This is a genomic window from Actimicrobium sp. CCC2.4, assembly GCF_034347385.1.
Taxonomy (GTDB): Bacteria; Pseudomonadota; Gammaproteobacteria; order Burkholderiales; family Burkholderiaceae_D; genus Actimicrobium.
In genome coordinates, this window is sequence record NZ_CP133777.1 from 3505005 (window position 1) to 3620347 (window position 115343).

The 115343-nt window shown below is 59.7% G+C and carries 114 protein-coding genes, 1 tRNA gene, 1 other RNA gene and 1 pseudogene (2 of these 117 cut by a window edge); 42 read left to right on the forward strand and 75 right to left on the reverse strand.

Annotation, left to right across the window (positions count from 1 at the left end):
• The 3 genes in view from fdhF to RHM62_RS16145 are tightly spaced (at most 27 nt apart) and all read right to left on the reverse strand, a layout consistent with a single transcriptional unit that may run on beyond the window.
• Window positions 1–1903 carry the 5' portion of a formate dehydrogenase subunit alpha gene (gene fdhF / locus RHM62_RS16135; protein ID WP_322123073.1) on the reverse strand. Its footprint begins 914 nt before the window's first position, so the window shows 1903 of its 2817 coding nt (coding positions 1–1903); it begins with the start codon at window positions 1901–1903; its stop codon lies off the left edge, out of view.
• Window positions 1900–3621: an NADH-ubiquinone oxidoreductase-F iron-sulfur binding region domain-containing protein gene (locus RHM62_RS16140; protein ID WP_322123074.1), complete on the reverse strand. Its 1722-nt coding sequence runs from the start codon at window positions 3619–3621 to the stop codon at window positions 1900–1902. Before RHM62_RS16140 ends, fdhF begins: the two co-directional genes overlap by 4 nt.
• A gap of 27 nt (window positions 3622–3648) precedes the next feature.
• Complete coding sequence (locus tag RHM62_RS16145) at window positions 3649–5277, reverse strand: OFA family MFS transporter (protein WP_322123075.1); 1629 nt, start codon at window positions 5275–5277, stop codon at window positions 3649–3651.
• Between the two features lie 124 nt (window positions 5278–5401).
• Here RHM62_RS16145 and RHM62_RS16150 point away from each other — a divergent pair, with 124 nt between their 5' ends.
• Window positions 5402–6475, forward strand: a complete 1074-nt coding sequence (locus RHM62_RS16150) for a substrate-binding domain-containing protein (RefSeq protein WP_322123076.1) — start codon at window positions 5402–5404, stop codon at window positions 6473–6475.
• A 6-nt stretch (window positions 6476–6481) separates the two neighbouring features.
• Here RHM62_RS16150 and rbsD read toward each other — a convergent pair whose 3' ends face one another.
• From rbsD to RHM62_RS16185, 7 genes are all read right to left on the reverse strand, one after another.
• Window positions 6482–6874: a D-ribose pyranase gene (rbsD, locus tag RHM62_RS16155; RefSeq protein WP_322123077.1), complete on the reverse strand. Its 393-nt coding sequence runs from the start codon at window positions 6872–6874 to the stop codon at window positions 6482–6484.
• Window positions 6871–7791: a ribokinase gene (rbsK, locus tag RHM62_RS16160; protein ID WP_322123078.1), complete on the reverse strand. Its 921-nt coding sequence runs from the start codon at window positions 7789–7791 to the stop codon at window positions 6871–6873. The genes rbsD and rbsK overlap by 4 nt, the downstream gene beginning before the upstream one ends.
• Before the next feature lie 29 nt (window positions 7792–7820).
• Window positions 7821–8819 carry a LacI family DNA-binding transcriptional regulator gene (locus RHM62_RS16165; RefSeq protein ID WP_322123079.1) on the reverse strand — a complete coding sequence of 333 codons (999 nt, stop codon included), beginning with the start codon at window positions 8817–8819 and terminating at the stop codon, window positions 7821–7823.
• Window position 8820: 1 nt separating this feature from the next.
• The gene (locus RHM62_RS16170) at window positions 8821–9780 is read right to left on the reverse strand and encodes an ABC transporter permease (protein ID WP_322123080.1); all 960 of its coding nucleotides are present in this window, start codon (window positions 9778–9780) and stop codon (window positions 8821–8823) included.
• Window positions 9781–9802: 22 nt separating this feature from the next.
• The gene (locus RHM62_RS16175) at window positions 9803–11353 is read right to left on the reverse strand and encodes a sugar ABC transporter ATP-binding protein (RefSeq protein WP_322123081.1); all 1551 of its coding nucleotides are present in this window, start codon (window positions 11351–11353) and stop codon (window positions 9803–9805) included.
• Window positions 11354–11398: 45 nt separating this feature from the next.
• Window positions 11399–12355: a sugar ABC transporter substrate-binding protein gene (locus tag RHM62_RS16180; protein WP_322123082.1), complete on the reverse strand. Its 957-nt coding sequence runs from the start codon at window positions 12353–12355 to the stop codon at window positions 11399–11401.
• A 120-nt stretch (window positions 12356–12475) separates the two neighbouring features.
• Complete coding sequence (locus RHM62_RS16185) at window positions 12476–12616, reverse strand: hypothetical protein (RefSeq protein ID WP_322123083.1); 141 nt, start codon at window positions 12614–12616, stop codon at window positions 12476–12478.
• Window positions 12617–12729: 113 nt separating this feature from the next.
• On the opposite strand from RHM62_RS16185, the gene RHM62_RS16190 reads away from it, so the two are divergent.
• The 8 genes from RHM62_RS16190 (at window position 12730) to RHM62_RS16225 (ending at window position 20879) form a co-directional block, all read left to right on the forward strand.
• The gene (locus tag RHM62_RS16190; protein WP_322123084.1) at window positions 12730–13899 is read left to right on the forward strand and encodes a branched-chain amino acid ABC transporter substrate-binding protein; all 1170 of its coding nucleotides are present in this window, start codon (window positions 12730–12732) and stop codon (window positions 13897–13899) included.
• Window positions 13900–14100: 201 nt separating this feature from the next.
• Window positions 14101–15030 (forward strand): branched-chain amino acid ABC transporter permease, encoded by a 930-nt coding sequence (locus tag RHM62_RS16195; protein WP_322123085.1) that lies wholly within the window; start codon window positions 14101–14103, stop codon window positions 15028–15030.
• Window positions 15030–16193: a branched-chain amino acid ABC transporter permease gene (locus RHM62_RS16200; protein ID WP_322123086.1), complete on the forward strand. Its 1164-nt coding sequence runs from the start codon at window positions 15030–15032 to the stop codon at window positions 16191–16193. Before RHM62_RS16195 ends, RHM62_RS16200 begins: the two co-directional genes overlap by 1 nt.
• The gene (locus RHM62_RS16205) at window positions 16190–16960 is read left to right on the forward strand and encodes an ABC transporter ATP-binding protein (protein WP_322123087.1); all 771 of its coding nucleotides are present in this window, start codon (window positions 16190–16192) and stop codon (window positions 16958–16960) included. Before RHM62_RS16200 ends, RHM62_RS16205 begins: the two co-directional genes overlap by 4 nt.
• Window positions 16957–17673 (forward strand): ABC transporter ATP-binding protein, encoded by a 717-nt coding sequence (locus RHM62_RS16210; protein WP_322123088.1) that lies wholly within the window; start codon window positions 16957–16959, stop codon window positions 17671–17673. Before RHM62_RS16205 ends, RHM62_RS16210 begins: the two co-directional genes overlap by 4 nt.
• 24 nt (window positions 17674–17697) lie before the next feature.
• Window positions 17698–18978 (forward strand): amidase, encoded by a 1281-nt coding sequence (locus RHM62_RS16215; RefSeq protein ID WP_322123089.1) that lies wholly within the window; start codon window positions 17698–17700, stop codon window positions 18976–18978.
• 26 nt (window positions 18979–19004) lie between these two features.
• The gene (locus RHM62_RS16220) at window positions 19005–20264 is read left to right on the forward strand and encodes a M20 family metallo-hydrolase (protein WP_322125430.1); all 1260 of its coding nucleotides are present in this window, start codon (window positions 19005–19007) and stop codon (window positions 20262–20264) included.
• 27 nt (window positions 20265–20291) lie between these two features.
• On the forward strand, window positions 20292–20879 hold the full coding sequence (locus RHM62_RS16225; RefSeq protein ID WP_416172335.1) for a cupin domain-containing protein: 588 nt from the start codon (window positions 20292–20294) through the stop codon (window positions 20877–20879).
• On the opposite strand, the gene RHM62_RS16230 is transcribed toward RHM62_RS16225, so the two are convergent.
• The 6 genes from RHM62_RS16230 to RHM62_RS16255 all read right to left on the reverse strand — a co-directional run bounded on the left by RHM62_RS16230 (window position 20876) and on the right by RHM62_RS16255 (window position 25397).
• Window positions 20876–21916 (reverse strand): phospholipase A, encoded by a 1041-nt coding sequence (locus tag RHM62_RS16230; RefSeq protein ID WP_322123091.1) that lies wholly within the window; start codon window positions 21914–21916, stop codon window positions 20876–20878. The genes RHM62_RS16225 and RHM62_RS16230 overlap by 4 nt on opposite strands.
• Before the next feature lie 110 nt (window positions 21917–22026).
• Window positions 22027–22932 carry a DMT family transporter gene (locus RHM62_RS16235; protein ID WP_322123092.1) on the reverse strand — a complete coding sequence of 302 codons (906 nt, stop codon included), beginning with the start codon at window positions 22930–22932 and terminating at the stop codon, window positions 22027–22029.
• Between the two features lie 7 nt (window positions 22933–22939).
• A complete protein-coding gene (locus RHM62_RS16240) occupies window positions 22940–24172 on the reverse strand; it encodes a DEAD/DEAH box helicase (protein ID WP_009667610.1) in 1233 nt (410 codons plus the stop codon).
• Between the two features lie 29 nt (window positions 24173–24201).
• Window positions 24202–24912, reverse strand: coding sequence for a hypothetical protein (locus tag RHM62_RS16245; protein WP_009667609.1), 711 nt, complete (start codon window positions 24910–24912; stop codon window positions 24202–24204).
• A gap of 157 nt (window positions 24913–25069) precedes the next feature.
• Window positions 25070–25146: transfer RNA gene (locus RHM62_RS16250), tRNA-Met, on the reverse strand.
• Window positions 25147–25256: 110 nt separating this feature from the next.
• On the reverse strand, window positions 25257–25397 hold the full coding sequence (locus tag RHM62_RS16255; RefSeq protein ID WP_322123093.1) for a hypothetical protein: 141 nt from the start codon (window positions 25395–25397) through the stop codon (window positions 25257–25259).
• On the opposite strand from RHM62_RS16255, the gene RHM62_RS16260 reads away from it, so the two are divergent.
• The 3 genes from RHM62_RS16260 to RHM62_RS16270 all read left to right on the forward strand — a co-directional run bounded on the left by RHM62_RS16260 (window position 25396) and on the right by RHM62_RS16270 (window position 28550).
• Window positions 25396–26466, forward strand: a complete 1071-nt coding sequence (locus tag RHM62_RS16260; protein ID WP_322123094.1) for a nucleotidyltransferase domain-containing protein — start codon at window positions 25396–25398, stop codon at window positions 26464–26466. The two genes, RHM62_RS16255 and RHM62_RS16260, sit on opposite strands and share 2 nt — an antisense overlap.
• A gap of 63 nt (window positions 26467–26529) precedes the next feature.
• Window positions 26530–27441 carry a D-hexose-6-phosphate mutarotase gene (locus tag RHM62_RS16265; protein WP_322123095.1) on the forward strand — a complete coding sequence of 304 codons (912 nt, stop codon included), beginning with the start codon at window positions 26530–26532 and terminating at the stop codon, window positions 27439–27441.
• Window positions 27438–28550, forward strand: a complete 1113-nt coding sequence (locus RHM62_RS16270; protein WP_322123096.1) for an NADH:flavin oxidoreductase/NADH oxidase — start codon at window positions 27438–27440, stop codon at window positions 28548–28550. The genes RHM62_RS16265 and RHM62_RS16270 overlap by 4 nt, the downstream gene beginning before the upstream one ends.
• Window positions 28551–28618: 68 nt before the next feature.
• On the opposite strand, the gene RHM62_RS16275 is transcribed toward RHM62_RS16270, so the two are convergent.
• Together RHM62_RS16275 and RHM62_RS16280 are read right to left on the reverse strand one after the other, a co-directional pair.
• Complete coding sequence (locus RHM62_RS16275; protein ID WP_322123097.1) at window positions 28619–29956, reverse strand: sorbosone dehydrogenase family protein; 1338 nt, start codon at window positions 29954–29956, stop codon at window positions 28619–28621.
• Window positions 29953–30279 (reverse strand): hypothetical protein, encoded by a 327-nt coding sequence (locus RHM62_RS16280; RefSeq protein WP_322123098.1) that lies wholly within the window; start codon window positions 30277–30279, stop codon window positions 29953–29955. Before RHM62_RS16280 ends, RHM62_RS16275 begins: the two co-directional genes overlap by 4 nt.
• A gap of 193 nt (window positions 30280–30472) precedes the next feature.
• Between RHM62_RS16280 and RHM62_RS16285 the strand changes: the two genes are divergently transcribed.
• The 4 genes from RHM62_RS16285 (at window position 30473) to RHM62_RS16300 (ending at window position 36905) form a co-directional block, all read left to right on the forward strand.
• Window positions 30473–31174 (forward strand): HAD family hydrolase, encoded by a 702-nt coding sequence (locus tag RHM62_RS16285; protein WP_322123099.1) that lies wholly within the window; start codon window positions 30473–30475, stop codon window positions 31172–31174.
• A gap of 165 nt (window positions 31175–31339) precedes the next feature.
• Entirely contained in the window at window positions 31340–34000 is a 2661-nt protein-coding gene (locus RHM62_RS16290) for an ExeM/NucH family extracellular endonuclease (RefSeq protein ID WP_322123100.1), read from the forward strand.
• Between the two features lie 48 nt (window positions 34001–34048).
• Window positions 34049–34690 (forward strand): DUF4082 domain-containing protein, encoded by a 642-nt coding sequence (locus RHM62_RS16295; protein ID WP_322123101.1) that lies wholly within the window; start codon window positions 34049–34051, stop codon window positions 34688–34690.
• Window positions 34691–34922: 232 nt separating this feature from the next.
• Window positions 34923–36905 (forward strand): gamma-glutamyltransferase family protein, encoded by a 1983-nt coding sequence (locus RHM62_RS16300; RefSeq protein WP_322123102.1) that lies wholly within the window; start codon window positions 34923–34925, stop codon window positions 36903–36905.
• 23 nt (window positions 36906–36928) lie between these two features.
• Here RHM62_RS16300 and RHM62_RS16305 read toward each other — a convergent pair whose 3' ends face one another.
• Window positions 36929–37813, reverse strand: a complete 885-nt coding sequence (locus tag RHM62_RS16305; RefSeq protein WP_322123103.1) for a M48 family metalloprotease — start codon at window positions 37811–37813, stop codon at window positions 36929–36931.
• 285 nt (window positions 37814–38098) lie between these two features.
• Between RHM62_RS16305 and RHM62_RS16310 the strand changes: the two genes are divergently transcribed.
• The 3 genes from RHM62_RS16310 to RHM62_RS16320 all read left to right on the forward strand — a co-directional run bounded on the left by RHM62_RS16310 (window position 38099) and on the right by RHM62_RS16320 (window position 41468).
• Window positions 38099–39145, forward strand: a complete 1047-nt coding sequence (locus RHM62_RS16310) for a hypothetical protein (protein WP_322123104.1) — start codon at window positions 38099–38101, stop codon at window positions 39143–39145.
• Window positions 39146–39217: 72 nt separating this feature from the next.
• Window positions 39218–39505, forward strand: coding sequence for a hypothetical protein (locus RHM62_RS16315; RefSeq protein ID WP_322123105.1), 288 nt, complete (start codon window positions 39218–39220; stop codon window positions 39503–39505).
• 16 nt (window positions 39506–39521) lie between these two features.
• Complete coding sequence (locus tag RHM62_RS16320) at window positions 39522–41468, forward strand: S8 family peptidase (RefSeq protein ID WP_322123106.1); 1947 nt, start codon at window positions 39522–39524, stop codon at window positions 41466–41468.
• A gap of 86 nt (window positions 41469–41554) precedes the next feature.
• Here the strand turns inward: RHM62_RS16320 and RHM62_RS16325 are convergent, their stop codons facing one another.
• The 13 genes from RHM62_RS16325 to ubiD form a co-directional block, all read right to left on the reverse strand.
• On the reverse strand, window positions 41555–41812 hold the full coding sequence (locus tag RHM62_RS16325) for a TIGR03643 family protein (RefSeq protein ID WP_009666634.1): 258 nt from the start codon (window positions 41810–41812) through the stop codon (window positions 41555–41557).
• Window positions 41813–41816: 4 nt separating this feature from the next.
• A complete protein-coding gene (locus RHM62_RS16330; protein ID WP_322123107.1) occupies window positions 41817–42251 on the reverse strand; it encodes a CHRD domain-containing protein in 435 nt (144 codons plus the stop codon).
• Window positions 42252–42310: 59 nt separating this feature from the next.
• The gene (locus RHM62_RS16335) at window positions 42311–42448 is read right to left on the reverse strand and encodes a hypothetical protein (protein ID WP_322123108.1); all 138 of its coding nucleotides are present in this window, start codon (window positions 42446–42448) and stop codon (window positions 42311–42313) included.
• 30 nt (window positions 42449–42478) lie between these two features.
• Window positions 42479–43726 carry a CaiB/BaiF CoA-transferase family protein gene (locus tag RHM62_RS16340; protein WP_322123109.1) on the reverse strand — a complete coding sequence of 416 codons (1248 nt, stop codon included), beginning with the start codon at window positions 43724–43726 and terminating at the stop codon, window positions 42479–42481.
• A complete protein-coding gene (gene recR / locus RHM62_RS16345; protein WP_322123110.1) occupies window positions 43723–44319 on the reverse strand; it encodes a recombination mediator RecR in 597 nt (198 codons plus the stop codon). Before recR ends, RHM62_RS16340 begins: the two co-directional genes overlap by 4 nt.
• A gap of 19 nt (window positions 44320–44338) precedes the next feature.
• Entirely contained in the window at window positions 44339–44665 is a 327-nt protein-coding gene (locus tag RHM62_RS16350) for a YbaB/EbfC family nucleoid-associated protein (RefSeq protein ID WP_009666629.1), read from the reverse strand.
• Between the two features lie 47 nt (window positions 44666–44712).
• A complete protein-coding gene (gene dnaX / locus RHM62_RS16355; protein ID WP_322123111.1) occupies window positions 44713–46674 on the reverse strand; it encodes a DNA polymerase III subunit gamma/tau in 1962 nt (653 codons plus the stop codon).
• Between the two features lie 65 nt (window positions 46675–46739).
• Window positions 46740–47810, reverse strand: coding sequence for a hypothetical protein (locus RHM62_RS16360; RefSeq protein WP_322123112.1), 1071 nt, complete (start codon window positions 47808–47810; stop codon window positions 46740–46742).
• Between the two features lie 648 nt (window positions 47811–48458).
• Entirely contained in the window at window positions 48459–51551 is a 3093-nt protein-coding gene (locus RHM62_RS16365) for an efflux RND transporter permease subunit (protein ID WP_322123113.1), read from the reverse strand.
• A 61-nt stretch (window positions 51552–51612) separates the two neighbouring features.
• Window positions 51613–52653 carry an efflux RND transporter periplasmic adaptor subunit gene (locus tag RHM62_RS16370; protein ID WP_322123114.1) on the reverse strand — a complete coding sequence of 347 codons (1041 nt, stop codon included), beginning with the start codon at window positions 52651–52653 and terminating at the stop codon, window positions 51613–51615.
• A 746-nt stretch (window positions 52654–53399) separates the two neighbouring features.
• Window positions 53400–53690 carry an H-NS histone family protein gene (locus tag RHM62_RS16375; RefSeq protein ID WP_322123115.1) on the reverse strand — a complete coding sequence of 97 codons (291 nt, stop codon included), beginning with the start codon at window positions 53688–53690 and terminating at the stop codon, window positions 53400–53402.
• A gap of 732 nt (window positions 53691–54422) precedes the next feature.
• Window positions 54423–54521: signal recognition particle sRNA small type (gene ffs / locus RHM62_RS16380), an RNA gene on the reverse strand.
• A 69-nt stretch (window positions 54522–54590) separates the two neighbouring features.
• Window positions 54591–56075 carry a 4-hydroxy-3-polyprenylbenzoate decarboxylase gene (gene ubiD / locus RHM62_RS16385; RefSeq protein WP_322123116.1) on the reverse strand — a complete coding sequence of 495 codons (1485 nt, stop codon included), beginning with the start codon at window positions 56073–56075 and terminating at the stop codon, window positions 54591–54593.
• Between the two features lie 394 nt (window positions 56076–56469).
• Between ubiD and RHM62_RS16390 the strand changes: the two genes are divergently transcribed.
• Window positions 56470–57537 carry a transglycosylase SLT domain-containing protein gene (locus RHM62_RS16390; RefSeq protein WP_322123117.1) on the forward strand — a complete coding sequence of 356 codons (1068 nt, stop codon included), beginning with the start codon at window positions 56470–56472 and terminating at the stop codon, window positions 57535–57537.
• A 59-nt stretch (window positions 57538–57596) separates the two neighbouring features.
• On the opposite strand, the gene RHM62_RS16395 is transcribed toward RHM62_RS16390, so the two are convergent.
• From RHM62_RS16395 to ribD, 6 genes are all read right to left on the reverse strand, one after another.
• Entirely contained in the window at window positions 57597–58802 is a 1206-nt protein-coding gene (locus RHM62_RS16395; RefSeq protein WP_322123118.1) for a pyridoxal phosphate-dependent aminotransferase, read from the reverse strand.
• The gene (gene nusB, locus RHM62_RS16400; protein ID WP_322123119.1) at window positions 58802–59275 is read right to left on the reverse strand and encodes a transcription antitermination factor NusB; all 474 of its coding nucleotides are present in this window, start codon (window positions 59273–59275) and stop codon (window positions 58802–58804) included. The genes RHM62_RS16395 and nusB overlap by 1 nt, the downstream gene beginning before the upstream one ends.
• 95 nt (window positions 59276–59370) lie before the next feature.
• Window positions 59371–59856 carry a 6,7-dimethyl-8-ribityllumazine synthase gene (gene ribH / locus RHM62_RS16405; RefSeq protein ID WP_322123120.1) on the reverse strand — a complete coding sequence of 162 codons (486 nt, stop codon included), beginning with the start codon at window positions 59854–59856 and terminating at the stop codon, window positions 59371–59373.
• Window positions 59857–59907: 51 nt separating this feature from the next.
• Window positions 59908–61020, reverse strand: a complete 1113-nt coding sequence (ribBA, locus tag RHM62_RS16410; protein ID WP_322123121.1) for a bifunctional 3,4-dihydroxy-2-butanone-4-phosphate synthase/GTP cyclohydrolase II — start codon at window positions 61018–61020, stop codon at window positions 59908–59910.
• Window positions 61021–61149: 129 nt separating this feature from the next.
• On the reverse strand, window positions 61150–61782 hold the full coding sequence (locus RHM62_RS16415) for a riboflavin synthase (RefSeq protein WP_322123122.1): 633 nt from the start codon (window positions 61780–61782) through the stop codon (window positions 61150–61152).
• 15 nt (window positions 61783–61797) lie between these two features.
• Window positions 61798–62889, reverse strand: coding sequence for a bifunctional diaminohydroxyphosphoribosylaminopyrimidine deaminase/5-amino-6-(5-phosphoribosylamino)uracil reductase RibD (ribD, locus tag RHM62_RS16420; protein WP_322123123.1), 1092 nt, complete (start codon window positions 62887–62889; stop codon window positions 61798–61800).
• A gap of 125 nt (window positions 62890–63014) precedes the next feature.
• Here ribD and RHM62_RS16425 point away from each other — a divergent pair.
• A pseudogene (locus RHM62_RS16425) lies at window positions 63015–64079 on the forward strand (RNA-guided endonuclease InsQ/TnpB family protein).
• 50 nt (window positions 64080–64129) lie between these two features.
• Here RHM62_RS16425 and RHM62_RS16430 read toward each other — a convergent pair.
• The 6 genes from RHM62_RS16430 to pilV (RHM62_RS16455) all read right to left on the reverse strand — a co-directional run bounded on the left by RHM62_RS16430 (window position 64130) and on the right by pilV (RHM62_RS16455) (window position 69241).
• Entirely contained in the window at window positions 64130–64699 is a 570-nt protein-coding gene (locus RHM62_RS16430) for a GspH/FimT family pseudopilin (RefSeq protein WP_322123124.1), read from the reverse strand.
• Window positions 64680–65132 carry a type IV pilin protein gene (locus RHM62_RS16435; protein ID WP_322123125.1) on the reverse strand — a complete coding sequence of 151 codons (453 nt, stop codon included), beginning with the start codon at window positions 65130–65132 and terminating at the stop codon, window positions 64680–64682. The genes RHM62_RS16430 and RHM62_RS16435 overlap by 20 nt, the downstream gene beginning before the upstream one ends.
• Before the next feature lie 12 nt (window positions 65133–65144).
• Window positions 65145–67025: a pilus assembly protein gene (locus RHM62_RS16440; RefSeq protein WP_322123126.1), complete on the reverse strand. Its 1881-nt coding sequence runs from the start codon at window positions 67023–67025 to the stop codon at window positions 65145–65147.
• 110 nt (window positions 67026–67135) lie between these two features.
• Window positions 67136–67753, reverse strand: coding sequence for a pilus assembly PilX family protein (locus tag RHM62_RS16445; protein WP_322123127.1), 618 nt, complete (start codon window positions 67751–67753; stop codon window positions 67136–67138).
• Window positions 67750–68718 carry a PilW family protein gene (locus RHM62_RS16450; RefSeq protein ID WP_322123128.1) on the reverse strand — a complete coding sequence of 323 codons (969 nt, stop codon included), beginning with the start codon at window positions 68716–68718 and terminating at the stop codon, window positions 67750–67752. Before RHM62_RS16450 ends, RHM62_RS16445 begins: the two co-directional genes overlap by 4 nt.
• Window positions 68708–69241: a type IV pilus modification protein PilV gene (pilV, locus tag RHM62_RS16455; protein WP_322123129.1), complete on the reverse strand. Its 534-nt coding sequence runs from the start codon at window positions 69239–69241 to the stop codon at window positions 68708–68710. Before pilV (RHM62_RS16455) ends, RHM62_RS16450 begins: the two co-directional genes overlap by 11 nt.
• Before the next feature lie 190 nt (window positions 69242–69431).
• On the opposite strand from pilV (RHM62_RS16455), the gene thiL reads away from it, so the two are divergent.
• Together thiL and RHM62_RS16465 are read left to right on the forward strand one after the other, a co-directional pair.
• Window positions 69432–70394: a thiamine-phosphate kinase gene (thiL, locus tag RHM62_RS16460; protein ID WP_322123130.1), complete on the forward strand. Its 963-nt coding sequence runs from the start codon at window positions 69432–69434 to the stop codon at window positions 70392–70394.
• 32 nt (window positions 70395–70426) lie between these two features.
• The gene (locus RHM62_RS16465; RefSeq protein ID WP_322123131.1) at window positions 70427–70891 is read left to right on the forward strand and encodes a phosphatidylglycerophosphatase A; all 465 of its coding nucleotides are present in this window, start codon (window positions 70427–70429) and stop codon (window positions 70889–70891) included.
• Between the two features lie 55 nt (window positions 70892–70946).
• On the opposite strand, the gene RHM62_RS16470 is transcribed toward RHM62_RS16465, so the two are convergent.
• Window positions 70947–71414 carry a cache domain-containing protein gene (locus tag RHM62_RS16470; protein ID WP_322123132.1) on the reverse strand — a complete coding sequence of 156 codons (468 nt, stop codon included), beginning with the start codon at window positions 71412–71414 and terminating at the stop codon, window positions 70947–70949.
• A gap of 352 nt (window positions 71415–71766) precedes the next feature.
• Here RHM62_RS16470 and RHM62_RS16475 point away from each other — a divergent pair, with 352 nt between their 5' ends.
• Complete coding sequence (locus tag RHM62_RS16475) at window positions 71767–72339, forward strand: winged helix DNA-binding protein (RefSeq protein WP_322123133.1); 573 nt, start codon at window positions 71767–71769, stop codon at window positions 72337–72339.
• Window positions 72340–72341: 2 nt separating this feature from the next.
• Here the strand turns inward: RHM62_RS16475 and RHM62_RS16480 are convergent, their stop codons facing one another.
• From RHM62_RS16480 to RHM62_RS16490, 3 genes are read right to left on the reverse strand one after another with little or no spacing between them, the layout of a single operon-like run.
• The gene (locus tag RHM62_RS16480) at window positions 72342–72971 is read right to left on the reverse strand and encodes a nucleoside recognition domain-containing protein (RefSeq protein ID WP_322123134.1); all 630 of its coding nucleotides are present in this window, start codon (window positions 72969–72971) and stop codon (window positions 72342–72344) included.
• The gene (locus tag RHM62_RS16485; RefSeq protein ID WP_322123135.1) at window positions 72950–74128 is read right to left on the reverse strand and encodes a ferrous iron transporter B; all 1179 of its coding nucleotides are present in this window, start codon (window positions 74126–74128) and stop codon (window positions 72950–72952) included. The genes RHM62_RS16480 and RHM62_RS16485 overlap by 22 nt, the downstream gene beginning before the upstream one ends.
• Window positions 74125–74391: a ferrous iron transport protein A gene (locus RHM62_RS16490; RefSeq protein WP_322123136.1), complete on the reverse strand. Its 267-nt coding sequence runs from the start codon at window positions 74389–74391 to the stop codon at window positions 74125–74127. The genes RHM62_RS16485 and RHM62_RS16490 overlap by 4 nt, the downstream gene beginning before the upstream one ends.
• A 357-nt stretch (window positions 74392–74748) precedes the next feature.
• On the opposite strand from RHM62_RS16490, the gene RHM62_RS16495 reads away from it, so the two are divergent.
• From RHM62_RS16495 to RHM62_RS16525, 7 genes are all read left to right on the forward strand, one after another.
• On the forward strand, window positions 74749–75090 hold the full coding sequence (locus RHM62_RS16495; RefSeq protein WP_322123137.1) for a hypothetical protein: 342 nt from the start codon (window positions 74749–74751) through the stop codon (window positions 75088–75090).
• A gap of 240 nt (window positions 75091–75330) precedes the next feature.
• Window positions 75331–75732: an EscI/YscI/HrpB family type III secretion system inner rod protein gene (locus tag RHM62_RS16500; protein WP_322123138.1), complete on the forward strand. Its 402-nt coding sequence runs from the start codon at window positions 75331–75333 to the stop codon at window positions 75730–75732.
• A 2-nt stretch (window positions 75733–75734) separates the two neighbouring features.
• Entirely contained in the window at window positions 75735–76562 is an 828-nt protein-coding gene (sctJ, locus tag RHM62_RS16505; protein WP_322123139.1) for a type III secretion system inner membrane ring lipoprotein SctJ, read from the forward strand.
• Window positions 76559–77146, forward strand: a complete 588-nt coding sequence (locus tag RHM62_RS16510) for a hypothetical protein (RefSeq protein ID WP_322123140.1) — start codon at window positions 76559–76561, stop codon at window positions 77144–77146. The genes sctJ and RHM62_RS16510 overlap by 4 nt, the downstream gene beginning before the upstream one ends.
• Window positions 77143–77739 (forward strand): HrpE/YscL family type III secretion apparatus protein, encoded by a 597-nt coding sequence (locus RHM62_RS16515; protein WP_322123141.1) that lies wholly within the window; start codon window positions 77143–77145, stop codon window positions 77737–77739. Before RHM62_RS16510 ends, RHM62_RS16515 begins: the two co-directional genes overlap by 4 nt.
• A gap of 106 nt (window positions 77740–77845) precedes the next feature.
• Window positions 77846–78331 carry a CinA family protein gene (locus RHM62_RS16520; protein WP_322123142.1) on the forward strand — a complete coding sequence of 162 codons (486 nt, stop codon included), beginning with the start codon at window positions 77846–77848 and terminating at the stop codon, window positions 78329–78331.
• Window positions 78331–79215: an alpha/beta hydrolase gene (locus RHM62_RS16525; protein ID WP_322123143.1), complete on the forward strand. Its 885-nt coding sequence runs from the start codon at window positions 78331–78333 to the stop codon at window positions 79213–79215. The genes RHM62_RS16520 and RHM62_RS16525 overlap by 1 nt, the downstream gene beginning before the upstream one ends.
• On the opposite strand, the gene pyrF is transcribed toward RHM62_RS16525, so the two are convergent.
• Entirely contained in the window at window positions 79193–80017 is an 825-nt protein-coding gene (gene pyrF, locus RHM62_RS16530) for an orotidine-5'-phosphate decarboxylase (protein WP_322123144.1), read from the reverse strand. The two genes, RHM62_RS16525 and pyrF, sit on opposite strands and share 23 nt — an antisense overlap.
• Window positions 80018–80161: 144 nt before the next feature.
• Between pyrF and RHM62_RS16535 the strand changes: the two genes are divergently transcribed.
• From RHM62_RS16535 to RHM62_RS16560, 6 genes are all read left to right on the forward strand, one after another.
• On the forward strand, window positions 80162–80755 hold the full coding sequence (locus tag RHM62_RS16535; RefSeq protein ID WP_322123145.1) for a LemA family protein: 594 nt from the start codon (window positions 80162–80164) through the stop codon (window positions 80753–80755).
• Window positions 80756–80759: 4 nt separating this feature from the next.
• Entirely contained in the window at window positions 80760–81584 is an 825-nt protein-coding gene (locus RHM62_RS16540) for a TPM domain-containing protein (protein WP_322125431.1), read from the forward strand.
• 5 nt (window positions 81585–81589) lie between these two features.
• Window positions 81590–82084, forward strand: coding sequence for a TPM domain-containing protein (locus tag RHM62_RS16545; protein WP_322123146.1), 495 nt, complete (start codon window positions 81590–81592; stop codon window positions 82082–82084).
• Window positions 82085–82258: 174 nt separating this feature from the next.
• Window positions 82259–82891: a response regulator transcription factor gene (locus RHM62_RS16550; RefSeq protein ID WP_322123147.1), complete on the forward strand. Its 633-nt coding sequence runs from the start codon at window positions 82259–82261 to the stop codon at window positions 82889–82891.
• Window positions 82892–82913: 22 nt separating this feature from the next.
• Window positions 82914–83336 (forward strand): response regulator, encoded by a 423-nt coding sequence (locus RHM62_RS16555; RefSeq protein ID WP_322123148.1) that lies wholly within the window; start codon window positions 82914–82916, stop codon window positions 83334–83336.
• A 123-nt stretch (window positions 83337–83459) separates the two neighbouring features.
• On the forward strand, window positions 83460–84329 hold the full coding sequence (locus tag RHM62_RS16560) for a Crp/Fnr family transcriptional regulator (RefSeq protein ID WP_322123149.1): 870 nt from the start codon (window positions 83460–83462) through the stop codon (window positions 84327–84329).
• Between the two features lie 79 nt (window positions 84330–84408).
• On the opposite strand, the gene RHM62_RS16565 is transcribed toward RHM62_RS16560, so the two are convergent.
• From RHM62_RS16565 to rpsP, 17 genes are all read right to left on the reverse strand, one after another.
• Complete coding sequence (locus RHM62_RS16565; RefSeq protein WP_322123150.1) at window positions 84409–84834, reverse strand: type IV pilin protein; 426 nt, start codon at window positions 84832–84834, stop codon at window positions 84409–84411.
• Window positions 84835–84849: 15 nt separating this feature from the next.
• A complete protein-coding gene (locus tag RHM62_RS16570; RefSeq protein ID WP_322123151.1) occupies window positions 84850–88371 on the reverse strand; it encodes a pilus assembly protein in 3522 nt (1173 codons plus the stop codon).
• A gap of 10 nt (window positions 88372–88381) precedes the next feature.
• The gene (locus tag RHM62_RS16575) at window positions 88382–88891 is read right to left on the reverse strand and encodes a pilus assembly protein (protein ID WP_322123152.1); all 510 of its coding nucleotides are present in this window, start codon (window positions 88889–88891) and stop codon (window positions 88382–88384) included.
• On the reverse strand, window positions 88888–89979 hold the full coding sequence (locus RHM62_RS16580; protein WP_322123153.1) for a PilW family protein: 1092 nt from the start codon (window positions 89977–89979) through the stop codon (window positions 88888–88890). Before RHM62_RS16580 ends, RHM62_RS16575 begins: the two co-directional genes overlap by 4 nt.
• Complete coding sequence (gene pilV / locus RHM62_RS16585) at window positions 89976–90512, reverse strand: type IV pilus modification protein PilV (RefSeq protein WP_322123154.1); 537 nt, start codon at window positions 90510–90512, stop codon at window positions 89976–89978. Before pilV (RHM62_RS16585) ends, RHM62_RS16580 begins: the two co-directional genes overlap by 4 nt.
• An 11-nt stretch (window positions 90513–90523) precedes the next feature.
• Window positions 90524–91081 (reverse strand): GspH/FimT family pseudopilin, encoded by a 558-nt coding sequence (locus RHM62_RS16590; protein WP_322123155.1) that lies wholly within the window; start codon window positions 91079–91081, stop codon window positions 90524–90526.
• 157 nt (window positions 91082–91238) lie between these two features.
• Window positions 91239–91943 (reverse strand): histidine phosphatase family protein, encoded by a 705-nt coding sequence (locus RHM62_RS16595; RefSeq protein ID WP_322123156.1) that lies wholly within the window; start codon window positions 91941–91943, stop codon window positions 91239–91241.
• 17 nt (window positions 91944–91960) lie between these two features.
• Window positions 91961–93355 carry a class II fumarate hydratase gene (gene fumC / locus RHM62_RS16600; RefSeq protein WP_322123157.1) on the reverse strand — a complete coding sequence of 465 codons (1395 nt, stop codon included), beginning with the start codon at window positions 93353–93355 and terminating at the stop codon, window positions 91961–91963.
• Window positions 93356–93419: 64 nt separating this feature from the next.
• Window positions 93420–94079, reverse strand: coding sequence for a DUF599 domain-containing protein (locus RHM62_RS16605; protein WP_322123158.1), 660 nt, complete (start codon window positions 94077–94079; stop codon window positions 93420–93422).
• Window positions 94080–94101: 22 nt separating this feature from the next.
• The gene (locus RHM62_RS16610; protein WP_322123159.1) at window positions 94102–95040 is read right to left on the reverse strand and encodes a cation diffusion facilitator family transporter; all 939 of its coding nucleotides are present in this window, start codon (window positions 95038–95040) and stop codon (window positions 94102–94104) included.
• Between the two features lie 52 nt (window positions 95041–95092).
• On the reverse strand, window positions 95093–95443 hold the full coding sequence (locus tag RHM62_RS16615) for a DUF3579 domain-containing protein (protein WP_322123160.1): 351 nt from the start codon (window positions 95441–95443) through the stop codon (window positions 95093–95095).
• A 152-nt stretch (window positions 95444–95595) separates the two neighbouring features.
• On the reverse strand, window positions 95596–96552 hold the full coding sequence (locus RHM62_RS16620; RefSeq protein WP_322123161.1) for a CobD/CbiB family protein: 957 nt from the start codon (window positions 96550–96552) through the stop codon (window positions 95596–95598).
• 95 nt (window positions 96553–96647) lie between these two features.
• Window positions 96648–97319, reverse strand: coding sequence for a CoA pyrophosphatase (locus RHM62_RS16625; protein WP_322125432.1), 672 nt, complete (start codon window positions 97317–97319; stop codon window positions 96648–96650).
• Between the two features lie 126 nt (window positions 97320–97445).
• Entirely contained in the window at window positions 97446–97832 is a 387-nt protein-coding gene (rplS, locus tag RHM62_RS16630; protein ID WP_009664801.1) for a 50S ribosomal protein L19, read from the reverse strand.
• 112 nt (window positions 97833–97944) lie between these two features.
• Complete coding sequence (gene trmD / locus RHM62_RS16635; protein WP_322123162.1) at window positions 97945–98694, reverse strand: tRNA (guanosine(37)-N1)-methyltransferase TrmD; 750 nt, start codon at window positions 98692–98694, stop codon at window positions 97945–97947.
• Window positions 98695–98729: 35 nt separating this feature from the next.
• Complete coding sequence (rimM, locus tag RHM62_RS16640; protein WP_322123163.1) at window positions 98730–99293, reverse strand: ribosome maturation factor RimM; 564 nt, start codon at window positions 99291–99293, stop codon at window positions 98730–98732.
• 12 nt (window positions 99294–99305) lie between these two features.
• A complete protein-coding gene (rpsP, locus tag RHM62_RS16645; protein ID WP_322125433.1) occupies window positions 99306–99557 on the reverse strand; it encodes a 30S ribosomal protein S16 in 252 nt (83 codons plus the stop codon).
• Between the two features lie 231 nt (window positions 99558–99788).
• Here rpsP and RHM62_RS16650 point away from each other — a divergent pair, with 231 nt between their 5' ends.
• Window positions 99789–100205 (forward strand): hypothetical protein, encoded by a 417-nt coding sequence (locus RHM62_RS16650; RefSeq protein ID WP_322123164.1) that lies wholly within the window; start codon window positions 99789–99791, stop codon window positions 100203–100205.
• 21 nt (window positions 100206–100226) lie between these two features.
• Here RHM62_RS16650 and RHM62_RS16655 read toward each other — a convergent pair whose 3' ends face one another.
• From RHM62_RS16655 to ugpQ, 6 genes are all read right to left on the reverse strand, one after another.
• On the reverse strand, window positions 100227–102017 hold the full coding sequence (locus tag RHM62_RS16655; protein ID WP_322123165.1) for an acyl-CoA dehydrogenase: 1791 nt from the start codon (window positions 102015–102017) through the stop codon (window positions 100227–100229).
• Between the two features lie 89 nt (window positions 102018–102106).
• The gene (locus RHM62_RS16660) at window positions 102107–103036 is read right to left on the reverse strand and encodes an electron transfer flavoprotein subunit alpha/FixB family protein (RefSeq protein WP_322123166.1); all 930 of its coding nucleotides are present in this window, start codon (window positions 103034–103036) and stop codon (window positions 102107–102109) included.
• A 49-nt stretch (window positions 103037–103085) separates the two neighbouring features.
• Window positions 103086–103838 (reverse strand): electron transfer flavoprotein subunit beta/FixA family protein, encoded by a 753-nt coding sequence (locus tag RHM62_RS16665; protein ID WP_322123167.1) that lies wholly within the window; start codon window positions 103836–103838, stop codon window positions 103086–103088.
• Window positions 103839–104048: 210 nt separating this feature from the next.
• Window positions 104049–104276 carry a sulfurtransferase TusA family protein gene (locus tag RHM62_RS16670; protein ID WP_009664793.1) on the reverse strand — a complete coding sequence of 76 codons (228 nt, stop codon included), beginning with the start codon at window positions 104274–104276 and terminating at the stop codon, window positions 104049–104051.
• Window positions 104277–104435: 159 nt separating this feature from the next.
• Entirely contained in the window at window positions 104436–107045 is a 2610-nt protein-coding gene (alaS, locus tag RHM62_RS16675; protein WP_322123168.1) for an alanine--tRNA ligase, read from the reverse strand.
• A gap of 83 nt (window positions 107046–107128) precedes the next feature.
• The gene (gene ugpQ, locus RHM62_RS16680) at window positions 107129–107872 is read right to left on the reverse strand and encodes a glycerophosphodiester phosphodiesterase (protein WP_322123169.1); all 744 of its coding nucleotides are present in this window, start codon (window positions 107870–107872) and stop codon (window positions 107129–107131) included.
• 75 nt (window positions 107873–107947) lie between these two features.
• On the opposite strand from ugpQ, the gene RHM62_RS16685 reads away from it, so the two are divergent.
• The gene (locus RHM62_RS16685; RefSeq protein ID WP_322123170.1) at window positions 107948–109186 is read left to right on the forward strand and encodes a CaiB/BaiF CoA-transferase family protein; all 1239 of its coding nucleotides are present in this window, start codon (window positions 107948–107950) and stop codon (window positions 109184–109186) included.
• Between the two features lie 54 nt (window positions 109187–109240).
• Complete coding sequence (locus RHM62_RS16690; protein ID WP_322123171.1) at window positions 109241–109729, forward strand: DUF1499 domain-containing protein; 489 nt, start codon at window positions 109241–109243, stop codon at window positions 109727–109729.
• On the opposite strand, the gene RHM62_RS16695 is transcribed toward RHM62_RS16690, so the two are convergent.
• Window positions 109730–110866 (reverse strand): carbonic anhydrase family protein, encoded by a 1137-nt coding sequence (locus tag RHM62_RS16695; protein WP_322123172.1) that lies wholly within the window; start codon window positions 110864–110866, stop codon window positions 109730–109732. It lies immediately after the preceding gene.
• Between the two features lie 59 nt (window positions 110867–110925).
• Window positions 110926–111918, reverse strand: a complete 993-nt coding sequence (locus RHM62_RS16700; RefSeq protein WP_322123173.1) for a porin — start codon at window positions 111916–111918, stop codon at window positions 110926–110928.
• A gap of 818 nt (window positions 111919–112736) precedes the next feature.
• On the opposite strand from RHM62_RS16700, the gene RHM62_RS16705 reads away from it, so the two are divergent.
• A complete protein-coding gene (locus RHM62_RS16705; protein ID WP_322123174.1) occupies window positions 112737–114485 on the forward strand; it encodes a glutamine--tRNA ligase/YqeY domain fusion protein in 1749 nt (582 codons plus the stop codon).
• A gap of 13 nt (window positions 114486–114498) precedes the next feature.
• On the forward strand, window positions 114499–115140 hold the full coding sequence (locus RHM62_RS16710; protein WP_322123175.1) for a LysE family transporter: 642 nt from the start codon (window positions 114499–114501) through the stop codon (window positions 115138–115140).
• Between the two features lie 9 nt (window positions 115141–115149).
• Here the strand turns inward: RHM62_RS16710 and RHM62_RS16715 are convergent, their stop codons facing one another.
• Window positions 115150–115343, reverse strand: partial view of a lysophospholipid acyltransferase family protein gene (locus RHM62_RS16715; RefSeq protein WP_322123176.1) — the end only. It continues 409 nt past the right edge of the window; the window shows 194 of its 603 coding nt (coding positions 410–603); its start codon lies beyond the right edge, outside the window; it ends in the stop codon at window positions 115150–115152.

Below are 115343 nucleotides of genomic sequence, written 5' to 3' on the forward strand. Positions count from 1 at the left end.
CCATGATGTACATGCCGCGCACGCTGCCTGCCTTGATCGCATTCATCACCTCGACCACGGTCAAGCCCGGCTGCGCATCGAGCGGCATGCCCCACAGCTTTTCGAACTTGGCGATGGCGGCAGGATTGTCCACGCGCTGGTAATCCGGATACATCATCGGGATCAATCCCGCATCCGATGCCCCCTGCACATTGTTCTGTCCGCGCAGCGGATGCAGGCCGGTACCGGGCCGGCCGATCTGGCCGGTCATCAGTGCCAGCGCGATCAGGCAGCGCGCATTGTCGGTGCCGTGCACATGCTGCGAGATCCCCATGCCCCACAAAATCATCGAGCCTTTCGAGCTCGCATACAGGCGCGCAATGTAGCGGATGGTCTCTGCTTCGACACCACAAATCGGTGCCATCAGCTCGGGGCTGTAACCCTCGACATTGGCCTTCAATTCCTCGTAGCCTATCGTCCGGCCGGCAATGAAGTCCTGGTCAACCAGCCCGTCGTGAATGATCACGTACATCATTGCATTGAGCAACGCGACATCGGTATCGGGCTTGAACTGGACGAAGCGATGCGCCAGGCGCGACAGGTCCGAGCGACGCGGATCCATCACGATCAGCCGCGTGCCGTTGCGCACCGCGTTCTTGATCCAGGTTGCGGCAACCGGATGATTCACGGTCGGATTGGCACCGATGACAATGACGACATCGGCCTTGGTGACGTCCATCACCGGATTCGACACGGCGCCTGATCCTATGCCTTCGAGCAAAGCCACCACCGACGACGCATGGCACAAGCGCGTGCAATGGTCGACATTGTTCGAACCGAAGCCGGTCCGTATCAGCTTCTGGAACAGATACGCTTCTTCGTTGCTGCACTTGGCCGAGCCGAAACCGGCCAGCGCTTTCTTGCCATGCGTGTCGCGGATCGCGACAAACTTGCTGGCGACCAGATCCAGCGCCTCATCCCAGCTGGCCTCGCGGAACACGTCGAAAACCCGGTCCGGATCCATCGAAAAATCGCCGCGCTTGGGCGCATCGGCACGACGAATCAGCGGCACCGTCAGGCGCTGCGGATGCTGGGCGTAATCAAAACCGTAGCGTCCCTTGACGCACAACCGCTTGTGATTGGCCGGACCATCACGACCCTCGACATGCAGGATCTTGTTGTCCTTGACGTGATAAGTCAGCTGACAGCCGACGCCGCAATACGGACACACCGAATCGACCTGCTTGTCCGGCACCGCCAGCGCGGCATCGCGCGCCGGCATCAGCGCGCCGGTCGGGCAAGCCTGCACGCATTCGCCGCAAGCCACGCAGGTCGAGTTTCCCATCGGGTCGCCCATGTCGAACACGATCTCGGCATGACTGCCACGGAACGCCAGTCCGATCACGTCATTGACCTGCTCGTCACGACAAGCCCGCACGCAGCGCGTGCACTGGATGCAGGCATCCAGATTGACCGTCATGGCCGGATGCGAATGGTCAGGCCGGACCGCTTCGCGCGGCGCAAAGCGGGGCTTGCCGACGGCCAGCTTGAGTGCCCACTGATCGACTTCGTTGTGGCGCGTGTAAGCCGTCTCGGGCATATCGGATTGCAGCATTTCGAGCACCATCTGCTGCGCTTTGAGCGCGCGTGCGCTATCGGTGGTGACCACCATGCCGGCTTTCGGCGCGCGGCAGCACGACGGTGCCAGCACCCGCTCGCCGTCGATCTCGACCATGCAGGCGCGGCAGTTGCCGACCGCATCGAGGCCCGGCTTGTAGCATAGGCGCGGCACCTCGATGCCCTCGCGGTCGGCCACTTCGATCAGGGTTTCATTACTGCGCGCACTGACTGCGCGACCGTTGATCGTGAACTCGACCATGGCGACATCGATGGCCGATAAATCCTGGCGGGTAATCGCATTCATGTTGCTGCTCCACGGCTCAGTTCGTGCGGAAAATACCGCACCACACAATCGATAGGATTCGGCGCGGCTTGCCCCAGCCCGCAAATCGAGGCATCGCGCATCACCGTCGACAAGTCCGCCAGCAAGGCGATATCCCACTGCGGCTGCTCGATCAGCGCCAATGCCTTGGCCGTACCGACCCGGCATGGCGTGCACTGGCCGCACGATTCTTCCTTGAAAAAACGCATCAGGTTACGCGCCGCATTGACCGCCGTATCGTGCTGTGACAGCACCACGATGGCAGCCGATCCAATGAAGCAGCCATGCTCCTGCAAGGTATCGAAATCCAGCGGAATCGCATTCATCGACGCCGGCAAAATCCCGCCCGAGGCACCGCCCGGCAGATACGCATACAGCTGATGACCCTCCTGCATGCCACCGCAATACTCGTCGATCAGTTCCTGGATCGTGATCCCGGCCGGGGCCAGATGCACGCCCGGCAAGCGGATCCGGCCCGATACCGAAAACGAACGCAATCCCTTGCGGCCATGGCGACCATGACTGGCGAACCACTCGCCCCCCTCTTCGAGGATGCGCCGCACCCAGTACAGCGTCTCGAAATTGTGCGCGAGCGTGGGCCGTCCGAACAAGCCCACCTGCGCCACATACGGCGGGCGCAAACGCGGCAGGCCGCGCTTGCCTTCGATCGATTCGATCATCGCGGATTCTTCGCCGCAAATGTAGGCACCGGCACCGCGCCGCAAATGGATCGCCGGCATGTTGTCCATCGGTGGATCAGCGCGCAGTTGCGCCAGCTCGGTTTCCAGCAGCGCGCGGCAGGCATGGTATTCGTCGCGCAAATAAATGTAGATGTCGTCGATACCGACCGCCCAGGCCGCGATCAGCATGCCTTCCAGGAAGCGATGCGGATCGCGTTCCAGATACGTGCGGTCCTTGAAGGTGCCCGGTTCGCCTTCATCGATATTGATCGCCATCAGGCGTGGTCCGGCTTCAGCACCGACGATGCGCCATTTGCGGCCAGCCGGAAAACCGGCGCCGCCGAGACCGCGCAAGCCCGAATCCTCCATTGTCTTGAGGACCGATTCCAGCGCGCGCGTACCGCTGACGCACTCCGCCAGCAAACCGTATCCGCCATAAGTGCGATAAGCCGCGAGGTCGATGTACGGTGCCGGCACGTGCACGACGGTGCCGGCCTGCACCGCCGCCACCACTTGATCGACATCGGCATGCACCAGCGGCAACTGACCCACCACCACCACCGGTGCCTGCTCGCAACGCCCGACACAGGGCGCCGGAATTACCCGGATCGTCGTACCCAGCAAGGCCGGCAAACGATCGAGCAAATCACGCGCGCCGGCCATCTCGCAGGACAAGCCATCGCACACCCGCACCGTCATCGATGGCGCGGCCGCGACCTCACCATCGCTGTCTTCGCGCACCACATCAAAGTGATGATAGAAGGTCGCGACTTCGTAGACGGCGGCTTGCGACAGGCGCATCTCTTGCGCCAGCGCCGCCAGATGCGGCGTGCCGAGCTGGCCGTAGCGATCATTAATCGCATGCAAATACTCGATCAACAAATCCGCCTGGCGCGAGGCATTTCCCAGCAGGGCTTGCACCTCGGCCAGTGCGTGTGGCTGGACGCGACGCCCTTTCGGAGCTTCGCGTTTGCGTTGGCGGGTGGCGGCAACGGCGATCGGAATAACGGAGTGTTTCACTACAACCTCGATATGAAGACGATGTGACTACTTGAAAAGAATGGCGGCTTTCTGCAGCGTGATGCCGACCCCGATCGCCAGCGGAATCCCGACCGCAGCCCAGGCCAGCGCGACCATCACCGGACTGCTGGCGACGTCGCTGGCCGTGCTGCCGCCGACACTGGTCGCGACCGCACGGTCATGCGCCAACCGGCGCTCTTCGGCCAGTTCGGCATCGGTCATGAAATCCTTGTCGGCCACCGGCCGTACCAGCATGTTGCAGATAAATCCCAGCACCAGCATGCCCGACAGGATGTACATCGTGATGTCGTAAGCCTGGGCTTTCGGCACGCCATTGGCGATCTGGTATTCGCGGATATAGTTCACCAGCACCGGCCCGAGCACGCCGGCCGTGGCCCACGCTGTCAGCAAGCGGCCATGAATCGCACCGACCATTTGCGTGCCGAACATGTCGGCCAGATAAGCAGGAATCGTCGCAAAGCCGCCGCCGTACATCGACAGGATCAGGCAAAACGCCAGCACGAACACGCCCAGCAAACCGGCGTGAGCCGCCGACGGAATCGACGCATACAGCACAAAGCCGAGCGCAAAAAAGACGAAGTAGGTCGACTTGCGACCGATGTAATCCGACAGCGACGCCCACACGAACCGGCCACCGATATTGAACAGTGACAGCAGTCCGGTGAAGCCCGCCGCGATCGCGGCGATTTGGCCTTTCTGTGCGCCGGACAAGTCATTGAAGGGCAGGTCGACGCCAATCAGGCGTCCGCCGAACACTTCCTGCAGCAGCGGCGACGCCATCCCCAGAATGCCGATGCCGGCTGATACATTGAGCGTCAGCACCGCCCACAACAGCCAGAAAGTGCGGGTTTTGCTGGCCACCGACAAGTGCACGTGGCGGCTGGTGATCATCACATTGCTGGTCTTGGCAACGGCGGCACTCCAGCCGGCCGGCTTCCAGCCCGACGGCGGCACGCGATACCCGAAAGCGCCGCACAGCATGAACACCAGGTAGATCGCCGCCAGCGTCAGGAAGGTTTCCCAGACACCGACCGAGACCGGCGTGGCATAAAATTTCATCAGCTTGTCGGCCAGTGGCGCACCGATCATCGCGCCGCCGCCGAAACCCATGATCGCCATGCCGGTGGCCATGCCGCGCCGGTCCGGAAACCACTTGATCAGCGTCGACACCGGCGATATGTACCCGAGGCCAAGGCCGATGCCGCCGATCACGCCGGAGCCCAGCCACATCAGCCAGATCTGGTGGGTGTAAATCCCCAGCGCCGAAATAACCAGCCCGCCGCACCAGCACAGGGCCGATACCACCCCCGCCTTGCGCGGACCGGCATGCTCGAGCCAGCCGCCAAAAATCGCTGCCGACGAGCCAAGAAAAACAAAAAACAGCGTGTACATCCAGCCCAGCAACGAGATTTTCCAGTCGCACGTGGTAGCGAAGAGCTCGGCAAAAAATCCCATTTCCTTGGCGCACGCGACCGGATCCTTGATGCCGATTGCCTTCGACAGCGGCAACCAGAACACCGAAAAGCCGTAGGCCATACCGATACACAAATGAATCGCCAGTGCCGCCGGCGGCACCAGCCAGCGATTGAAGCCGGCGCCGGCGATGGTTTTTTCCTTGGCCAAAAAATCGAACATGTCGGTTGTCTCCTCTATTGTTTTCATATGCTTGGCAGTGCTTATATTTTGTTGTAGCCTGCGCAAGAGCTCGGCCGAAAATAACACTGAATAATTGATAGATCAATAGGACGGAATTTACCGCATGTTCAAAGTCACCATCCATCCGCACTGGGAAATCGTGCAGGGTGCAAAAAACTCGCTCGACACGACCGCCCTGCTCGCGCTGCTACGCGCCATCGAGCAAGGTGGTTCAATTGCGCAAGCCGCCAAAAGTGTCCAGGTGTCGTATCGCCATGCGTGGGGTTTGCTCAAGGATGCCGAAGTCGTGTTCGGGCAGGCGCTGATGCATACCCAGCGCGGACGCGGCACGGTGCTGTCGCCGCTGGCGCAAAAACTGCTGTGGGCCGACCGGCGCATTGCAGCGAGGCTGTCGCCCACGCTGGAAAGTCTGGCATCGGAACTCGAAAGTGAACTCGGCAAACTGGCCAACAACACGACCGGCGCAGTGCGCCTTGATGCCAGCCACGGGTTTGCCGTGGCCGCATTGCTCAATCAATTGCACGCCATTGAATTGCCCGTCGAACTGCGCTACCGCAACAGCACCGACGCCGTCACCGCGCTGGCCCGCCGCGAATGCCATCTGGCCGGATTCCATGTCCCGCTGGGTCCGTTTGAACACCGCGCCGCAGCACGCTACCTGCATATCCTGAAAGACAAAGAGCATTGCCTGATCCATCTGGCAGTACGCCGCCAGGGCTTGTTCGTCAATCCGGACAACCCTTTGCACATCACGGGCCTGGACGATCTGCAGCGTCACGACCTGCGCTTCGTGAACCGTCAGGCCGGTTCCGGCACGCGGGCGCTACTCGAACTGATGCTGGCCGATAGTGGCATCCCGACCAGCGCGATCAATGGTTTCCAGAACAGCGAATTTACCCATTCGGCGGTGGCCGCCTACATCGCCAGCGGCATGGCCGACGTCGGCTTCGGCGTGCAGACAGCGGCCGAGCGCTTCGGCCTGACCTTCATCCCGCTGGTGCGCGAACGGTATTTTTTTGCGATCGAAAAAGCGGCGATGGATTTGCCGCTGATACGGCAGGTGCTGAGCGTGATCCGCTCGGAGGCCTATCGCGCCAGCGTCAATGCGCTGGCAGGCTACGAGGCAGGCGATACCGGCAAGGTGCTGTCACTCGACGAGGCCTTCGGCCAGCATTAAATCCGGTCAGAACGCCACCCCGGCAACGAGCACGATATTGGCAAACGGCGTGCACTCGCCGGTCCGCACGATCGCGCGGGCGCTGCGCGTGTGCTGCTTGAAGTCGGCATGGCTCATCGTCAGCCGGCCGGGCAATTCCAGCGCGGCGATGGCGCTGGCCATGTCCGGACTGTGCAATGCCAGTTCGCTGGCCAGCACATGCTGCTCGACCTGCATTTCAGTCAGTATCGCCTGCAGCGTGTCGAGCAGGCCCGGGATGCCGCGCGTCAGCGCAAGGTCGATCAGCGGTACGCCGGGCGGTACCGGAAAACCGACATCGCTGATGACAATCGCGTCGCCATGCCCCAGCGACGCGATCAATTGCGACAGCGCGATATTGAGCAAGAGCGTTTTTTTCATGATGGCTTTCCGGTGTCAGTCAAGGCATGGCGATGCGGAATCGAGGTTTGCGCGCCATGCCGCATGACGCTCCAGGCGGCGGCGCGCTGGCCCAGCGCAATCGCCTCGACCACCGGCGCGCCGGCCGCCAGCGCCGCGACAAAGCCGCCGATGAAGGTGTCACCCGCAGCGGTACTGTCGACGGCCACCACCGGATGCGCGGCAAACACCAGCGTGCCTTCGACCAGCGCGGCATGGACACCCTTCGCGCCCAGCGTGACGAGGACGTTGCGACAGCCTTGCGCGTGCAACGCGGCACTCGCGCCCGCAATATCGTCGGGCGCACAACCGGCCAGCATCGCCGCTTCGATTTCATTCGGGATCAGGTAATCGACCTGCGCCAGCAGCGCTGCCGGCAATGGCGTGGCCGGCGCCGGCGCGGGATTGAGGACAACGATCTTGCCCAACTGGTGCGCGAGTCTGATTGCGTACTCGACCGTAGCCAGCGGACTTTCGAGTTGCAGCACGACGACGCTGGCTTGCGCGATCAGATCGTGTGCTGCATCGATATGCACCGGCGATAGCAAGTCGTTGGCCCCGCCGGCGATGACGATGCTGTTCTGGCCGGCCGCGTCGACCATGATGGTGGCGACGCCGGAGGCGATGCCCGGCATCGTGCTGACCCGGCTGACATCGATGCCTTCGGCCACCAGCGCCGCGCGCAGAAGTGCGCCAAAACCATCGTCGCCGAGGCAGCCGATCATGGCTACCGCCGGCAGGCTACCGGTGCCAAGGCGGGCGCAGGCAACCGCCTGGTTCGCGCCCTTGCCGCCGGGGATGGTGTGGAAGGCACTGCCACTCAGGGTTTCTCCGGCGGCCGGAATGCGCGGCACGCGCAGTACCAGGTCCATGTTGATACTACCGATGACGACGATCATGAGGGGTTCCGTTGAGGATAAAAGGGACATCAAGCCAGCAGACTCGACGCGCGCTCATGCAGCACCGGCGTCATCGTGTGCTGCTGCAGCGGCAGGTCGGGATTGGCGATTCGCGCCAACAGGCATTGCGCGGTCAACTGGCCCAGCGCGCGGGTGTTCTGCGCCACGCTGGTCAGTGCCGGATGAACGAACTGCGCCAGATCGATATCATCGAAGCCGACCACGGCCAGTGCCTGCGGCACCGCGATGCCGGCCTCGGCCGCAGCCCGCAACACGCCGATGGCCATCAAATCATTGCAGCAAAAAATCGCATCGGGGCGCTGCGCCGCCGGCAAGGCGAGCAAGGCCCGCGCCTGCTGGTAGCCGCCCATGCTGGTGAAGTCGGCATGGCGACACAGTGCCGGTGCCAGTGACAATCCGGCGTCGGCCAGCGTCACGCGCACGCCATCAATGCGCAGGCGCGACAGCGTGATCTCTTGCGGCCCGCCTATGCAGGCAATACGACGCCGGCCCTGCGCCAGTAAATGCTGCGCAGCCAGCACGCCACCGGCGACGTTATCGACATCCACCACATCGAACGATTGCCCGCGCGGCGCGCGGTCCAGCAGCACGACCGGAATTTTTTTGGTGTGCAGCAGTTCGCCATCAGCCGGTGCCAGCGCCGCCATGATCAGGCCATCGCAGCGCTTGCCCAGCAAGACATTGAGGTAGTTGCGCTGGCGCGCCGCGTCATCGCCGAAATTGCACAGGATGACGCTGTAACCGGCGCGGTAGCAATGGTCCTCGATGCCGCGTGCGACTTCCGAAAAATACGGATTGGTATTGTTCGGGATGATCAGGCCGATGGTGCCGGTGCGCTGGCTCTTGAGCGAGCGCGCCAGCGCACTTGGCACGTAGTGCAATTGGGCGATCGCCGCGAGCACGCGCACGCGCGCATCGGCACTCACCGGGCGCGTATCGTTGATCACGTGCGACACCGTCGTGAACGACACGCCGGCTACCTGCGCAACTTGCTTGATAGTCGCCATGTCAGACCCGCTGACCGTGCCGGCGATAAGTGTCGAGTACCACCGCCGTGACGATCACCAATCCGGTAACGATGCGCTTGAGCGGTTCGCTCACGCCGATCTGTGCCAATCCCGCTTCCAGCACGACGATGATCAGCACGCCGATGAAGGTGCTGATGACCGAGCCACGCCCGCCCATCAGGCTGGTGCCGCCAATGACGACAGCAGCGATCACTTGCAGCTCCAGGCCGACACCGCCATTCGGATCGGCCGCTTCCAGCCGCGAAATCTGGAATAGCGCACCGACGCCGGCCAGCAATCCCATCAGCGCAAACACCAGCACCTTGGACGGTCGCGGATCGATGCCCGACAGCCGCACCGCTTCTTCGTTGGTGCCGATGCCGATCCACACGCGCCCGAGCACGGTGCGGGTCAGCACCAGCTGGCCGGCGATGACGATCAGGATCGCTGCCATGAAGGCCGGCGACATGCCCATGAACACCGGTGCGCTGATACCGGCGACGATGCCGCCTATGTATTCGGTGCGCGAATTGGTGACCTCGTAGGCCATGCCGCGCGCGATCTCCAGCATGCCCAGCGAGACGATGAACGACGGCACCCGCCAGCCCACCGAGATCAGGCCGGTGACCATGCCCAGCGACGCAGCGGCCAGCATCCCCAGCAGGCCGGCGGCATACACCGGCCAGCCCCAGTGCACCATCGCCAGCGACATGATCGAAGCCGCCAGCGCCATCACCGATCCGACCGACAGATCGATGCCGCCTATGATCAGCACGAAGGTCATGCCGACCGCCATCACCAGCAAGGTCGGCACGTCATTGGCCAGCGTGCGCAGGGTATTGAGCGTAAAAAAATAATCGCTCAGGAACGAGAATAAAACGCACAGGGCGACCAGCGTACCGAGCAGTCCGGCATAGTTTTTCAGGCCGGCGAAGGTGCGCTGGAGGGAAGTTTGGGGCATGGAATCTCCGGAATTCGTAGGGTCAATTCGCCGCAGTGGCAGGTGTGGTAGAGGTGTTCAGGTAGCCGCTGAACGCCGCAGCCAGCAGCGCATCCTGGCTCCAGGTCGCGCGCTCGAAGGTCTCGACCACGCGGCCGGCGCTCATCACCAGGATGCGGTCGCACACCAGCATCAGCTCGCGCAGGTCGCTCGAGACAATCGCCAGTCCCTTGCCCTCGCGCGCCAGCCCGACCAGCAGTTGGTAGATGTCGAACTTGGCACCGATATCGATGCCACGGGTAGGTTCATCGAACAGCATCACCGGACAGTCGCGATAAAACCAGCGTGCCATCACGACCTTCTGCTGATTGCCGCCGGACAGTTCGGCCACCGGCTGGGCCGCATCGCGCGCCTTGATGCCGAGGCGTTGCATGTAGTCGGTCGCGACGAGCGCTTCGGCACCGGCATCGAGCCAGCCGGCGCGGCTGACTGCCGGCAAACTGGCCAGCGTGGTGTTGAGCGCGATCGATTGCTGCAGCAGCAAACCCTGCCCCTTGCGGTCTTCAGTGACCATCGCGATGCCTGCTGCAACGGCGTCTTTCGGCGAGCCGATGCGTGCAGCGACGGTGGCATCACCGACAAAGACCTCGCCCTGATCGGCCCGGTCGGCACCGAAAATCAGACGCAATAATTCGGTCCGGCCGGAACCGATCAGGCCGGCGATGCCGACGATCTCGCCGCGATGCACCGTAAATGAGCTTGGTGCGACCACGCCTTGTCGTCCGAGTTCGCGCACCCGCAATACCGGCGCGCCCGGCGTGCGACCGCCGAGATCGATATCGGCATCTGCCGCGCGCCCGACCATCAGCTTAACCAGGTCGGCGCTGCTGTGGCCGGCGATTGCATCGTCACAGACCAGCTTGCCGTCGCGCAGTACGACGATGCGATCCGCCACCCGCTTGAGTTCTTCCAGCCGGTGCGAAATATAGACCAGCGCCACGCCTTCGGCTTTCAGGCGGGCGATCTGGATGAATAACAGTTCGACTTCGCGATGGGTCAGCATCGCAGTCGGTTCATCGAGGATCAGCAGCCGGCAGTCGCCGATCAGGTTGCGGGCGATCTCGATCATTTGCTGGTGGCCGATGCCGAGTTCGCCGACCAGTGTCCACGGATCGATATCGGTCAGTCCGACCCGCGCCATCTGCACCCGCGCATCCTGTTCGAGCTGACGCCGGTTGATCCAGCCGAAGCGGCCGGGCAACTGGCGCAGATACAGGTTCTCGGCCACCGACAGCGTCGGGATCAGGTTCAATTCCTGCAGCACCATGCGCATACCGTGTGCCTCGGCATCCGAACGCGACACCGGCTGATACGGCCGGCCATCTAGCAGCATGCTGCCGGCGCTGGCCGGTTCGAGGCCGCAGATGATCTTCGAGACGGTACTTTTACCGGCACCGTTTTCGCCGGTCAGGGCCAGCACCTGGCCGCCATGCAAGGACAGCGAGATCTCCTGCAACACCGTCTGGACATAGGTTTTGCCGATGCCCGACAGCGTCAGCAGCGGGTCCACATTCGCGTTCAAGTCAGTATCCATGCACGCTCCCGAAAAATAAGAAAGACCACCGTGACATGGCTACCGTCAGGACTTGGCCGGCTTGGTCACCAGCAGCACCTTGGTTTCGACGGTGCCGCCGAATGCCGCCTGGGTCTTTTTCGCGGCCAGTGCCTTGAGCACGGTCTCGATGCCGAACACGGCTTGCTGCGAACCGAACTGATCGACGGTCGCCAGCACGCGGCCATCGGCTAGCATCGGCTGGATCGCATTGATGTTGTCGTAGCCGATCACGCGCACCTTGCCGGTCTTGCCGGCGGCCTTGATCGCCGAGATCGCACCGATGGCCATGTTGTCATTGCCGCATAACAGCGCCGTGATGTTCGGGTTCGCGGTCAGCATCGCCGAGGCGACCTTGTTGCCCGGCGCGATTTCCCATTCACCGGATTGCACGCCGATGACCGTCGCACCGGCCGCCGTCATCGCATCCTTGAAACCCAGCGTGCGCTGCTGCGCGTTATAGGTCGTCGAGACGCCTTCGATGATGCCGACCTGGTCGCCTTTCTTGAGTTGCTGCGCCAGGAAATCGCCGGCCAGCTTCGCACCCTTGCGGTTGTCCGGTCCGACGAACGGCACCGTGAAACCTTTTTCCTTGAGCGCGGCATCGTCGAGCTTGTTATCGATATTGACGACCAGGATGCCGGCATCGACGGCTTTCTTGAGCACCGGTACCAGCGCCTTCGAATCGGCCGGCGCAATCACCAGTACATTGACGCGCGACACAATCATCTGCTCGACCAGCTTGATCTGGCTGAGCGTATCGGTTTCGTCCTTGATGCCGTTGGTGATCAGCACGTACTCGGCGGCGTGGGCTTTCTGGTGTGCCTTGGCACCGTTTTCCATCGTCAGAAAAAATTCGTTGGCCAGCGACTTCATCACCAGCGCGACTTTCGGCTTGGCATCCTGTGCCATCACAGACGTGACAGGCAACAGGCACAGTGCGGCGGCAGCGGCGATCAGACGGAAACGAAAACGGGTATGCATAGGGGATCTCCAAGGTGGTGTGTGCGCATTTCTGGGAATGCTTGCAGGGTCGCGCAAACGTTTGCGCCTGCGGATACTACACCGGGAACCAGCGCTCATACCGATCAATTGTCGACACTATCACCGTCGCGGCGCCGCACCGGCGACTGCACCGACACCGGCAATGGCTACTGATGCGCTGCACCACGGCAAGCCACGATGCACCACGGCATCCGTCATCGCGCGGAAAAACCGGCCTTTTTTCGGGTTTTTTGATGGCATGTCTATTGCATTGCACTATTCAAGTCGCTTGAATTTAATGCAAACCACACGTATTTTAGGCAAGCTTCCTGATAGCAACCATTTCGGATGACTGACCAACAAGGGAAAACACCGTGCGCCATTTACCTTCCGCAATATCCACATCAGCCCTGGCCGTCGGCCTGGCCCTGCTGGCCGCTCCGGCGCTAGCCAAGGATGTCGTCAAGATCGCCTTCATCGGTCCGCTGACCGGTGGCGTCTCGTCGATCGGACTGGGCGGGCGCAATTCCGCCGACCTGGCCGTCCAGCTGCGCAATGCTGATCCGAAATCAAAATACACCTATCAGCTGGTGGTCCAGGATGACGAGTGCAAACCGAACGTCGGCGTGCAGGTCGCCACCAAGGTGGCTGCCGACAACGCGATCATTGCGGGCGTCACGCACTACTGCTCGGCAGTGGCGATGGGTACTGTCGGCGTCTATAACCGCTTCGGCCTGCCGGTGGTGGTCTGGGGTGCGGTGCTGCCGGACATCACCTACGCCAACAACTACAAGGACGTGCACCGGATCAACGGCACGATGGTCAACCAGAGCGAAGTCGCGGCCAAGTTCATGACCGGCCTGGGCTACAAGAAATTCGCGATCATCCACGACACGACCGACTACGGCAAAGGCCATAACAAGTACTTTTCCGAGAGTCTGAAAAAAGATGGCGGCACCATCCTCGCGACCTTCGGCGTGACTGCCGACCAGCAGGATTTCAGCAGCGAGCTGACCAAGATCCGTGAACTGAAGCCCGACGTCGTCTATTTCGGCGGCCTCACGCCGCTGGGTGTGCGCATCCGCACGCAGATGGACAAGCTCGGCATCAAGGCCGAATTCGAAGGCACCTCCGGCATCAAGTCCGACGCTTACATCCAGGGCCTGAGCAAGGACCTGGCCGAAGGATCGGTCGCCTTCCTCGAAGGCGCGCCATGGGAAAAACTGCCGGGCGGCCTGATCTTCGCGGCCAAGTACCAGCAACAAAAATATGGCGAGCCACCGGAAGCCTACGGCCCGTTTGCCTACGCCGCTGCCAACCTGATCATCGACGCGATCGAAAAGGTCGGTCCGGACCGCAAGAAAGTGCGTGCCGTGCTCAACGCCACCAAGGACGTCGACACCATCATCGGCAAAGTCACCTTCGACGACCACCGCCAGAACATCGTGCCGCTGGTGACCAAGTATGTGGTCGAGGATGGGAAGTGGATGATTTGGGAAGACAGTGCTTATGGCAAGGGGACGCGGAAATTGCCGGGGTTGTAGGTTTAGCCAGTGGCCCCCTGTGTCAAAACGTAGGGTGCAATAACCGAAGGGTATTGCACCGAATGCACCGCCTGCGGTTGATTAAACCGTACATGCTCCGTCATGACCAATTACACGCAGAACGTAGGGTGCAATAACCGCAGGGCATTGCACCCTACGACTCTGGCAAAAGCGGGCCGGCACATCAACAAAAGGAAAACCATGAGCATGCTGGGCCAATACATTTTCAACGGACTGATGCTAGGCGTGATCTACGCCATGGTCGCCGTTGGCTTCACGCTGTTTTTCGGCGTGCTGGATGTCATCAAGTTTTCGCACGGCGATACGCTGATGGTAGGCGCCTTCGCCGGCCTCGCCACTTCGCTGTGGGTCGTCTCGCTCGGCATCACCTCACCATGGGTGCAACTCGCCGCAGTGGTAATCAGCGCCGTCTGCGTCACCGGATTGCTCGGTGCCGCCATTGCGCGCTTCCTGATTTTGCCGCTGCATAAGGCACCGCCACTGAACACGCTGCTGGCCACGCTGATGCTCGGCACCGTGTTGCGCGAAGCGGTGCGGCTGTTCTATCCGGACGGCTCGAATCCGAAACCCTTTCCGGCCTTGCTGCCCACCGACACGCTCGCATTCGGCAGTTTCATCCTGCGCGCCGACAGCGTGATCCTGCTCTTGAGCGGCCTTGCCGCGATCGCCGGCGTGCACTTCCTGATCACCCGCACCCGCCTCGGCATGGCAATCCGCGCCGTCGCGCAGGATGGCGAAACCGCGCGCCTGATGGGCATCAATTTTGAAGCCGTCGTGCTGATGACCTTTGCGCTCGGCTCCGGCCTCGCGGCTCTGGCCGGCGTCATGAACGGCCTGTACTACAGCGAAATTAATTTCAATGTCGGCCTGCTGCTCGGCGTGATCGGCTTCGCTGCCGCCATCCTCGGCGGGCTCGGCAATATCTACGGCGCGATCATTGGCGGCTTCCTGTTCGCCGGCTTGCAGGTGTTCGGCAGCGTCGCCCTGCCCGCCTTGTTTCCCCATATCGCCAGCGCCTACAAGGATGTCTTCGCCTTCGCGGTAGTCATCATCCTGATGGCCTGGAAACCCACCGGCCTGATCGCCGAGAAATCCAGCGAGCGCGTCTGATGAATACACTGTCGATTTTCAAAAAACCGGGCATCGTGCTGGCCATCGCCACCCTCGTCATCACCGTCTACATGTGGCTGTTCCTGCACGCCGAAACCCAGCTCGGCGTGGCGATCCTGCTCATCACCGCTGTGGTCGCGACCATCCTGTCGCGCCGCAGCGGTGCCACGCAACAGCTCGAACAATCCGCTGCCCGCCGTCCCGGACTGGCGCGGCTGTGGGCGCTGGGCGGCATCCTTGCGCTGGTCGCTGCGTTCTATAACGAACACTTCGCGCTGCTGATGATTTGCACGGTGCTGCTGTACACCACTGCGTGCCTGGGCCTGACACTGCAGTTCGGTTTTTCGGGTGTGGCCAACTTTGCCGGTGCTGCTTTTTTCGGCATCGGCAGTTACACCACCGCGATCATGGTGACCCACACCGGCGTACCGCACCTGCTGGTCATCGTGCTGTCGGGCCTGATCGCAGCACTGATCGGCTCGCTGCTGATCCTGCCGGTGCTGCGTACGCGCGGCCATTACGCGGCGCTGGTAACGATCGCCTTCGGCATCCTGTTCAAAACCTTCATCGAGGTCAACGACGTACTCGGCGGGCCGCAAGGCTTGCAGGTGCCGGGCATGAAGCTGTTCGGGCTGGCCTTCAATGACGGCTTCAGCCTGTTCGGCATCGACTTCTCGTTTTATGTCAGCTATGCGCTGCTGAGTCTGGCGATGGCAGCCGGCGTGTTTGTCATCGTCAAAGCGCTGGAGCGCTCATGGATAGGCCTGAGCATGGATGTCGTGCGCACCGACGAAACCGCCGCCGCCACCTTCGGCCTGCACATCGCGCGCTGGAAAGTCGTGGCCTTCATGATGGGCAATTTCTTTGCCGGTATCGCCGGTAGCGTCTACGCGATGCTGATGGGGTTTGTCGCGCCGAACAACTTCACCTTTGCCGATTCGCTGCTGATGCTGTCGATTGTGATCCTGGGCGGGCTGGGCAATCCGCTCGGCCTGATCCCGGCCGCCATCATCGTGCTGGTGCTGCCCGAAAAACTGCAGTTCATCCAGGAATACCGCTACCTGTTTTATGGCGTGCTGGTGATCGCGATCCTGCTGTTCCGGCCCGATGGCCTGTTACCGCGCAAGACGCGCCTGTTCTTTCAACGCGGAGAAAAAGCATGATCACCGTGACCGGCCTGACGATGCGCTTCGGTGGCCTGACCGCGCTCGACCACCTGAACCTGCACATCAACGAAGGTGAAGTCCTCGGCCTGCTCGGACCGAACGGCTCCGGCAAGACCACCTTCTTCAATGTCCTGACCGGCCTGTACAAGGCCAGCGGCGGCAGCATCCTGCTCGATGGCGCCGAAGTCATCGGCCAGTCGCCGCAATCGATCTATCGTAGCGGCGTGGCGCGCACCTTCCAGCGCTCGCGTCTGTCGCTGCCGCTCACCGTATTCGACAATATCGTGATCGGCGACTACCAGCACATGCAGCGCGGGCTGGTCTTCAACCTGTTCCGGCGCAAGGCCTTCCGGGCCGAATACGATGCCTATGTCGAGAAAGTCACCGCGCTGCTCAACATCTTCAGCCCGCCGCTGGTGGCGCAACTGTTCGAGCCGGTCGAGACGTTCTCAATGATAGACCGGCGTCGCATCGAAGTCTGCCGCGCACTGATCAGCCGGCCGCGCCTGCTGCTGCTCGACGAACCCTCGGCCGGCATGACCCACGATGAAACCGATGCACTGATGGACGACATTCTGCAGGTACGCAGCAAATTGCCGGGCCTGTCGGTGGTCCTGATCGAGCACCAGATGAATGTCATCAAGCGCATCACCGACCGCTGCCTTGTCCTCAACTACGGCCAGAAAATCGCCGAAGGCAGCTACGCAGAGATCACTGCCGATCCGGCGGTCCAGACCGCTTACCTCGGGGAGGAAACCGCATGACTACGCACACCGCACTCACTGTCAGGGGAGTCACCACCGGCTACGACAAAGTCAATGTGCTGCACGATGTCAGCATCGATGTCGCGCCCGGCAAGATCACTTGCATCCTCGGTGCCAACGGTGCCGGCAAGAGCACGCTGATCCGCGCCATCCTCGGCCTGACGCCGCCGCGCCAGGGTGACATCCACTGGCAGGGTCGCAACCTGGCCGGTGAAAAAACCCACAAGATTATCGCCAGCGGCATCGCCTGCATTCCCGAAGGACGCAAGGTATTTCCGCGCATGAGCGTGGCCGAGAATCTGGCGCTGGGCGCCTTCCTTGAGACCGATGCGGCCAAGGTGCGCGCGCGGCTGGCGCGGGTCTACGACATCTTCCCGCGCCTCAAAGAACGCGCTGCGCAACTGGCCGGCACGATGTCCGGCGGCGAACAGGCGATGGTCTCTATCGGTCGCGGGCTGATGGCCGAACCGACGCTGTTGATCATCGACGAGCCATCGCTGGGCTTGTCGCCGCTGTTCGTGAAAGAGAATTTCAACGTCATCAAGCAGATCAATGCGCTCGGCATCACGGTGCTGCTGGTCGAACAGAATGCGCGCCAGACGCTGGCCATTGCGCACCACGGTTACGTGCTGTCGCAGGGTCGCGTGGTGGCGCAGGGAACGGCCGAGGCACTGGCCGGCAATGACGAAGTACGTGCTGCGTATTTCGGTTAATCACAGTCAAAGGCGGAAACCCCGATGAACAACATCCTCACCCTCCCCGCCCGCGAACTGGTGCGCCGCATCAGCCAGCGCGAGATCACTGCCGAAGCCGTGGTACGCGCCTGCACCGAGCGCATCCTGGCCGGCGACACGCGCATCCGCGCGTGGCAATTTTTCGATCCGGCGCTGGCGCTGCAGCAAGCCCGCGCGCTCGACGCCGGCACTACCGTCGGCGCGCTGCACGGCTTGCCGATCGGGGTCAAGGACTTGATGGATACGGCCGACATGCCGAGCACCTACGGCTCGTCGCTCTACGCCGGCCATCGTCCGGGCACCGACGCCGCCGTGGTCGCGATGAGCCGGATCGAAGGTGCGATCGTGATGGGCAAAACCGTCACCACCGAGTTCGCCACGTTCCAGCCGGGGCCGACCTGCAATCCGCGTGCGCCGGTCGATCAACCGCACACGCCGGGTGGCTCGTCGAGCGGCTCGGCAGCCGCCGTTGCTGCCGGCATGGTACCGCTGGCGTTCGGTTCGCAGACCGCCGGATCGATCATCCGGCCGGCCGCGTATTGCGGCATCGTCGGCTACAAACCGACCCACGGCACCTTGCCGCTGGCCGGCATCAAGCCGCTCTCGCCCAGCCTTGATACGGTCGGCGTGCTGGCGCGCAGCGTCGACGATGCGGCCTTCTTTGTCGGCGTGCTGGCGCGCTTGCCACTGCACGTCGTCGCGCATGGGCGGCTGCGTGTCGGTATCTGCCATACACCGCACTGGGACCGCGCCGGTGATGACTCCCGCGCCGCACTTGCGCAGGCCGCCCGCCTGCTCGAACAGGCCGGTGCCGTGCTCACCGACCTGGTTCTGCCGGCAGCCTGCAACGGCCTGACCGCCGCACAAATCGACATCATGGGCTACGAAGCCAGCGCCGCCTTTGCACCGGAATTACTGACTGGCGCGGCCGGCCTGAGCGATGCCTTCAAGCACTTGCTGGCGTCCGGACTGGCCGTAGATGGTGCCCGTTTTTTTGCTGCGCAAGCGCTGGCGGCCAACGCACGACTGGCGGTCGATGCGCTGTTCAACCATGTAGATATCGTGCTGGCACCGAGCACCGAAGGCGAAGCACCGGCCGGCATTGCGGCCACCGGCGACCCCGTATTCAATCGCCTGTGGACCCTGCTCGGCAATCCGTGCGTGCATGTGCCGACCGGCACCGGCAGCACCGGCATGCCCATCGGCGTAACCCTGATCGGCCCGCGCCGGGGTGACGCCCGGACCATCGCGGCAGCACGTGAACTCGAACGCCAGCTGTCATGAACTTACCGGAGAACCCATTGAATGTGATGCACCCTGCTGCCGAACAGGCACAAGACCACGTCAACAACGACAGGCTGCAAAACGCCATCGCCGCCCTGGCCCACTTCGGCGGTCGCACTGATGGCGGTGTCGCGCGCGAAACCCTCACTGCCATCGACCTGGCGTCGCGCCGCTATCTGATCGACCAGGCCCGCGCGCTTGGTTGCGAGATCTCGGTCGACGCATGCGCCAATCTTTTTTTCCGGCGCGCGGGTAGCCATCCCGAACTGCCCGCAGTACTGACCGGCAGCCATGGCGACACCCAGCCGGTCGGCGGCAAGCTCGACGGTGCGTATGGCGTGCTGGCCGGACTCGAAGTCATCGCCGCGCTCAATGATGCCGGCATCACGACCTTGCGCGCGATCGACGTGGTGGCCTGGACCAACGAAGAAGGCAGCCGCTTCGGCCCCGGTGCGATGGGCTCGAGCGCGCATGTCGATCCGTCGCGGCTACCGGGCTACCGGACGGCGCGCGATAGCGACGGCATCTTCTTCGGCGATGCGCTCGACAACGCGCTGGCCGAAGTGGCCGATCTGCCGCGCCGCCCGATGCCGCTGCCGCTGGCGGCCTGCATCGAACTGCATATCGAACAGGGACCGGTGCTGGAACGCGCCGGCATCGCGCTCGGCGTGGTCACCGGCATCCAGGCGGTGCGCTGGTTCACGGTCACCTGTACCGGCATGGCAGCACATGCCGGCACCACGCCGATGGATGAACGGGGCGATGCGATGGCCGCTGCAGTAGGGGTCGCACAACAGCTGTACCAGCAGGCCGCGCGCGAATCGGCGCATCAGTTGCGCCTGACGCTGGGCCGCTGGCAGGTCAGTCCGAACTCGATCAACACCATCCCCGGCAAGGTCACGTTCAGCGTCGACATGCGCTGTGGTGATGACGCAGTACTGGAACGTTTCGAGCACGCGCTGCGCGCGCTGTTGCAGAACGCGGTCTGGCGCGGCAGCATCACGGTCGAACGGATTTTTTTGCGTGCGCCTACGCATTTTCCGGAGTCGATGCTGGGCCTGATCGAACAGGGTTGCACGCGCGCCGGCAACGCCGCGCCGCTGCGGCTGACATCGGGTGCGTTCCACGACGCGATGTATCTGGCCGGGCATTGTCCGACCGCGATGATTTTTGTGCCGAGCAAAGGCGGCATCAGCCACAATGCCGCCGAAGCCACCGATCCGCATGACCTGTTGCTGGGCGTGCAGGCGCTGGCGTATGCAGTGACGGCGCTGGCCAGCCGGTAATTTTCTCGAGAGGATGCATTGACTACTTTGCGCAAACGGGTGCTGGGGATAGCACCCGGCAGCACCACCGCAACGCCCGCCACGCTGGGATTACGACTGCGCCATGCCCGGCTGGTCGCAGGCCTGACGCTGTTGCAGCTGGCGCAAAAAGCCAGCTGTTCGGAAAGCCTGATTTCAAAAATCGAACGCAGTCTCGCAAGCCCGTCACTGACCATGCTGCACCGGCTGGCAGTGGCGCTCGACACCAACATCGGCATCCTCACCAGCGAAGACGGACCACCCGACAGCCCGATCATCCGGCATGACGAACGTCCGGTACTGAAGGCCGGCGGCATCGCGCTGGAGCGGCTGGTGCTGCCAAAACGGGGTGGGCTATTGCAGGCCAATATCCATGTGGTGTTGCCCGGAGAAGGCAGCGATGGCCTGATCGAACATAGCGGAGAGGAAGTCGGCTACGTGCTCGAGGGGACGCTCGAACTGACGCTGGGGGAGACCCGCTACGAGCTCGGTCCCGGCGACGCGTTTGCGTTTCCGAGCCATGTGCCGCACGGGTATCGCAACACCGGGAATAATGTCGCGCGGGTGTTGTGGGTGAATTCGCCGGCGACGTTTTAGAAGTCGACGGTTACGCCCGCCCCCACACTCTTGTGCGAGTAGTTGTAATCAATCAGCGTCTGGCCATAACCGGTAAAGCCCTGAACATAACCCTTCAGATTCCGCGTCAGTGGAAACGCCCAGCCAAGCTGCACGGCACCGCGGTCGGTGCTGAAGTTTTGCCGCATCGTCGCGGAGAATTCATGCCCGCCCTGGCGGTAGCTGGCTTGCACGTCGCCATGTCCCATGTAAGCCAGGATGTCCGGATTATCGTCATTCGAACCACCGCCATCGAGCCGTTTCCAGACCCGCGCCAGCAAAGTGAAGCCGCCTTCTTCGAGTCCGATCTGGGCGTACAACCGGTTCCAGCTACGTGACAGCGTGCCCGATTGACCGTTGGACTGATGCACCAGACCGAAGTTAAGCATGCGCGCCGTGATGCCGGGCAGGCGGAAATTGACTGGCACCACGGCCATGATTTCAGGCTGGTAGTTGGTCTCGCGGAACGGGCTCGAGGCCGACTTATTGAAGGCTTGCCAGTAACTCTGCTGCGTGTAGCCGAACCATAAATCAAACGGGCTGCCGGCGACCTGCTCGACCAGTTTCATCTTGAAACCGAGCTGAAACGTCAGCTCCGCATGCTTGATGCGCATGCCCTCGAGACCCGCCTCGCCGGCCGCCGCGCGAAATGGCGCGTAGTTCGGCGCACCGCTGTAATTGGCCAGCAGCAGATAATTCGAACGATACGAACGGAAGTTGGTGGTGCCACGCTTGAGGTTGTCGGCCAGTTCCCATTCCTGCGCCAGGACCGAGGTTTCGCGGGTGGCGGGTTCGTCTGGATTGAGCAATGCCGGCGTCGGTGCGGGAGTCGCCGGTTCGATCGGGTACATCAGCTTCATCGCCGGTGCCGCGAGGCGGTCGTAGCAGGCCAGGCGCTTGTCGGCATCGGCCAGTTCGGCGCAGATAGCCAGCGTGCTGAGTTCAAGCTTTGCAGCATGCGCTGCCAACGGAGACAATACGGCCAGCATCGGCACGGCAAAACGGAAAAGCGAGCTCATGTCTGATTCCTGAAGAAATGCGTGGGTGGAAAACGTGTCGGATTTTCGCATGTTCTCATGACAACTACCTGTCGTCATTTAAATATACTGACCAGTGCAATCGACACAAATCAGCGGCGCCGCCGTGCCGGCAGCGTTGCCAGCAGCACACCCGCCAGCGCCAGCGCGAACGCCAGCAATTGCACCCCGCCCAGGCGCTCGCCGAGCACGAGCACGCCGACCAGCGCGGCACTCACCGGCAGCAGCACCGTGAAGATTCCGGCTTGCGACGCCGGGATTGATTTCAGCCCGGTCATCCACAACCAGACCGACCAGACACTCGACGCCAGTCCGTAAAACACTAGCAGCGACCACATCGATACCGTCACCGGTGCGAAGTCGAACTGCCACGCAGCGACGATGCCCATCGGCGTCATCAACACAAAGCCCCACAGGTTGATGACGGCGCTGATGCGCTTCGGGCTGAGCACGGTCGTGAGCTGCTTGCCGATGACTGCGTACGCTGCTTCGCACAGCACCGCACCAAACACCAGCAGGTTGCCCAGCCAGGCATTCTGGTGCGCGACGTCCTGCGCCGGCGATTTCGATAGCGCCAGGATGCCGATGCCGAGCGCACCGCAAGCCACCGCCGCCCAGATGCGCAAGCCGATGCGTTCCTTCAGGAAGATCCAGCTCATCAGCGCCACCACCGCCGGAATCGCCGACAGGATCACGCCGGCAGAGACCGCGCTGGTCATGCTCACGCCGGTGATCATGCACAGCGTGAACAAAAAATTACCGAAGAACGATTCGAGGAAGACCAGCCGGCGCATCGGCCGGCTCAGCGGCAACTCCATCGCCGGCTTTTTCAGCCAGGTCAACATCGCCAGCCCGCCGATGCCGAAGCGCAGCCACGCCAGCAGAAACACCGGAAAGACCAGCGCCAGTGGTTTGGTCAGGGCGACATAGCTGCCGACCAGGGCCATGCTGAGGGCGAGGCAGGTACAGGCGGCGAGCTTGTTCGCTGAAGAATTCATCGGCCGGTCAACGACCGGATGGGACTCGAAACGCCCCCGCCTTCAGCTTCGGCTTCTTCGGTTTCTTGACCACCTGCCCGCTGGCATTCGTCTCCGGCACGCGGTGATCCGGTTCGAAACCTTGCTCGGCATTACGCTGCAGATTTTGCCCGGTCAGCATTTCGATCGCGGCCAGCAGTGGCGCTTCGTCGGCGCATAACAGCGAGACCGCCATGCCGGATGCACCGGCGCGACCGGTGCGGCCGATCCGGTGGATGTAGTCCTCGGCCACGATCGGCAAATCGAAATTGACCACCTGCGGCAAGTCATCGATATCGAGTCCGCGCGCGGCGACATCGGTGGCGACCAGGATTTGCACGTCACGCGACTTGAAGCCTTCGAGCGCCCGCAAGCGCGCCGGCTGCGGCTTGTCGCCGTGGATCGCGTCGGCACGGATGCCTTGCGCCAGCAGGATGTCGACCAGCTCGTCGACTCCGCGCCGGGTCTTGACGAACACCAGCACCTGGCCCCAGCGATGCTTCTTCAGCAAATGCAGGAACAGTTCGGGCTTACGCTTCTTGTCGACCGGGATGGCCCATTGCTTGATGGTCTTGACGGGGGTGTTGCGCGGGCTGATTTCGATACGCACCGGGTTATCCAGCAGCGTCGTCGACAGGGCCCGGATCTCGTCGGAAAAAGTGGCCGAGAACAGCAGGGTCTGGCGCTTTTTGGGCAGCGCGGCAAACACTTCATCGAGCTCGCGCGAAAAACCGAGGTCAAGCATGCGGTCGGCTTCATCGAGTACCAGCGTTTGCAATTGCTCGAACTTGACGGCGTTCTGGCGGTACAAATCGAGCAACCGGCCCGGCGTCGCGACCAGCACATCGAGGCCTTTGCGCAGCTTCATCATTTGCGGATTGATGCTGACACCGCCGTACGCGACATGCGTGCGCAGCGGCAGCGAGGCGCCGTATTCACCGAAGGCCTGATGGACTTGTTCGGCCAGTTCGCGGGTCGGCACCAGTACCAGCACGCGCACGCAATTGCTGCTGACCTGCGGGCCCTCCATCGTCAGGCGCTGCAGTAGCGGCAGCGCAAAGCCGGCGGTCTTGCCGGTGCCAGTCTGGGCCGCGGCCATCAGGTCGCGACCGGCGAGCACGGCGGGGATGGCTTGCGCCTGCACCGGGGTGGGTGTGCTGTAGCCGAGAGTGTCGAGGTTGCGCTGCAACTGGTCGATCAGGCCGAGCTTGGAAAATGTCATGGATTACCGATGCAAGAAAAACAGAAAAATTAGCGCTGCGCCTGCTGGTGCAAGGCGACAAACAACTTCGTGAGGGCCGCGAGCACGGCATCGAAATGCTGCTCCGGTTCGATCCGGTCCCAGATGTAATGCAGCATGACGGCTTCGAAACGATTGCCGCGGCGCTTGTTGCTGGCGGCATGCGCGCGCGAAATCGCCTTGATGAACTGGCGTCGCATGTTGGGCAGTACCGGCACATGTTCGCTGTCGTCGAGGAACTCGAAACCGGAGGGCAGCGGCGCACCCTTGAACTCGGATTCGATCAGCTCGAACACGCCGGCCGGCATTTTTTCGATCAGCTCGCAGGCACTGGCTTCGAGCTTCAGGGTCAGCGTGAAGCCGGCCGGATAGACCGCGCCGTCGTCATCGCGCTCGGGCAGGAAAGCCGCCATGCGCAACGAGTATTCGGCGCGATGGGCATCTTCCCAGGCGTTGTCCTCGAGCGAGCGGGTGCCGTGCCAGAAGAACATCGTGCCGGGTGTGCCGGGCTCGTCCTTGTCCGGGAAAAATTCGACCGCGACCTCATCGGCATTCGCACCGGCGCTGGCCAGCATCTGCAGCACCGGCACAGCCAGATCGGCCAGCAGGGAGGCAGCGATCGCCGAGGTCGTGACGGTGTCGGCGTTCGACAGGTCTTCGACGATGTAGGTATTGAGCGTCTTGAGCAGAGTGTTGGGCTTGAGTGCGGAAATTGGATTCATGATCAGTGGGGCGATTGATGATGGCAGGGACACTTATCGTACCCGATGAACGGCGTGCAAAAGAAATCACCGTAGAACCAAATGAATCGGACACAATTTAATTGTGTCCTGAAAAACGGAAAAGCCCGAACTCGTTACAAGTTCGGGCTTTCGTATTTGGTTGCGGGGACAGGATTTGAACCTGTGACCTTCGGGTTATGAGCCCGACGAGCTGCCAGACTGCTCCACCCCGCGTCTGAGTCCAAGACAATAGCACAGGTCATCCTCAATACCAGCATGGTTTCGGAAATTAGTCCCTGATGCGCCCATCAGATGGCAGGGGCTAACGCCGTTTCCTGCAACCGTTAGCGCGGCCCGATCAATAGTCCTGGCCAGGAACCACTAGCCAAAAAGCCGGCGTACTCGTCGATCGCCTTGCTGTGGCACTTGCCTCGCGATAGTTTATCTTTCAAAATCGGAAAACCGTCATTTGAAAGATAATTCATGGAATATTCCTCGAAGCTTTCCGACTTGCAATCCAAACAGCAAATCGATATCAGTCAGACATACCAAAGCTGGCGTCAGCTCACGGCCCATTACCGTGCCTCGTACGCAGGAGGCATGGGCTGGAAAAACATAGGCGGAAAAGACTATCTTTACCGCGTGACAAACCGCACCGGGGGGGCGCGCAGCCTGGGCCCGAGATCACCGGCTACCGAAGAAATCTATGCAAAATTTCATGACGGAAAAGTCCGGGAAAAAATGCGACTCAAGGAGTTGACGGCATCGCTGTCCATCCTTGCCGGTGGCGCACGGGCGGGAAAAATTAATAGGGTGCCCCGAATTACCGCCAACATTCTTCGCAAACTTGATGAGCAAGACGTCCTCGGACGCAATCTCGTGGTCATCGGCACGAACGCCGTCTATGCCTATGAAGCCGCTGCCGGATGCCTGCTCGATACCGGCCTCACGGCAACCACGGATTGCGATCTCTTGTGGGATGCCAGGACGACCCTAAGATTGGCTGGACCAGAGGTGCGCGACGGCGGCTTGCTCGCTGTTCTGCAGTCCGTTGATAAAAGCTTTCAGGCAACCCACGCAAATACGTTCAGTGCCGTCAATAGCAGCGGCTTCATGATCGATCTGGTCAAAGCTGCACCTAGCCCCCCCTGGAGAGCAGAGGCATCAAAACTTGCCGAATACGATGCCCTGTCAGCCTCGGAAATAATCAATTTAAAGTGGATGCTGGCAAGCCCGAAATTTGACGCCACCGCCATTGGCGAGGATGGCTTTCCCGTACCAATCATCGCGCCTGACCCGCGCGCCTTTGCCATTTATAAATTGTTTTTGAGTCGCCAGCCAGAGCGGGATCCGGCAAAAAAAGAGCGTGACAACCGACAGGCTTTTGCCGTTACAGAACTTATCGAAACGCAGTTCACCCACCTGCCATTCGACCACGACTCACAGCGCATTTTTCCCGCCGAAATGCGAGGACTGGTCGATGAACTGCGACAGCCATTTATTGGCCGGGAAGATCACGAAGACTTGCCTGAAGCCTTCAAACAAAAAGAATAGCGGCCTGACGCCACACTGTCCGGAGCGCGTTGGCCCACGCAACGCACTCCGAAAACTGGCATCATGCCCGCTCGTCCACATTCGCCCCCCTCATCAATGACCCTCCCCGCCACCCCTGACCTGCCCTCCCGCCTGACCACACTGGACGCTCCCGACGGCGCGCGTATCGCTGTCTCGCTGCATGGCGGCCACCTGTGTGCATGGCGCAGCGCCGATGGCATCGAGCGCCTGTTCCTGAGCGAGCGCACGCGCTGGGATGAGGTCAGCGCCGGCATCGCCTCGATACGCGGCGGCATCCCGGTGGTCTTTCCGCAATTTTCGGGGATGGGGGCTTTGCCCAAACATGGCGTGGTCCGCACGGTACCGTGGACGCTGCTGGAAGCGTCGCCGGAGGCCGGGCTGATGCGCCTGGGCGTGACGGATTCGGCGGCGACGGCGCAGTTTGACGGCCGGTTTGCCCTTGAACTGCAACTGCGTTTTTCAGGGCTGCAGCTCAGTGTTGAACTCATTATCACCAACACCGGTGAACGGCCATTCGACTTTACGGCGGCCTTGCATACCTATTTGCGCACGCCGGTTGACGCGGCCCGGATCACGGGCCTGCACGGCCGGCCTTATCTCGATTGCACGGTCGAGCCGCGCACCATGGTCGTCGATGACGACACCGTGCTGACCATCACACAGGAAGTCGATCGCATCTACGCGGCGCTCGCCACGCCGGTCACGCTGACCGGTCCGGACAGCGCGCTGGCGATTAGCCAGAACGGCTTCGAAGATGTCGTGGTCTGGAATCCGTGGGCCGGCAAGGCCGCCGCCCTGCCCGATCTGATGCCGCACGACGAACGCCATTTTCTCTGCATCGAAGCCGCACTCATTGATCATCCGCACACGCTGCATCCGGGCCAGTCATGGCAAGGCCGGCAGCAGCTGTGTGCCACCCCGCTTTCTGCAACAACACAAGGAGCACCTGCATGAGTCACCTGTTTTCTCCGTACGCCTTTGGTCCCCTGCCCCTGAAAAACCGCATCGTTATTTCGCCGATGTGCCAGTACTCGGCCATCGATGGCAAGGCCACCGACTGGCACATGATGCATCTCGGCAGCCTGTCCTTGTCCGGCGCGGCATTGATGTTCACCGAAGCGGCAGCCGTCGAAGCAATCGGTCGCATCACGCCGGCCGATCTGGGCCTGTATTCGGACGAGACCGAGGCGGCGCTGGCGCTGGTAGTCAACGCGATCCGCCGGTATTCGTCGATCCCGATCGGCATGCAACTGGCACACGCCGGTCGCAAGGCATCGTGCGCGGTACCGTGGGAAGGCGGCAAGAACCTGAGCACGGAACACGGTGGCTGGCAAACCGTGGCACCGTCGGCGATTCCGTTTTCTGCCACCGACACGATGCCGCTGGAACTTGATGCAGCCGGTCTGCAGCGTATCCGCGATGCCTTCGTCGCCACCGCGCTGCGGGCAGAACGGCTCGGCATCGAGGTACTGGAGCTGCATGCGGCGCATGGTTATCTGCTGCATGAATTCCTGTCGCCGCTGTCGAACCAGCGCAGCGACGAATACGGCGGCAGTCTGGAAAACCGGATGCGCTTTCCGCTGGAAGTTTACGACGCCGTGCGCGCTGCAGTGCCGGCCGGCATTCCGCTGGGTGTCCGTATTTCGGCCAGCGACTGGGCTGATGGCGGCTGGGATATCGAGCAGAGCGTGGTGTTCTGTGCGGCGCTCAATGAACGTGGCTGCGCGTTTATCGATGTCTCCAGCGGTGGCACCTCGACCGCGCAAAAGATTCCACTCAGCCCTGGCTATCAGGTGCCGTTCGCCGCCCGCATCCGCGAAGAGACCGAGATGCCGGTCATCGCGGTCGGCCTGATCACCGAAGCCGCCCATGCCGAGCAAATCCTCGCCGATGGCGACGCCGACATGATCGCACTGGCCCGCGCCATGCTGTACGACCCGCGCTGGCCGTGGCATGCCGCGGCCGAACTGGGTGCTTCGATTGATGCTGCGCCACAGTACTGGCGGTCTCAGCCGCATCAGCTCAAGGCGCTGTTCACCAGTACGATTCCGGGCGAAGCGTAAACGGCAGCGCGGGCACGTGATAAGCGTGCCCGCGCGAACCGAAAATATCTGCCAGCCGGTGTGTCCCCTTATGGCATCGCCGGCGAGACCCGCCAGATCGCGTTGCCCACATCATCGGCCACCAGCAAAGCCCCCTTGCGATCAATCGTCACACCAACCGGCCGGCCGAGCGCTTCGCCGTCGGCGTTCAGGAAACCGGTCAGCACGTCTTGCGGCATGCCGTTCGGTTTGCCATCAGTGAACGGTACGTAGACCACCTTGTAGCCACTCGCCGGCTTGCGGTTCCATGAACCGTGCTGGCCTACAAACGCACCGCCAAGGTATTTTTTCGGTAGCAATGTGCTCTCGTTGAAGGTCAGGCCCAGCGAGGCGGTATGCGAGCCCATTGCGTAGTCCGGCACCAGTGCCGTGGCGACCAGGTCGGGGCGCTGCGGGGAGACGCGGACATCGACACGCTGGCCGTAGTAGCTGTAAGGCCAGCCGTAAAAGCCGCCATCCTTGACCGAGGTGATGTAATCCGGCACCAGGTTATTGCCCAGTTCGTCGCGCTCGTTGACGGCAGTCCAGAGGGCACCGGTTTTCGGCTCCCAGCCCATCCCGTTCGGATTGCGCAAGCCGGTGGCGAAGACGCGTGACTTGCCGCTGACCGGGTCGATTTCGAGGATGGCGGCGCGGCGCTCTTCGTTCTCGATGCCGTTTTCAGCGACATTGCTGTTCGAGCCGACCGTCGCATATAACAGCTTGCCGTCGGGGCTGGCGAGGATGTTCTTGGTCCAGTGATGATTGATCGCACCGGCAGGCAAGTCGGCGACCTTCATGCCGGGCTCGGTGATTTCGGTCGCGCCGCTGGTGTACTTGAAGCGCATCACGGCATCGGTGTTGGCGACATACAGGTCGTTACCGATCAGCGCCATGCCGAACGGCGAATTCAGGCCGGACAGGAAGACCGAGCGCGTTTCGGCGATGCCATCGCCATTGGCGTCACGCAGCAGCACGATACGGTTCGGACTGGCCACGCCGGCACCGGCACGCTTCATCACGACACCCATGAAAAAATTCTTGATGGTGGCAATGAACCCGGACGGCTTGTCGGTATTGGCGGGCTTGTTGCTTTCGGCAACCAGCACATCACCGTTTGGCAGCACGTATAACCAGCGCGGATGATCGAGACCGGTGGCATAAGCATTCACAGCCAGGCCCGCAGCCGGGGTCGGTGCGGCACCCAGCGGCCAGCCTTTGGCACTGGCGATGTTCACGGTCGGAATCAGGTTTTTGGTTGGCTCCGGCAGCGTCGGATTCGGGCCATAGCCGGGATCGACGGCCAGGTCGGCAGCGTGGATAAGCGGGCTGTAGAGCAGCGCAATCAGCAACGGAAGACGCAATGGCAGGGTTCGGTAGGTTGTCATGGAAACTCTCTTTCTGGAACGGGAACAGGTGGGGTCAGGATAGCCGGACATTGAATGGGACGCTTGGGCAGCCCGCTGGCCATCCGGCAGGAGCGGCGCGGATCGCCCATCAACGCGCGTAATTCGTCGATGCTCAACTGGCTGGCTTCGCGCATCAGGATCAGGATGGTGCCTGCCACGGGGCGACGCCCTTCGCGGATTTCCGCGATTAGTGCCACGGAAATATGGAGCGCCTTCGACAGCTCGACATCATTGTGTACATGCAGAAGCTGCTTGAGAGCGATCAGCAGTTTGTTCGCGTCATACGGGTGGTGACTCAACATTATTGATCACTGATTTTTAGGTACCGCCGAGCATACGCATCCGTATCCATGGCGTATGTTCAATGGCGCACATAGCGAGCTCGAATTCCCCGCGCGCCGTCACGGTCCGGTTACGCACAAGTAATCAAGCTGTCACGATCCGGCAGTTATGATGCAGCAGCAACCCCGCCATTTACGAGAAACCGGACGCACGATGCTTACCCACTACGCCAACGATGAGCGTCTGATCATTTTCGATGCCGACGGGACGCTGATCGATGGCTTCAGTGCCATTGACCGGACTTTTTCCGCCAACGGGATGGACATCGGCAAACTCGAGAACTTCCAGAAACGCCGCAAGCTGCTCAAGTACCTCGGTGGCATCAAGGAGTTTCCGGTCAATCTGCGCAAGCAGTTCGGCAAGCAGAACCGCAAGCTGCTGCGCGCCACGCTGACCGACGTGTATCGCGACGAAGCCGTGATGTATCCCGGTCTGGCCGACCTGCTGCGCGACGTGCTGGCCACGCCCGGCCTACGCGTCGCCCTGGTCACGCGCAATGTCACGATCGAACCGGCGCTCACGCTGGGCAAACTGTTTGCGCGCCACCAGATCGATATCGAGGCCTTTGATTCCGTGGCTTGCGTGCCGCTGGGCCAGCCCAAGTCGACCGCGTTTCGCGCCATCCGCAACCAGTACCTGATCAACCCGGCACGTGCCTACGCCTGCGGTGACGAGCACACCGATTATCTGGCGGCGATCGACACCGGCATGCATCCGTTCATGGTGTCGTACGGCTTCGAAGACCATCAACGCCTGACCGAAAAATTCGGCGTGCCCGACGAGGTCATTTCGCGTTCGCCCGATGAGGTCAGCGCGCGCATCCGGCACGGCCTCGGGATCATCCGGACCGGCTGATCACAAGCAACTACGAGCAACTACAAGTAAATACAGACAACCGATTTTTGGCGAAATACACGCACGGCAAAGTCAAATGCCCGAAAAAAATCCTGTCATGTAATCGTCAGGTCACGCGCGCTTTCTAGAATGAGCCCACTTTATTACTTGATAAATGGATAACTCATGCGCCTCCTTTCCTGTAGCAGTGCAGTCCTGCTCGCTCTTTCCGCGCTGGTCGCCGGTTGCGGAGGTGGCAATCCCGGCACCTCTTTACCGACCAATCAACTCAGCGCATCAACGATGATGGTCAACGCTGCCGGACCAGGTGCGATGCCATCCTGCCCTGCACCGGCCAACCCACTGCAGAGCGTCAATGCCGTGCAGGGCGCCGGCAAACTGAGCCCGCTGGCCGGCCAGCAAGTCAGCGTACGCGGCGTGGTCACAGGTGATTTTCAGGCCGCCAATCAGCTCAACGGATTCTTTATTCAGCAGCCGGTACCGGACCAGGATGGCAAGACCTCCGAAGGGATTTTTGTCTACGCACCGGCCTCGGCCACGCCGGTCAAGACGGGCCAGTACGTGCAGGTCAGCGGCACCGTCGAGGAATTCAAGAGCGGCAGCACCGACCCCGAACGCGCCACCCGGATCAGCCAGCTGAGCCGCGTCGACCTGTGCGGCAGCGGCCCGGTCATCAAGGCCCGCAAGCTGGCCTTGCCGGTCGCCAGCCTGGATGAACTCGAGGCGCTCGAAGGCATGCTGGTCGAGGTCACCGCTCCCCTGACCGTCACCGATACCTACACGCTAGGTCGCTACGGCGAACTGCGCCTGTCGGCCAACGGTCGCCTTTACCAGCAAAACAATCATCCGGTGCTGACCGACCGCGCCGCGATTGCCGACCTCAATGCGCGCTCGCAAATTCTGCTCGACGACGGCGCAGCGATCTCGAATCCGACGCCGATTCCGTACCTGAGCGCCAGCGACAGCAGCGGCACGCGCCGGGTCGGCGACACCGTCACCAATGTGCGTGGCGTACTGACCTGGGGCTTTGATGCGTGGCGCATCGAACCGACGCAGGCACCGACTTTCACGCCGGCCAATCCGCGCACCGCCACGCCGGCGGCAGTCGGTGGCAGCCTGCGCGCCGGCAGCCTCAATGTGCTGAACTACTTCACGACACTCAACCAGCGGGGTGCCAACAGCAGCACCGAACTACGACGCCAGCGCGATAAGTTGGTAAGTACTATCGTGGCGCTCGATGCCGATGTGCTGGGCTTGATGGAAATCGAAAATACCGCGACCATCAGCCTGGCCGACCTGGTCGCGGCGGTCAATGCAAAGAAGGGAGCCAATACCTACGCGCTGGTCAATAGCGGCACCCCCGGCACCGATGCGATCAAGGTGGCGATGATGTACCAGCCGGCCCGGGTCAGCCTGATCGGCCAGCCGCAGGTGCCGGCCGATCCGGACTTTGGTGTTGATGGCGGGCTGCGTCCGCCGCTGGCGCAGCGCTTTGCGGCGATCGACAACAACGGTAGTTTCTGGTTCGTCGTCAATCATCTGAAAAGCAAAGGTTCGTGCCCGTCCAGTGCCAGCAGCGTTGACCGCGACGACGGTCAGGGATGCTGGAATGTCTCGCGCGTTCGCCAGGCTACCGCCCTCAACAAATGGGTCGGCCAGCTGGTCGCCAATTCCGGCGAAGCCGATGTACTGATGGTCGGTGACTTCAATGCCTACCTCAATGAAGATCCAATCAAAACCATCGAGGCAGCCGGCTTCGAAGACCTGCTCAAGCGCCTGCCCGCCAGCGACCGCTACACCTACGTCTTCAATGGCGAAAGCGGTGCGCTCGACCATGGTCTGGCCAGCAGCAAGCTGTCCACGCAAGTGAGCGGCGTGACGGTCTGGCACATCAATGCTGACGAACCGATCGCGCTCGATTACAACACCGAGTTCAAGACCGATGACCGCTATGCCGTCACGCCGTATCGTTCGTCGGACCATGATCCGGTGCTGGTCGGCCTGAACCTGACGGCCGACGCCGCCATCATCGAACCGGTCTTGAGCGCGACCTTGCCGACGGTCGGACAAGCCGGTATCGCCACCACCGTCAACGACATCAACGCGATCCTGTCAAAAGGCGCGACCAGCGGCACGCTGAGCATCAACCGCGGCGACGGCAGCGCCACGCAGGTGCTGGCCTTGAATGCCACCACCGCCTCGTTCACGTACGCCAGCGCCGGTACCTTCGTCCTGCACTTGCAGCTCGACGACAGCAACGGCAAGCGCGTGGCGCTCGACGGTTCGGTAGTCGTCAGTGCCGCGCCGGCACCATCGACCGGCAGCGATGTGTTCTTCAGCGAATATGTCGAAGGATCGGGCAACAACAAGGCCATCGAACTGTTCAATCCGACCGCGGCGACGGTCGACCTGACGCTGTACCGGATCAAGCTGTTTTCGAATGGCGCAGGCAGCGCCAGCCAGACCTTGCCGCTGACCGGCACCCTCGCGGCGGGTGCCACGCTGGTGCTGCATCACGGCGCATTCGCTAATCCGGCGGCCATCGCCGGGACAAAAATCGCCAGCAGCAGCATCGCCAATTTCAATGGCGACGATGCGCTCACGCTGGAAAAAAACGGCAGTGTCATTGATGCCATCGGCCAGGTCGGCTTTGATCCCGGGTCCGAATGGGTTGCCGGTGCCGCCTCGACGCTCAACCGCACATTGCGCCGCAAGAGCGGCATTACCGGCGGCAGCATTCCACCGAATGCACCGGCCTTCTGGGATATCGCGCTGGAATGGGATGCCTTCGCCAGCGACACCTTTGATGGCCTCGGTCGCCGCTGAGTTGCGCGCCTGCCCCTATCACTCCCTCTTTGAATCGAGCACACCCCCATGATCCGCAACCCCTTGCAACACCTCGTGCTGGCTGCTACCTTGCTGGCCAGCCTGACCCTCGCCAGCCACCCGGTGCATGCCGCCGCCGCTTTCGAATTCGATGATCCGCAATTTGTGACTGACTTCGGCAACTGGAATTTCGGCATCAACTTTCGCGCCGACCGGAACCTGCAAGTCAGCGCGCTCGGCTATTTCTGGGATACCGAATTGTCGAGCGCAGCGCACAACGTCGCGCTGTTTAGCGCCGATGGCACCCGATTGGCTGCTGCCACCGTCAGCGCCGGCGATGCGCTGAGCGGTCACTTCCGCTACAGCCTGATCGATGCGGTGACACTCACCGCCGGCAACAGCTACCGGGTGGTCGGCAGCAGTGCCAGCGATTTTTATTTTTATGATGCCGTGAATTTTTCCAGCGCTGCCGGCATCAGCTATCTGGGTAATGTCTATTCGGCGGCGACCGGCACGGCAGCGCTGTTCGACCAGACACCGGATGCCGGCAACGACACCTTGAACGGTTACTGGGGACCGTCGCTCGCCGTCTCGCCGGTACCCGAGCCATCGACCTATGGCTTGCTGCTGGCCGGACTGGGCTTGATGGGCGTCATGTATCAAGTCCGCCGCCGCAGACCTACGCGATAGCAAAAGAAGGATCTCTGCCTGACGGTACTGTTGGTGCCTCAACAATGAGCACCAACAGCCATCCGCGTGACTGAAAATACTGCGTGCAAACTTGACAACTTATCGGGTATAAATAGCATACCGACAAGTAGCCGGCCGGCGGTTAGCTGTTTCCCCGCCCTTGCCGCGTGCTCTTCCACGCCGCGCATCCTGCCCGCCCAGCGGACATTCCTCAGTGTCACCGGAGAATCCCATGCGACAACCCGTCACGCCCTCCCCGTCCGTCCGACGCATTTTTGCCGGCAGTATCGTCGCCGCCCTCACCCTCACGTTGAGCGCCTGCGGTGGCGACAACATTGTGTTGTCAGAACAGGCCGGCTGCGAGCTCGACGGCACCACCGGCGGCGAAGCCGTCATCCTGCCGGGCGCGCCCGGGGCACCGGAAATCGCCACCGGCTACGTACCCAAAAAAGCCGTCAAGGCCAACACCTACATGGCCGTGACCAACAACCCGACCTCGACCAAGGCCGCTTGTGATGTGCTCAAGCAAGGCGGCACCGCGATCGATGCGGCCGTCGCGGCACAAATGGTGCTCAACCTGGTCGAGCCGCAATCGTCGGGCATTGGCGGCGGTACCTTCATCCTGTATTACGACGCCGCCACGAAACAGGTCATCTCCTACGATGGACGCGAAATGGCACCGGCGGCGGCTGATGAAAATTATCTGCAATGGAAATCGGCTACGGACCAGACTTCACCGATCCCGAACGCCGTGCGCAGCGGCCGTTCGATCGGCACGCCAGGCACCTTGCGGGTACTCGAACTGGCCCATAACGAATATGGCCGACTGCCCTGGAAAGACTTGTTCGACCCGGCCATCAAACTGGCCACCGATGGCTTCCCGATTCCGCCGCGCATGGCCGCGTCGATCAGCAGTGCCGGCACCATCGCCAACATCCAGCGCGACCCCGAGATGGCGGCGTATTTCCTCAATGCCGATGGCAGCGCCCGCAAGGTCAACACCCTCATCAGGAATCCGGCACTGGGGGCGACCTTCGGCAGCATTGCCAGCCAGGGTGCCGACGCGTTCTACGGTGACGGTCCGATCGCACGGGCCATCGTCGCAAAAATCGCCAACACGTATGGCGGCACCACCACGGCCGGTGTCACGACGCTGGCCGACATGGCCAACTATCGCGCCAAAAAACGCACGCCGGTCTGTTCGTCATACCGCGACTTCGAGGTCTGCGGCATGCCGCCACCGTCATCGGGCGGCATCGCCGTCGCGCAAATCCTCGGCATCATCGAGAACTTCGACATGTCGCGCTACGGGCCAAGTGCGCTCGACATCAATGGCGGCAAACCCAGCGTGCCGGGCGTGCACCTGATGGCCGAAGCCGGCAACCTGGCCTATGCCGATCGCAACAAGTATGTCGCCGACACCGACTTCGTCGCGCTGCCGGGCGGTGGCTGGGACAGCATGATCAACAAGCCGTACATGACGCAGCGCTCGCGCCTGATCAGCATGAGCTCATCAATCCCGCTGCCGGCTGCTGCCGGCGACCTCGGTCCGGTACCGCTGGCTGCACCGGTGCTGGCTGAGCATGGCACCACGCACCTGTCGCTGACCGACCGCTACGGCAATGTTGTATCGATGACGACCACCATCGAATCGGGCCTGGGCTCCTACCATTTCACCAATGGTTTCCTGCTCAACAACCAGCTGACCGACTTCAGTGCCGCGCCGACCATTGATGGACTGGCGGTCGCCAACCGCCTGCAAGCAGGCAAGCGGCCACGCAGTTCGATGGCTCCGACGCTGGTCTTCAAGCGCAATGCCGACGGCACGCGGGGCGACTTTTACATGGCCACCGGTTCACCGGGCGGCGCGACCATCATCCAGTACGTGGCGAAAACGCTGGTGGCCGCGCTGGATTGGAAACTCGACGCGCAACAAGCGGTCTCGATGGTTGATTTCGGCTCCAACAATGCGACGCTGATCGTCGGCGGCGAGCATCCGAACATCGACACCAGTATCCCGGCTGGCGGACTGGCTGGCGATAACGACACGCTGGTACGTGGCTTGCGCGACCTCGGGCACACGGTCAATGTCGCTGCGCAATCGAGCGGACTCAGTGCCATCGTGCGCGAAGTCGTCGGCGGCAATCAGGTCCTGACCGGTGGCGCGGATCCGCGTCGTGAAGGCAACGTGCTCGGAGATACGATCAAGCGCTAAGTGCGCGAGACGCAGCCGCCGTTTCAGCGCACCATCCCGGCCAGTGCCGCCAGGCGCACCGCCGCCGGCGGATGCAGCACGGCTGCCTCCATCCGGCATCCGGTCTGGCCACTGGCCGTGGCAGTTTTCCGGATGACGCCGCCAGCGGCAGCAACGGCCTGCGCAAGACTGAATCCGAGGTGCTGCGTCATCAGATGCACGCCGTAAGCGTCCGCCTCGAGTTCGCGGGCCCGCGCCGCATCGGCACGCAGGCAGCTGCGTTCACCAAGCGGTTGCGCAATGGCATAGCCAAGCATCCCGCCGATCAGCGCGCACCCCAGCGCGACGACTGCGCGCCGGGTCCGCCCGATACGCCAGCCAATCCATGCTGCGGCACTCGCAAGTAACCCGCACGGCAGCAGGACTTCCAGCCATCGCTGCAACCAATTCCCCATCCCGTGCCGCAGGATCGCGTGGCTCATTTCATGTGACAGCAAGGCCGTCAGTTCGTCGTCGCCGTACTTGTCAAAAGCGCTGAGCGCCACGTCAACATGGCGCGCTGTGCCGACCAGATCGGAGACAAACACGGCCTGATCTTCCTCTGCGCCACCGCCTGCAGTGCGGTCGACCAGATAGAACGGCATCTGGTTCAGCAGGCGGCGCTTGCCGGCACCGGCGTCATCCTGCATCGCCGCTGCCGTGACCTTGCAGCCGATCACTTTGAGCCGCTCCAGCGCGGCAGTGCTGGCCGATGCGGTGCCGGACTGGACATAAATCTGAACGATCTCGGGTCCGTGGACACCACCACAACTGACCTTGACGCCGCGTTCTCCGGCGACCGTGACGCTTGCCGGCAAGGCGGCCAATGCCGATTGCATCAGGCAAAAAAGCGCAGCGACCAGCACCGGCCATCGAGTGAGATTTTTCATTCGGGTTTGTTTCCTGCAGGATTGTTATTGATGGTCAGCGCGGAGTATGAGGCTTAGCGTTCATGCACGTACGACGGCACCCCCACGACGATAAATTCCACCAAACATTGCAGATCACTCCTCAATTTGACGCTGCGCAAACGCGCCTCAAATGCAGTTGAAAAAACGCTACATCGCACCGAAGATTACCTCGCAGCTGCTTTCAACAAACCCATTTGGAGCCGGTATGGAGATGCCGACGGGCGGGCTGTACCCGATAACCACAACACTCTGAGGACAATCACCATGAACGAATTTCAACAGAACTTTCCGGCCGGATATAACGCTGGCGCAGGGTATTCGTCGCAACTGGCACCACAAGGATTCTTTGGCGGCTTGCTGGGAGCGCCGCTGGGCGGGCTGGTCGGCCGGGGCATTGGCGGACTGTTCGGCAACTCTCAGCTCGGATCACAAATCGGCCAACTGGCAGGTGGCCTCGGTGGAGCTATCCTGCCATTCAGCGCTGATCCGGTCGCGCTCGCTTATCAGCAAGCCGCACAGCAAGCGCAGCAGCAACAACTCGCCCCGCAAGGCTGGTTCGGCAACCTGATCGGCCAGGTCGGACAACCGCTGGGTGGTGCCATCGGTGGCGCATTCGGCAATGCCGGACTGGGCAATACCATCGGCGGAATTGCCGGCCAGCTTGGTCGCATGCTGCCATTCAATGCTGATCCGGTCGCGGCCGCTTATGCACAACAAGCCGCCCAGCAAGCGCAACTGCAGCAACAACAGCAACTCGCCCCGCAAGGCTGGTTCGGCAACCTCATCGGCCAGGTCGGACAACCGCTGGGTGGTGCCATCGGCGGGGCATTCGGCAATGCCGGACTGGGCAATACGATAGGCGGGATTGCCGGTCAGCTCGGTCGCATGCTGCCGTTCAATGCCGATCCGGTCGCTGCCGCTTATGCACAACAAGCCGCCCAGCAAGCACAGCTGCAGCAACTTCACCAGCTGCACCAATTGCAGCAACAGCAACAACAGCAACAACAGCAACAACAGCAACAGCAGCAACTCGCCCCGCAAGGCTGGTTCGGCAACCTGATCGGTCAGGTCGGACAACCGCTGGGTGGTGCCATCGGCGGTGCGTTCGGCAATGCCGGACTGGGCAATACGATAGGCGGGATTGCCGGTCAACTCGGTCGCATGCTGCCGTTCAATACCGATCCGGTGGCGGCTGCTTATGCCCAGCAAGCCCAACTGGCGCAGCTCGCTGCCCAGCAGCAAAGCAGCTATCCGCAGCCCTATCAGACGCAGCTGCCACAAGCTGGTATCAGCGGACAGTTCATGCATTGATGACGGACTGATCCGGCGTTCATGCCAGGCTGCCGCGGTACGGGCAGTCTGGTTTTTTCAGGAGACTTACGTATGCCATCGCAACCCTCCCACGCGGAATCGGGCCACTACATCATCCGCTCGACAGACCCGGCCGCGCTGGCTAACTTTATCCACGAAACGAGTGTCGATCCTGAGCTGACACTGATCGACAAGATCGGTCCGGCCGGCCAGCCGCATACGGTGGTCGTCGCCATGAGCAACGCGAAAGCCACTGCGCTGGGTCAGCGCTTCACTCAAGCAAGTCCGTTGAAAATCGAACCCGATCGACCGCTCTCGCTGTTTGGTCACACCGGCCGGCGGCCAGACGATCCGTCATAAAAAAGGAAGAGACAACATGGCAAAGAATTCCGATACCCCCAGCTCCGGTGCGCCTGCAGCCGATAGCAGCAATGGCAACGGCAGTAGCGCCGGCACCAATGCAACAAGCACTGCCACTGCCGCGGCCGGTAGCAACACTCAGCCCGCCCCGACAGTCCGCCAAGGCATCCCGCAGCGCAAGGGTCAGTTCCTGATCGCTGCGCGCCACTCGCCCGGATTGCAGGCGATGGGCTTGCAACCGCTGGCCTTTAATGTCATCGAGCAGACGCTGCGCGCCAGTCCCGATATCGAGGTGATCGATACCGTCGGCCCGAAAAGTGTGATGGGTGCGCTGGCCGATGGCATGGGTGCCGAAGTGCCGAGCGTGCTGGTGGCGCGCATGACTGACCAGAAAGCCGGCATCCTGCATCAGCAGGCACAAGGCCGGTTGATTGTCGAACGCGATCATCCGCTGGTGCTGCATGAAGTCGGCCCCCAGCCGGGACTGGTGACGTGCTCGATGGCCAGTGCCGGACCGGCATTGAACATCCCGATTCTGGTACTGGGCAAGGACGACATGCCGCTACCGGATGCCGAGGTCTACCTGTTTGGCAGCATGCTGCCGGCCTCCGGTGTGTCCGATGTCAGCGGCCGCGTGACGCTGGCGTTGTATGGCGATACGCCGCAAACCCTGCGCGGTTTGTACATCAAGCCGAAGGCCGATTACTGGAGCTTCTATCAGGCCGAACCCGATATCAGCACGACCGAACCGAACGTGGTCGGCATGCGCCTGCTGTCGGAATGGCCATCGCTGGCAAATTTTCCGCAAGAACAGACTTTTGGCTGGGGCCAGAAGGCCATGCGGCTGGATCAACTCCCACCCAACTACCGCGGCCAGGGCGTGCGGGTCGGCATCGTCGATTCGGGCGCGGCGACCAGTCATGATGATCTGAAAAAAATCCGTTTCGGCCTCGACATCATGAACAAGACCACCGATCCCGGCGGCTGGAGTGTCGATACCGTGTCGCATGGATCGCATTGTGCCGGCGTGATCGCCGGTGCCAGCAGCACCGTCGGGATACGCGGCTTTGCGCCGGATGCCGAAGTCCATGCCTGCAAGCTGTTCCCGGGCGGGCAGGTCAGCCAGTTGATCGATGCGCTTGAGTACTGCATCGAGAAACAGGTCGACGTGGTCAACCTGAGCCTGGGCGGGATCGAACCGTCGGAAGCGCTCGAACAGCAGATCCAGCGCGCCAAGCTGGCCGGTGTGGCCTGCATCGTCGCGGCGGGCAATTCGGGTGGCGCGGTGCAGTATCCGGCCTCGTCACCGAACGTGCTGGCGGTGGCGGCGCTGGGTCGGCTCAACGAGTTCCCGCAGGATAGTTATCACACGCAAACGCTGGGGCCGCAGGTCGATGCGAACGGGTTTTTCTCGCCCAAATTTACCTGTTACGGACCGCAGATTGCGGTGTGCGCGCCGGGTGTGGCGATTGCCTCGTCGGTGCCATCAAACAATTACGCGGCATGGGACGGCACCTCGATGGCGGCACCGCATGTGACGGGATTGGCAGCGCTGGTGCTGGCACATCATCCGGATTTTCAGGGGGCCTTCAAAACGCGCGGGCCGGCCCGGGTTGAACGGCTGTTCCAGATCATCAAGGCCAGTTCGCAACCGATCAATCTGGGCGACCAGACCCGCACCGGATTCGGCATGCCGGATGTGCTGATCGCGGTCGGTTTGCAGCCGCAGCGCGGCATGCCGGTTCACACGCAACAGGCGTTTTCGGCGCAGCCCGGACCAGCTGCCGGCGTGCCGGTATTCGGTCGCCGGATCGCGCAGGGCGAATCGCTGGTCACGGCCGGCTTCAATCCGCTGGTGGCAATGATGGCAAGCGGTGTCGATCCTGGCTATGCGGCGTATTTGAGGGGGATGCAACTGGGATTGCCGTACGGGTTTGCCGGACCGGGGCCGGCACGCTGGTAAAGAAAGGCGATGGGCGGGGATGTTTTGGTACGCGCAAGAACAACACCAGGCTTGCGCGTACTTTTTTTATCCTGCCGGCTATCGGCTTACAAGCCCTTCTGATCGCTCGACTTGAAGCGCATCACGTCATCGGAGCGCAAGGCCAGATGCTTGGTCTTGCGCCCGGTCACGCGCTCGCGCCACATCGTAAAACTGGAGCGTTTCATGTGCTTGCGCATCAGCTTGATGACCTGTGCTTCGGTCACGCCGAACTGCACCTTGATCGTATCGAAGGCAGTGCGGTCTTCCCAGGCCATCTGAATGATCCGGTCGATGTCTTCGGGCGTCAGCGTTGCAGTCGGCATCGATTTAACGTGAGTTGAGCTGGGCACGGATTTCACCACCCGGATTGGCAGCGGTATGGACATTGACATACAGGTTACCGGCCAGGTAGCTGGCGTACTGCTCGTCGGTCAGCTTGGCGCCGGCCGGGACCGACCAGCTGCCATCGGCAGTTTTGGTCAGGCCGATGACGACGCCGCCATTCATGCCGGGAGCGGCCTGATGAATGTGGGCGGCCTTGCCCTCGAGACCACTTGTGCTGATGCTCCCGCTGACGGCTTTGTCAGCAGTCACCGTGATCATCGCGGTACCGGTAGCCGAACTGGCGACCGGCGGGACTTCCTGTGTGCCATTGAGCTTGGCGCTACCCATCGGCATGCTGACAGAAGTGGCGCAACCAGTGACAGCGAGGACGGTGAATGCAATGACGAGGGCGGGAATGGAGCGGCGATGCTGTCTCATGGTTTTTCCTTGTTTGGTTGAACGGGGAAGCTCAGTGTAATCGGCTTCCGGTTTACTTGTCAGGGTTGCACCAGCGGCGGCGCGGTGGCACTTGCCTTGTCTTTGTCGCTAGCGAAAAAGCTGCTGTTGAACGTGAAGTAGCCGGCCAGGAAAAGCGCCAGGGCGATCGCAAACTGTTTCCAGAAATTCTTGTTCATGGTGTGGTCAGGTCAGTCAAATGGAGTTCGTCAGATCACGCCGTCGTCGCGCAACTGCGCAATCGCCGCCGCATCGAAACCGAGGTCGCCCAGCACCTCGGCATTGTGGGCACCGAGCGCCGGCCCGAGCCAGCGCGTCTGCCCCGGCGTGGCCGACAGCTTCGGTGAAATCGCCGGCAACTTGACCGGCGTGCCATCGGCGAACGCATGCTGCTCGAACATCTGGCGCGCCAGAAATTGCGGGTCGTGCAGCATGTCGCGTACCGAGTAGATCTTGCTGACCGGGACGTCGGCCCCCTGCAAGGTGGCCAGTGCGACGTCGATGGTTTGCGTCGCGCACCAGGCCTGGATCGCGCCATCGATCTCGGCGGTACGCGGCACCCGGCCATCGTTGCGCGCCAACTGCGGATCGCTCGCCATGTCGCTGCGGCCGATCGCCACCATCAGGCGCTTGAAGATCGCATCGCCGTTGCCGGCAATGACGATGTTGTCGCCGTCGCCGGTGGTGTAAGTGTTCGATGGCACGATGCCGGGCAAGGCACCGCCGGTGCGTTCGCGCACCACGCCGGCATGGTCGAATTCCGGCACCAGCGATTCCATCAGGTTGAACACCGATTCGTACAACGCGACATCGACCATCTGGCCCTGCCCTGCCACGCAGTCGTCGCCGGCTTTGCCATTCCAGCGACCGCCGCTGGCATCGCGGTGACGCAACGCCATCATCGCGCCGATCACGCCATGCATCGCCGCGACCGAGTCGCCGATCGAAATCCCGACCCGCACGGGCGGGCGGTCGGCATGGCCGGAGACATAGCGCAAGCCGCCCATCGACTCGGCGATCGCGCCGAATCCCGGCAAGTCCTTCATCGGTCCGGTCTGGCCATAGCCGGACAGGCGCACCATGATCGCGGCCGGATTGATGGCCTTGAGCTGGTCGTAGCCGAGCTGCCATTTTTCGAGCACGCCGGGGCGGTAGTTCTCGATGATGATGTCGGCATCCAGCGCGAGCCGGCGCGCAATATCCTGCGCACGCGGGTCTTTCAGGTTCAGCGTCAGGCTTTTCTTGTTGCGGGCCTGGACCGACCACCACAGCGAGGTGCCGTCTTTCAGCACGCGCCACTGGCGCAGCGGATCGCCACCGTCGGGCGCTTCGATCTTGATCACGTCGGCACCGAATTCACCGAGCATGCGGGCGCAGAACGGGCCGGCGATCAGGGTGCCGAGTTCGAGCACCTTGATGCCGGCCAGCGCTCCGGCGGCGGGTTTGGCTGCGCTCATGTTGTCCTCCGGTCCAGCATCGCGCGGGCGATGGTACCGGCGTCGACATATTCGAGTTCGCCGCCGACCGGCACGCCACGCGCCAACCGGCTCACGGCCAGCCCGCGCGCCTTCATCGTCTCTGAAATATAGTGCGCGGTGGCTTCGCCTTCGTTGGTGAAGTTCGTCGCCAGCACCACCTCGGCGACGACGCCATCACTGGCGCGCAGGATCAGTTTGTCGAGGTGGATATCCTTGGGACCGATGCCGTCGAGCGGCGACAGCCGGCCCATCAGCACGAAGTAAAAGCCTTTGTAGGTCAGCGTCTGTTCGATCATCAGCTGGTCGCCGGGCGTCTCGACGACGCACAGCAGTGTCGCGTCGCGCTCGGGATCGAGGCAGGTTTCACAGACCAGATGCTCGGTGAAGGTATTGCAGCGGCTGCAATGCTGGACCCGGTCGACGGCCTGCAGCAAGGCGCGGCCGAGCTGCTCGGCACCATCGCGGTCATGCTGCATCAGGTGATAGGCGATGCGCTGCGCCGACTTGGGACCGACACCGGGCAAGCGACGCAGCGTCTCGGTCAGGAACTCGAGACTGGAAGGAGTCTTCATCGGCGCAGCAACGCGGCCGTCAGAATGGCATCTTGAAGCCGGGAGGAATCGGCATGCCGGCAGTCACGCCCGACATTTTTTCGGCGGTCAGGGCTTCGGCCTTGCGCACGGCGTCATTGAAAGCAGCAGCGACCAGGTCTTCCAGCATGTCCTTGTCGTCAGCCAGCAGCGACGGATCGATGACGACGCGCTTGACGTCGTTCTTGCAGCTCATCGTGACCTTCACGAGGCCGGCACCGGATTCGCCTTCGACATTGATCAGGGCCAGCTGGTCCTGCATCTTTTTCATGTCGTCCTGCATCGATTGCACTTTTTTCATCATGCCGGCGAGTTGGTTCTTCATCATGGGTTTTCTCCTGTGAGGGCGTGAAATAAAGGGGTGGAGTACATCAGTCAGTGGGGCTTGATCGAGCCGGGCACGATGGTCGCGCCGAACTCACGCATCATCGCCAGCACGAACGGGTCGGCGTGGATTTGCTGCTCGGCCACTTGCTGTTGCGCGGCCCGCTCGGCATTGGCCTTGGCGTTGGCGGTATGGCGGGCAATACCCAGCTCGGTAGTCACACGTACCGGCTGGCTGAAATGGGTACTCAGGGCGGTCGCCAGCTTGTCAATATTCGCTGGCGAGGCCAGCGTTTCCAAGGGCACGCGCAAATGCAGCGCGACCCCCCCGGCCTTGTCGCAGCGTACCAGCTCGGCTTGCAGCGCCAGTTGCTGGACCACGCCGCGCACCGCCAGTTGCGCCGCCAGCACCGGCCAGTCGCCATCCCAGTCCAGCTCGGGCACCGGGATCACGACCATCGCGGCGACGGGTTCGGGCGGTGCTGCTACAGGCGCAGGCGCGGCTATCGCGCGCGCGGGCGTCGGTGTGGCCACCGGCGGCGTTACCGGTCGCGGTTCAGTTTTTTTTTGAGCCTGTTCGAACTGCTCGTCGTCGGGGAATTCTCCCATCGGCGGCATGTTGTCTTCCCATGGCGCGGGCGCAGCGGCGGGCTTGGCCCTCGGCTCGGGCTTGGGTTCGGCGGCGCGCGCCGGCGGCAGATTCGATACCCCGCCATTGGGTCGCGTCATGCCGCGCGCGGCTTCGAGCGCGGCGCGGGCAGGACTGAGCGCTGCAGTGGCCGGTGCCGCTGTTGTTGGCGCCGGCGCACGCGGCGCCACCGGCGTGCTGCTGACCACTGCTGCCGGTGCGGCACTGAGCCGGGCCGGTGCGCGCGGTGCAGCGAGCGGCGCCGGTGCCGGGCCGATGCCGGCATGTACCGGACGGAACGCCAGCATACGTAGCAGCGTCATCGAAAAGCCGGCGTATTCATCCGGTGCCAGTCCGAGTTCATTGCGACCATGCACGACGATCTGGTAGAACAGTTGTACTTCTTCGGCATCGAACAGCGCGGCCAGACGAACGATATCGGCGCGTTCCGGCAAGTCCTCGGGTAGTGCTGCAGGTACCGATTGCGCCAGCGCGAGGCGATGCAACAAGGTCCCCAGATCCCGCAAGGCGCTGCTGTACGACAGGCTGCGCACGGCCATTTCGTCGGCCACGGCCAGCAGGCCGGCACCATCCTGCGCGGCAAGCGCATCGAGCAAGCGGATCAGATACGACTGGTCGAGCGCACCCAGCATGCCCTGCACCGCATCGAGCGTGACGGTACCGGCGGCGTAAGCAATGGCCTGGTCGGTCAGCGACAGCGCGTCGCGCATCGAACCGTGCGCGCCTTGTGCCAGCAGGCGCAGTGCCGGTGTCTCGAAGGCGATGCCTTCCTGCCCAAGGATGTCGTCGAGATGCGCGACGATGTGCCCGGGCGGCATTTGCTTGAGGTTGAATTGCAGGCAGCGCGACAGCACGGTGACCGGAATTTTTTGCGGATCGGTGGTGGCGAGGATGAACTTGACGTGTTCGGGTGGTTCTTCCAGCGTCTTCAGCATCGCATTGAAGGCGTGGTTGGTGAGCATGTGAACTTCATCGATCATGTAGACCTTGAAGCGCGCATTCGATGGCGCGTAGACCGCCTGCTCCAGCAACTGCGCCATCTCTTCGACGCCGCGGTTTGAGGCCGCATCAAGTTCGATGTAATCGACAAAGCGGCCGGCATCAATCGCGCTGCAGGCGGCACAAACACCGCACGGCGTGGCGGTGATGCCGCCATTGCCATCGATACCGATGCAATTGAAGGCCTTGGCGAGGATGCGTGAGAGGGTAGTTTTGCCGACACCCCGGGTGCCGGTGAACAGGTACGCGTGATGCAGTCGTCCGGACTCGAGCGCATGACTGAGCGCCCGCACCACGTGCTCTTGTCCGACCAGCGTGTCGAAACTGCGGGGACGATATTTTCGGGCAAGAACTTGATAGGACATGGGGGCCCAACGAATCGGCAAAGTGCGATTTTACCCCACATCGGGGCCCCATTTGCCGCCCTTGTTCAGATGTCGGTGCGACCGGCCAGCAGGCTTTTCGAGCGCAGATAAAAACCGATTTCATTGATCGTGGCCAGACCGCGGTCGCCGGCAAACTTGCTTTCGACCAGGCGCATTTGTGCCCGCGCCTGCACCAGCTGGCCACGTTTTGCCGCGACAAAACCCAGTACTGCCCACGGATACGCGTCATACCGGCCATCCTGCCAGTTCGGCGTGACCCGGTTCAGGTAAGCCCAGCCCTTGTCGAAGTACGAGGACAACTCGGTTAGTCCGAACGCCTGCGGGAATATCTGGCAGGTGGTGTCGGCGTAGAACGCTGTGCCGGCGACCTCGTCGGCATCGCTGGGCTTGAAACCGCTGCGGGCGGTATCGAACATCGATGCGCTGATGCGTGAAGTAATGCCGGTGGCAAAACTATCGTAATAATTCGCATCGACGGCGTCCCCGCGCGATCGCAGCAATGCGGCGTAATCCCGCAAGCCGCGGTAGACCTCGCAGTTATCCATCAGGTAACCGACCGAATTGGACTGGCTGCGCGGCGCCTGGAACACGCTGGTCATGCCGTTGGCCTTGACCGCCACGGCAAGGTTGCGATAAGCCATGGTCTTCAGCTTGGCCTTGTTGGCGTCCCACCAGGCCCAGTTCTGGCTGGCTTTCAGGTAACGCGCCACGATCGACAGCGTCGTGGCCGCATACGAATCATCCGAATCGGCCAGCACCAGCTGGAATGCGCCGGTGGGCGTGGTCGTGAAGTTGATATCCTGGATCGATGCATTGGCTTCCAGCCGGCGCAAATACAGATCGAGATAGGTCCGGATATACAGATCCAGATCGGCCGCATTAAGGTATTGGATAATCGGCAGAATACCGAGATTAGTGAAATACCAGTTAATGCGACCGGCCGGCGCAATCAGATAGCCACCGGTGAAAGTACCGGAGGCAATACGCAGTTTCTTGATTTCAGCAACGGCATCGAATGTCCCCACAGTTTGTGCATATCCCTGATGAGTGAAGCCAAATAATGGCGCACTGATCACCAGTGCGGCCGAACGGGTAATAAATTGACGACGTTTCATGAATACTCCCATTGATTCACATTGCAGATCAGAGGCGGCACAAGCAAGCGTCTGATCCGGCACAAAGCGTGCAGACAAAGCGCGGCCGTCAGGGGGCAAAATCCCTTTGCAAAACTGGCGGTTAGCGCTGGTACTGTTGGCGTTAGCCCTCTGGCTTGAGCGGGCATTAGCCTGAGAAACTGCCACTGGAAAATGACAGGACGTGGAAAATTACGAGCGTGGTTCGAACCGGATAACGGAAACCCGTGACACTGATCTTCAGGAAATCAAACAGGCCTGCATAAACACCATCCTTGCCTGTTGACCTGCACACTTCCAATGAGACTTATCCGGCTAAATAATTAATCCATGGAAAAATTTTATGGCATTGATTTTTATCGTGCAATGCCGCAATTCTTTAAATCAGGAAATATTTCCTAAATATAAGGGGAACTTTCAAAGCCCCTTCAGGCGCCAGGCTTTCCGTTATCAAACTTGCTTATCACACGCGCAATTCGGGCATGGCATTGCCACTGCCGATAGCCTGAGTTATGACATGGCTAATTTATTTTAAGAAATATTGGTAAATGCTTCAGACGAAAAAAACGGCAGTGCAATGAACGCACTGCCGTCAATCAAGGATTGACCTGAATCCGGGTCACGCGCAAGTCAATGCGCAGCCGTCGCTGGCGCTTCCAGCACGGCAAGCTCCGTCAGCAGCGGCCCGGCACCACTGAAGCGATCCAGCACCAGATAGATAACCGGCGTGATGAATAGCGTGATGACTTGCGACACCAGCAGGCCGCCCACGATGGCAACCCCGAGCGGCTGCCGCAACTCGGCACCGGCACCGAGTCCGAAGGCGATCGGCAAGGCACCAACCAGCGCGGCCAGCGTGGTCATCATGATCGGACGAAAGCGCAGCAGGCATGCCGAGCGGATCGCCTCGAAGGGTGTCAAGCCCCGGACCCGCTGCGCTTCCAGCGCGAAGTCGATCATCATGATGGCGTTTTTCTTGACGATACCGATCAGCATCAGGATGCCGATGGTGGCGATCAGCGTCAGCTCGAAATTAAACAGCCGCAATGCCAGCAAGGCACCGACGGCTGCCGACGGCAAGCCGGCCAGAATGGTGAGCGGATGGATATAGCTTTCATACAGCACGCCCAGCAGGATGTAGATCACCGCCACGGCCAGTAATAACAGCGCGACCTGACTGCCTTGTGACGACTGGAATACCGCCGCATCGCCGGCATACGAGGTAATCACTGTCGGCGGCATGTGCAAGTCGGCCTTGATCCGGTCAATCGCCGCGCTGGCGTCGCCCAGCGGCACGTCGGGTGCCAGATTGAACGACACGGTGATGGCCTGCAGCTGCCCCTGATGGTTCACTGAAATCGCACCGGCAGTGCGCTTCACGGTCGCCAGGCTCATCAGCGGCACCAGCACGCCGGTTTTGCTACGCACATAGATTTTGCTCAGGTCGGCCTCGTCCTGCAGGCCCGACTCGCTATCCTGAAGAATGACCTGGTAGCTGTTGCTGGTCGTGAAAATGGTCGACACCTGGCGGTCGCCGAAGGCGCTGTACAGCGCAGTGCGGATATCGAGTATCTGGACCCCGGCGGCACTGGCGCGATCACGATTGATATCGACCACCGCTTGTAAGCCACCCAATTGCGAATCACTGGTGACATCGCGGAAGATCGGATTGGCGCGCATTTTTGTCTGAATCCGGTCGGACCAGGTCGTCAGCTCGTCGGCCTTCACGCTCTGCAGCACATACTGATAGCGGCTCTTGCTGGAACGACCACCCAAACTCAGGTTTTGTACCGGCGACAGATACACCGACAGTCCCGGCAGCACGCCGAGCTTGCCGCGCAATTGCTCGAGTACGCGGCTCATGGGCGCACGCGTATTGCGTGCCTTGAGCCCGATGAACAGCGCACCGCTGCTGCCGCTGGTCACGCGCGATGTGACTGACAGCACATTGGCATCGTTCTCGATGATGCTGGCAGTGGCCTGCACCAGCTTCACCATTGCCGGATACGAAATGTCTTGCGGTCCTTCGATTGAGGCGCGGATCTGGCCGATGTCTTCGGTCGGGAAAAATCCTTTCGGAATCTCGATGAACAGAAAACCGGTCAGCAGGAAGGTCGACAGCGCGCCGGCCAGCACTAAGCGGGTGCGGGCAAGACACCAATCGAGGCCGCGACTGTAGGTGTCGAGCACGGCATGAAAGCCTTTTTCGAATTGGCGGCTGATCCAGCTGTCTTCCTCGGGCGGCACGTGTTTCAGGAAACGGCTGCACAGCATCGGTACCAGCGTCAGCGAAATCAATGCCGACACCATGATGGCCAGCGAGACAACTGCCGCGAACTCGCGAAAGATCAGTCCGATCACGCCCGGCATGAAGAAAATCGGGATGAACACCGCCACCAGCGACATCGAAATCGACAGAATCGTGAAGCCGACTTCGCGTGATCCTTTGAGCGCAGCGGCCATCGGTGTCATCCCTTGCTCGACGTAGCGCACGATGTTTTCCAGCATGACGATGGCGTCATCGACGACCAGTCCGACCGCGATCGTGATGCCCAGCAGCGAAATATTGTCGAGGCTGTAGCCCAGCACGTACATCAGCGCGCAACAGCCGATCAGCGAAATCGGCAGGGTCACGACCGGAATGGCGGTAGCGGACAGGCGTTTCAGGAACAGGAAAATCACCAGGATCACCAGCACGATCGTCAGGATCAACGTGTGCTGGACATCGACGATCGATTCACGGATCGACAGCGAGCGGTCGTTCAACTCGTGGATCTCGATCGATGCCGGCATTTGCGCCTTGAATTTCGGCAGTGTTGCCTTGACCGCATCGACCACGGTAACCGTGTTCGCATTCGGCTGACGCTGCACCGCCAGCACGATCGACGGTTCACCGTTGACCCAGCTGCCGCTCTTGGCGGATTCAACGCTGTCTTCGACGGTGGCGACATCCTTGAGCCGCGTGGTGTAGCCATCGCGCGTGCTGACGATCAGTTCGCCGAATTCCGCGGCATTCTTCAACTGGCGATTGGCCTCCAGCGTCAGGCTCTGGCGCGGTCCGTCCAGCACGCCGACCGGGCCGTTGGTGTTGGCAGCCTGGATCAGCTTGGCCAGTTCATCGAGCGTGAGATTGCGTGCTGCCAGTTCGTCGGGGCGTACCTTGACGCGCACGGCAAAGCGACGCTGGCCGTACACCGCCACCTGGGCGACGCCGTCGATCGTCGATAGCGTCGGCGAAATCAGGTTCTCTGCGTAATCGTTCAGGTCTGCCAGTGAAATCGATGGCGACGTCAGTGCCACCAGCAACACCGCTGCATCGGCAGGATTGACCTTGCGATACGCCGGCAGCGCAGTGAGCTCGACCGGCAGGCTGCGTTGCGCACGCAGCAAGGCCGCTTGCACATCCACCGCCGCCGCATCGATATCGCGGTCCGAGTTGAATTCAAGCACGATCGACGTACTGCCCAGCGTGTTGCTGGAGCTGATGGTGTTAATCCCGGAAATCGTCGAGAACTGCTTTTCCAGCGGTGTCGCCACCGATGCCGCCATGATTTCCGGACTGGCCCCGGGCAGGGACGCAGTCACGTTGATGACAGGCGTGTTGTAGGTAGGCAATGCCGCAATCGGCAGCTTCGAATAGGCAAACAGACCAACTACCACGATGGCGATCGAGAGCAAAACCGCCATCACCGGCCGGCGAATACAGAGTTCGGAAATATTCACGATGTCAATTCAAAAATCATGCGCTGAAAGTCGTCGCTACACGCGCAGTGAGCGTCGACGCTCACGGGGCACGCGGCGCCGTGGTGCCGGTGCCGCCGCCACCGGCTGCAGCCTGAACTTCTTTGACGGTCATGCCAGGTCGCAGATTCTGCGCTCCTTCGACCACGACCCGGGCACCGGCTTCGATTCCGGTGACGGCCGCTTTGCCGTCTTCGATCGCTACGACAACGACGACCTGCATCGTCACTGTATTGTCCGGTTGCATCACATAAATGAACTTGTCGACCGGTCCGGTGACGATCGCCTGTGCGGGCACCACAATCGCTCCGGGCAAAGTACGCGAGACGAGTCGCACCGAAACAAAAGTCCCCGGCCACATGCGCCGGTCGGCATTACTGAAACGGGCTTTCATGCGGATCGTCCCGGTTTGTACATCGGCAGCATTATCAATAAAGATCAGCCTGCCGGTGCCTCCCTCCGTACCGGCGACTTGTGCGATGACGGGCGCATCGCCTTGCGGATACGTCGCCCGCAAGTTGGCCAGTTCACGCTCGGGCAAGGTAAAACTGACGGCAATCGGATCCAACTGGGAAATCGTCAGCATCGGCAACGCGGCAGGCTGGGCAAGGCTACCGGGATGCACATTGATGAGACCGATGCGTCCGCTGATGCTGGCGCGGATCAGGCTGTAATCGAGGACGACCCGGCTTGATTTGACCGCTGCCTGATCGGCAGCCAGCGTGCTGCGCAGCGCGTCAACTTTGCTGCGTGCGGTATCGACTACCGCCTGCGCGATGAAGTTTTTAGACAGTAATTCGAGGTTGCGGCTCAAGATCGCTTCCGCATCGGCAAGATCGACACGATCACGTGCCACCTGCGCCAGCGTCTTGTCGACACCGGATAACTCATTGCGCTGGTCCAGTGTGATCAGCAATTGTCCTGCACGTACTTCCTGGCCTTCCTGTACGTGGATTTCCCGCACGATATTTTGCACTTGCGGGCGCACATCGACCGTATTGATCGCTGTCACATAGCCATTGGCGAGCAAATTAATCGGCATTGCCTGCCGGGTGGCGATCGTCGTACGCACGACCTGAGTCATACTAACTTTCAGCTTCTTCGCGACAGGGTATTTCGCGGAATAAAAGAAATAACCTATTCCACACACGCCGATGACGACGATGCCAACCAGAATATTTTTCAAATTACGTTGCATGGAAAAATCACTAATGAGATTAAATGATCCGGATCGACAAGTGCGCGCTGCAGCCTTCTGTCATTAACAATAGGAACATCAGCGGGAATGCTTCAGGTCGAAAAATGAGTTACAGAAACGCCGCGCATTATTACGTACTTTTTGACTTGCCGCATCGCATGCATGGGTGATAAACCAGTCAGTTACCGCTATGACGCCCGCACTCACACGGAAACAGCTGAAATAAGAATAGGGCCAGTGTAAGCGCGCGATCGACGTTGAATTCGCGAGCGCTGAAAAGCCGGGATAGAGAGCGCACGACAATCAATATCTTCGCAACGAACAAATAAATCACTCTTTTTTGTGATTGATTAAACAACACATCGAATAGCAGTAGTGATTTTTTCAGGCAGCGACAATCAACAATGTGCAAAAACCAGAATGGATACGGAGTTTTTAACAGGCACGGGTCACGGCCAAAGTATTGCTGGAAAGCGCGTCGGAGTAATCAGGACGATTTGCGGGAAGCAGATTACAGACTGGTGCGTGTGAGTAAACTGAAAAACGCCTTATTGACACACACTATCTGCTCTGTGTATCAATAAGGCGTCCGGATTATTGCGCTGCAGTATTCCTAATACAGCAACTCATCATTACTTGATAATGAACGCATCCCGATCCTGCCCTGCAATCCAGCGTGGTGGCTTGCCACGACCGGACCATGTCGCACCGGAAACCGTATCACGGTACTTTGCAGCGACAGGCTCCTTCGCCTTACCGACTTTCTTTGCGCCCGTCAAACCAAGATCTGTCAAGGTAATCCCATAGTCGCGCATTTTTTCTTTGATATCGGCGATCGCATTAGCGATTTCACTCTGACGGGCATGAGCAGCTTGCTTTTGAAGATTTTCAATCTGAACAGTTAATTCTTTGTATGTTGACATGGTTGATTTCCGGTAAATTATAGAAAATGAAGCGAGCACGTAATTTTATTCTTCAACTCAGCGATGACGACTAACGACAAATGACAACGTTGTCGCTGTTGATCGCATCTTAAAAACTTGACTTGCTACTTTGCGATTCGTCGCGAATTGTATACCAATAACGATTAATTTATTCTACTCCGGTACCGATAATTTTCAGTCATCGACGAATAACGATCGCAATCATTTTCAAAAATTTGCAAAAAAAAACCACAGTTTATTTCTGCTCCTCAAATCCGGATTGGTTTGAATGTACAAACTACACAATGGGAATCACTGCTCAAAACGCCTCTTGATAATCAGAAATCTCAAAAATCCATGCGCCCATCTTCAAGAGATTTTCGATAAAAATTGAGGCCTCAATAATTCTAGTGCCCCATCAAGTCAGTTGGATATAACGCTGAACGCGGAGATGCTGAAATAGGTATGTCGTCGGTGCACTGATTCAGGAGCGAAAATGGCATCGCCCCCGGGAAGAGTCAGGACATCGCCATAGCAGAGCATAGGAAAAAATTTGACCGGCTCAAGCAACAGGAAGCATTCACTTCCGGGATGAAGGGAATAAGGGAATAAAGGAATAAGGGGATAAAGGGATAAAGGGATAAAGACAGCGGAAGATTGACAAGTACAGATAAAAAAAAGACCGGCTGTCAACCCGGAGGCTCGACAGATCGGTCGTTTTGCGAAATTCAAGAAGGCGAGCCTTGTCTACGGCACTTATGGATAATGACTGTGGCTGCTTCGTTCCCGACCTGACCAGGTTGGCCATGCCACAATGCGCAGGGGCCCGCCGCGGTGGAGTCTAACAGAAAGTCTTCTCCAAGGCTGGCATAAATATAACCCCGCCGTATCCGGAACCCCTCAAATTCCGAGCTGCCCCCAGATGCTATCAATGCGGGTCTTGACTTCGTCGCTCATGCTGATGGTGCTGCCCCACTCACGATCCGTCTCTCCAGCCCATTTATTGGTTGCATCAATGCCCATCTTGCTACCCAGTCCGCTCACCGGCGATGCGAAGTCAAGATAATCGATCGGCGTGTTGTCGACCAATGTCGTGTCACGTAACGGATCAACGCGGGTCGTAATTGCCCAGATCACTTCTTTCCAGTCGCGGATATCGACATCTTCATCCACCACAATGATGAACTTGGTGTACATGAATTGCCGCAAAAAGCTCCAGACGCCAAACATTACCCGCTTGGCATGTCCCGGATAGGATTTTTTCATCTGCACGATGGCCATCCGGTAACTGCATCCCTCTGGTGGAAGATAGAAATCAGTAATCTCGGTGAACTGCTTCTGTAACAGCGGGATGAATACTTCATTGAGTGCCACACCGAGGATCGCCGGTTCGTCCGGGGGTTTACCGGTGTAAGTCGAGTGGTAAATCGGATTGCGGCGCATCGTGATCCGGTCAATGGTCAGCACCGGGAACATATCCTGTTCGTTGTAATAGCCAGTGTGGTCTCCGTATGGGCCTTCCAGCGCATGCTCATATCCGGATGGGTGATCAGGATCTGCATATATATGCCCTTCCAGCACGATCTCGGCCGTTGCCGGCACGCGCAAGTCACTCCCGATTGCCTTGACCAGTTCGGTCCGGCTGCCACGCAGCAAACCGGCAAACTGATATTCGGACAGACTGTCCGGCACCGGTGTGACCGCGCCCAGTATCGTGGCCGGATCTGCACCCAGCGCGACACAGATCGGATAGGGCTGCCCCTTATTGACCTTCGCATGCTCGCGGAAATCGAGCGCACCGCCACGTTGTGCGAGCCAGCGCATGATGACCTTGTTACGCGAAAGCACCTGCTGGCGATAAATCCCCAGGTTCTGGCGCTTTTTATGCGGTCCCTTCGTAATCACCAGCCCCCAGGTAATCAGGGGAGCAATATCGCCCGGCCAGCAGTGCTGAATCGGCAGTTTGCCAAGATCGACCGCATCGCCTTCGAGCACGACGTCCTGACAGGCGGCAGACCGCAACTCCTTCGGCGCCATGTCCCACAGCGATTTCACCAGCGAAGTCAGACCCAGTAAATCCTTGAAGCCTTTCGGTGGCTCCGGCTCCTTCAGCATCGCCAGTACATGACCGATCTTGCGCAGTTCACTGACCTCTTCGGCCCCCATGCCAAGCGCGACCCGCCGCGGCGTGCCGAACAGATTGCCCAGCACCGGGATGGATTGTCCATCCACGTTCTCGAAAAGTAGTGCCGGACCGCCGGCGCGCAGCGTGCGATCACAGATTTCGGTGATCTCCAGATAGCTCGATACGGGAAAAGTGACACGCTTTAGCTCGCCAATCGATTCCAATTGCACAACAAAGTCCCTCAAATCCGAATATTTCATCTTTTTTGCACCGCCAGGCTGCGGGCCCTTCAATTTAAGGAATAAATACAAGTTGTTGATTTCATTCAACTAAGTTGCAACTCAATCATTTGCTAAAGATCAAACAGTAATCACTCTCCACATTATTAGTATTGACTCGATATAACACGGCACCTACAATCCGCGAACATTGAAGAGGATTGCATCTGGCGCGTTGATCGCCCACTGCAAAAAAAACCAAATCATTTCACGGGGTCGGGGCCCCAACCAGACATTTTAAGGAGTGTTTTCAAAAGGCGTCAGCCTTACCCCCGCAAAAAGTTGTCTGCTACTGCAGCGGTACCGAAAATGAGTATACCCTCAGCTCAACGCAGCAACTCCGGCGTCACCTGCCCGCTTCAAGCGGAGGGTGACGATGTATCTGATTCATGGCGCAGGGATGGACAGCGGCACGCCGCATTCCGAACCGTTTGCCGTGACGATTCAGGAGGTTCAATTGCTTAATCGATTTACCCGGGCGACGCACGCATGTGCGCGACATTTTCGTAATCATTCAACCAACATTAGTACCCTCGCCCGCGACACGCTGAGCGGGTTTTTCACCACTGCCCATCATGCCCTGATGATCTCGGGGATCGCTGCGCTGTGCACTTTGGCGCTGATGTTCTACCGCCCTGATCTCGTGCAACATCTGAAGTCCTTGACGCCGTCTGGCGTGCAGCAACCGGCCCAGCCGATCGCCGTGGTGGATGATGCTGCAATGCCAATGGATATGCCGAACATACCGTTCGGATCCCATGCCTATCTGCTTAATTCGACCAATCCGCAAATGCTTCCGGCGACGAACACCAAGCCAGCCACTGAAATGAAAGGCACGGAGCGTCAGCAGCAGTGGGTTTCCAACTGGATATCGAAACGTTACCGGGTAGCCAACGATGCGACGGCGATGCTGGTGTCAGCGGCCTACACCACCGCCAATGACCTCAAAATCGATCCCTTACTGATTCTTGCCGTCGTCGCCATCGAATCCGGATTCAATCCGTTTGCCGAAAGTGCCGTGGGTGCCCAGGGACTGATGCAAATTATGTCCAAGATTCATCATGAAAAATTCGAGGATCTTGGCGGCATCAAAGCGGCTCTCAATCCGGTTGCCAACATTCGTGTCGGTGCGTCGATCCTGAAGGACTACGTGTCGCGTGGCGGCTCCGTCGAGGCCGGACTGAAAATGTATGTCGGTGCTGCCGCCTTTGACCATGACGATGGCTATGGCTCGAAAGTACTTGCCGAGTACCAGCGACTGAAAACGGTCGCCAGTGGCAAAACCGTCTCCGTGTATGTCAGTTCAGCGATGGTCCATGACCAACCCAAGGTCACCAGTGGGGCAGTCGTTACGCCAAAGAGCAACAATGCCAAGGATGAGCAAGTCTCGGCATCGGAAGCAATGCATAAGTCGTCCATGCCGGAACAAGTCGCAGCGATGTAATCGCACCTGATCCGAAAAAAAGAGCCGCGAGGCTCTTTTTTATTTGGCGGGACTTTGTCTCAGGCGACGTGTCGTCGTCCCTCAAAAAACACCTTCAGGCGTCTAACCGCCTCTTCCAGATTTGCCATCGACGTGGCATACGACACCCGGATGTACTGATGCGCCGTGGAGGGACCGAAGTCCAGCCCGGGCACCAGCACGACGCCCGCTTCGTTCAATATGTCTATCGTCAACTGATCGGCATCATCCGAGAAGGCGCGGCAATCGGCATAAACATAAAACGCACCGTCCGGCACCACGGGCACGACAAAGCCCAGCGCGCGCAGCGCTGGCACGATGTAATCGCGACGGCGGCGAAACTCTGCCTTGCGCTCTTCGTAAAGCGCCAGCGATTCGGCTTCGAAACATCCCACGGCGGCATGCTGGGCAATCGTCGACGCACAAATGAACAGGTTTTGTGCGAGCTTTTCGACGTGCGGCACCAGTGACGGTGGTACCACCAGCCAACCCAGGCGCCATCCGGTCATGTTGAAATATTTCGAAAAACTGTTGATGACAATGATGTCATCGCCCAGCGACAAGGCAGAAAATGGTGCTTCGTCGTAGGTCAGTCCCTGATAAATCTCATCAACAATCGTGTAACCCTGCTTCTCGCGGACGGTGGCCACGATACGGCGCAATTCGCCCTGCGCAATCGAGGTACCGGTAGGATTCGATGGGGACGCGAGCAGCACGCCTCTGGTCGCATCGCCCCAGTGCGCGCGAACGACGTCATCCGATAACTGGAAACGCTGTTCGGGACCACATGGCACCATCGTGGCCTCTCCTTCAAATGCCGCCACGAAATGCCGGTTGCAAGGATAAGAAGGATCCGGCATCAACACCTTGGTGCCCGGCTCGACCAGCGTCGCACACGCCAGCAGTAATGCTGCCGAGGCACCTGCCGTGATGATGATGCGCTCCGGGTCGATCTCCAGCCCGTACACCTGCGCATAGTGCGTCGAGATCGCCTGACGCAACGCCAGCAGGCCCTTGGCGGACGTGTATTGCATCTTGCCGTCGCTCATGGCGCGCGTCGCTGCGGCAATCACTGCCGGTGCGGCAGTAAAGTCAGGCTCGCCGATTCCCATGTGGATAATCGAACGCCCCTGCTGCTCCAGCACCGTCGCCATCTTGATCAGCTCCATCACGTGGAACGGAGCGATGTGGTCAACCCGACCGGCCAGATTTTCCAGCGAAAAAGCCGACTGCGCGGGCGTCGGCATCAAGGCTGCCGTGACGCGGCAATTTCCACTTCACGTGCCTTGGCAGCAAACTTGTCCAGCACGCCGTTGACATATTTGTGGCCATCGATACCGCCAAACGATTTAGCCAGTTCGACCGATTCGTTGATGATGACTTTGTACGGTATCTCGATATGGTTCTTCAGCTCGTAGGCACCGATGAGCAGAATGGCATGTTCGATCGGTGACAGCTGGTTTAGTGGCCGGTCGATCAGCGGCAATAAGTCGGCACGCAGCGCGCCGGCTTGCTTGATCGTGCCGTACAGCAAAGCATCGAAATGTACCGCATCAGCCTTATCGAACCCATGCGCCTCGCGCAAATGGGCTTCGATGACGCCGGCATCTTCATTGTTCAGCAGCCACTGGTAAAGACCTTGCAGTGCGAATTCACGCGAACGGTGTCGGGGAGTGCGACTCTTGTTCGGATTCGCGTGGAGCTCTTTTTTCGGGATCATGATAGTCAGACTGCGTTGCCGTAGATAACCTCAGGCACGCGTAGTGGAACGGAAAACCGCACACGGCAGGTTATCGCCGTGCACGGTTGCAATAATTATTCTTCGTCGACTGCTTCGGACAACTCGTCGAGCGCCAGCACCAGGTTGGCCATCTCCACGGCGACACGCGCTGCGTCGGCGCCTTTTTCACCCATCCGCACCAGTGCCTGCCCGTCGTTTTCGGTCGTCAGGATGGCATTGGCTACGGGTGTGCCGAAATCAAGGCCGACACGGCTAATGCCTGCACCGGACTCGTTCGAGACCAGCTCGAAGTGGTAGGTCTCGCCACGGATGACGGCTCCGAGCGCGATCAGCGCATCGAATTGCATGGTTTCTGCCATCTTCTGCAATGCCAGTGGAATTTCCAGTGCGCCAGGTACGGTCAAGCGGAAGATGTCTTCATTGGCCACGCCAAGGCGGCTCAGCTCGGCCAGGCAGGATGCCAGTAATCCATCGCCGATAACGGCATTGAAACGCGCCTGCACGATACCGATGCGCAAGCCTTCGCCATCAAGATTGGTTTCGTAAGTTCCTACTGTCATGATGATTCCTTTATCAACGGGTGTTCGGATAGCCTGTGGAAGCAACGCGGCTCAATCCTTTGGACTGCTGCGGTAGCCGACGACTTCGAGATCAAAGCCGGTCATGGAGGGCATTTTTCGCGGATTGGCCAGCAAGCGCATTTTGCCGACGCCGATATCCTTGAGGATTTGCGCGCCAATGCCGTAAGTCCGCAAATCCATGCTTGCCGCGCGCGATGGTGGCCGGCTTTCCGGCGTGAGCAAGGCGCTGAACTGGGCGAACAGCTGGTCGGCCGCCTCTTCGCAATTGAGCAGCACCACGACGCCACGTTCGGCTGCCTTGACCGCTGCCAGGGCCGACGCCATGCTCCAGGAATGCGTCGTCGAACTCGATTCCAGCATATCCAACATGGATACCGGCTGATGCACCCGCACCAGCGCTTCGATGTCTGCCGCTATCTCGCCGTGGACCAGCGCCATATGCGCACCACCGCTAGGCTTGTCGCGGTAAATGATCGCCTGGAAATCACCATGAACGGTCTGCATCGTACGCTCGGCAATCCGCTCGACGATACTTTCATTCTGGCTACGGTAGTGGATCAGGTCGGCGATGGTACCGATTTTAAGATTGTGTACCTGCGCGAACTCAAACAGGTCGGGCAGGCGCGCCATCGTGCCGTCGTCATTCATGATTTCGCAGATCACGGCAGCCGGTGTCAGGTTGGCCAGTTCGCAAAAATCACAGCCGGCTTCGGTATGGCCGGCGCGCATCAGCACACCGCCCTTTTGGGCCTTCAGTGGAAATACATGACCGGGCTGGACGATATCGGACGGCTTGGCATGTTTGGCAACGGCAACCTGGATGGTGCGCGCGCGGTCTGCCGCCGAGATGCCGGTTGTGACGCCTTCGGCGGCTTCGATCGAAACCGTGAAATTAGTGCCATAAGAGGTGCCATTGCGGGTGGTCATCATCGACAGATTGAGGCGTTCGCAACGCTCTTCGGTCAGTGTCAGGCAGATCAGGCCGCGACCAAATTTTGCCATGAAATTGACAGCTTCTGCAGTGACGAACTCGGCGGCCATGACCAGGTCGCCTTCGTTTTCTCGGTCTTCTTCGTCAACCAGGATAACCATCCGGCCGGCGCGTAATTCGGTGACTATTTCTTGCGTGGTAGCGATTGACATGGATTGAGTCCTTTTAGGTGCGCCATTTTAATGGATTTGCGCCCCCCGCGACCTGCATTGACGACAGGAAAAACACGATTACTGCCGTCCTGCAACCCATCCGGTCGGGCGGGCAACAGCTGTCTATCGTCAGCCGGCGCGCTGCGGCCCGCTCGCACTGCTCAGCATGCGTTCGACATAGCGCGCAATCAGGTCGATCTCGAGGTTGACGCGGCTACCGGCAGTCAAGTTGCGCAGCGTGGTCACGGCAACCGTATGCGGAATCAGGTTGATCGAAAAAGCGCACGCCGTCGGCGTATCGGTGATCCGGTTAACTGTCAGCGAGACGCCGTTGACGACGATGGAGCCTTTGAAGGCCAGGTACTTTGCCAGATCAGCCGGCGCCTCAATGACCAGTTCCCACGATTCGCCGACCGGCTCGTAGCGGGTTACCAGACCGAGGCCGTCGACGTGGCCGGACACCAGATGCCCGCCGAGTCGATCAGCCAGCGTCAGGGCTTTTTCGAGGTTGACTTCACCGGCGGCATCCAGCCCGGCAGTACAGTTCAGGCTTTCGCGGGAGACATCCACGGCGAACGTGGTATCTGTCTTGCTGACGACCGTCATGCACGCGCCATTGATGGCGATCGAGTCTCCCGGCACGACGTCCGATAGCGACAAGTCGCCGGCATCAATGGTCAGGCGCACCCCGGCACCCGGTTCGGTACCCGCAGCAGACAGGTCGGTGATTTTTCCTACGGCAGCGACGATTCCAGTAAACATAGCAATTAAATAGAGTCAAGTAAGGCGAGCAAGAATACGCAGGTCCGGACCGATCTGCTTGACATCATGAAAAGCCAGTACGGTTTTACCCGACAAGCTGGTCAGCGCAGGCAAATCAAACAAGCCCTGCGCATCCCCGATCAGGCTGGGCGCAAGGTAAAGCAGCAGCTCATCAACACAGCCTTCGCGCAGCAGGGAACCATTGAGCTTGAAGCCGGCTTCGACATGCAGTTCATTGATCTGGCGGCGGCCCAATTCGCGCATCAACCCTGGCAGATCCACTTTGCCGGCCGCATTCGGCAGGCAAATGACTTCATGGCCAAGGGACTCCAGTACCGCCTGCTTGCCCGGATCAGCTTGCGCGCAGACGACCCAGACCGGGGCATCCTGCAGGATGCGCGCCTGCAGATCGATCTCGAGACGGCTATCGATGACGATACGCCGCGGCTGGCGCGGCGTGGCGACGGCACGTACGGTGAGTTGCGGATCATCCGCCTTGACGGTCCCTATTCCGGTCAGTACCGCACACGCCCTGGCGCGCCAGGCATGACCGTCGTCGCGGGCTGGTGCCGCCGTAATCCATTGGCTGGCGCCATTGTGCAAGGCGGTCTTGCCATCCAGACTGGCCGCAGCTTTCATCCGTACCCACGGCTTTCCTGACTGCATCCTTGAAAAAAATCCGATATTCATTTCGAGAGCGGCGTCGCGTAACACCTCTGTGGTGACCGCGATTCCGGCAGCGCGCAAGCGCTCCAGCCCTGCCCCGGCGACCAGCGGATTCGGATCGGCGATCGCCGACACCACGCGTGCCACGCCGGCGCGAATGATCGCGTCGGCACAGGGTGGCGTGCGACCGTGGTGGCTGCAAGGTTCGAGCGTCACATAGAGCGTGGCACCGGTGACAGAATTGCCGCACGATTGGGCGTCGGCCAATGCCTGGATTTCGGCATGAGCCTGGCCGACGGCCTGCGTGTGGCCGGCACCGAGAACAATACCGTCACGTACCACCACGCAGCCGACACGCGGATTAGGTGCGGTAATGAACATGCCTTTGGCGGCCCATTCGAGGGCGAGCGCCATGCCTTGCTGGTCATTGGCAATTTTCATGAGATTTGCTCCGAGAAGCCTCGCCCTTCAGGGCGGGGAGTGAAAGTAGCCGACCGCGTAGCGGTCGATGCCTTTAGTTGAGATACAGCAAACGCACTATTCTTCAAAAGCGGAACATTCACACCATGGTTCTCGTCTACCGCTACCGAGTGAAGTCGCTGAACGGCTTGCTGAACAAGCAAAGTCGGGCGTGTAACTTCGTCTGGAATTTTTGCAACGACAGGCAGTAAGATGCGTTGCGATTCGGTCGACGTTGGCACACCGGATTCGACCTGAACAAGCTCACGCAGGGCAGTAGCAAGGAGCTTGGCTTGCACTCTGGCACTGTGAACGCTATTTGCGAGCAGTACGCCAAGTCTCGCGCCCAAAAGAAGCGCCCGTACCTGCGCTATCGTGGCAAGAAGAATCTCGGCTGGGTTCCGCTCAAGGGGCGCGAACTGAAACGCGAGGGTGATGCTTTTCGCTTCGCAGGAAATACGTTCCGCGTGTTTAACAGTCACAGTCGCAGTCGCGCCCTCCCGGAAGGCAAGATCAAGGACGGCACGAGCTTTTCCAAAGACTCTCGCGGCAACTGGTTTCTGAACATCGTGATTGACGTTTCCGTGGTGCCCGTTGGTGCCCGCAGCCCCGAACGCGGCGTTGGTATCGATCTTGGACTGAAAGATTTCGCTACGCTGTCTACTGGCGAGAAAATTGAGGCACAGCGCATCTATCGTGGTGCAGAACAAGCGCTTGCCGTCGCGCAGCGTGCGCGCAAGAAGCGTCGTATCAGCGCAATTCACACCAAGATTGCGAATCGTCGTAATGATTTTTACCATAAGCTGTCGGACCGCATCGTCCGAGAGTTCGACTACATCGCGGTTGGGAATGTCAACGCCGCAGGACTCGCCAAGACCAGCATGGCGAAGTCTGTTCTGGATGCTGGCTGGTCGTCCTTCCGTCATAAACTTGCGTACAAGGCTGTTAAGCATGGCGCATGGTTTGAAGAAGTGAACGAACGATTTACCTCCCAAACCTGTTCGAGTTGCGGCACCTTGCCTGACTCGCGGCCGAAAGGTATCGCAGGCCTTGGAATAAGGGAATGGAAATGCAGTGATTGTGGTTGGGACCATGATCGTGACACCAATGCTGCGTTAAACATTCTCCGTCGCGGACGTGCGACGCTAGATGTAGGAATCCCCGTTCTTTAGGGCGGGGAGGACGTCAAGAGACTTTCAGATCGGGTTGGGGTAGCGACATATCAGCCGCAAGCGCCCTCGACGAGCGGATTGCATGACCGGGCGCGACCCAAAAAATTGATGATGATACGACGCTGTTGCGCCCCGAGCGATAGCGACAGGTGACCGAATTGCGGTGTCTGGCTGTTCGCGTTGGTGCGTGTGCGTCCGCTCGCGGCATACGCAATATACGGCGCGCCTCGATCAGTCATCGCGGATTTTATGGCAAGTCCGGGAGCAACGGCGTCGTGAACGTGAAGAATTGTCTCGCCCGCATCAGCCCGCCGGTTGCCGTTGTCATCAATGAAAATCATCCAGCCACCTGCCCACTCGACGCCATCGGCAGGCACCAGATCAATCCGCTGGCCGCGCCGCAGCGCTTCCGCACGGGTCAGTCTGATCGCCGCCAGCAAGTCGGCAGTCGTCGCAGCAATTTTCTGGCGCTGGATCAGCTCTGCCAGAGCGGGCACGGCCAGTGCCAGCACGATCGCAAGAATCGCCAGCACAGTCATCAATTCAATCAGCGTGTAGCCACCGCGGCGACAGGGTAGACCGGCATTGGGACGCAGGGGATTACCAGCAATTGCGTCCATCGGCGTCCTTGTGACCCAGGCTATCGAGACGCAATATCCCGCATTGCGGATCGGAAAAACCGGCATTGACCCGGTTTGTGCCTGGCCGTGCGCGAAGCAATACACACTCGGCGATGCGTCGCCCCGGACAGGCGAGTGCGTCGATTTCATAGGCACTGGCGGCAGCCGATTCTGCAGAAAACCAGGCAAAGCGCTGCTGGTCCGGCGCTGTCGACGACGATGAAAACGCCAGATACGTCATCCTTTGCGAGTACAACTGCTCTTGCTGTTGCATCAGCCTGAGCAATGCGGCCCGTCCCTCGGCCCGCTTGACCTTGCGAACTGCAAATTGGTAGGACGGCAGTGCAATCGTTGCCAGCAACGCGACGATCACAATCGCGACGAGGAGTTCGATCAGCGTAAAACCGGTCCGGCCGCAGAGCGGATTGGGCATCGTCGATTTCTCTTAAGGCCGGGTGTTGGCACGCTGCCGGTCCGGCCAGTTGGCCACCTCGCGCCAACCCAGTCGCTGGACTGGTAGCGCAATCGTCGCATCCGGCGATGCGGGGGCGGGGGCGGGGGCGGGGGCAGATGAGGACGACGCAGCGGCTTGTCCGCCCAGACCCGGGCTGACGCTCGGGCTGACACCTGGCGTCAGTAGCGTGATCCGGCGTAACAGGACTGCCCCGCCCGCGGCGCTTGAGGCTGAACGGTCGAACGACGAAAGCACCACCGGTGCAACGGGACCACCAGTGCTCGTGCGCATCACGGTCGACCCCGCCGGTGACAAACCAGTGAGCGGATCAAGAAAATACGTTCGGCCATCACCCCGATCACAGCCGTCGTTCGCCGGGATCAGCGAGCGAAAAATCAGTAGACCGTTATTGGCAAGCGCCGTCTCGACCTGCCGTTCGCCGGTACGACTTGCTTCGGGAAAGTCGAGGTACCAGCCCTTCCGGTCAGACGTCTCTGATCCATAAGTAAAGGCTGCTCCGTCGATGATGGTGCTATCGCGGCCGGACTTGCGGACTGTGCGTGCGACCAATGCTGCGCGGGAAATTACCGGCTGGCCAGGCACCGTTGTGTCATGCACCGCATACAGCGATTGAGGCGCGTGATGGATCGCCAGCCCCTCCTCCGGTGTCAGCAAACGCCCTGTCCCGAACAAGACCAGATAGCCGCCACCGGGCGCGAACACTACACCCGGCTTCGCGACGATGGGCTGACTTTTGCCACCGGAGTCACTCGCCGAAAATACCAGCTTCGGTGATGGCCAGGGCAGCACGCCGGTAAAGTCGAAGCGCCACAGCTTCCCGGCCAGGTCACCCGCGAAGGCAAAACGCACGGTACCGTTTTCATCCGGCACCAGGGCTGCCGCGCTCAGGCCTTCTGCGCTAGTAGCGAGCTTGAAGTAATTCACGCCGCGCTGCCAGCGCGCACCGGCAGGTTTGTCCAGCGCCAACAGGAACAGCCCGCCCGGCTCCGTTGAAACAACGGCAAAAGAGCGACGTTCGCCCAAACGCACCCGGAAGGTGGCGATCGCCGGCATGCCGATGACAACACCCATCGCGGGATCATCGGCGTCACTGAATTCCCAGAGCGCACCTGTGCCACTGCCAAACTGGTCCGGGCGACTGACGTCCAGCGCCACCACGCCTTTGCTGCCGACTCCGGCCGCCGCGACCAGCACGGTTTTGCGGGCGCCGTTCAAGCGTACTTCCTGCATCGCCAGTTTGCCGTCAAACCAGTTGCGCGGCGCGCCGGCGGGATTGCTTGACTGACCCAGTTCCGGCAACAGGAAACCGGGTACGTAGCCGAACAATTCAATACCGTCGGCGGCTGAAAACGCATGCAGCATGCCGTCATTGGCAGCGACATACAGCACCTCCCGCCCGCTGCCACCGGACTGGCGGACCAGCAGCGGCGTGCTGTTGAGTATCCCGCCCAATAGCGATGTGCGTGACCGGAATACGCCGCGACCGTTCACTCTTTCGGCATCGCGCTGGCCACGCAAATAATTGATGCGCCGCTCGCCTGGTCCATCGCTGCGACCGCCGCCCGGGGCCTGATGCAAGCCTTGCTGTTGCTGTGGGCTCAAGTTCTCCCAGCGGAACTCGGTGGTATTTCCGGTAGTGCGGTCCAGCGTCCATATCTTCCGCTCTGTCGCGCTATCGCCGGATGCTGCCGGCCATTGATCGGCGGCATCCCACAGTGCTGCGCCAATCGTCACGGTGCCGTTCGAGGATGTCCCGAGCGGATATTTTTTCAGGCTGCCGGACCATGATTGCGATTCGAATCCGGCACGCCACAGCCACTTGCCGAGCGGATCGGCTGTTTGCTGGGTCACCGTGATTTCCTGCGTCCCCACGGACGTCATTGCACAGGTAAAGGATTTCAATTGTGCGCGTGCCTGACAGGTCAAACAGCACAGGAGAACGAACAGCATCCGGCCTCGCTTCATGGCAGGTTTCCCTTACGGTAAAAGGTCTGCAACACGACCTGACTGGCACTATCGGCCCCAAAACCAATCGCCGAGATCCGGTAAAAATAGTCGGGCTGTTCGGCGCTCTGTCCGGCCTGCCGGTAAGGCAGCAGCTCGATCAGGTACCGCGGAAGCCGGGCGGGCAACGCGCCTGCACCGGTTTGCATGGCGCGACCGGTGAAGCGGCCGTAAGACACCGCTACGTCGCTGTCGCCGGTATCCGCCTGCGCAGACGGGCCGAGCTGTAACCAGCTGGGATGACTGGCGTCAGCAGACTGCCGGCACAAACCCTGATGCAGGTTGGTATTGCCAACCTGACAGGGATCGCCGACGGCATTCGGAAACCCTGCCTTGCTGTTGCGCGCGAACAGGTCGCTGCGTGACAGATGCGGGTCGGGCGATCCTTCGATATCGAGCTCGGCATCCAGCAAACCCGCCTCGGCTGCCTGGAAGGCGATTTCGCGATCGCGATAACTGCGCGCGGCTTTCTGGTCCTGCAGCCCGATCTGCACCGCAGTCAATGCCAGCAGGGACACGGCCATCAGCCAGACCAGAACGATCACCAGCGCGATTCCGTTTTGCAGGTTCTTCATCGTGGCATCGCCAAAGTGGCATTGCGAACACGCACCGTTGCCGTGAATAGCTTGCGCAACCGGTTCCGTTCTCTGGCTGGCAATTCGCTTTCAACAAGACGGGTTCCCGGATCGTTGGCCGCCTGCTGGCTGGCATAAGGACTACCGAACAAGTCGACCACCTGATCCAGCGCATCGGTGCGCACGGGGCGCATGCTGCGTACCAGCAGCGCAATCCGGATGTCGGTGATTTTTTTCCAGTGTGTCTGGCGATTGCGGTCCTGTGCGCGCTGCTCCGGCGTGGCACCGGACAAGGCCAGTTGCTGATCCAGCGCATCAATCTGGGACGCGGTGAGGAAGCGCGTCGGCAGCGCGGCCCTATCGGGTGCGACGCCGTACAACACCTGGAAGGCTTCGACGCCACGGACGATGGCGGCTGACGACCAGCTGCTGTGACCACGGTACTTGCAATGCAATTCAGGCTCGCCGCGCGCATCCCGTGCAACGAAAAAGATGCTCCAGCCCGACAACTGCCCGGGGCTGGCTGTAGCCGGGATGCCGACATTAAACCCGGCGCAATCCACCACCGAACCGTCGTCGGCACCGGCAAAACGCAAGGCCAGCACGTCGCTACCGTTGACCGCTCCGGGCATCGCCTGTTCGATACCCTGCGTGCCGGCCTTGAGCGAGCGGACATCGAGACCGCTGATCGCCGCCCCGGACCCGTCATTGCCTTGTTCAAGTACGGCAGATCGGGCGAGGTCCGACGACCCGCTCTGACGCACTGCACGAGTGATGCTTTCTATTGCATACCGACCCGCCTCCGATACCTCGACATGACCTTCCTGCAGATCGTAAGCGCGACGCGCAGCCAGAAATACGGTTGCGGCGATACCGATAACGAGCAAGCCAAGCACCAGTCCGATCATCACTTCGATGAGGCTGACGCCACGCTGCGAGCCGGACCGCGTGTGGCTATTCAACATGCATTACCAGCTGCGGGACGCTGGCTCCAGCAAACCCGCCACGATCCTGCCAGCCCAGCTTGATCCAGAGCGGCGCATTTAACGCTGGCCCGGCATCGCATTCCCAGCGCAGCGCATTGACGCCGGTCTGCCATGGCGTCGTATCTCGACAGATGCGTACCCTCCCTGCCGGTAATCGCGCCTTGATGCGGGCACTCCACTCATCGCGCAGCGATGCGACCAGTTGCGTCGCAGTGCATGCGCCGGCAAGGCCAAAGCAAGTTGTTGCCGGCATCCCTGACACCGGAGATGACGTCACGGTATCGTAGTCAAATTGCGCCAGCGCCATGATGTTGCTGCGGCCACGCAGCTGGTCGGCCATGTCGCTAGCCAGTTGCAGGGCGACCGATTCGGCGTCGACTTGCTGCGCGACACGCACGGAAGAAAGCAGCAACGCCAGCACACCAAGCACGCCAAGTGCGAGCACCAGCAGCGCTATCAATACTTCCAGCAGGGTGAATCCACCGATACAAGATGAGCGCATGTGAAAGGATGAAGAGTTTGTAGAGCGAGCAAGCTTACTAAAAACTGAGTACTGGAAATTGAACTGTCGACAAGGTTTGAGACAACGCAATCAACCCCGCTCCGGCCTGGATATCGACGTGGCAAATTACAAACGACATCGCCCTGCAAACCAGCGTTTCACCGCAGCGCCGGTTGGGTACAATGCGGCCATGTCCGAATTCGATTTGATCGCCCGCTATTTCACCCGCCCTGATCGCGGCCATCCTTCCGTTCTGCTCGGTGTCGGCGATGATTGTGCACTGCTCCGGCCTGTGCGGCTGCAGCAAGCCATTTCGATGGACATGCTGGTGGAGGGACGTCACTTTCTGCCAGGTGCGGATCCGGTGGCGCTGGGTCACAAATGCCTGGCCGTGAATTTATCGGATCTGGCAGCCATGGGCGCGCGACCGATCGCCTTCACGCTGGCGCTAGCCTTGCCCGCCATCGATGAGAGCTGGCTGCAGGGTTTTTCGGCGGGCCTGTTTGCACTGGCGGACCAGCATGACTGTGCGTTAATCGGCGGCGATACGACAAAGGGACCACTGACCATCTGCATCACGGTCTTTGGTGAACTTGTTACAGCTGGTGCGCTGCTGCGCAGTGCGGCACGGGCAGGCGACGACATCTGGGTCTCGGGCACGCTCGGGGATGCCCGCCTGGCGCTGGCCTATCGGCTGGGCGAACTCAAGCTTGACGCAAGCACGCTGGCACAATGCACGCCGCGCATGGACCGTCCCACTCCGCGCAATGCCTTGGGCATCGCGCTGGTCGGCGTGGCGCATGCGGCCATCGATATCTCGGATGGGCTGGGAGGGGACCTCGGACATATCCTGACGTGCTCCGGAGCCGGTGCCACCATTGATGTCGATGCACTGCCCGCAGGTCCGGCACTGGCCAGCCAGTCGATCGCGCTACGACGCGCGTATTGCGTGGCCGGCGGCGACGACTACGAGCTTTGTTTCACGGCACCGCGCGCCAATCGGCAGGCCGTCCTCGATGCCGGGCGCGACACGCACACCAATGTCACCCGGATCGGCAGCATCGATCCATTGCCGGGTCTGCGACTGACAGACCGTTCCGGCATCGCGCTTGATCTGAACACTCCATCCTTCGACCACTTCACCACACCATGACTCCTCCTATCAAAAGGCCTACCGGGCAATTCATGCTGGCCCATCCGGCACACTTGATCGCGCAAGGTCTCGGCAGCGGCTTGTCGCCCATCATGCCCGGCACCAGCGGTACCCTGTTCGGCTGGCTGACGTTTCATTTGATGAGCCAGCGCTGGCCGGATTTTTTTACCGCTACGAACTGGGCGATCGTCATCGTGGCGGGATTTTTGATCGGGACCTGGGCTTGCGAAAAAACGGGACGTGATCTGGGTGTCGCCGATCACGGCAGCATGGTGATCGATGAAATCATTGCGTTCTGGCTCGTGCTGCTGTTGCTGGCACCGGCTGATTTCACTACCCAATGCTGGGCATTTTTATGTTTCCGTTTTTTTGATATGGTCAAACCGCCGCCTATCGGCTACTTTGACCGGCACTTGAAGGGTGGTTTCGGCGTGATGTGGGACGATATTGTCGCTGCATTTTTTACGCTGCTGACATTTGCTTTCTGGCGGATGTAATTCCATCGACTAGCGGCACGGTGCCGCACTGCGCACCGTGCCGCGAGGCAATACCTTACTTGTAGACGCCGCTACCCAGGATCACATCCCCCACTTTCTCGACGTAGCTGGTTTTGGCTTCGACCGCCTTGGTCAGCGGGTTGGCCCACTTGTAGTCCACCCAGCCACTACCGGTCTTGCTATTGGCCACTTCGATGAAATTCTTGACGATCGCCTTGCCATCCGCGTCGCGCAAATCGAGGAGATTCTTGCCTATCAGTTTAGGATTGGCACCATGGGCCAGATTGGTCCCATCGCCGCCGGCGCTATACGCAAAAATATACAAGTCGCGGTCTACAAACGGGCCATCGGTCTTGCTGAACTCGGCGAATGCTTTCTCTTTTCCATTTTCTTTCAGATAAGCAGCTGCCTTCTTCACTAGCGCAACGGCTTCGTCACGCGAACCTTTTTCAGCCGCCATGGCAGTACTCGTCATCAACAAAGCAAACAGGCTCAAAACAAAACTTTTCAGCAGATATTTCATGGGTATGTCCTCAGGTTGTTTTTGGATTTAGTCGCTTGGCGCAGGTCGTGCACCAGTTGCAGCATGCCGCTCCTGAAATGACGGATAGTCGTATCAAGCCTGCGACACCATGCCCGGAGCCAATGCTTGAACACCGGCTCACGATCAAAATATTAATGGATACAATTGCATCCCATAGTGAGGAATCACAAACAAATCGTCTTGTTTAACCCAAAAAAATATGCTCACTTATTAAAAAAAGAGACTTCTAAATATGCGAGAAAAATACGTTTCCGAAAATACTTTACCAATAAATTACAATTGAAATTCGATCAAAAATTCTTAACATGTAACTCCACTATTGGAAACCGTGATGACCAAAGAAATATCGAAACTAAAAACAGATGACTCTCCGACGTCCCTTCCCGCACCAACACGCCAGACAAAAGTACCGATCGTGTCCTCATCGCACCTTGCTTCAGGACGAAGCGCGGAACTGAGCGAGTTCGAGTTCGGGCTGATTATCGCCAGCAACGCTTTCAACCGCTGGGCGGTGCGCTGTATTTCTGCCGTCGGCATGAAAGATATGACGATTACGGATGTTCTGGTGTTGCACCACATTAATCATCGCGCACGTGAAAAAAAACTCGCCGACATTGCTTTCATCCTCAATATTGAAGACACGCATGTGGTGAACTATTCATTGAAAAAGCTGCAGGCACTCGGCCTCGTGCAAACCGAGAAGCGCGGAAAAGAAGTGCTGTATTCGACCAACGAGGCTGGTCAGGATGTCTGCCGGCGCTACTTTGAAATCCGCGAGCAGGTGCTGGTATCCGGGCTCAGCGGCGACGGCACCGAGAGTTTTGAGTTGAGCGAACTGGCCCGCTTCCTGCGCATCCTGTCGGGCTTGTACGAACAGGCGGCGCGATCGGCAACGTCGCTCTGACCTCAGTATCCGAAGGCCCGGGCAGAGCGATAAAACACGAAGCTGATGACCCAGGCCAGCGTCAGCGGCCAAACCAGCGCAAGCAGCGTGAACGATCTGCTGCGTGACTCGGTGCGTATCGTCGCTATCGTCGACAGGCAAGGCGTGTAGATCAACGTAAAGAGCATGAAGCTGTAGGCCTGCACCCAGTCGATCTGATGGGCCATCGTCGTCATCAGCGCGCCGCCGTCCATGCCGTAAATGACAGCGAGCGAACCGATCACGATTTCTTTGGCGACGAAGCCGAAAATCAGTGCAATCGCGAGCTGCATGTTGATGCCGATCGGATCGAGGACCGGTGCCAGGCTGGTGCCGAGCCAGCCCGCAATCGTGCCGCTGCTGGCCGGAGCCACATTGGTCGGGAAATTCGTCAGCACATAGACCAGCACCACCCCGATGATGATGAACTTGGTAGCGCGATGCATGAAGTGGTGCACTTCCTGCCAGCCGCGCAAGGCCATCTGGCGCCAGGTGGGAAACCGGTATGGCGGCATTTCGAGGATGAACGGCTCACTGTTGGCAAACTTTGATTTGAACAATAGCGCGCTCAGTAGCGTCGTGGCAAAACTCATCATGTACAGGCTGAACAACACCAGCGGCGCCTGGGTCGGTGTGAACAGGGCCGCGATGAAAAAACGAATACCTGCAATCGCGCCGAACATAGCGAAAACGGGATCACCAGCATCGTCAGCAGGCGCAAGGGCCTGGAACGCATGACCCGCGTCCCCATCAGGGCGGGCACGTTACAGCCGAAACCCATCAACACCATCACGAAACTGCGACCATCCAGTCCCATCCTGGCCATCAGCGCGTCCATCAAAAATGCCGCGCGCGACAGGTAACCGCTATCCTCCACCAATGCCATGAACAGGAAAAACAGCACAATCAGCGGAACGAAACTGGCGACCGTACCTACCCCGTTATAAATTCCATCAAGCAACAGACCGGTGACGGGGGCTGGCAAGGCCGATAGCAACGGTTCCAGCGCGGTGGTCCGTATCAGCTGGAACAACCACGCAAGGCCATCCTGGATAGGCTTGCCCAGAATGAAAATCCCCTGGAACAACAAGAACATGATGAAGAAAAAAATCGGCAAGCCGGCCACGGGATGCAACAGCACGCGGTCCATCCGCTGGGTCAGTTGATCCGATGCATGCGCAGGTATTTGCACCGCAGTGCTCATGACCTGCGCCATCGCCTCCTCGAGAGCAGGCTCGGCTAATGGTGAGCTGGCAAGATTGACGGTGACAGGCGGTCGATTGCCGTTCAACTCTTTTTGGATGAGCTGATAGCCGTTCTGATACCCGTTGCCATACTTGGCCGAAATCAGTGCGACAGGGCAATCAAGAAAGCTCGACAGTTGCTCGGTGTCAATCGTGATGCCGAGTTTTTTAGCTTCATCAGACATGTTCAGCAGCACCACCATTGGCACGCCGAGGTGTTTCAGTTGCAGTACCAGGCTGAGTTGCCGCTCGATTTGCGCGGTATTGATCACCACCAGCGCCAGGTCGACCGGATTGAGTGACAAGAACCGGCGCACTACTTCCTCATCTTCAGAAAATCCCTGCAAATCGTAAATACCGGGCAAGTCGATTGCTTCGACCATGCTGGAGCCGATCAGGACTTTTGCACCCAGCAAATCGACCGTGACACCGGGCCAGTTTCCAACCCGCGCCGACGCACCGGTCAGGCGGTTGAAGAACGTGGATTTGCCGGCATTGGGCATTCCCAGCAGGGCAATGCGTTTCATGTGCCGGCCGTGTCGTCGACCGGTACGACTTGCACGCGCGCCGCTTCGCTTTTTCTGAGCATGAGGTCGGTGGTCCCGACGCGGACATGCAACGGTCCTGAAAAAGCTGCAGACCGCAGCAACTGGACCTGCTTGCCGATACGCAAGCCCATCGCAGTCAGGCGCAGGTAAAGTTCGTTGTGGGCATCCAGTCCGGAAATAATCGCGAACTGGCCGGCATGCAAGGACGAGAGAAGCGTTGAAAAGGGAACAGAGGGGCGCATGGTGCATCAGTCAGATGAGAATGATTCCGATTATGGCACTAGTTGCATTTTCGCGCTAGCCGCTGTTCCCTGCCGCAACTTCACCAATCCGGCGGTACGACGGCATCCGGATGTTGTCAGCATTGCCATCGGTTGATGGAACCGGCTTGTCATTACTGCCACCAAACTTGGACCGCACGAGAAATATCGCCAACTCTTCATTTCAGATTCGAGCGACAAACGACTCATCAGGAGCTTCAAATGCCACAGGGAAATGTAATAACCACTACGCCAGTACTTCCTATCGTAGGTGATGGTCCCAAATCCGGCACAGTTGTGCCGGAGATTGTGCGACCCGCTCCGACAACGGGTGGAAAGATGGATCCCGCAGTCGGCCAAGCTGGTGGAAGCACAGCAAAAGCGCTACGACGTCAACTCACCGAAGCGAAAGGTCGCACCCGTGCTGAAGCGCCACGCCCACAACCTGGCAAGGAATCTGCCGGTCAAGGCGGCGCTGGCAGCGCACCCGCTGCCAGTAGCGACGGAAAACATCCATTCCTTGATCTCGCCGGAAAAGGTATGGAGGTCGTCGCAAAGGCTGAGGAGGTTGCGATAGCTGCAATGAAAACCCAAGGTGATTTATGGGGGATGGTTACTGAAGCAAACGGCGCAACGGCAAAAAGGGCAGCTAAGTCCGCAGATGCATGGAACGGCATGTAGTCATCTGAACAATGCTGATAAAAGAATTTTAAAAGTAATTATTTCCAGTTTATTGAACACCTCTAACAATACGTTTTTCAAACAGCAACAGGTAGTGAAGTACGACGACAACCCTCCGGGAAATACGATCGAAGGTAGTGTCAACCCTCAATGAGTGACGGTCCGCCAGCCCGGACCGAGCAACACACTTCAGCATCCAACACCATCTCGTCCGATCCAGTCTTTTTCAAAGGCGTCATCATGTCTCCAGTCAGCCCAGTCGCGTCAGTCAGTACGCCCGCCGCCGGAACGTCGACACTGCGCATCGATATCACCTCCCCCACGCATGCGGATACCCAAGCATTCGCGCAGGCGATGCAACGGCATACGGCGGCCCCTGGCCTGACGCCGGTCGATGCTGGATCAAACACCACCTCCATGTCCGGTCGACTCGCCGACCGTGCTACCGAACTGGCATCCGAGGTACAAAAAGACCAGCAGTACGTCTCGAAGATGCTGGAACATGCGACACAAACCGGCGACCAGATGATCATGATGAAGGCGATGCTGGCGCTCAACGATTACCAGACCCGCGTGCAATTCGTTTCCAAAACGATTTCAAAGGCCTCGACTTCGGTGGACCAACTGACGAGGATGCAATAAACATGGCTACCTCACGAACTCGCTTCCAGGACATTCTGCCGCGCTGGGTACTGCAACTCTCGCTGTTGCTGATGCTATGGGGATGCAGCCAGGTGTCTAATCTGCAAACTAACTTGCAGGACGCTGACGCTAACGAAATCGTCGCCTTGCTGCGGCACAGTGGCATCGAGGCTAAAAAAGTGACCGCCAAGGAGGGCATCACGCTGACTGTGCACGAGGCGGATGTCCCCCGCGCTACCGACATCATGCGTGCCGCCGGCCTGCCGAAACGGTCGCTTGCCAACCTCGGTACGGTATTCAAGAAGGAGGGAATGATTTCAACGCCTCTGGAAGAGCGCGTGCGCTACATTCACGCACTTTCCGAAGAGCTGGAATTCACGCTGCAGCAATTCGATCATGTCGTCAGTGCACGGGTGCATGTGGTGTTACCTGAACGGATAGCACCGGGCGAACCCATTCAGCCATCTTCAGCAGCGGTCTTCATCAAATATACCGAGCCATTCGATGAAGATACCAATATCCCGCGCATCACCAATCTGGTCGCATCGAGTATCCCCGGCTTGTCCGGCATCGAGGGCCGCTCCAAGGTATCGGTCGTGATGGCACCCGCCAGCGCGGCACCGAAGGGAGTCCGATGGGAATCTGTAGGTCCGTTCATGATCCAGAGCGAGTCCGCCCCGGGTCTGATGTGGACCTTAGGATTGCTGATTCTGTTGAGCCTGGCCGGCTGTGCGGGTGTGGTCTGGTTTGCCCTGACCCGCACCGGCTTTGGCAAGGCTATGGCAGTGCGCATGTCACAAAAGATTCCACGCAAAGCGGCGGCCACATGATGCTGCCGGAGACATTTATCGACTGGTGGTTCAATCCGTGGGCGATCAGCGCCGACGTGACACCGGACACCGGCAGCGACGCCCTGGTTGCGCGCCGCGACGGCTATCGTGCCTGGTGTACCAGCGCCATGATCCCGGGCGACTTGCCCCTGCACTTTGACCCTGTCTGGAGCAGCATCGCGATGATGGAAAGTGCGACGATGCAGCGTGCCGCAAGCCTGTTCATGGGCTTGATCGCCGCCCGCCAGCCAGATCAGGAGGTGTTACGGGTGCTGCCGCTAAATGAACAAAAATGGTGTCGCTCGATTGCCGCGACCCAGCCATTGCAAGCGTTTGCGGTAGCTCATCCCGAGAGCACCGATACGCTCGACATCTGCGGACTGGCCGAACTGGCCATACGACTTGAGCTCGGCTTCCCGGGTCTATGGCCACGTCTGCAGTTGCACTTACCGGCGAGTAGTCAAGCCAGTATTGCTCTGCGCAGGCAGAATAACTGGGCAGGAACGGAAGACATCCTGCGATCGGCAACGCGGTCACAGCGCTGCTGGCGCCTGTGCCAACAACGCAGCGAGGAAACCGCATGATATTTTGCACCGACACCCTCCGGCATGACGCCGCCCTGCGTCCCGACCACGGCATCCTGCGCGTTGCCGCACTGGCAGTCACGACCGACGCACAGGCAAACGCACAACGTATCCTTGATGAAGCCCGCAGCGCAGCCGATCAGTTGCTCGATCAAGCGCAACAGCAGGCACGTCGGATCCTTGACGATGCCGAACAGCAATCCATCGAACGCCTGCGCGGCTATCTGATGGCGTTCGATGCGCAATATGCGGCCTTTGCCAGTCGCTCGCGCACGCTTGTGATCCGGCTCGCGCTCGACCTGTTCGACCGGATGATCCTGTCGATCTCCGATCGCGAACGCATCGAATCTCTGGTCAAGCGCCTCGCCCTCGAGGCGCCATCCAAACTGAACGAAGCAATGCTGCATCTGCATCCGTCGGACCTAGTGCATCTGCCCGATCCGGAATGGCCGGTCAAGGCCGATCCGGACCTGCGCCCCGGCACCGTCCTGCTGGTTGCGACTAGTGGGGAATGGCGCATGGAATTCGACGTTGCCATTGCAGCACTCAAAACGACACTGGAGAAACAGATCATGCCGGTGCAGTTGCCCTGAACCGTCGCGCGTTCAATGCCCTCGGACCACACCCGATGGTAGAGTAAGCCTGCTCGCAATCCGCGAACTGCATTTTCGAATCGGCTTACTTGAGGAGTTCGACGCCATGGACAAGATCACCGATCTGGCAGCGCAAGCTGGCCAGGCCCTGCAACAGCGCGGATACCTGCTCACGACCGCAGAATCCTGTACCGGCGGCGGTGTGGCCCACGCCATCACCGACATCGCCGGCTGTTCCGAATGGTTCGACTGCGGTTTCGTGACCTACTCGAACGCCTCCAAAATCGAACTGCTGGATGTTCCCGACGCATTGCTTGCCCAGCACGGTGCCGTCAGCGAAGAAATCGCAGCGGCCATGGCCGAAGGTGCCCTGGCAAGCAGCAATGCCCACGTGGCGCTGTCGACCACGGGTATCGCCGGCCCCGGTGGCGCTGTTGCGGGCAAACCGGTGGGCACTGTTTGTTTTGGCTGGTCAATGAATGCGACCACCGTCACCGAGCGCCGGGTATTTGATGGGGATCGCCACAGCGTGCGCGAACAAACGGTGGCGCATGCACTGCAAGGCTTGCTGCGTTTGCTGGACAAGCGCTAATGCTAGGCAATTTCAGCACTGCCGACGTCGAGGTCAACGGCGTCACGATTCACTGCCGCCATGGTGGTAACGGTCCGCCACTGCTTTTGCTGCATGGCTTCCCGCAAACGCACCTGATCTGGCACAAGATTGCCGACCGGCTCGCCGAGCACTACACGCTGATCATGCCGGATTTGCGCGGCTACGGTGACTCATCGAAGCCGCCGGGCGAAGCTGATCACGCCAATTATTCGAAACGGGTGATGGCGCAGGACATGGTCGACTTGATGGCCGTGCTCGGCCACCGGAAATTCCACTTGTGCGCTCATGACCGCGGCGCACGCGTGGCACACCGCCTGGCACTCGATTATCCGCAAGCAGTACGCAAGCTGATGCTGATCGATATCGCGCCGACCCTGACGATGTACGACGCCACCGACCAGACCTTCGCGACACTGTATTACCACTGGTTCATGCTGATCCAGCCAGCCCCACTGCCCGAGACATTGATCGGCAACAGCGCCGAATTTTTCCTGACCTTCACGCTCGGTGGCTGGGGGTCAGGCGGCACCGGCTTCATCGATGCCAAAGCCATGGCCGAGTACCGGCGCTGCTTTTGCACCCCTGCCGCAATCCATGCCGCTTGTGAGGATTACCGCGCCTCGGCAGGCATCGATCTCGAGCATGACCGCTTGCCGGGCAAGATTGCCTGCCCGCTGCACCTGATCTGGGGCGAGCGTGGCGTGGTCGGGCGGCTGTTCCAGCCACTGGCGAACTGGCAGGAAAAATGCAGCGCGCCAGTCACCGGCAGTGCTTTCGCGGCCGGCCACTTCATCCCGGAACAATCTCCCGAACTGCTGCTGGCCGAAATGCTGGATTTTTTCAGCCGGCCCGATAGCGATTGATCTCGGCACGCGTCGCTTCGGCAACCCGCCGTGCGGCCTGTGCAAAATCTTCGTCCTGCGCCGGAGTCGCATACAGGATTGCCCGCGACGAGTTGATCATCATGCCGGTGCCGTCGGCCGTCTGCCCCGCCGCAACCGTGGCGGCCACATCACCACCCTGGGCACCGATGCCGGGCACCAGCAATGGCATCGTGCCGACGATGGCGCGTACCTGCGCCAGTTCATGCGGGAACGTGGCACCGACCACCAGACTGCACTGGCCGTTACTGTTCCATTTATCGGCAACCAGTCGTGCCACCAGTTGATAAAGCGGCGTGCCATCGACCTGCAGGAATTGCAGATCGGAGCCACCGGGATTCGAGGTGCGACACAGCACGATCACGCCACGGTCCTTCCATTCCAGGTACGGTGCAATCGAATCGTGCCCCATGTACGGATTGACCGTGACTGCATCGGCACCATAGCGTTCGAAAGCTTCGCGGGCGTACTGCTCAGCGGTCGCGCCGATGTCGCCACGCTTTGCATCGAGGATGATCGGCAGGTGCGGATACCTGGTACGGATGTACCGGCAAATGGCCTCCAGCTGGTCTTCGGCACGCAGCGCTGCAAAATAAGCGATTTGCGGCTTGAAGGCGCAGGCGGTAGCAGCCGTGGCGTCGATGATGGCCGTACAAAACTGCAGGATGGCATCCGGCTGATCCCGCAGATGTGCCGGAAATCTAGCGGTATCCGGGTCGAGGCCGACACACAGCAGCGTGTCGTTGGTGCGCCAGGCGGCGGCGAGTTTTTCTGTGAAAGTCACGTCAGTATCCGGGGGGTTGCGAACCCGCGCATTGTAGCGTGACGATGCTTGAATCCAAGGCGAATCGCCCCAAGATGCCCCTTGAATTGCCGTGTTTAGTTTGTTACCGTATTTTCTAATTCATTCACATGACGGAGTATCTCCATGCATAGAGCCCTGAAGTGGTTACTGGTCGGATTATTCATCTCGACACTGAGCGCTTGCGGCTACAACGATTTCCAGACGCGGGACGAAGGAAGCAAGGCCGCCTGGTCGGAAGTGGTCAACCAATACCAGCGCCGCGCCGACCTGGTACCCAACCTGGTCAAGGTCGCTCAAGGCTATGCATCGCAGGAGCGCGAAACATTCGAAGCCGTCACCCGCGCACGCGCCGCAGCAACCGGCATCCAGATCACGCCTGAAGTACTCAATGATCCGGAGGCACTGAAAAAATTCCAGCAAATTCAGGGCGATCTCTCATCGGCCCTGTCGCGCTTGCTGGTGGTCACCGAAAACTATCCCCAGCTCAAAGCCGATGCCGGCTTCCGTGATTTGCAATCGCAGCTCGAAGGCACCGAAAACCGCATTGCCGTAGCGCGCCAGCGTTACATCAAAAGCGTCGAGGACTACAACGTATTGGCACGCAGCTTCCCGACCAACCTGACCGCCAGAATGATGGGGTACAACGTCAAGCCGGTCTTCACTGTCGACAATGAAAAAGCCATTTCCAATGCCCCGGCCATCAATTTTGGCAAATAGCGTCATGGCGCTGACGCGCTTCCTGGTTGCGGTCCTGCTGGCCGGCAGCCTGTCTCTGGCCGCTGCACAAGCTCTGGTAGCCGTGCCACCGCTGACCGGGCATGTGGTTGATCAGGCGGCCATGCTGCAAGCGCCGCAGCTAGCCGCGCTCGAGGCCACGCTGACGCAGTATGAAGCACGTACCGGCTCGCAAATCGGCGTGCTGCTGGTGCCAAATACCGCGCCCGAAACCATCGAGCAGTACAGCATCCGTGTCGCCGATGCCTGGAAACTTGGCAGGACAGGCGTCGATGACGGCGTGATTCTGCTGGTCGCCAAGGACAATCCGAAAGGCTCGGGGCGCTTGCGCATCGAAGCCGGCCGCGGTGTCCAGGGATCGCTGACGGACCTGCAATCGAAGCGCATCCTGCAAGAAGCGATCGCCCCCTACTTCCAACGCAATGACTTCAATGGCGGCCTTGCAGCCGGCACCACCGCCATCATGTCGCTGCTCGACAAAGAACAGCTCCCAGCCGCGCCCGCACAAACGGCACCGCCCCGGGATGCGAGCATCAGCCTGGAAGTGCTGCTGCCCGTCCTGCTACCCTTCCTGCTGCTTGGCGCCGTCGTGCTGGCCGGTGCGCTGACGCGAGGTCGACGTGGTCGCAATTACCTCGAGCAAGGTGGCCATGGACGTACCGAAGGCGTGATCCTCGGTAGTGCGATCGCCGGTGGCAGCTTTGCCGACGGCAACCGTGGCGGCGGTTTCTCTGGCGGCGGTTTCTCTGGCGGCGGATTCTCCGGTGGCGGTGGCGGATTCGATGGCGGCGGCGCCTCGGGAGATTGGTGATGCGGATGCTTTCGCGCCTTGTGCGCCACCTGACAACGACGGCCGCTTCCGGCAAGCGCGCCTTTCCTGTTGCCACCTTAAAGGCCATCGAAAACGTCATCCAGCATGGCGAACGGCTGCATCGTGCCGAAGTCAAGCTGGTCATCGAAGCAGCCCTTCCCCTGTTCGATGTCTGGAGCAAGGTCACTGCACGGGATCGTGCGCGCGAACTATTCATTCACTATCGTGTCTGGGATACCGAAGGCAATTGCGGCTTGCTGTTCTACATCAATCTGGCTGATCACAAGGTCGAGATCATTACCGACCGGGCCGTCGGTCGTGCATTGACGCCGGACGAGTGGCGTGACATTTGCGGATTGATGACGCAAGGATTTCGCCGGGGCATTTTTCACGATAGTATGATCGGCGCGCTGACGGTACTCAATCACAAGCTGGAACAGCATTTTCCGGATACCGGGGAGCGCCGCAATCAGCTCCCGGATGCACCGTTAATTCTGTGAACGGGTAAGCTGAGTCTGATGGATCAGGCAGTACTGCCATAAGTTGTGGGAGGGTTCCGGAAAACTCTCTACAATCCATGGCACAAGCATTTGTACTACCCTGAACCAACCGCTATTCCTCGAGCAACATAACCTCAATGCCGGTATGTTCCGTCCGGCTGCAATTAGCCAACTATGATAAGAATCCTGGTAGTCGATGATCACGCGGTAGTCCGTGCAGGCGTGCATTATTTCATTGATGACATCCCCGACATGGAAATCGGCGGGGAAGCAGGTACCGCTGAAGAAGCGATCCGCTTGATCCGGGCGGAAGACTGGGACATCGTCGTACTCGACATCGCCATGCCGGATAAAAGCGGCGTCGAAGTCCTGAAGCAGATCAAACGTGAAAAGCCGGATCTGCCGGTCCTGATCCTGAGCATGCACCCCGAGAACCGCTACGCCGTCCAGATCCTGCGCAGCGGTGCCAGCGGCTACGTGCAAAAAGAAGCGCTGGCCACCGAGCTGGTCAATGCGATTCAAACCATCATGCGCGGCCACAAGTACATCAGCTACGCGGTCGCCGAGTTACTGACGATGGACCCCGATACCCATACCGACAAGCCCTTGCACGAGACTCTCTCGGCACGGGAATACGAAATTTTCTACAAGCTCAGCCAGGGCGAAGGCGTCACCAAGATCGCCGATGAACTATGCCTGAGCGTCAAGACCGTCAGCACCTATCGCGCGCGCGTTCTTCAAAAAATGAACATGACCAGCAATGCCGACATCATTTATTACGCGATCAAGCAAAACCTGATCGATTGAGCCACGAGCAAGGACACCCCCATTGAACCAACCGCTGTCGCCACCATTGCAGGTATTTTTAATTGAAGATTCCAGCCTGGTGCGCGAACTCGTCATCGAAAGTTTTGCGGACATTCCCGGCATTACGCTGATCGGCCATGCCGATTCGGAAGACGAGGCGTTTGACCAGCTGGAGCGACACCCCTGCGATATCCTGATCCTCGATATCCAGCTCAGACAGGGCAACGGCATCAGCCTGCTGCGCCGGCTGGGTAGCACGCCTCGCCATGAAAATCAGATCCGTATCATCTTCAGCAACAACGTCAGCAAGGGCTATCACCGCCTGGCCGGACAATTGGGCGTCCAGTATTTCTTCGACAAAACCTCCGAATTCACTGACATGCGCGAGCTGCTCGAACAACTCGGCAATGGTACGGCCGCGGTACCTTCGCCCCGCGCAGACTGATCGCGCAGCACGATTCTTGTCGGCGTAATCCCACACGGAAATGCGTGGTGCACTGATTCGAAAAATGCACCCTCTCTGTGATGATCGCTCCATCGAAATTCTCACCACCAAGAGGAGATACGCATGGAACAGGGATTGAAAGTCTGTGACACCAACCTACCCGGTCCGCAAAGCGCGCGCAACCTGACACGCAGCGCCGATAACCTGAAACCGCAGAGCCGCGACACCCGCCGGCCGGCAGCCCGGATACCCGGTGCCGTTCGCATTGCAGGCCTGTATGGCCACAACCCAAAACAGAACAATTTACTAGCTGGCCTACCCGCTGACGATTACGAACGCATCCTGCCGCATCTCGAACTGGTTCCGATGCCACTCGGCATGGCCGTGTGCGAGGCCGGGGTCGAAATGGAGCACGTCTACTTTCTGACCAGCAGCATCGTCTCCCAGCTCTACGAATCGCGCGATGGTACCGCTACGGAAACTGCAGTCATTGGCCACGAAGGTATTGTTGGCGTCACGCTGTTCATGGGCGGCGGCACCTCGCTGAACCGCGCCGTGGTCAAAAGTGCCGGATACGGATTCCGCCTGAAAGCGGCGCTGCTCAAGGAAGAGTTCTACCGTGGCGGCGCGCTACAGTCATTACTGCTGCGCTACACCCAGGCACTGCTGACGCAGATGTCGCAGACCGCCGTGTGCAACCGCCATCACAGCGTCGTCCAGCAACTCTGCCGCTGGCTGCTGCTGAGCCTGGATCGCCTACCCTCCAACGAAATGAGCATGACCCAGGAGCTAATCGGCAACATGCTGGGCGTACGCCGCGAAAGCGTCGCCGACGCAGCGGGCAAATTGCAGGATGAAGGCTTGATCCAGTACACCCGCGGGCACATCACTGTGATCAACCGGCCGGGTCTGGAAGAGCGTGTCTGCGAATGCTATGCCGGCGTCAAAGCCGAATACGACCGACTGCTTCCCGCCACGCCACGCAGCCGCTGAACGCCTCTGCCCGCAGACCAACCATGATGCATTGCGCATCTCCGGATAACCGGCACACGCCTGCACCCCTGGTGGTGCATTACGGATTCCAGCATGCGGTCTGGGCGACACTACTGCTGTCGCTCGCTGATTTCTGGTTCGTTTGATCCACACTCATGACCGCACACAGCGTATCACTGGCTTGAGTGCCGACAGGCGTGGCCGTTAGCGTGTAGGCCGTCGCGCTCTGATTCGATATGGCTACGCTGTAATAGCCCCGCTCGGAAGCAACCGGAAAAACCGGCAAGCCGACACAGACTCCGTTGTACGTAAAACTTTGTGCATAACAGCGCTCCAGAATGACCTGGTTTTGCGCCAGTGCCGTCATTGCATCGGCGCGACGTGACTTGAGTACGTAGCTGCGATACGAGGGGACGGCAATCGCCGCCAGAATGCCGACGATGGCAACCACGATGATCAGTTCGACCAGCGTAAAACCCCGTTGGCGGGCATAAAAATGGTTCATGTGCTTTCAGCCTGTTTATTGAAGTTGCCACCACGTGAGACGTCGTGGCGTGTTGTTCGGATCGATGATAGTCACCTGCTGCCCGCCGGATTTAGTGATCAACTTACCGATCTTGCCAGGCGCACCGGTGGTCTGCAGCAATGTGGCCGAGCTGCCGTAGCCTGACCCCAGCACAACACCCACCGGGAAAGTACCGTTGATCGTGTCCCTGGCATCGATGACCTTGTCGCCATTGATATCGAGTTGCGGCTGTTCGAACGCACCACCCGTCTGGAAATTGACTTCGAGCAGCGAGGCACTGAACGACGCCCCGCATACGCCGGACACCGGTGGCGTATTCAAGGTCGCCAGGAAAGCGCCGTTCAAGAGCTGCGGCGCATTGATGATGCGCTCGCCATTGCCGACCAGATCTTCATACCAACCCAGCTTGTTTGTCCAATTGATTGCCGTCTTGCTGGCCGTCAGCACATCCTGTGGCAATCCGGAGGCTCCTGCCGATACCAGAGCCAGCGTTTGGACCTGCAGGTTGCTCCGGGTCGGCACGCTGGTATTGCCGGGCTTGTCCCAGATGCCATAGACCGATTGCTTGAGCTGCGAAGACAGATCTACCGCCGCCAGCAACTGGCCGGTGCCGAACATGACGAACTGTCCCAGCAGGCGCGGGTAGTTCGGATGCAGCGTGACGACGGGTGGCGTCGTGATCGGCTGGAGGTTACCGCTGGCATCGCGTGCCTTGAACAACAGGCGCGCCGCCCACCTGGAAGGGTCCGCATCGGCAACGTCGATGGCCCACAGGTTGCCCTGCAAGTCGCCGGCATAGATATGCGTAATCGCCGGTCCCTGCAAACCATCCGAATTCCCCAGTGCCACCGTCGACAATCCCTGTGGCAGGTTGCTGTCACAGGCACCGGACACCGCGGCACACAAATCGATTTTGCGCAGCGTTGCGCCTGTCTTGGGATTGACCGCATACAGCACCGACTTATTGTTGGCGCTGTTGTAGCCATTGCCGAAAAAGACCGCAAAACCGGGCGCTGCCACGATAGGTGAAATCTGCGGCTCGCTGTACGACAAGCCCATGTCAGCATCGGTGAACTCCCACAGCACGGCGCTCGCCACCGCCGCTTCGCTGGTCAGGGTTTGCGGATTGGTGACATCCATCGCATAGATGCTTTTGCCGCCACCGCCTTCTCCTGCCACCAGCAAGGTATGCCAGCTCGCGTCAGCAAACTGGACATCGCCGACCTGCGGCGCTCCATCCACGAAATACAGATGACTCTGGTTATAAAGCGGATCGGTCAGCTTGCGCAGGTTGGCCACGACATCGTTCGGGATAAACGCAAACTGCTCAACTCCCGTCGTCGCATTGAAGGCGTGCAGCATGCCGTCATTGGCCCCTGAATACAGCATCGCTTGCCGGCTTGCCTTCGACTTTGCAAAGCTCCGGTAGCTGTCGGAAAAATACGAAGCCGATGGCGCGCCGACGTAAGCCGGCTGGCTGTTGACGATATCGCCCAGCACATGAGACCGGTTGCGGAACGTGCCGCCATTGCGTTTTTCGAGCAGTGAATTGCCGCGCAGATAATCGACGCGTGATGCGCCCAAGGTATCGGAAGGCTGCAGCAAGGCCTGTTGCGCGGCGCTGAGCGAGGCCCATCTGAATGGTGCAGCCGCGCCGGCACCGGCATTGAGGGCCGGGTTCCAGGTAGTAATAAGCCGGTTGGTCGACCAGCCGGTGCCACTGGCCTTGGTATCGAGCAGTGTCTGGGCCGACCAGAGTACTGCGCCGGTTGGCAAGCCGGTCGCCGGATCGATGGCTTTTTCGAACAGCTCGCCGGTCCAGTCCTGGTACGGCGTGTCATTCGAATTAAAGCTGGCCTGGTACTCGACGCTACCGGCTTGCAACTGCGATGAATTGACGGCAGCTGCGGTCGTTGACAAAGCCCCGCTCTGGACCGAAATCAGGATGCTGTTGAGGCCGTCAACCAGTGCCGCCGGGCTGCTGGCCGGATAGTAATTGGCGGTACCGCCGGCAATCGCCATGGCCTGCAAGGTTGCTGCCGCCTGCGGATTGACGCTAGGGTCAACACCTGCACCCAGACCGATGACATAAGTGTTGATACCGGCGGCCTTGAGTTTGGCGAGGTTGGTGATGGTGTCGGTGAGCGCCGTATCATTGGTGACATTGAGCGAACCATCGGCCTTGAAAGTCGCCGTCAGGCCATAGCCGGCTGCCGCGGCGCTACCCAGCGGTGGCCAGTATTTACCGGCCAGATCCTGCGTCGGCAAGCCATCCGAGATCAGTACGACATACTGTTTTGGCGCGCAAACAGCGGTACTGAGTACCGACGCCAGATAGCTCTGCGCCTTCGCCAGCAGGCCGGCGGTCGGTGCCTGCCCGGCGACGGCCTTGATTTCCGTGGTCTGCAGCGTATTGGTTTCCGGTGCCAGTGAGGGCAGGAAACTATTGACGGCAATCGTCACCGTAGTGGCCGTCGGCACCGCGCCGGCCGACGTCATCGGTACCAGCACATTGCCGGAACTGGCCGACTGACTGCCACCGTAACCGAAACCGCGTTGCGCATACATGACTTGCGGCGAATACGGCACGTAGCCGGCATTGGTCGGTCCGGTAGCGCGATTGGCACTCGGTACGCTGCTCGGGTAGGTAATCAGTATCGACCCGTTGTTGTAATTGGCCAGCGAATAACTAGGCGGATACGGCGATGCCGGACTGGTATTGCCGTAGTTGATATAGACACCCGGCTGGCCACTGGCGTACAGGACGTCGTTGATATTGGCATCATCACTGGACGCGCCGATCTGCATGTACGCCGATCCCGACACCGCCAGCGCCGTGTACAGACCTGCGCCGGCAATCGCGGTGCAATTGGACTTCACGGTACTCGAGGCCAGCGAATAGTTCAGGCAGGGATTGGCGACGTAGCGGTTGCCGGCCAGCTTGCTGCTGGTGAACACAAATCCGCTACCGGGCGGCGACATGTAATACACCCAGGTCGTGTACAGACTGGTGCCGCTGGTACTGTAGGTTTCCAGCGCGAAGTCGGTATTTTGCATGTAGGCCTGAATAATCGCCTTGATACCGGCCTTGGCAACATTGAGGCGACTTGCCCCATTGTCGACCAGATTGCCATTGCTGCTGACCGTGTAAGGCGCATTACCGGACGTATCCGCTGCCTGCATGGGCGGCACGAACCCGGATGGAACGGCATAGTTTGCCGGCGAGCTCGACCCGCTCAGCGAGGTAATGCCACTGGCCAGTACGCCGGATCCGGTCATAATGGCGCCACTGAGGGTGCCATCCATCGACTCCGAATTGCCCAGTGCAATGAGCACCTGCGGATGGACCGGACTGGCCACCGTCAGCGGCACCTGCGAAATCGCCAGCGTCACGCCCGCGCCTGCCCGCGCCGTCGGCAAAGTGGTCGAGGAAGTCGCCAATACGACAAGGGACACGCCAGCGGCGATGGTGCGGACACGGGTGAAGTTCATGATGGTCTTTCGGTGGTCGTTCATTGCCTGGCCATTACTCTTGCAATTGCACGGTGCTTTGCAGCAGGACAGGCGCACCGCCACTGGGTCCGACCGCACGTGCCGTGACGCGGAACACCCGCGTGACTTTTTTCAGGCTCTGCCCCGGGCGAATGAACGATGGCAGTAATTCGATGATGTAGGCCCCCGGCGCATTCGATTTGCCCTGGAAACTCTGGACAGCAGCGCTGGCGCTACTCCAATCGATCGTGGTCCAGATAGGCGCAGCGGCGGGATCGAAGACGTATAACCCGTTATCGCCCGCCATGAAATTGGCATAGGCGTAATCGCCGGCGACCAGGTTGGTCTGTGCCTGATTGAGCACGCCTTCAGCGGTCTGGAATGAAATCTGCGCATCGGCGCTATTGGTGGCGATGCGTGTCTGAGTCGTATTGAGCGACACCGTCCCCAAGCCGAGTATGGTCAGCAGCAGCACCAGGATGACGGTGATGATCAGGACCGAGCCGCGCTGCTGATAACGCGGCAATGACGATAGCGGGTTCATGCAGCATTCCTCATGTTGATGGTCATCTCGTAGACATGACGCAAGCGGCCATCCGCCGGTACCGTGATGGTGGTGCCCAGCACGTTGAACTGGCGCGATGCGGTGGAGCCGGTCGAACCGGAACCCGTCTGCCCCTGCACCAGGAAGCCGAGTCGCACCGCGACGATTTGCGACCAGTCAGTCACCGCACTGGCGGCGACATAGCGGTTGACAATACCGCCGGTACCCAGGCCGTACAGGACCTGCATCGACTCGACACCCGGCACCAGCGGCTGCACGTTCCACACGCCGGCACCGAAGGTGGCACGCATCAACACGCTTTGATCGCCCTGCCCCTGCGCCACATAGAACGCCGTTTGCTGAAGCGGAACGAATTGCGCGCCCGGCGGATAATTCACCGCCAGCGCGTCAGCACTGTTGGCCAGTGCACCGCTGCCCATCGCATGGCTGATGCTGCCCGGGGTGCCCTGGGTCACCGAGGTAATCTGGAAGATGCTCGCCTTCAGACAATCCGAAACGATCCCGAACTGCCCCGCTGCCAGACCACTGGTGGTTTGCAGCGACATCGTGGCACTGCCGAATGGAATGCTGGTCACGCCGACCGGACTGCTGTTCGGTGCCGCGCCCAGCAGCACCAGCACATCACTGCCCGCCGCTACATTGCCGGTCAGTGTGGATTCGAGGGACGGTGACCAGCCGCTTGCGCTGGCACCATTGATGGCATTGGCTTGCGAGATCGTCAATGTACTGCCGCTTCCGGCCGTTCCGGCCGCATCGTAGCCGACAATCATGCTGGCCAGTGCGCCCTGCGTGCCCAGCGGCGCCGGACCGCCACTGACCAGGTGCGACAGTGCCTGTGTCATCGTCGAGCAGCCATTGAATCCGGTCGCGCGGATGACCGGCGTGACGAGTGCCGAAATCGCATTTTCGGCATTCTGGATCGATGCCTGCGAGGTCGTCGACTTGTAGCTGCGTGACTGCGCCAGATAAACGCTCAGCACGGCACCGGTCAGAAACAGACCAATTGCCATGGCCACCATCAACTCGATCAGCGAGAAGCCATTATCGCTAGGGCGCAAAGTGTTCATAGCAGCGTCTGCACCGTGAACTGCGCCAGGTTGGCACCGGCCGTGCTGGTCTGACTGGTCGCTCCCAGCTTGCCCTGGGCCGGACTGTCATCCCACTGCACGACCACCGTCACCAGTGTGTTGGTGCCGGTGGGCGCTGCCGTGGTGACGATAGACCCGCTGCCATTGGGCAGTTGCGCCAGATCACGGGCCAGCCAGTACCAGAGGTCGTAGGCGGCCAGTTGCGTCACCGTACAGACGGCGGCACTGCAATCCGGCGAAGCCGTCGATGGCAGGGAGGGTGCCCCGCTCGTGGTCAGGTTGTTGACCGAATAACTGCCATTGATGGCAGCCTGGCTATTGGCGCGGACCCGATCAACGATGTCGTAGGCCGATTGCACTGCCTGCTGCTTGAGATAACTGGAGCTATTGGATTTATGCGCCATCAGCAACATGCCGGCGATACCCATCATGCCGAATGCCAGCACGACAAATGAAATCATCACTTCCAGCAAGGCAAATCCGGCAGCAGAGCGCGGCACATTCGGTTTCATCGGGAGCACTTTCATGGACAGGTGAGCACGCCGCCCCACAGCGCTGTGCCGGGCGCGGGACCGAGCTGGGCGTAGCCGGTAGCGAGGACTTGCAACGAGCGTGCAAAAGCACTGCCGCGCGCGTCGCACAAAATGAAATTGGATTGGGTCGCGGCAAGGCCACGGGTATCGAACACAATGCTGACCGGCGTCACCCCATTGATTGCGACCGGCGACAGCAACGGGTCGCGCGGACCGGCCTGCTGGCTTTGCAACAGGACGCCTGCACCGGTGGCCGGTAGCGTTGTAACGATCCAGCCAGCACCCCAGTCGGTGCCGCACGTGGCCGAACCGGCGACTCCCAGAGGACACAGTCGCGCAGAGATGTTTTGTGTCAGCGCGCTCGAGCGCGTGAAGTTCAGCGCCGTGAGCAAGGCGTTCGCCCGCGCCGTCAGACGATTGTTGCCCAGCATGGTGCTGAACGATGGAATCGCGATCGACAGCAGGATTGCCGCGATGGCAATCGTGATCATTAATTCAATCAGCGTGAACGCGGCGGGTTGCCGCACCCGGGGGAGGGAACGTTTCATGACATCGGCCACCTGGATTGAGTAGATATCGGGCGATGTAGGCGTCGCCCCCTATGCTGCTTTAACTGCTTTAGTTTCCCAGGGAGAATATATGGCAGGGTCGGTCTACGCCATTGCCGTAGTGACGAGCGGCAATGTTGACGGGACCAAAGGCTGGCTAGCGGTAGGTTACTGCGGCGACGCCGCCGGCCTCCAGATGCGCAAAATTATTCAGGTAACTCAGGCTGACCCGGTCGCCGCTGTAAAGCAGCTTGGTTACGCCGCCGTTGGCCAGCATCCAGTTCAACTCCAGCATCTTGTGGTCCGGCATGCCCAATACATGCTGACACAGCGTCGAGATGGTGCCGCCCGACGTAAAGATGATGACCGACTGCCCGTTGCCTGGCGTCATCAGTACCCGCTGTAGAGCGGCAATGCAGCGTGCCTGGAATGCCGGCCAGGTTTCGAGGTAGTCGGCATCATCGTTGCCGGCCATCCAGCGCGCTGTGGCAGCTTCAAAAAGTTGCTGGAACGCCTGGCGCGGTTGCTCGCTCTCTACCAGGAAACGTGTCACATATTCCGGATCGCTGAGCTCCGGGCGATACCGTGTGAAAATTTCCTGGTGGTCGTATTCGGCGAAACCTGCATCGGTTTCCCAATCGCCCTCCTTGCGCAAGTTGCGCGGCAACGCGCCGAGGCAAGCAACTGCCGTCTGGCGGTGCCGGTTCATGCCGCCCGTCAGCACGCGACTGAAGCCCTGGCGCTTTTCTGCATACCATTCGCCCAGCAGGCGGGCCTGCTGGACACCAAGGTCGGAAAGTCGATCGTAATTGGCGCTGCCAAACGAGGCTTGACCGTGTCGTACCAAATAAATTTGTCCCATGATCCTGAAATATCCTTTTATACGTCCGGCGTCGTCATCTGCCGTGGCTGCACCCAACGCGCAAAATCTTCGGCACTGACATAGCCGAGTGCCATGGCAGCTTGCTTGAGGCTGCACCCGTCGCCATGCGCGCGCTTGGCAATCTGCGCCGCGCGATCATAGCCGATGTGCGGGGTCAGTGCGGTTACCAGCATCAATGAACGCGCCAGCAATTCGTCGATACGTGCGTCATTGGGCACGATACCCCGGACGCAATGGGCATCGAAACTGGCCATTCCGTCGGCCAGCAAGCGCACGCTTTGCAGGAAGGCGTGGGCGATCAACGGCTTGAAAACATTGAGCTCGAAGTTACCGGACGCCCCTCCCACCGTGATGGCGACATCATTGCCGAACACCTGGCAGCACAGCATCGTCAGGGCTTCGCACTGGGTCGGATTGACCTTGCCCGGCATGATGGAACTGCCCGGCTCGTTGGCCGGGATGCTGATTTCACCAAGACCGGAGCGCGGGCCGGAGGCCAGCCAGCGCACGTCGTTGGCAATTTTCATGAGAGCAGTGGCGAGGGTCTTGAGCGCGCCATGCGCAGCGACCATCGGTTCATGACCGGCCAGTGCGGCGAACTTGTTGACGGCGCTGGTATAAGGCAGGCCTTGGGAGCGCGCCAGTTCGACCGCCACCAGCTCGCCAAAACCGGCCGGCGCATTGAGCCCGGTACCGACTGCCGTGCCGCCTGCAGCCAGTGCCTGCAATCCGGCCAGCGACGACGCGATGGCCGATTCGGCAAACTCAAGTTGCGCTACATAACCCGAAAATTCCTGGCCCAGGGTCAATGGCGTGGCGTCCTGCAAATGGGTGCGACCGATCTTGACGATATCGCTGAAGCCGGTGGATTTCAGTTGCAAGGACTGGCGCAATGCCTGCAAGGCGGGGATCAGGTGCTGCGTGATCGCACCGCTGGCAGCGACATGCATCGCCGTCGGAAAAATATCATTGGACGACTGGCCCAGGTTGACTTCGTCATTCGGATGCAGCAGTCGCCCCGCCCCGCGTGGACCGCCCAGCAATTCGGACGCCCGGTTGGCCAGGACTTCGTTCATGTTCATATTGGTCTGGGTGCCGGAGCCGGTCTGCCAGAGCGCCAGCGGAAACTCGCTCGCATGCTGCCCGGCGATGACTTCATCGGCCGCCTGCACGATGGCACCCACCTTGTCGGCGGGCAGTCTGCCGAGCGCGCCATTGACGCGAGCGCAGGCCCGTTTGACGGCGGCCAGCGCAACGATCAATTCAGCGGGCATGCGCTCGGTCGAGATACGGAAAAATTCGAGGGAACGCTGGGTCTGGGCACCCCAGAGCCGGGCGGCGGGTACGGCGATGGGACCGAAGCTGTCGATCTCGGTACGGGTCTCGGACATGGATGACTTTCGAAAACAACAAGGCCATTATCATGCACCAATCGCCGGCCCCCGTGGTGCGCAGTCAGGTTCCGACGCGATTGCGGTCGATCATGAACAGCACCAGTACCAGGCCGGCAGTGGCACCCACAAAGAAGACGCTGCCAAACAGCCAGAATGCCAGCGGTATCGCACCAAACAGCGCACGCATGCCGATGCTGTAAAAACTGCCGGCCCGATTAAGCCGGCGGGCCACGCTAACCGGTGACAGCGTGCCCACCGCCGCGCAAGCCGGCAGGTTGATCATGAACATCACATGATTGAGCATGCGGATCGTCATCGCAAACGCAAAGAAAGCGATGATCAGCGCTGTCAGCAGGCACAGTATTTTGATCGTCCACCAGCCCGGCGGTGACACGAGTCCGGGGTTCAACGCATGCCACGTGTGACCGAGGTTTTCCGATTGCCCGGACAAGGTCAGCGTACCGAGAATGAGCAGCGCTGCCGACGACCCCTTGAACGTTGCCGCCATCGACAGATTGCGTAGGGTCTGGATGGCCAGCACTTCCAGGCCGGGCGTCGACATCACGTGCCGCACCCACAACCCGCGCGCAGTTTGATTCACCCGGTGGATGCTGTAGTCCGGACTACGCCGGACCTGCCAGTACAGCCATCCGTAATACGCCAGCAACAGCGTAACGCTACTCAGCAAGGCCAGAAGATCAGCACTGAACCACATTTCCATGTCGACTCCGGTGGCTCTCGGGTTAGTCGGATAAATGAAGCACGCAGCCCTGGCCAAGCGACTGCTGCTGAATCTGGATGGTGGTGTGCGCAATCCGGTAGCGTTCAGTCAACTGCTGCGACAAATCCGCCATGAAGGCATCACCAGGATGGCCTTCATGCATGACCAGATGAGCGGTCAATGCCGCCTCGGTGGTACTCATGCCCCATATATGCAAATCCTGTACGGCGCTCACGCCTGGCAGCGCCAATAGAAATTGTTCGACCGCATCCAGATCGATGTTGGCCGGCACCGCGCTGAGCGCCAGGCGTATCGCTTCGCGCAGCAGGTTCCAGGTGCCGTACAGGATAACGGCAACGATCACCAGGCTCAGCAGCGCGTCGATCAAGTACCAGCCCGTGAACAGCATGATTGCCGCGCCGACCACCACAGCCAGCGATACCAGTGCATCGGCTGCCATGTGCAGGAACGCGCCACGGATGTTCAGATCGTCTTTGCTGCCGGCGACAAACAGCCATGCCGACAAGCCATTGATGACAATCCCGATTCCAGCAACCACCATTACCGTGACGCTGGCCACCGGTGCCGGTTCGGAAAACCGGCTCAGGGCCTCCCAGGCAATCGCTGCGCAGGCAATCAGCAGTAACAGTGCGTTGGCCAGTGCCGCCAGGATGGAACTGCTGCGCAGGCCGTAGGTGTAGCGTCCGCTCGGCTGTTTGCGGGCCAATAATGCAGCACCCCAGGCGAGCAATAAGCCCAGCACGTCAGACAAGTTATGACCGGCATCGGCCAGCAAGGCGGTCGACTGCGCAATGAAGCCGTAAGCAAATTCGACGGCGACAAAGACAACATTGAGGACAATGGCGATCGCAAACGCGGCGTTATGGTTGGCGGGAACGGCATGGTGATGGCCGTGATGGCCATGATCGTGGCCGGCATGGTCATGGTGGTGTGAACTCACGAAGACAGGTCCTTGTTTCGGGTCGATCGTACAGAAAAGATAAAACGAACCGTCAATCGTTACCCGGCGTGCTGCCCGGATCCGGAAGCAGGCAGGCGTCGATGACTTGCAAATCGTTATCCCGCGCGAAGTCCATCACGAAATGGAATGCCAGCGGTTCGATCAGGCGAAGCGCTTCGTCAACTACCACTGATTTCACGCCATTGAGCACGGTCGGACGGACGTACGGAGAATACTTCAAATGGGCATTGCGCCCACCCGAGCCCTCCGGCCGGAAACAGGACATGGCACCGCACAGGCGCTCTGTCCAGTCACTGGGACGGAATTGCTTTCCAGCGCTGGTCAGTCCCAGGATGAAAAATTCGTTTGCGACTATTGGTGCTTGTTTGTCTGGATCGGCCATGGGTAAGGCTGGTTACGAAAAAGAAGACGGCGGGTTGGCCCGGGGTTACAGTAGCCCCTTGAATTCTTACAAATTATATCTTATAGAAGACTTGATCAAACATTGGATGTCGGATGCCGGAGCCGGAAGCCCGGAGCGTCTCCGGCATCTCGTTATCCCAGCCACACGGCCACTGATAGCAGCAGCAGTAAAAGCATCCATAACAACAGCGCGCGCCACACCAGGCCGACGGTACTTTGCAGCGCACGGGCGGTGGGTTCTTCTCCGGGTGGCGCATCTGATTCCAGGTCTGTCGCTTCCAGCGTGGTGGGATCGACCGGCATTACGTTGGCAGCGCCTTGTAACGGCGTACCGAGACGGATGCCCAGTGCTCCGCTGCCTGCAGCGAGGATGATGCCGACGGCCTCGTCCTGCCAGCGACTCGCAAAATTGCGCCACGCATAGATCGCGTCTTCGAAATTACCCACGATGGCAAAGGCGATTGCGGTCAGGCGAGCCGGTATCCAGTCGATCCAGTAAAACGCCCGCGCCGCAAACACGCCGAAAGCTTCGTTTTTCATGTGTTCGGGTTCATTCCAGGCCCGCGCCAGATATTCGGCCACGCGGTACATGACCGCGCACGCCGGCCCGACCGGCATCAGGAACCAGAAAAATACACCGAAGACGTTGCGGTGCGTCGTCACCAGTGCCTTTTCGACGGAGATACGGGCGATTTCGCCGGACTCCATTGCGCTGGTGTCCTGCTTCGTCCACTCCGCCAGCAAAATGCGCGCTGCGGCATCATCACCGCTATTGAGCGCGAGTTGTATCGACGAGTAGTAATGACTGTAATGACGAAATCCGAGTGTCAGGTAGACGATCAGGATATTCCAGGCCAGCGCGGCGAATGGGCTCAGGCGCAAGGCCAGCCAGTAGATCAGTGCCGTCGGCACCATCAGCGCAGCCATCACGAGAAACCATCCAAGTTTTCCATGATGGGCGTGACCGGCGTTGAACCAGAGCTCCATGCGCGCAGCCAGTAGCTTGATGCCGCCGTAAATCGGATTATCCGCACGCAGCGGCTTAAGTTGTTCTATCAGCAATGCGCACAAAATCGAAAGAAATGTCATCAGGACGCCTTAAATTACTCAGTTCCCGTACCTTAACGCAGCACAGGATCGGAATCAAACCGGACCCATCGATAACGGACGATGGCAGTCTCTGTTCAAGCCCGTAAAAAATGAAAAAGATTGCGCAAGATTCCCGCAGTCGCACCCCAAATAAAGAAGCGTTCGTAAGGCATTGCGTAGAAGGTGCGGTGCCCCGCACCATCCGGCAGTTCGAGCGCGCGACGCTGATGATGCATGCCATCCATCAGAAAAGCGAGCGGCACCTCGAAGATCTCGTCAACCTCGCCCGGTTCGGCGCGCAAGTCAAAGGGAGGCTGAACCAATGCGACCACCGGCGTGATCTGGTAACCCGTCATCGTGATGTACTCGGGCAAGGTGCCGATCACATCGATATGACGACGGGCCAGGCCGATTTCTTCTTCGGTTTCACGCAGGGCGGTTTCGATGGAAGAACTGTCACCGACATCGGCGCGCCCGCCCGGAAAGGCAATCTGGCCGGGATGATTGGTCAGGTTGGGACTGCGCTGGGTCAGCAGCATCGTCAACCCGTGGCTGCGCTCGACGATGGGCAGCAACACCGAGGCTGGGATGGGCACCCTTGCTGCCAACAAGCCCGGGCGCTCGTCGCTGCTCTCCTGGGTCCAGTCCTCGGGCGCGGCAAACCGCTGCCGCAGCCACATCCCGTTGAGTCGTGTGTCGAGCACGCATTGCTCGCCAGCTACCGAGTCGACGGGAACACATTGGGGATCGAACAGCAGTCTGGGCACAGGAATCCTGAAGAAGACAAACAAGGAGGGTACGGTACCATTTTGTGACGTATCGCCATGGACCGGCAGCAAAGCAAAAAGGGGCACCATGAGGCACCCCTTAAAAACTCAACTTGCAGCGACTATTTACGCGGCTGCTTTTTTCGCGACGACGCGACGGTTCGGCAGTTTTTCTTTGATACGCGCCGATTTACCGGAACGCTCACGCAAGTAATACAGCTTGGCGCGGCGGACATCACCACGACGCTTGACTTCGATCGAGGCGATCAGCGGTGAATACAGCTGGAACGTACGCTCGACGCCTTCGCCGGACGAGATCTTGCGAACGATGAAGTTCGAGTTCAAGCCACGGTTACGACGGGAAATCACGACGCCTTCGTAAGCCTGAGCACGCTTGCGGGTGCCCTCGACGACGTTGACGCTGACGATAACGGTATCGCCTGGTGCGAAATCAGGGATGCTCTTGCCCAAACGGGCAATTTCTTCTTGCTCAAGTTGCTGGATCAGATCCATTTGAAACTCCTTGTGCCATCTTGCTGACGCCGGGTGTTTGCACACCGTGTTGCCCAGTAGAGGATGGGATTAGCCATGCGGATCGACGAAAAAGCCGTCCGCTCGATACAACCTACTGCAAACTGCTTAAAAACTGTTCATCCTTGCGACTCAGCGCACCCGCAGCACGGGCATTCTCAATCAGATCAGGACGCTTCCTGAAGGTCGCCGCGAGCGCTTGCTCGCGACGCCACTTCAGGATGTCGGCGTGGTTGCCCCCCATGAGTACCGGCGGCACAACCACACCTTCGGCTACTTCAGGCCGCGTGTAGTGCGGACAATCCAGCAAACCGTTGACGAAACTGTCTTCTACTGCCGACGCATCATCATGCAACGCGCCAGGCAGTTGCCGGATAACCGCATCCATCAAGGCCATTGCGGGCAACTCACCACCCGACAATACAAAATCTCCGAGACTGATTTCTTCGTCCACACAGCGCTCGATCAAGCGCTGATCAACCGCTTCATAGCGACCGCACAACAAGATCAAACCGGGCTCAAGTGCGAGTTGCATCACACGCTCGTGTGTCAGCGCTCGCCCTTGCGGGGACAGATATACGACCCGCGGCACCGCCAGACCGAGTTGCTGCTGCCTTGCTTTCGAGGCCACGATCGCTGCTTCCAGCGGCTTGACCAGCATCACCATGCCAGGACCGCCGCCGTAAGGCCGGTCGTCCACAGTACGGTGCTTGTCGCTGGTGAAATCACGCGGATTCCATAGCGACAGACCCCACTTTTTCTGCTCAAAGGCTCGCCGCGTGATACCTGACTGTGTCAGTGCGGTGAACATTTCAGGAAAAAGAGTGATGACGTCAAACTGCATCGATAGCTCCGACCTGCACACTGCTTGTCGGGATACTAATAATCCAGACCCCAGTCCACGGTGATTTTCCTGGCTTGCTGATCGACAGTCCTGACGAACTGACCAACGAACGGGATCAGGATTTCGTCGGGCTTGTCAGCGCCGGAAACCATGGCTGCTTCGACCCGCAAGATCGGGTGGGCACCGTTGTCCATCATGTCATGGACTACGCCGATGCTCTCGCCTTGCAGGTTTTCAACCGCCAGTCCGATCAGATCAACCCAATAAAATTCTCCGTCAGGCAAGACAGGAAAGCGACTGCGCGGAATTTGTACCGAAGTGCCTTTCAGCGCCTCTGCGGCATCCCGTCCGGCCACTCCGGCCAACTGCACAACGACATCGCCGCTATGCATCTTTGCCTGCATGACATCCACATCATGCAAGGCTGGCTTATCCAGCCACCAGGTTCTCGCATTGAGCAGCGCATCCCCGGTCGACGAGAAAGGCTTGATCCGGACCCAACCATTGAGGCCGTAAGCACCGGATACATACCCTACCTGAACCAGATCAGCGGGAACAATGACTCCCGAACCGGCGTTGCTTGGCGAATTAACTGTCAAACCTGAATCTACTTAAACTGCTGCTTTGGCAACTTGGGCCACGAGACGAGCAACTGTCGGGGACAGTTGGGCGCCAACGCCTTCCCAGTATGTCAAACGATCCTGAGCAATCCGGACCGACTCTTCGGCACCGGAGGCAACCGGATTGTAGAAACCGATGCGTTCGATGAAGCGACCGTCGCGGCGATTGCGCGAATCAGTTGCAACGATATTAAAGAAAGGACGCTTTTTTGCGCCTCCACGAGCTAAACGAATAACGACCATAATATTTCCAATAAGTGTTTCGTACACGGAAAAAGCCGCGAATTATAGCCTGAAGCAGGGGCCGGTCGCAATACTTAAACCACCCCCGGATAGAATGACCCGCGATTGCAGCCATTGCAGTGACTCCGGCGCTAGTGCACACTGCGGCTCGGCCCTGCCCCAGACTTCGCGCCTGCCTTGATTGCCTTACTTTACAACTTACTTTTTACTTCTCCTACTGCGGTACTTTTCATGCCCTCCAGACACAAGAACAAAACCTTCGCCACCCTGCTTGCTACCGTCACCGGTGGCATTGGCCTGCACCGTTTCTATTTGCATGGCGCGACAGATAAATGGGGCTGGCTGCACCTGGCCAGCGCCCCCGTCACATTGTTGGTGCTCTGGCTTGGCATCGGTCAGCACGGGTTGTTCCAGGCCGCAGCGCTGGTCCTGTCGGTCCTGATCGGCTTCCTGGAAGCGCTGGTGCTCGGCCTGACTCCGGATGATCAATGGGACCAGAAATTCAATCCGGATTCCGGCAAGCAAACCACGTCGCGCTGGTGGTTGGCCCTGTTGCTGGTGATCACGCTTGCAATCGGTGCCACCGCCCTGGTCGCCACACTGGCGCGCGGCTTTGATCTGCTCTTCACCGGCGGCGCATTCGGCTGAATGCAGCGCCGGCCGGTTTGATCAGAACTGGTCTTCGGTCAACGCCATCACACCGGCACTGCCTTCGACGATAGCGGCACGATAGGCGCTAGCCTGGGCCAGGAAATGATCCGCAAAGAAACGTGCCGTGCCGATTTTGGCCTGATAAAAGCTCGCATCCCCCTCGCCGGCCTGCAGCTTTTTCTCGGCGATCAAGGCAGCCCGCGCCATCTGCCAGCCACCAAAAACGATGCCGGCCAGTTTCAGGTAGAGCACGCTACCGGAGAAAACTCCTTTGATATCCGACTTGGCATTCGCCGCGATGTAGCTGACCACGTCTTCGAGGGCCTGCGCTGCGTCGTTCAGCCGGACCCGGATTGCGGCGAGATCTGCTGAATCCGATCCGGCGAGTTCCCCGGCGCTATGGCGCACCTGCGCAATAATGGCCTTGGCATTGGCGCCACCATCACGAGCAGTCTTGCGCCCGATCAGGTCGTTGGCCTGAATCGCGGTGGTGCCTTCGTAAATCGTCAGGATGCGGGCATCTCGATAATATTGCGCCGCACCGGTTTCTTCGATGAAGCCCATGCCGCCGTGGATCTGCACTCCGGTCGACGCGACATCGATCGACAGCTCGGTCGACCAGCCTTTGACGATAGGCACCATGAATTCATAGAACAGGTTGTTAGCCTTACGGGTGGCTTCATCGGTATGGTAGAGGGCCGCGTCGTGCGCCGCCGCAGTCACGTACGACAAGGCGCGCGAGGCTTCGATCTGCGATCGCATTGTCATCAGCATGCGCCGTACATCAGGTTGATGAATGATTGCCACCGGACCAGCGGAGCCGGCCAGGTCGCGCGACTGTACCCGGTCCTTGGCGTAACTGACGGCCTTCTGATAGGCACGATCAGCCACGCCAATACCCTGCAAACCTACCGCAAAACGGGCCGCGTTCATCATCACGAACATGTATTCAAGGCCGCGATTCTCTTCACCGACCAGCGTACCGATAGCGCCGCCATGGTCACCGAATTGCAGCACCGCCGTCGGGCTGGCCTTGATGCCGAGCTTGTGTTCGATCGAGACACAATGCACATCATTGCGCTCACCCAACGAGCCATCCTCATTGACCAGAAACTTCGGCACCACGAACAGCGAAATCCCCTTGATGCCTTCCGGCGCAGTAGGCGTGCGCGCCAGCACCAGATGAATGATGTTCTCGGCCATATCATGCTCACCGTAGGTGATGTAGATCTTGGTACCAAATACCTTGAACGATCCGTCGTCCTGCGGCACCGCGCGCGAGCGGACCATCGCCAGATCCGAACCCGCTTGCGGCTCGGTCAGGTTCATTGTTCCGGTCCATTTGCCGGAAATCAGATTGGTCAGGTACGTGGCCTTCTGCTCGTCCGAACCGGCCGTCATCAGTGCTTCAATGGCGCCGTCGGTCAGCATCGGACACAACGCAAACGACACGTTGGCCGCATTGACCATTTCTATGCACGGCGTCGCCACCAGCTTGGGCAAACCCTGTCCACCGAATTCGGCGGGATGCTGAACACCCTGCCAGCCGGCCTCGCCAAACGACTTGAACGCTTCCTTGAAACCCTTGGTCGTGGTGACCTGACCGTCGTGCCAGAAACTAGGGGACTTGTCGCCCTCCCAGTTCAATGGCGCGACCACTTCGCTGCAAAACTTGGCATTCTCTTCGAGGACCGCCTCGACGGTTTCCGGGGTCGCGTCTTCGCAGCCGGGCAAGGCATTCACATCGGACAACCCTGCCAGCTCGTTCATGACGAACAGCATGTCTTTTAATGGGGCGACGTAGCTCATGTGTTACTCCCTAAAATTTGGGCGGGATACGGAACAGGCAGTGCACGTTGCACGACACCTGCCACGTTCCCGCCCTTTCTAATTAAAAATTAGCCCAGTTCCGTGACCAGTTGCGGCACGACGTCAAACAGATCCCCCACCAGCCCGTAGTCGGCAACCGAAAAAATCGGTGCTTCCGGATCCTTGTTGATGGCGACGATCGTCTTCGAATCTTTCATGCCGGCCAGATGCTGGATCGCGCCCGAGATACCGACGGCGATATACAACTGTGGCGCAACGATCTTGCCGGTCTGGCCGACTTGCCAGTCGTTGGGTACATAGCCGGCGTCGACCGCCGCGCGCGACGCACCCATGGCGGCACCGAGGCGGTCCGCCAGCGGCTCGAGAATTTTGAAGTTGTCGCCCGACCCCAAGCCACGACCGCCTGAGACGATGACTTTGGCAGCCGTCAATTCGGGGCGATCTGACTTGGCCAGTTCACGTGACACAAAAACCGACTTACCGGAATCAGCGACCGCAACGAGGTTTTCGATGGCCGCGGAGCCACCGGCCGGGGCGGCATCAAAACCGGTCGTGCGCACCGTGATGACCTTGATCGCATCGAGCGACTGCACGGTGGCAATGGCGTTACCGGCATAGATGGGACGCTCGAACGTGTCCGGCGCATCGACCTTGATGATCTCTGAAATCTGACCGACGTCCAGGCGTGCGGCTACGCGCGGCGCGATGTTTTTTCCGTAGGCGGTTGCCGGGGCGAGGATATGGCTGTAGGCCGATGCCATGGCAAGCACTTGCTCGGCAATGTTTTCCGCCAATCCATCGCCGAAAGGCGCGCCGTCGGCGACCAGCACCTTGGCAACGCCGGCGATTTTTGCCGCGGCCTCGGCCGCAGCGCCACAATTGTGTCCGGCAACGAGGACATGGACATCACCGCCGCACAGCAGGGCGGCAGCGATGGTGTTGAGAGTGCTTGCTTTCAATGAAGCGTTGTCGTGTTCAGCAATGACAAGTGCGGCCATGATGGATTCCCGATTGATAGTCGCGGCGCTAAGCGCCGGCGGCAGTGGTTTATTGGATGACTTTGGCTTCGTTCTTCAGCTTGGCGACCAGCGTTGCCACATCGGGCACCTTGATGCCGGCCGAACGTTTCGGTGGCTCGGACACTTTCAGTGTTTTCAGGCGCGGAGCGACATCAACACCCAGATCGGCCGGCTTGATGATTTCCAGCGTTTTCTTTTTCGCCTTCATGATGTTTGGCAGTGTCACGTAGCGCGGCTCGTTCAGGCGCAGGTCAGTAGTGACGATGGCTGGCAAAGTCAGTGACAGCGTTTCCAGACCACCATCGACTTCACGGGTCACGGCAACCTTGTCGCCATCGACCACGACTTTCGAGGCGAAGGTCGCTTGCGGCCAGCCCAGCAGGGCAGCGAGCATCTGGCCCGTCTGGTTGCAATCGTCATCGATGGCTTGCTTGCCGAGAATGATCAGTTGCGGTTGCTCCTTATCAGCCAATGCCTTGATCAGCTTGGCGACGGCCAGTGGTTGCAGTTCGACATCCGTCTCGACCAGCACACCACGATCGGCACCAATAGCCATCGCCGTACGCAGCGTTTCCTGGCATTGCACCACGCCGCATGAGACGACGATCACTTCCGTTGCCTTGCCTGCTTCTTTGAGTCGCATGGCCTCTTCGACAGCAATTTCATCGAAAGGATTCATGGACATTTTGACATTGGCGATATCGACGCCGGTGCCGTCGGATTTGACCCGCACCTTGACGTTGTAATCCACCACACGTTTGACTGGAACCAGGATTTTCATAGGTCTGCCTTTAAGAAAGTCGAATTGACGTAAACGTTAACTGACCCGGATTATAAGAGAAAAATCCATCCGGCCGCCAGATTAAGCACGATCGTACTATTGTTGATTTAAAAAAAATTGCTTCAGCAGCACAATCCCGATTCGGGATTTTTCGCCGGGGTTACCCGGCGGGCAATACCCATACCGCCACTGGCCTGCTGAAGAACACGCTTATTTGCGCTTCATAAAAAATACAAATTCTTTGTTTTCGTCGGTCATGGCAAGCAATTCATTTCCGGTCTGTTTGGCAAATGCCTGAAAGTCACGGATAGACCCCGGATCGGTCGCTGTCACTCTCAGGACCTGGCCGCTCGTCATATCGGCAAGCGCTTTCTTTGTCTTGAGGATGGGCAGCGGACAGTTGAGACCGCGTGCATCAAGTTCTTTATGAAAATCCATGGCCTTGATCTCGCATCAGGTTGTTGTTAACTAACCCAAATTCTACCGGAAAACACCCGCTCGTTGACGGGACGCAACCACATTGAAAAAAATCAACAGATTTTGTTCAAGTCCCCAAAGCCCCGCCAGCATTGGCAGCGGCCTTAGTGGATATCCGCATCACAGCTTGCCGTCGACCCAGCCAGGAACTCCCGACAACGCCGCAGCCAGTCCGCCCGGATCGGTACCTCCGGCTTGTGCCATATCAGGACGCCCGCCTCCTTTGCCGCCCACTTGCAACGCCACAAAATTCACCAGATCACCGGCCTTGATACGCGACGTGGCATCTGCAGTCACGCCGGCAATCAGACTGACTTTGCCCTCGTTGACCGCAGCCAGTACGATCGCCGCAGTCTTCAGCTTGTCCTTGAGTTTGTCCATTGTCACGCGCAGGGCGGCGACGTCGGCACCAAGCAGTACGGCGGCCAGCACCTTGATACCCTTGATATCGACCGCTTGCCCGATCAGTTCGTCACCCTGATTCGCTGCCAGTCGCGACTTCAATGCCGACACATCTTTTTCCAGCGACCGCACCTGTTCCTGCACTTGCCCGATACGCTGCGCCAACTCGTCCGGCTGCACTTTCAGGATCGCAGCGGCGTCCTGCATCTGCCGGCTCAGTGCTTGCACCAGCGCCAGCGCACCCTCGCCGGTGACGGCTTCGACGCGGCGAATACCCGCCGCTACACCGCTTTCCGCCGTGATCTTGAACAAGCCGATATCGCCGGTACGGTCTACATGGACACCACCACACAGCTCTTTTGACGAGCCGATACCGAGCACACGGACTTCATCGCCGTATTTTTCGCCGAACAGCGCCATCGCGCCGTATTTGACCGCATCGTCATAGGCCATCAGGCGCGCTTCGGTAGCGACATTGGCCAGAATCTCCCGATTGACAATCAATTCGACCTGACGAATTTCGTCTGCTGTCAGCGGGCCGTTATGGCTGAAATCGAAGCGGGTTTTATCGGTATCGACCAGCGAACCTTTTTGCGCAACATGGGCGCCCAGCACTTCGCGCAAGGCCTTGTGCATCAGGTGCGTGGCAGAGTGATTACGGATCGTCCGGCCGCGCGCAACCGGATCCACATTGGCGGCCACCTTGTCGCCAACAGACAATGTCCCGCTTGTCAGCGTGCCATGGTGTCCGAATACCTCGGACTGAATTTTCAGCGTGTCGGCAACGTGGAATTGAACAGCCGCACCGGTGAGCATGCCGGTATCGCCGACCTGCCCGCCCGACTCGGCATAGAACGGCGTGACATCCAGCACGACGATGCCGTCCTGGCCCGCCGTCATGCGCGGCACAGCCGTGCCGTCTACATACAGGGCGATCACGCCGGCGCTCTGCGCCAGCGCCTCGTAGCCGACAAAGCGGGTTTTGTCACCGCTGTATTCAACCGCCGCAGCCATCTTGAATTTACCGGCTGCGCGCGCGGTGGTGCGCTGCTGCTCCATCGCAACATTGAAACCGGCTTCATCGAGTTCGACCTTGCGTTCGCGACAAATGTCGGCGGTCAGGTCTAGCGGAAAGCCGAAAGTATCGTAGAGCGTGAAGGCGGTCTGACCATCGAGCTGGGTCGGCGTTACAAGGAGTGCGGCTTCCAGGATTTTCATGCCGTGCTCAAGCGTTTCGCCGAAGCGCTCTTCCTCTTGTCGCAGCACTTGCTCGACACGCGCCGCTGCTTGCGTCAGTTCGGGATAGGCCTCGCCCATTTCGATGACCAGATCCTTGACCAGCAAATAGAAAAATGGTTTGGCCTGACCCAGCTTGTGGCCATGACGCAAGGCGCGACGGATGATACGACGCAGCACATAGCCATGACCTTCGCTCGCCGGAATGATGCCGTCGACGATCAGGAATGCACAGGCGCGGATATGGTCGGCGATGACCTTGAGCGAGTTATCACCGAGCTCAGTCGTCCCGGTTTCGCGCGCGGCTGCCTTGATCAGGTTCTGGAACAGGTCGATTTCATAGTTGCTGTGGACGTGTTGCAGGATGGCCGCCAGCCGCTCCATGCCCATGCCGGTATCGACGCACGGCTTCGGCAGACGGGGCATGTTGCCTTGCTCGTCACGGTTAAATTGCATGAACACCAGGTTCCAGATTTCAATGAAGCGGTCGCCGTCTTCTTCTGCGCTGCCCGGAGGCCCGCCCCAGATTTCAGGACCGTGGTCATAGAAAATTTCGCTGCACGGACCGCATGGGCCGGTATCGGCCATCTGCCAGAAATTGTCCGAGGCGTAGCGCGCGCCCTTGTTGTCACCGATGCGGATGATGCGCTCGGTCGGGATGCCGATTTCATTGGCCCAGATCGCGTAGGCTTCGTCGTCTTCGTGATAGACCGTGACCCAGAGCTTTTCCTTGGGCAGCAGGTAGACATTGGTCAGCAACTCCCACGCATACTGGATCGCATCACGCTTGAAGTAATCACCGAAACTGAAATTACCGAGCATTTCGAAAAACGTGTGGTGACGTGCGGTGTAGCCGACATTTTCGAGGTCATTGTGCTTGCCGCCGGCGCGCACGCAGCGCTGCACGGAAGTGGCACGGGAATACGCCCGCTGATCGGTACCGAGGAACACATCCTTGAACTGCACCATACCGCTATTGGTCAGCAACATGGTGGGATCATTGCCGGGAATCAGCGGACTGGAACGCACGATCGTGTGTCCCTTGGATTCAAAAAATTTCAGGAACTTGGCGCGGATTTCGGTAGATTTCATGGTGTCGTCGTATGGAGGAATGCGGTTCTGCGAACGCCCGATTATACGTGATCCCTCCGGCACAAATGCCACCGGCAACCCGCTTACGCGAAGCCCGCGTCAATCAGGTCGATCCGGTCGGTACAAAACCCGTCCACACCCCAGCTCAACAGGTCACGTGCCCGTTCCACGCTATTGACGGTGTAACAGAACAGCCCCCATCCGCCTGCCTTGACCGCCGCGACCTGGCCGGCAGTGAGACTGTTCTGATCGACATGCAATGCCGTCGCATCAAGCGCACGCAATCCGGCCTCCCAGCCGGCCGGAATATGTTCAACCAGCCAGCCACGAGGTAGCTCGGGAGCAACTGCCTTGGCCGCCAACAGCGCCTCAAATGAAAACGACGACAGTAAAGGCGTCGCCTGCCCGGCCGCCAGCATGGCCTGCGTCATTGCCGCCACCGCCGCTCCGGTCGCCTGCTCCGCACCACGGGTCGGCTTGATTTCAACATTCATCCAGATACCGTGCTGATCGCAGAACCTGATCACTTGCTGGTAAGTTGGCACCAGTTCGCCGGCAAAGGTAGCGCCGAACCAGCTGCCGGCATCCATCGTGGTCAGCACCGACGAACTTGTCGTCGCGACGGCACCGCTGCCGGCGACGGTGCGGCCGAACTGCTCGTCATGCATCAATATCGGCACGCCATCCTGCGCTAACATGACATCGAATTCGACCGCCCGAAAGCCATGTGCCAGTCCGCACTGCATTGCTGCCAGCGTATTTTCGGGTGCCAGCGACCCGCCACCGCGGTGCGCGACGACGCGAGGAAACGGCCAAGGGGTTTTCATCTGTATTCTCCGGTAATGATCCCGAGTGTAATTGGTCTGCCGACCCAACCTGACTTTCCGGAAGCGCCATCGCCCATGCCAAATCATTCCACGCCCTCCGCACTAGGCCATCTGCGCATCCTCGACCTGACGCGCGTGCTGGCCGGCCCGTGGTGCGGGCAAACCTTTGCCGATCTGGGTGCCGATGTCATCAAAATTGAACGACCGGGCAGTGGCGACGACACCCGTGCCTGGGGGCCGCCCTACCTGCGCGATGCCGACGGCAAGGACACCACCGAAGCGGCCTATTATCTGGCCGCTAATCGCGGCAAGCGCTCGGTGACGGTCGACATCACGACCATCGAGGGACAACACATCATCCGGCAACTGGCGGCACGATCGGATGTCGTTCTGGAAAACTACAAGGTGGGTCAGCTGGAAAAATATGGCCTCGACTACGCGTCGCTGAAGCAGGTCAAGCCTGATCTGATCTATTGCTCGATCACCGGCTTCGGCCAGACCGGGCCGTATGCGCAACGTCCGGGCTACGACTTCATCATCCAGGGCCTGGGCGGATTCATGTCCGTCACCGGCGAACGCGATGCGCTGCCCGGTGGCGGCCCGCAAAAAGCGGGTATCGCTATTACCGACCTGATGACAGGCATGTACGCCACCGTTGCGGTACTGGCGGCATTGAGCCACCGTGACCGCACCGGCGAAGGCCAGGCTATTGACCTGGCGTTGCTCGACGTACAGGTCGCGATGATGGCAAACATGGGCACCAACTATCTGGCCAGCGACAACATCCCGCAACGCTGGGGCAATGCCCATCCGAACATCGTGCCGTACCAGACGTTCGCCACTGCAGATGGTCATCTGATCGTCGCTGCTGGCAACGACCGCCAATACCGGAACTTCGTCACGGCCGGCGATTGCGCCTGGCTGGCTGACGATACTCGCTTCGCCACCAATCCGCTGCGGGTCCGGAACAGGGATGTCCTGGTCCCACTGCTGGCAGAGATGGTGGTCAAGCGGAGCAAGCAGGACTGGCTGACCTTGCTCGAAGCAGCCGGTGTGCCCTGCGGTCCGATCAATAACCTGCAGGAAGTATTCGACAACCCGCAAGTGGTCGCACGCGGCTTGCAGATCGATATGCCGCATCCCGCTGGTGCCAGCGCGCGACTGATAGCGAGTCCGATGCGGATGTCGGAAACGCCGCCGACCTGTCGCTCGGCACCGCCGTTGCTGGGGCAACATACGGACGAGGTGCTGGCCAGCTTGCTTGGCTATTCGGAAGCTGACCTGGCGCAATTGCGAGCGCAGGATGTGCTGTAGCTGCCCTTCGCGTCATGCTAAGGTGCGCCTCCCGACATCTCACTCATCGCCACCATGACAAAAACCCTAGGCATCGTTGTACTACTCATTGTTCTTGTCGTACCGCTGGGATTACTGGCGGCGGGCCAGCTTGGTTTATTGAGTGGCAAACGGCCCGCGGATCTTGGCTTGCACGCAGGCATGCTCAAGCCGCCGGTCCTGACCGCGTCGAATGTCGTCTCAAGCTATGCCAGCTTGCAAGCTCACACGGCCTATCACGTGATCGCTCCGATCAAGTACGCGGGTGATGGTGCAACAGCATTCAGGCAACTCGCAGCCATCGCCGGAAAAATGGATGGTGCGACCGTCATCACTGCCAATCCTGGTTATCTGTATCTGGAATTCCAAACCCGCTTGCTCAAGTTTGTCGATGACGTCGAATTTGTCCTCGACGCGCCGGCGGGCGTCATCCAGATGCGCTCGGCATCGCGACTCGGCATCAAGGATCTGGGCGCCAATCGCGAACGCCTCGAGTCGATCCGGATGCGGTTGAGCCATCAGTAATTAATTGGATTCCTTGATCAGCCTGCCGCCGCCGTTCTGGATCGGACGGGCATTCATCGGATACAGCCGTGCAAAAATTGCCATCTGCTGCGCGGACATCTGGATGGGTTCCTTCATCACCAGCCACAACACACCTTCGCTACAAGGCGGCTCCGTGAGTGATCCCATATACGTGTAGTACCCGCGTTGCACCGGCAACATCTGATTCATGTCGATGACCATCGTTGGCGACGTTGCCTCATTTTTTTCCAGCGGCAAGTTGTTCCAGATGATCTGAACCAAGGGGCTCGGCACGCCCTCGGTAATCATTGCCGCGACAATGGCGAGCCTGCCGTCGGCATCCTTGTGCACCAGATGCGCCACCATCGGGAAATTCCGGCCATTGATCCGCTCTTCCGACGGCCGGTGAAAATGGAATTGCACCAGCTCATACATCTTCCCTGCGACGGTGATCGTGTTGCCTGCGCCCATGTTGACTTGTATGGTGTGTCCATTATCGAGAACACTGAAACGGGCCGGCTTATAATCGACATTGATCGGCTCGAGGTCCACCCGGATACCATCCCGGATATCAATCGGCGACTGGCGCTTGCCGCTGTCGCATTGCGACCAGGCCGGATTGATGCGACCCCAGCGCAACGGACCGTTTTCACCCTCGTAATCCCAGTGCGATGCATGGGACAACTCAAGCGGCACCGCAGCGACGACTTTCGGCCGGGGCGGGATACGTGGTTTCTGCGCCGCCTGACGAGCAGCAATGTTTGCTTTTTCCAACCGGGCGAGACTGGCCTTCAGGCGCACGCCCAACTCCTCCTCCCGCTGTGCAGCCTCCCTGGCAAGTGCCCGCTCCGCGGCCGACATCGACGGCTCCTTGATCACCGACGGCGGCTTGATCGGCTGAGTCGCTTCCTTGATGGCAGCCGACACGCTACCGGGCTTGGCAGTCTGATCAGCGGCAGGTTTGGCAGGGGCCTCCGCCGGCTCGGCAGCATGCGCCAGTCCAACAAACAATAAGCTTCCAAATAATCGTGAAACAGCGCGCATAAGACACCTGCAAAATGGAGACGTATCTTTGTAACGACCAGCGAGCCAGTTACTTGAACGCAATATGCGCGATGGACACAATAAAAAAAGCACCCGAGGGTGCTTTTCTTGTCACGCGTTCATGATCGACGCAGGCCTGAGCCCGCCATCAATTAAAACTTGTGGCGGATACCGACGTTCAATGCTTTGTCGCCTGTGCCGCTCGACGTTGCGTCGCCAACGGTATAGTTCAGACCGTTGTCGTTCTTGATGCGTGCATATGCCGAGTAAAGATTGGTACGCTTCGACAATGCATAGGTGTAACCCACTGCGTACTGCTTGGCATCCTGGTTCAAAGCCGACTTGTCATTACGGCGGACGTACGACGCCATCACAGCACTAGCGCCGAATGGGACCGTAACACCAACCAGGGCGCTGTCAGCATTGACCAATGCATCGTCTTTGATTTTGCCGTAGCCAACTGCCAGCGTAGCAACATTGAAGTTGTACGAGAAAGTAGCTTGGGTGTATTTCGTGGTGTTGGTGTCTGTGGCATTGTTGGAGCGCTCATACACCAGCTTGCCCAGGATCGGACCGTTTGCGTAGCCAACGGAACCGCCGAGGGTGCGGCTTGCTGCAGTGTTACCGGCAACTTCGCCAAGGCCGTAGATGGCTTCAGCAGTGATGCCACCCATTTCAGGAGCAACGAATTTGATCGAGTTGTTGACGCGGGTTGCGCCAGTAATGAACAGATTGGTCGATGAACCAGCCAGGCCTGTACCGAAAGGATCGATTTCATCCAGCGCGGTGAACAACGGGTTGTATTGACGACCCATCGAGACAGTACCGAAACCGCCATTCAGACCAACCCATGATTGGCGACCAAACGCCAGACCACCTTGGCTGAAACCACCGGTATCAGCAGCGATACCTGTTTCCAGTTGGAACATGGCTTTCAAGCCGCTACCCAGATCTTCTGTACCCTTGAAACCAAGACGGCTGCCTGATTGAACGCCGTTTGCCAGTTTGGTGACGCTACCAGCTGCGCCGCCCATTTCACGGGTGATACCCATGTCGACGATACCGTAGGCGGTAACTGACGACTGAGCTGAAGCAATACCGGTGAACGCACCGAAGATCGCCAAGGCAAGTAATGATTTTTTCATGAGTTTTTCCTGTGGTTAATTAAGAACATTCGCTTGGGATTTTGGGAACGGTCTTAATGACCGTTAACCTAATCCGGGCGAAATTATTTACTGCTTATTAATAAATTTCTGATGCAATTCTTGCTGCGCTTCCGTTAAAACCGACCAACGAAAATTCAATGTCTGAATTCTACATATTCCATTTGAGAATGGCTGTATTGAAAGCGCCGGAAATGCGCCCCACCGATCACGGAGCAGAATGAACATCTGAATAAAAATTGGAATAACCAAATTTAACCAGCGAACCTTCGGCCACCTCATCAAGCGCATGAATCCACTAGCGAATGGATTCGGCCACCACTGCCCAAGAAAAAGTCGGCTTCAACAAACCGGAAACAGCGATGAATTCCCGATCTCCATAGGGAAACTCAGACAGGCCGATGATTTTATTAAATGAAATAGCGGTGGCCGGATGGCAGCAAGCTCCGCTATCGGATATCACCGGAATGGTAAAAATTAACAAACTTCAAAAAATCTCCAAATAACGTCTATTGCGACAAGATGTGTATCTCCGACACAACACATTCCTTCCCCGCTGCTAGCCGACCTCACAAAAATGAGACATTTTCAATGCCCCAAACGACCCGATTTAGAAAAAGTGAACAAGCTGAATTACTGCATTCGTGATATTCGGCCGGTGCGGATGCGGGTTGGTTGCGCACGCGATCGTCATCCTCCACGCAAACTGCCTGACCGGGCGCAACACAAGGCAATGCGGAACCACCTGCCGGCTACGGTAAAATGTGCGATCTTCACCACTCCGATACCGACCGCCTTCCATGAGCAAAGATCACAACAGTCCAGTCGCGGCAGATTCGGCACCCCCTTCCAATTTTCTGCGCAGCATCATCGATGTCGATCTGGCGGCGCACACGTACGCCGGCCGTACCGATGCCGCAGGCCTGCCACTACCACAGGTAATTACCCGCTTTCCACCAGAACCAAACGGCTATCTGCATATCGGCCACGCCAAATCGATCTGCCTGAACTTCGGCCTGGCGCGTGACTACCAGGGACGCGCCCATCTGCGTTTCGACGACACCAATCCTGCCCGCGAAGATCAGGAGTATGTCGATACCATCCTCGATTCAGTCAAATGGCTGGGGTTCGACTGGACCAGCAACGGTCAGGAGCACCTGTATCACGCCAGCGATTATTTCGACCGGCTCTACGAAATGGCTGAATATCTGATTACTGCAGGACATGCCTACATCGATAGCCAGCCCGCCGAAGAAATGGCCGCCAACCGCGGCAGCTTCAGTGAGCCCGGCAAGGACTCGCCATTCCGTACACGCGCCGCGGCAGAATCGCTGGAGCTGTTCCGCCGCATGAAAGCCGGTGAGTTTGCTGATGGCCTGCACATCCTGCGGGCCCGTATCGACATGGCGTCACCCAACATGAATCTGCGTGATCCGGCGATGTACCGTATCCGCCATGCGCACCATCACCGGACCGGCGATGCGTGGTGCATTTATCCGATGTATGACTACACGCATCCGATCTCGGACGCGCTGGAAAACATCACGCATTCGATTTGCACGCTCGAATTCCAGGACCACCGGCCTTTCTACGACTGGATACTCGAGCGCCTGGCCGAAGGCGGATACTTCAAAAAGCCACTCCCGCGCCAGTATGAATTCGCGCGCCTGAACCTGACCTACGTCATCACTAGCAAACGCAAACTGCGCGAACTGGTCGAGCAACACATCGTCGATGGCTGGGACGATCCGCGCATGCCGACCATCGTCGGATTACGTCGACGCGGATTCACGCCCGAATCGCTGCAACTCTTCTGCGAGCGCTCCGGCGTCACCAAGTCCGATAGCTGGATCGATATCGGCACGCTCGACGGCTGCCTGCGCGAGGACCTTGACCCGAAAGCGCCGCGTGCCACAGCCGTATTGCGGCCACTGAAACTGGTCATCGACAACTTCCCGGCCGGCGAAGTCATCGCCTGCCAGGCTCCAGTGCATCCGCACTTGCCGGAACGCGGCAACCGCGACTTTCCGATTTCCGACACCTTGTGGATCGAGCAGGAAGACTTCATGGAAGTCCCGACCAAAGGCTATTTCCGGCTGTTCCCGGGTAACAAAGTGCGCTTGCGCTACGGCTTCGTGGTCGAGTGCACCGGCTGCGACAAAGATGCCGACGGGAATGTCATCACCGTGCATTGCAACTACTTTGCCGACAGCAAATCCGGCACCGAAGGCTCGGCCAATTACAAGGTCAAGGGAAACATCCATTGGGTTAGTGCTGCCCATGCACTACAAGCCGAAGTACGCCTGTACGATCGCCTGTTCACTGATGCGCAACCGGATGCCGGTGGCAAGGATTTCAAACTCGCACTTAATCCGAATGCCAAGGAAGTCGTTGCCGCATGGGTCGAGCCTGGCCTCGCCGCTGCGCAAGCCGATGACAAGTACCAGTTCGAGCGGCACGGTTATTTCGTCGCCGACCGGCACGATTCGCAACCCGGGCACCTGGTATTCAACCGCATCACCACACTGAAAGATAGCTGGGGCAAGTAAGCCGGCAACCCTCATGACACTCGCCACCTGGATCACCTTTGTCATCGCTGCCTGCATCATCGCCATTTCGCCAGGATCCGGGGCCGTGCTGTCGATGTCACATGGCTTGTCATACGGCGTAAAGCCCGCCAGCGTTACCATCCTGGGCTTGCAAGCCGGCTTGCTAATGATCCTGGTGATCGCCGGCGCGGGCGTCGGATCGCTGCTGCTGGCGTCCGAAGTCGCCTTCAATGCGGTCAAGATCATCGGCGCGCTCTATCTGATTTACCTCGGCATCAGCCAGTGGCGCGCCAGCGTCGATGTGGATGACACCAGCCCGCACCTGTCAGCGGCCGCGGATATTCCAGGCTGGAAAAAACGCTTGATGACCGGTTTTCTGACCAATGCCACCAATCCGAAGGGCATCATTTTCATGGTCGCGGTGCTACCGCAATTCATTACTAGCGGGGCGGCGCTGCTGCCGCAATTGCTCATCCTCGGCATCACGATGTGTGCGATTGACCTGATGGTGATGCATAGCTATGCGTTTGCCGCATCGTCGATGCAACGTTATTTTCGGGACGCGCGGGCCATGAAAAAACAAAACCGCTTTTTCGGCGGTGTGCTGATGGCAGTCGGTGCTGCCCTGTTTTTCGTCAAGCGCAATCCCGGTTGACGGTCGTCTTCAGTCTTTTGGAACGACCGGACCGGCATCGAATTGCCGGGGATTCTTGCCGGTGATACCGGCATAGAACTGGCGAATGACCACCATGTCGGCCTCGATATCTCCGCTCGGCTCGAACATCCGTCCTATGCCACCCACCTTGCGCCCGAAGTCGAGAAACGCCAGCGCGATCGGCACTTGCGCTCCCAGTGCAA

Coding starts and splice junctions, on each gene's coding strand:
- RHM62_RS16515 (WP_322123141.1), top strand. CDS start 77,143: ATGATATTTTGCACCGACACCCTCCGGCATGACGCCGCCCTGCGTCCC.
- RHM62_RS16205 (WP_322123087.1), top strand. CDS start 16,190: ATGATCACCGTGACCGGCCTGACGATGCGCTTCGGTGGCCTGACCGCG.
- RHM62_RS16475 (WP_322123133.1), top strand. CDS start 71,767: ATGACCAAAGAAATATCGAAACTAAAAACAGATGACTCTCCGACGTCC.
- RHM62_RS16700 (WP_322123173.1), bottom strand. CDS start 111,918: ATGAAAAAATCATTACTTGCCTTGGCGATCTTCGGTGCGTTCACCGGT.
- RHM62_RS16270 (WP_322123096.1), top strand. CDS start 27,438: ATGAGTCACCTGTTTTCTCCGTACGCCTTTGGTCCCCTGCCCCTGAAA.
- RHM62_RS16520 (WP_322123142.1), top strand. CDS start 77,846: ATGGACAAGATCACCGATCTGGCAGCGCAAGCTGGCCAGGCCCTGCAA.
- RHM62_RS16500 (WP_322123138.1), top strand. CDS start 75,331: ATGTCTCCAGTCAGCCCAGTCGCGTCAGTCAGTACGCCCGCCGCCGGA.
- RHM62_RS16685 (WP_322123170.1), top strand. CDS start 107,948: ATGCCAAATCATTCCACGCCCTCCGCACTAGGCCATCTGCGCATCCTC.
- RHM62_RS16145 (WP_322123075.1), bottom strand. CDS start 5,277: ATGTTCGATTTTTTGGCCAAGGAAAAAACCATCGCCGGCGCCGGCTTC.
- RHM62_RS16690 (WP_322123171.1), top strand. CDS start 109,241: ATGACAAAAACCCTAGGCATCGTTGTACTACTCATTGTTCTTGTCGTA.
- RHM62_RS16445 (WP_322123127.1), bottom strand. CDS start 67,753: ATGAAGAACCTGCAAAACGGAATCGCGCTGGTGATCGTTCTGGTCTGG.
- RHM62_RS16315 (WP_322123105.1), top strand. CDS start 39,218: ATGCCATCGCAACCCTCCCACGCGGAATCGGGCCACTACATCATCCGC.
- RHM62_RS16170 (WP_322123080.1), bottom strand. CDS start 9,780: ATGCCCCAAACTTCCCTCCAGCGCACCTTCGCCGGCCTGAAAAACTAT.
- RHM62_RS16175 (WP_322123081.1), bottom strand. CDS start 11,353: ATGGATACTGACTTGAACGCGAATGTGGACCCGCTGCTGACGCTGTCG.
- RHM62_RS16360 (WP_322123112.1), bottom strand. CDS start 47,810: ATGAAACGTCGTCAATTTATTACCCGTTCGGCCGCACTGGTGATCAGT.
- RHM62_RS16620 (WP_322123161.1), bottom strand. CDS start 96,552: ATGACATTTCTTTCGATTTTGTGCGCATTGCTGATAGAACAACTTAAG.
- RHM62_RS16575 (WP_322123152.1), bottom strand. CDS start 88,891: ATGAACCCGCTATCGTCATTGCCGCGTTATCAGCAGCGCGGCTCGGTC.
- fumC (WP_322123157.1), bottom strand. CDS start 93,355: ATGTCCGAGACCCGTACCGAGATCGACAGCTTCGGTCCCATCGCCGTA.
- RHM62_RS16290 (WP_322123100.1), top strand. CDS start 31,340: ATGCGCCTCCTTTCCTGTAGCAGTGCAGTCCTGCTCGCTCTTTCCGCG.
- rpsP (WP_322125433.1), bottom strand. CDS start 99,557: ATGGTCGTTATTCGTTTAGCTCGTGGAGGCGCAAAAAAGCGTCCTTTC.
- RHM62_RS16235 (WP_322123092.1), bottom strand. CDS start 22,932: ATGAATTCTTCAGCGAACAAGCTCGCCGCCTGTACCTGCCTCGCCCTC.
- RHM62_RS16310 (WP_322123104.1), top strand. CDS start 38,099: ATGAACGAATTTCAACAGAACTTTCCGGCCGGATATAACGCTGGCGCA.
- RHM62_RS16280 (WP_322123098.1), bottom strand. CDS start 30,279: ATGTTGAGTCACCACCCGTATGACGCGAACAAACTGCTGATCGCTCTC.
- pilV (WP_322123129.1), bottom strand. CDS start 69,241: ATGCGCTCATCTTGTATCGGTGGATTCACCCTGCTGGAAGTATTGATA.
- RHM62_RS16180 (WP_322123082.1), bottom strand. CDS start 12,355: ATGCATACCCGTTTTCGTTTCCGTCTGATCGCCGCTGCCGCCGCACTG.
- RHM62_RS16210 (WP_322123088.1), top strand. CDS start 16,957: ATGACTACGCACACCGCACTCACTGTCAGGGGAGTCACCACCGGCTAC.
- RHM62_RS16590 (WP_322123155.1), bottom strand. CDS start 91,081: ATGAAACGTTCCCTCCCCCGGGTGCGGCAACCCGCCGCGTTCACGCTG.
- RHM62_RS16150 (WP_322123076.1), top strand. CDS start 5,402: ATGTTCAAAGTCACCATCCATCCGCACTGGGAAATCGTGCAGGGTGCA.
- RHM62_RS16255 (WP_322123093.1), bottom strand. CDS start 25,397: ATGAATTATCTTTCAAATGACGGTTTTCCGATTTTGAAAGATAAACTA.
- RHM62_RS16395 (WP_322123118.1), bottom strand. CDS start 58,802: ATGCCGACGCCCGCGCAGTCGGCTTTTTCGCTGGAAAATCTGGCCGGT.
- RHM62_RS16305 (WP_322123103.1), bottom strand. CDS start 37,813: ATGAAAAATCTCACTCGATGGCCGGTGCTGGTCGCTGCGCTTTTTTGC.
- RHM62_RS16275 (WP_322123097.1), bottom strand. CDS start 29,956: ATGACAACCTACCGAACCCTGCCATTGCGTCTTCCGTTGCTGATTGCG.
- RHM62_RS16260 (WP_322123094.1), top strand. CDS start 25,396: ATGGAATATTCCTCGAAGCTTTCCGACTTGCAATCCAAACAGCAAATC.
- RHM62_RS16615 (WP_322123160.1), bottom strand. CDS start 95,443: ATGGCCGATCCAGACAAACAAGCACCAATAGTCGCAAACGAATTTTTC.
- RHM62_RS16570 (WP_322123151.1), bottom strand. CDS start 88,371: ATGAACGACCACCGAAAGACCATCATGAACTTCACCCGTGTCCGCACC.
- RHM62_RS16580 (WP_322123153.1), bottom strand. CDS start 89,979: ATGAACACTTTGCGCCCTAGCGATAATGGCTTCTCGCTGATCGAGTTG.
- rbsK (WP_322123078.1), bottom strand. CDS start 7,791: ATGATCGTCGTCATCGGTAGTATCAACATGGACCTGGTACTGCGCGTG.
- RHM62_RS16245 (WP_009667609.1), bottom strand. CDS start 24,912: ATGAATCCAATTTCCGCACTCAAGCCCAACACTCTGCTCAAGACGCTC.
- rbsD (WP_322123077.1), bottom strand. CDS start 6,874: ATGAAAAAAACGCTCTTGCTCAATATCGCGCTGTCGCAATTGATCGCG.
- RHM62_RS16545 (WP_322123146.1), top strand. CDS start 81,590: ATGCTTTCGCGCCTTGTGCGCCACCTGACAACGACGGCCGCTTCCGGC.
- recR (WP_322123110.1), bottom strand. CDS start 44,319: ATGAAGACTCCTTCCAGTCTCGAGTTCCTGACCGAGACGCTGCGTCGC.
- RHM62_RS16595 (WP_322123156.1), bottom strand. CDS start 91,943: ATGGGACAAATTTATTTGGTACGACACGGTCAAGCCTCGTTTGGCAGC.
- RHM62_RS16550 (WP_322123147.1), top strand. CDS start 82,259: ATGATAAGAATCCTGGTAGTCGATGATCACGCGGTAGTCCGTGCAGGC.
- RHM62_RS16295 (WP_322123101.1), top strand. CDS start 34,049: ATGATCCGCAACCCCTTGCAACACCTCGTGCTGGCTGCTACCTTGCTG.
- RHM62_RS16435 (WP_322123125.1), bottom strand. CDS start 65,132: ATGCCCAATCCGCTCTGCGGCCGGACCGGTTTTACGCTGATCGAACTC.
- ugpQ (WP_322123169.1), bottom strand. CDS start 107,872: ATGAAAACCCCTTGGCCGTTTCCTCGCGTCGTCGCGCACCGCGGTGGC.
- RHM62_RS16390 (WP_322123117.1), top strand. CDS start 56,470: ATGTATCTGATTCATGGCGCAGGGATGGACAGCGGCACGCCGCATTCC.
- RHM62_RS16660 (WP_322123166.1), bottom strand. CDS start 103,036: ATGGCCGCACTTGTCATTGCTGAACACGACAACGCTTCATTGAAAGCA.
- RHM62_RS16195 (WP_322123085.1), top strand. CDS start 14,101: ATGAGCATGCTGGGCCAATACATTTTCAACGGACTGATGCTAGGCGTG.
- RHM62_RS16560 (WP_322123149.1), top strand. CDS start 83,460: ATGGAACAGGGATTGAAAGTCTGTGACACCAACCTACCCGGTCCGCAA.
- trmD (WP_322123162.1), bottom strand. CDS start 98,694: ATGCAGTTTGACGTCATCACTCTTTTTCCTGAAATGTTCACCGCACTG.
- RHM62_RS16705 (WP_322123174.1), top strand. CDS start 112,737: ATGAGCAAAGATCACAACAGTCCAGTCGCGGCAGATTCGGCACCCCCT.
- RHM62_RS16215 (WP_322123089.1), top strand. CDS start 17,698: ATGAACAACATCCTCACCCTCCCCGCCCGCGAACTGGTGCGCCGCATC.
- RHM62_RS16655 (WP_322123165.1), bottom strand. CDS start 102,017: ATGAGCTACGTCGCCCCATTAAAAGACATGCTGTTCGTCATGAACGAG.
- RHM62_RS16605 (WP_322123158.1), bottom strand. CDS start 94,079: ATGGAAATGTGGTTCAGTGCTGATCTTCTGGCCTTGCTGAGTAGCGTT.
- RHM62_RS16200 (WP_322123086.1), top strand. CDS start 15,030: ATGAATACACTGTCGATTTTCAAAAAACCGGGCATCGTGCTGGCCATC.
- RHM62_RS16375 (WP_322123115.1), bottom strand. CDS start 53,690: ATGTCAACATACAAAGAATTAACTGTTCAGATTGAAAATCTTCAAAAG.
- RHM62_RS16535 (WP_322123145.1), top strand. CDS start 80,162: ATGCATAGAGCCCTGAAGTGGTTACTGGTCGGATTATTCATCTCGACA.
- rplS (WP_009664801.1), bottom strand. CDS start 97,832: ATGGATCTGATCCAGCAACTTGAGCAAGAAGAAATTGCCCGTTTGGGC.
- dnaX (WP_322123111.1), bottom strand. CDS start 46,674: ATGTCCTATCAAGTTCTTGCCCGAAAATATCGTCCCCGCAGTTTCGAC.
- RHM62_RS16540 (WP_322125431.1), top strand. CDS start 80,760: ATGGCGCTGACGCGCTTCCTGGTTGCGGTCCTGCTGGCCGGCAGCCTG.
- thiL (WP_322123130.1), top strand. CDS start 69,432: ATGTCCGAATTCGATTTGATCGCCCGCTATTTCACCCGCCCTGATCGC.
- RHM62_RS16240 (WP_009667610.1), bottom strand. CDS start 24,172: ATGACATTTTCCAAGCTCGGCCTGATCGACCAGTTGCAGCGCAACCTC.
- ribH (WP_322123120.1), bottom strand. CDS start 59,856: ATGACAGTAGGAACTTACGAAACCAATCTTGATGGCGAAGGCTTGCGC.
- RHM62_RS16490 (WP_322123136.1), bottom strand. CDS start 74,391: ATGCGCCCCTCTGTTCCCTTTTCAACGCTTCTCTCGTCCTTGCATGCC.
- RHM62_RS16470 (WP_322123132.1), bottom strand. CDS start 71,414: ATGAAATATCTGCTGAAAAGTTTTGTTTTGAGCCTGTTTGCTTTGTTG.
- RHM62_RS16415 (WP_322123122.1), bottom strand. CDS start 61,782: ATGTTTACTGGAATCGTCGCTGCCGTAGGAAAAATCACCGACCTGTCT.
- RHM62_RS16300 (WP_322123102.1), top strand. CDS start 34,923: ATGCGACAACCCGTCACGCCCTCCCCGTCCGTCCGACGCATTTTTGCC.
- RHM62_RS16330 (WP_322123107.1), bottom strand. CDS start 42,251: ATGAGACAGCATCGCCGCTCCATTCCCGCCCTCGTCATTGCATTCACC.
- ribD (WP_322123123.1), bottom strand. CDS start 62,889: ATGAAAATTGCCAATGACCAGCAAGGCATGGCGCTCGCCCTCGAATGG.
- ubiD (WP_322123116.1), bottom strand. CDS start 56,075: ATGAAATATTCGGATTTGAGGGACTTTGTTGTGCAATTGGAATCGATT.
- RHM62_RS16350 (WP_009666629.1), bottom strand. CDS start 44,665: ATGATGAAGAACCAACTCGCCGGCATGATGAAAAAAGTGCAATCGATG.
- RHM62_RS16670 (WP_009664793.1), bottom strand. CDS start 104,276: ATGGATTTTCATAAAGAACTTGATGCACGCGGTCTCAACTGTCCGCTG.
- RHM62_RS16565 (WP_322123150.1), bottom strand. CDS start 84,834: ATGAACCATTTTTATGCCCGCCAACGGGGTTTTACGCTGGTCGAACTG.
- RHM62_RS16325 (WP_009666634.1), bottom strand. CDS start 41,812: ATGCCGACTGCAACGCTGACGCCCGAAGACATCGACCGGATCATTCAG.
- RHM62_RS16165 (WP_322123079.1), bottom strand. CDS start 8,819: ATGGCGACTATCAAGCAAGTTGCGCAGGTAGCCGGCGTGTCGTTCACG.
- RHM62_RS16450 (WP_322123128.1), bottom strand. CDS start 68,718: ATGTTGAATAGCCACACGCGGTCCGGCTCGCAGCGTGGCGTCAGCCTC.
- alaS (WP_322123168.1), bottom strand. CDS start 107,045: ATGAAATCTACCGAAATCCGCGCCAAGTTCCTGAAATTTTTTGAATCC.
- RHM62_RS16285 (WP_322123099.1), top strand. CDS start 30,473: ATGCTTACCCACTACGCCAACGATGAGCGTCTGATCATTTTCGATGCC.
- RHM62_RS16320 (WP_322123106.1), top strand. CDS start 39,522: ATGGCAAAGAATTCCGATACCCCCAGCTCCGGTGCGCCTGCAGCCGAT.
- RHM62_RS16510 (WP_322123140.1), top strand. CDS start 76,559: ATGATGCTGCCGGAGACATTTATCGACTGGTGGTTCAATCCGTGGGCG.
- sctJ (WP_322123139.1), top strand. CDS start 75,735: ATGGCTACCTCACGAACTCGCTTCCAGGACATTCTGCCGCGCTGGGTA.
- RHM62_RS16710 (WP_322123175.1), top strand. CDS start 114,499: ATGACACTCGCCACCTGGATCACCTTTGTCATCGCTGCCTGCATCATC.
- pilV (WP_322123154.1), bottom strand. CDS start 90,512: ATGAAACCGAATGTGCCGCGCTCTGCTGCCGGATTTGCCTTGCTGGAA.
- nusB (WP_322123119.1), bottom strand. CDS start 59,275: ATGATCCCGAAAAAAGAGCTCCACGCGAATCCGAACAAGAGTCGCACT.
- ribBA (WP_322123121.1), bottom strand. CDS start 61,020: ATGTCAATCGCTACCACGCAAGAAATAGTCACCGAATTACGCGCCGGC.
- RHM62_RS16185 (WP_322123083.1), bottom strand. CDS start 12,616: ATGCCATCAAAAAACCCGAAAAAAGGCCGGTTTTTCCGCGCGATGACG.
- RHM62_RS16335 (WP_322123108.1), bottom strand. CDS start 42,448: ATGAACAAGAATTTCTGGAAACAGTTTGCGATCGCCCTGGCGCTTTTC.
- RHM62_RS16370 (WP_322123114.1), bottom strand. CDS start 52,653: ATGACTCAGGTCGTGCGTACGACGATCGCCACCCGGCAGGCAATGCCG.
- RHM62_RS16430 (WP_322123124.1), bottom strand. CDS start 64,699: ATGGACGCAATTGCTGGTAATCCCCTGCGTCCCAATGCCGGTCTACCC.
- RHM62_RS16340 (WP_322123109.1), bottom strand. CDS start 43,726: ATGAGCGCAGCCAAACCCGCCGCCGGAGCGCTGGCCGGCATCAAGGTG.
- RHM62_RS16650 (WP_322123164.1), top strand. CDS start 99,789: ATGCCCTCCAGACACAAGAACAAAACCTTCGCCACCCTGCTTGCTACC.
- RHM62_RS16220 (WP_322125430.1), top strand. CDS start 19,005: ATGCACCCTGCTGCCGAACAGGCACAAGACCACGTCAACAACGACAGG.
- RHM62_RS16665 (WP_322123167.1), bottom strand. CDS start 103,838: ATGAAAATCCTGGTTCCAGTCAAACGTGTGGTGGATTACAACGTCAAG.
- RHM62_RS16265 (WP_322123095.1), top strand. CDS start 26,530: ATGCCCGCTCGTCCACATTCGCCCCCCTCATCAATGACCCTCCCCGCC.
- RHM62_RS16495 (WP_322123137.1), top strand. CDS start 74,749: ATGGATCCCGCAGTCGGCCAAGCTGGTGGAAGCACAGCAAAAGCGCTA.
- RHM62_RS16230 (WP_322123091.1), bottom strand. CDS start 21,916: ATGAGCTCGCTTTTCCGTTTTGCCGTGCCGATGCTGGCCGTATTGTCT.
- RHM62_RS16465 (WP_322123131.1), top strand. CDS start 70,427: ATGCTGGCCCATCCGGCACACTTGATCGCGCAAGGTCTCGGCAGCGGC.
- RHM62_RS16485 (WP_322123135.1), bottom strand. CDS start 74,128: ATGAAACGCATTGCCCTGCTGGGAATGCCCAATGCCGGCAAATCCACG.
- RHM62_RS16525 (WP_322123143.1), top strand. CDS start 78,331: ATGCTAGGCAATTTCAGCACTGCCGACGTCGAGGTCAACGGCGTCACG.